The organism is Xanthobacter autotrophicus (assembly GCF_005871085.1).
Classification (GTDB): domain Bacteria; phylum Pseudomonadota; class Alphaproteobacteria; order Rhizobiales; family Xanthobacteraceae; genus Xanthobacter; species Xanthobacter autotrophicus.
In genome coordinates this window covers 1-110,252 of sequence record NZ_VAUP01000035.1, presented here as the reverse complement: position 1 = coordinate 110,252, position 110,252 = coordinate 1, and the positions used below count along the sequence as shown (strand labels likewise).

Here is a 110,252-nt window from a genome sequence, read left to right as displayed (position 1 = left end):
ACGAGGCGGATCGCGGAGGTGCCGAGATCCTGGGCCGGCCCATGGTGCTCGCTTCGGCGCTGGCCAAGATTTCCGGCGCGGCCCACGAAGTGCCTAATTATGAGGCGGAATCTAACCCCGCCACGGCCCATATGTTCATCATCAATCCCCTGTCGGGCGCGCGGATGGACAATCTCTTCTCCACCCATCCGGCAGTGGAGAACCGCATCGCCGCCCTGCGCGCCCTGTCCCAGCAGATGGGCGGCGGTGGTGGTTTCGCACCCGGCCCGACCGCGGCGGCCCGGCCGCCGGGCGGCAATCCTTGGGGTGGCGATCCCCGGGGCGGGCAGCGCCGCGGCCCTTGGGGGTGAGGCGCAAGCGGAGGTCCCTTGGCGTGGTCGCCGAAGCCTGACCCGTCCGGCTTCGGGGGCAGGAGGGGGCCGCCATGCAAAACGGCGCCATCCCCGCATTTCCTGTCGATGCCGGGCGCTCGTGCGCTGACAGGGCGCCGACCGCCCGATACCGTGCGGCCATGAGCGCAGACCCTAGCCCCGACCATGCCCCGACCGCCGACCGCCCGCAGGATCCGCCTGCGGTAGGGGATGCTCCCGCGTCAGCCCCCTCCGTGCGGGCGGAGGACACGCGCGTCACTCCCATGATGGCGCAGTACCTCGAGATCAAGGCGGCCAATCCGGACAGCCTGCTGTTCTACCGCATGGGCGATTTCTACGAGCTGTTCTTCGCCGACTCGGAAGCCGCCTCGCAGGCGCTGGGCATCGTGCTCACCAAGCGCGGCAAGCATCTGGGCGAGGACATCCCCATGTGCGGCGTGCCCATCGACCGCGCCGAGGAGTATCTGCACAAGCTCATCGCGCTGGGTTTCCGTGTCGCGGTGTGCGAGCAGATCGAAGACCCCGCAGAGGCGAAGAAGCGGGGGCCGAAATCGGTGGTGCGACGGGCCGTGACGCGCCTCGTCACCCCCGGCACCCTCACCGAGGACGCGCTGCTGGACGCCCGGCGCGAGAACGTGCTGGCCGCGCTCGCCCGCGTGCGGGCCGGCTCGGGGCCGCAGGATTTCGCCTACGCGATTGCCTACACCGACATGTCCACCGGCAGTTTCCGGGTCGCCGGAACCACCCGCGACGATCTTTCCGGCGACCTTGCCCGCCTGGACCCGGCGGAGATCCTGGTCTCCGACGCGGTGCTGGACGATGGCGAACTGCGCGCGTTGCTGCGGGACTTCCCGGCGGTGACGCCGCTGCCGCGCCAGTCCTTCGACGGGGCGGGAGCGGAAAAGCGCCTGGCCGATTTCTTCGGCGTCGCGGCGCTGGACGCCTTCGGCACCTTCGCCCGTGCCGAGCTGATCGCGGCGGCGGCCATCGTCTCTTACGTGGACCGCACCCAGCTGGGCGCCAAGCCGCTGCTCTCCCGTCCGGTGAAGGAGGCGGAAGGCGGCATCATGGCCATCGATGCCGGCACGCGGGCCAATCTGGAACTGGTGCGCACCACCTCCGGCGAGCGGCGCGGCTCCCTGCTCGCCGCCGTGGACCGCACGGTGACGGCGGCCGGCGCGCGCCTCATCGCCCGGCGCATCGCCGAGCCGCTCACCGACCTTGCCGCCATCCGCGCCCGGCACGACGGGGTGGCGCATCTGGTGGAGGAGGGCGAATTGCGGCGCGAGCTGCGCGCCCGGCTCTCCCGCGCCCCCGACATGGCCCGCGCCGTCACCCGCCTCGCCCTCCAGCGCGGCGGCCCGCGCGACCTTGCCGCCGTGCGCGATGCGCTGGACGGTGCCCTCGCCATCGCCGGCCTGTTCGGCGCCGCGCCGCCGGCGGACCTTGCCCACTCGGTGGCGGCGCTGGCGCGGGTGCCTCACGCTCTGGTGCTGGACCTAGCCTCCGCGCTGGCCGACGCCCTCCCGCCCCACCGCCGCGACGGCGGCTTCATCCGCGAGGGCTGCGACAGCGAGCTGGACGCCACCCGGGCGCTGCGCGACGAAAGCCGGCGCGTGGTGGCGGCGCTGGAGCGGCGCTACGTGGACGAGACCGGCGTGCGCGCACTGAAGATCCGGCACAATGCGGTGCTCGGCTATTTCGTTGAAGTCTCCGCCCAGAACGCCGACCGCCTGCGCGAGGCGCCGCACGACTCGATCTTCGTCCACCGCCAGACCATGGCGGGGGCGGTGCGTTTTTCATCCGTTGAACTGGGCGATCTGGAAAGTCGCATCGCCAGCGCCGGCGAGCGGGCGCTGGGGCTGGAGCAGGCCATTTTTGACCGGCTCGCCGCCGCCGTGGTGGCGCAGACGCAGACCATCCGCGCCGCCGCCGAGGCGCTGGCGGAACTCGACGTGACGGCCGGCTTCGCGGAGCTCGCGGCAGTGGAAAACCACGTGCGCCCGCACATGGAGCCCGGCGTCGCCTTCGCCATCGCCGGCGGGCGCCATCCTGTGGTGGAGCAGGCCCTCGCCAGGGAGGGCGGACCCTTCGTGCCCAACGATTGCGACCTTTCCCCGCCGGAAGGGTTCGAGGACGGGCGCATCGTGCTCGTCACCGGGCCGAACATGGCCGGCAAGTCCACCTTCCTGCGGCAGAACGCGCTCATCTGCGTACTGGCGCAGGCCGGCGCCTTCGTGCCCGCCCGGTCCGCGCGCATCGGCGTGGTGGATCGCCTGTTCTCCCGCGTGGGCGCGGCGGATGACCTCGCGCGTGGACGCTCCACCTTCATGGTGGAGATGGTGGAGACCGCCGCCATCCTGAACCAGGCCACCGCCCGGTCCCTTGTCATCCTCGACGAGATCGGGCGCGGCACCGCCACCTTCGACGGCATGTCCATCGCCTGGGCAAGCCTTGAGCACCTGCACGAGGTGAACCGCTGCCGGGCGCTGTTCGCCACCCATTTCCACGAATTGACCGCCCTGTCCCAGCGTTGCAAGCGGCTCTCCAACGCCACGGTGAAGGTCACCGAATGGCATGGCGACGTGATCTTCCTGCACGAGGTGGTGCCGGGGGCGGCGGATCGCTCCTATGGCATACAGGTGGCAAAGCTCGCCGGCCTGCCGGAAGCGGTGATCATCCGCGCCAAGGCGGTGCTCGCCGAGCTGGAGGCGGCCGAGCGCGCCTCTCCCGCCCAGAAGCTCATCGACGATCTGCCCCTGTTCGCGTTGCGCCCGAAGCCTGTGGCCGCCGCCGCGTCCGCGGACCCGAAGGCCGAGGCGGCCCTTGTCGCCCTTGATGGCATCGACCCTGACAGCTTGAGCCCCCGCGAGGCGCTGGATGCGCTCTACAAGCTGAAGGGCCTCAGGCGGGAGGGTTGAGGGCGCCTCGCGCGCCCCGCCGTTTCAAACTGCCCCACGGGCGCGACGCTGACCTTTATGGCGCCAGCCCGGATCATCCGATAAGGTCCCGGCCCGAAACAACAGCGCGCGGCCAGAACCCATGACGGACCTGAGTGCGGACCAGAATACGGACCGAAATTCCCAGCCCGGCGCCGGCGCGCCCGGGCCCGAGACCCATTTCGGCTACCGCACGGTTCCGCTCACCGAGAAGCAGTCGTTGGTGGACGACGTGTTCCACAAGGTGGCACGCCGCTACGACATCATGAACGACTTCATGTCCGGCGGCCTGCACCGGGTGTGGAAGGATGCGCTGGTCTCCAAGGTGCGCCCGCCCCAAAGCGCGCGGCCGTTCGAGCTGCTGGATCTGGCCGGCGGCACCGGCGACGTGTCGTTCCGGGTGGTGAAGGCGGGTGGCGCGGGCACCCGCGCCACCGTGGCCGACATCAATACCGAGATGCTGGCGGTGGGCCGCGAGCGGGCGGAAAAGCGCGGCCTGGGCGACAAGGTCACCTTCACCGAAGCCAATGCCGAGGCGCTGCCCTTCCCCGACCACTCGTTCGACGCAGTTACCATCGCCTTCGGCATCCGCAACGTGCCGCGCATCCCGCTGGCCCTCACCGAGATGCGGCGGGTGCTGAAGCCCGGCGGACGCGCCTTCGTGCTGGAATTCTCCAAGGTCGACGTGCCGCTGCTGGACAAGATCTACGAGACCTATTCCTTCAAGGTCATCCCGGAGCTTGGAAAGCGGGTCGCCGGCGATGCCGAGCCCTACCAGTATCTGGTGGAATCCATCCGTCGCTTCCCCAACGCGGAAGTGTTCGCCAACATGATGCGCGAGGCCGGCTTCTCCCGCGTGGACTTCACGCGCATGACCGGCGGCGTGGTGGCCCTGCACTGGGGCTGGCGCATCTGATGGCGCGCGGCCTTTGACCATGATCTTCTTTCTCGCCGCCGACGCGGCGCGTCTCGCCCGTGCCGGCTACGTGCTCGCCCGCGAGGGCGTGCTCTCCCTCATGTCGCCGGTGGCGGCCCCGCCTTTGGCGCGCCCGCTGCTGCGCATCGCCCGGCTGATCGCCCGCAAGGATGCCGGCAGCCGGCCGGCGCGCTTCTCGGCGGCCCTGTCCCGGCTCGGCCCATCCTATGTGAAGCTCGGCCAGTTCCTCGCCACAAGGCCGGACGTGGTGGGCGCCTCGGTGGCCCGCGACCTTGAGGTGCTGCAGGACCGCATGCCCATCATCGGGCAGGAGGTGGCGGAGGCCACTGTCGCCGAGGCCTTTGAGCGGCCGGTGCGCGAGATCTATGCGCAGTTCGGCCCGGCGGTGGCCGCCGCCTCCATCGCCGAGGTCCACAAGGCCGAGGTGTTGGACAAGGACGGCACCCGCCACACGGTGGCGGTGAAGATCCTGCGGCCGGGCGTGGAGCGGCGCTTCTCCTCCGACATGGGCTCGTTCCGCCGCATCGCCCATTTCGCCGAGACGAATTTCGCCGAGGCCCGGCGGCTGCGGCTGGAAACCGTGGTGGATACGCTGGCCCGCTCGGTATCCATGGAAATGGACCTGCGCCTTGAGGCCGCCGCCTATGCGGAGCTGGCCGAGAACATCGGAGCGGACAAGGAAATCCATGTCCCCCGCGTGGACTGGGACCGCTCCGGCCGCGAGGTGCTGACCACCGAATGGATCGACGGCATCAAGCTCTCCGACAAGGAGGCGCTGATCGCGGCCGGGCACGACCTGAAGGAGATCGCCCGCGTCGTCATGCAGTCGTTCCTGAAGCAGGCCATGCGCGACGGCTTCTTCCATGCCGACATGCACCCCGGCAATTTGTTCGTGGACGCCCAGGGCCGCCTCGTGATCGTGGATTGCGGCATCATGGGTCGGCTCGGCCTGAAGGAACGGCGCTTCCTCGCCGAGATCCTGTACGGCTTCATCACCCGCAACTGGCGGCGCACGGCGGAAGTGCATTTCGAGGCCGGCTACGTGCCGCTTCATCACTCGGTGGATGATTTCGCCCTGGCCATCCGTGCCATCGGCGAGCCCATCCACTCGCGCACCGCCGACCAGATCTCCATGGCGCGCCTTCTGGCGCTGCTGCTGGAGGTGACCGCCTTGTTCGACATGCAGACGCGGCCCGAGCTGCTGCTGTTGCAGAAGACCATGGTGGTGGTGGAAGGCGTCGCCCGTTCCCTCGACCCGCAGCTCGATATGTGGAAGACGGCCCGCCCCGTGGTGGAGGATTGGATCGCCGGCAATCTTGGACCCGTCGGCCAGCTCAAGCGTGCCGGCGGCGGGGTGTCCGAAATGGCGCATTTCGCCGCCACCCTGCCGGGGCTCCTCACGCGCACCGCGCGGGTGATGGAGCAGCTCGACGTGGCGACGCGGGACGGGCTGAGCCTGTCGCCGGCCTCGCTGGAGGGCATCGGCCGCGCCGAGGCCAAGCGCGCCTTCTGGGGCAACCTCGCCCTATGGGTCATCGCGGCCGCCTTGCTGGGCATCTGGCTGGGGTAGGGGTGGCAAGGCTCCGGGAAGTCGCTTGAATCGGGCGCTCCGCGGAACCCTCTCCCGCGTCCGGGGGAGCGCGTGGCCGTGCTCTTAGTCCTTCAAGGCTCTCACAGCTGCCGTGTCAGGTTCGCCGCGAACGACAGGATATGCGCCCGCGTCGCCTCCTCGGCGCCGTCGCCGTCGCGGGCGGTGAGGGCGGCGGCGATGGCGGCGTGCTCGTCCACCACGCGGGCGTGATGGCCGGCATCGCGCAGGGAGACGAACCACACCCGCTGCGCCCGCTCGTGCAGATTCTTCAGGATGTCGCCCAGCACCGGGTTGCCCGCCGCCGCCGAGATGGTGGCGTGGAAGGCGCGGTCGAGCGCCATGGCCGCCGCCACGTCGCGCTCCGCCGCGGCCTCGGCCCCGCGCCGCACATTCTCCGCCAGCGCGGCGAGCGTGGCGCCGTCGGCGCGCTCGGCGGCGAGGCGGGCGCAGAAGCCTTCGTTCAGCAGCCGCACCTCCACCATGTGGCGGACCTCGTCGGCGCTGATGGGACGCACGATGATGCCCTTGCGCGGCAGCACCTCCACCAGGCCGTCGCGCATGAGCCGGTCGAACGCCTGGCGCACCGGGGTGCGGCCGAGGCCGAGGCTGGAGGCCACCTGCGCCTCGCTCAGCGCTTCGCCGGGGCGGAACACGCACATGATGATGCGCTGCTTGAGCACCTCATAGGCGGTGTCCCGGAGCGAGCGGACCGGAGCGGTGCCGGCTTCCGCCGCCTCTTCCCCCAGCTCTGTCTCGATCTGCATGGGCGCCCTCCGGACGTGTCTTCTCTGCGACTCTAGCCGGCGATCGGCAGGATGCGCACGTCATAGGCGTGGCGGATGGTGCGCTTCAGCACCGGGTCTTCCAGCTCGAACGCGAAGCGCTCGGCGGGGCGGATGCCGCCCTTGGCCGCGAGGGTGCCGCAGAACATGGCGGTGCCCTCGGAAAGCCCCGGCCCGTAGCCGGCGATGATCTCGCCGGGCGGCAGCATGGCCGACACCGGGCCCTCCTGGTACAGCACCCGTTCCCCGCCGATGGTGGCGAACGAGCGGATGATCAGGCTGTCCCAATGGGGCAGCACGTCGTCGAGAGCCCACAGCTCGGGGGCGACAGGCTTGTCGCACATCTGCTTGGAGACGGTGATGCCATAAGTCTCCACGGTGCGGTCGGTGTGGTCCGAACCGACGCCGAGAAAGCGCCGCCCGCCGCTCTGAACCACCATGAACTCCACCTCGCCGGAGGAGTCGGGGCCGGTGCACTCGATGGCGTCCGCGGTGGTGAAGCGGGCGGCCGCCACCCGATAATAGATGGGGGTGGAGGCGGGGCGCGGCACGCCCAGCTCTTCCAGCTCCACGATGTGCCTTTCCAGCGCCGCCTTGTCGCGACCGGTCCAGCCGGCGATCACCGCGTGATGGATTTCCACCGCAAGGCGCGTGGCGCCGCCGTCGGCGTGCAGGGTGAAGTCAAGCGTCGTGCCCGGCATGGAGTTCTCTTTCGACGGGATGGGAGGAAGAGCCGGCGCCTTCCGGTCAGGGGCAGGAGGAAGGCGCCGGCTGTACGCGGATTGTGCCGAGGTCAGTTCGGCATCCGCGTATCCAGAAGGGTCCACTTCCCGCCCTTCACCTCGAGGATGTAGACGGGCTTCACAGCGTCGCCATCAGCGAAGGAGATGGCACCTTCCAGCGCCGGCACGTCCTTCAGCTTGGCCACCTGGTCGCGGACGGCGGCGCGCTCGGCGGCGAGCTTGGCCTTGTCGCCGGTGGTGCCGGCCCGCTTCATGGCCTCGGCATAGAGGTAGACGATGTCGTAGACCGAGGCGTCCATCTGGTTGGGGTCGGTGCGGTTGAGGCCGGCGGCCTTGGTGCGCTTGGCGAATTCAGTGGCGAAGGCGCGGGTCTTGTCGTTCACCTCGGGGAAGAAGGTGGTGCCGATGGTGAGCATCTCGCCGGCGCCATCCATGCGCTTGGGCAGTTCGGGATCGGCAATGGTGGTGCCGCCGATGAGGCGGGTTGAGACGCCCTGGCGCTTCAGCTCCTTGGCGAGGGTGATGGCGCCTTCCGGCGGCGAGCCGAGGCCGACCACGTCGGGTGCCATCTGCTTCAGCTGCGCCACCTGGGGCGACAGGTCGAAGGCGGCGAGCTGGAAGTCAACTGAGCCCTTGGAGGGGATCGAATACTTCTCGAACATCTTCGGCACCACGCCGGTGCCGATGGATTTCGACACCACGTCGTCGGTCGCATAGGCCGCCGCGCCCGAGGCCATGGGCAGCTTCTTGTCCTTGATGGACGCCAGCACCTGGTCGATCACCTTGCCTTCGTCGGTGGTGTTGCGGAAGCCGTAGGTGAAGCCCTTGGTGAGGCCCGGCGCCGAGGAGGCCATGGACATCTGCGAGATGCCCTCGCGCTCGCCCACCGGGAAGGTGGTGCGCACCTCGGAGGAGGAGAACGGCCCGATGATGGCCAGCGCCCCGGCATCCTGCGCGAACGAGCGCACGGCGGTGGTGGCCTGCTTGGGATCGCCGGCGGTGTCGAACTTCACCACGCGGATCTTCTTGCCGTTGATGCCGCCCTTGGCGTTGATTTCCTCAACCGCCAGGTCCACCGCCACCTCGTTGGTGTTGGCGAGGCTCACATAGGGGCCGCTCTTGGCCATCATGTAGCCGAGGACGAGATCCTCCTCGGCCCGCGCGGTGCCGGCGGCGACCAGCGCGGCCAGAAGGCCGGCGCCAAGAAGCAGACTTTTCTTCATGTCCAACTCTCCTCTGGATTTGGTCTGGTTTTTCTGTGTGTCGCGCGTGTTTTCATCACGCGAACCGGTATTCGCTTCGCTTGGAAAGATCAGTGGCCACCCGCCCCGCCGAGATAGGCATCCTGGAGCCGGGGGTCGGCGGCGAGCGCTTTGGGGTCGCCGTCCATGGTCACGCGGCCCAGTTCCAGCACGGTGGCGGCATGGGCGACCTTCAGCGCCTTGCCGGTGTTCTGCTCCACCAGCAGCACCGAGAGGCCGTCGCGGTTCAGTTCGCAGATGAGGTCGAACAGCTTCTCCACGAACAGCGGCGAGAGGCCGAGGGAGGGCTCGTCCAGCATCATCAGGCGGGGCTTGGCCATCATGGCGCGGCCGATGGCCAGCATCTGCTGCTCGCCGCCGGAGAGGCAGGAGGCCAGCATGTGCCGGCGCTCGGCGAGGTTGGAGAAACGGCCATAGATGGCGTCCATCTCGCGGCGGATGGCGGTGGTGTCGCGGCGCATGTGGGCGCCCAGCAGCAGGTTCTCTTCCACCGTCAGGGAGATGAGGATGCGCCGGCCTTCCGGCACCAGAACCAGCCCCGCGCCCATGCGCCTGTGGGGGGCGGCGCGGGTGAGGTCGGTGTCTGCGAAGGTGATGCCGCCGCCCTTCACCGGCACCGCGCCGAGGATTGCCTTCAGCAGGGTGGATTTACCGGCCCCGTTGGCGCCGAGCACGGTGACGATCTCGCCTTCCTGCACCCGCAGCGACACGTCGATGAGCGCCGCTACGCGGCCGTAGGATACGGAGAGGGCGGAAACTTCGAGCAGCGCCATGTCAGGCCTCCCCGTCCGAGCCGATATAGGCCTCGCGCACCTTGGGATCCTGCCGCACGCGGGACAGCGGGCCCTCGGCGATCTTCTCGCCGAAATTCAGCACCACCACGTTCTGGCAGATGGAGTCCACGAAGTGCATGTCGTGCTCCACCACCAGCAGGGTGGTGCCCTTGGCCATCAAATCCTTGAGGTGATCCCTCAGCGCGTTGGTCTCGGAGGGGTTGAGGCCGGCGGCGGGCTCGTCCAGCATCAGGAGGCTGGCGCCGGCGAGCGTCGCGCGCACCAGGTCGATGCGCTTCCTCACCCCATAGGGCAGGGCGGAGACCGTCTCGTCCGCCCAGCGGCCGAGGCCGCTTTCCTCCAGCGCGGCGCGTGCCTCGCGCTTCCAGCGGTGGTTGGGGATGAGGCGGTAGGGCGTGAACAGCGCGGCCAGCGAGGAGGCGCGCACATGCTGGCCCACCAGCAGGTTTTCCAGCACCGACAGGTGCGGCATCAGCCGGACGTTCTGGAACGAGCGGGCCACCCCGGTGCCGATGCGCTTGCGCGAGGGCATGCGGGTCACGTCCACGCCGTTCACCGTGATGCGGCCGGCATCCACGCCGTAGACGCCGCTGACCATGTTGAACACCGTGGTCTTGCCCGCCCCATTGGGGCCGATGAGCGCCGTGGAGACGCCCTTCGGCACGGTGAAGGACAGGTCGCGGATGGCCTGTACGCCCGCGAACGACTTCGACAAAGCGGAGATTTCCAGCGCCGTGCTCATGAGGAGGCCTCCGGCGCGCGGCGGCGGAACTGGCGGAACAGGGCGGCGGTCACCAGCCCCTGCGGGCGGATCGCCATGAAGACGATGATGAAGACGGCGAACACCGCGTAGCGCCACTGGTCGGAGGCGCGAAGCAACTCCGGCACCAAAGTGAAGAAGGCGGCGCCCACCAGCGGGCCCCACACGGTCTGGGTGCCGCCGAACAGCACGTAGAGCACGGTGAAGACCGAGAGCAGCACGTTGAAGTGCTGGGCCTCCACGAAATTATAATGGTGCGCGTAGAGGGCGCCGCCGAAGCCGGCCACCATGGCGCCCAGGGCGAAGGCGGCCACCTTCATGCCGCGCACCGGGACGCCCAGCAGGTCCGCCACCGTAGGGTCGCTCTTCACCGCCGTCAGTTCGAGGGCGAAGCGGGTGCGGGAGATGTAGAGCATCAGCAGCACCACGCCCGCCGCCGCCGCGAACACCACGTTGGGGCCGGCATAATCGGTGACCGGATAGCCCGCCGCGCCGCCCACGACTTCCAGGTTCAGGAACACGGCGGAGATCACCTGCCCAAGGGCGAAAGTGGCCATGGCGAAATAGATGCCGTGGGTGCGCAGCACCGGCAGGCCGATGAGGAGGCCGGTGAGCCCCGCTGCCAGCGCGCCCACGGGGACGGCGGCCCACATGGGCCACATATATTCGTTGGTCAGGAAGGCCGAGCCATAGGCGCCGATGGCCATGAAGCCGGCGATGCCGAGATTGAGCTGCCCGGCGGCGAGCGGCAGGTACACCGCATAGGCCGCCATGACATTGAAGGCGAGGACGACGAGGACGCCCGTCAGATAGCCGCTCATCACAGCTTCTCCCGGCTGGGGGCGCGGCCCATGAGGCCCTGCGGCCGCACGATGAGGATGAGGAGCAGCAGGCCGTAGACGGTGATGTTCACCACGTCCGCGCCGATGAAGGAGATGGAGACCACCTCGGCAAGGCCGATGAGCAGGCCGCCCAGCACCGCGCCCCAGATGGAGCCCATGCCGCCCACGATCATGGCGGCGACGCCCTTGAAGCCGACGCCCTCGCCCATGAAGGGCGACACCTGCTGGTAGTTCACCGCGAACAGGATGCCGGCGAGCGCCGCCAGCGCCGCCGAGGCGACGAAGAGCTGCGGCACCAGGCGGGCGATGTCGATGCCCATGAGCAGCGCGGTTTCCCGGCTCTCCGCCACGGTGCGGATGCGCCGCCCGGCGGCGGTCTTCGCCAGCACGAAGGACAGCGCGGCCACGATGCCCAGCGACAGCACCAGCGAGGCGAGCTGGGCATAGCCGATGACGAGACCGCCGATGCGCAAATTGAGATCTGGCAGCAGCGCGGGGAACGCCTGCTGGTCCGAGCCGAACTGAACCAGCATGAGGTTTTCCAGAAGCACCAGGAAGCCGAGGGAGGACACCAGCGGCACCTCCGGATCGCCGCCCTGCATGGGCCGGTAGGCGAAGCGCTCCACCAGCAGGGAGATGAAGGCGGCGGCGGCCAGCGCCCCGGCGGCGGCGAGCAGGAAGGGCCAGCCGGCCTTCATCAGCCCGAAGGCGAGCATGCCGCCCGCCATGAACAGGCCGGGGAGGGAGAAGTTGAGGAAGTTCAACACCCCGATGGCGAGGGTGAAGGCCACCGCCACGAGCATGTAGATGGCCCCGAGCATGAGGCCGTTGACGATCTGCTGCGCGACCATGGCGACGGGGCAACCTCGCTGGAACGCCGGGATGGAGCACCCGCCGGCCGCAGTCGCGACAGGCGAATTAGCTAATATACAAAGCTATCTTACTTTCCCATGCAAGCTGAAATTTCAGGCGGATTTCAGATTTCTGGCTGTCGTTCAACGCGATAGAGCCGCACCAGATTCGTATCGATTTTGCAATAGGTTGCCATGATGAGGGAGGGGCACGCGCCCCCGGTCGCTGACGCCGTGGTAAGCTGCGGGGTGCCCAAGGGCGCGGCAGGGTGGCTGCACCGGCCTGGCATCCGCAATGGCGGTGGACCGCCGGCGGGAAGCGCCCGGCCTCGATCTTGCTATGGCCATTTCAACCCATCGTCCGATGCCAGGGGTTGTCACAGCCCGACTATTTTTGTCGGAACCCGGACATTGGTCGTCACCGTGAGGTGGTCATGAAGCTCATCGTCGAACGTCTGGTCGTCGAATCCCTGGTCGAGGCCTTTCCCGATCAGGCGCACCTTCTGGCCCAGCCGCGCCTGTCCACCCGCATGGAGCTGGGGCTCGATACGCTGAAGCCGGACGAACTGGCCCACCTGCATGATCTCGTGCTGAAGAATGGCGGCACGGCCGTGCGTGGGCAGGAAGAGCAACTCGCCAACCTCGTCGGCGTGTTCAAGGACGAAGGCCGGCGCTTTGCCCCTGAGGAACTGGAAGACTTGGCCGGCGCCCTCGCGCTCTACTTCGTAAATTCATCCATCCGCGGCTGGCTGTTTCGCATGAATTCGGGTGGCAAGCCCGAGCCCTACCTCATCACCCGTCTCGACTACACGCCCCCCGGCGAGGAGGAGGCGGGCCGCGTCATCATCGAGCTGAAGGCCAACAATCGCGGCAAGGTCCATATGGAGAACCTGCTGATCCGCTCCAAGGATCTGCGCGGCCTCACCATTCCCGGAACGCTGGCGGCCAAGGGCTGGCTGATGGAGGACGCGGGCCTGCTCGCCTCCTTCGACGACCAACTGGTGCGCTATTTCGAGTGGCGCGCGCGCTACGGCCACCAGTTCTCCGGCAAGGGCACCGGCATCTTCGCCGAGGACCCCACCGCCAATCGCCGCGACACCGACTGGTCGCGCAAGTCGGTCATCGTCCTGTCCTCCTCGGGTTCCGAGGCGCGCCTGGTGAACGACGAGGAACTGCTCGGCGAGCGTACCCTGGGCAACGAGACCTCTGGCTTCTTCCTCGACAAGATCGTGAAGAAGGCGGACAAGCAGAACCTCTTCCACATGGCGGTGGACGAGGCGCTGAAGGCGGCGCAGGCGAACGTGCGCAAGGGCTCGTTCACCGAAATGCCGGTGCACCCGCTCATCCTCATGTTCCATCTGGAGCTGCACCATCACGTGTGGGTGCATGTGGATGACATCGCGCCCTACCAGTACCATCCCGAGCTGAAGCAGAAGCTGGTGCTGCCCCCCGAGCAGACCGACCTCATCGACATCCTCACCGCCGAGATGAACACGCTCATGGACGACGTGGTGGCGGGCAAGTCCGGCGGCACCACCGTGCTGTGCGCCGGCCCGCCCGGCGTCGGCAAGACCCTCACCGCCGAGGTCTATTCGGAGATCATCCAGCGCCCGCTCTACCGGGTGCATTCCGGCCAGCTCGGCCTCGATGTAGCCCACATGGAACAGGCACTGAAGGATGCGCTCACCCGGGCCCAGCGCTGGGGCGCGGTGATGCTCATCGACGAGGCGGACGTCTACATCAAGCGCCGGCAGGACAACCTCACCATGAATGCGGTGGTGGGCGTGTTCCTGCGCGTGCTCGAATACTTCAACGGCCTGCTGTTCCTCACCACCAACCGGGTGGACGATATCGACGAGGCCATCATCTCGCGCTGCATCGCGCTCATCAAATACCATTCGCCGGGGCCGGAAGACCGCCGCAAGATCTGGCGGGTGATGGCGGACCAGTTCGGCCTGCCGCTGTCGGACGAGCTGATCGGCAAGCTGGTGGTGATGTTTCCGGAAACCTCCGGTCGCGACATCAAGGGCCTCGCCAAGCTGGTGGCGAAATATTGCTCCCAGAAGAACGAGCCGCCCACCATCGACGCCTTCCGCCGCTGCGCCATCTTCCGCGCCCTCGACGTGCCCCCGGTGGAGGCGGCCTGACCTCAACACCTGTTCCCCCGCGCGACCTTGCGCCCGTCCGGTCTCCGGGCGGGCGTTTTCTTGTCCGGCGAGGTTCAGTGCCGGTTCAGCAGCAGTTGAAATGGACCGTGCCGAAGCCCGACACGTCGTAGCCGCCGAGATCGGCGGCGCGGGTCTCGAAGAGGGGCGCGCGGCAGAAGGCCACCAGCTTCTGGAACGGCGGATCGAAATAGGATTTTCGCCAGACCAGGAGATCGAAGCGCTCTTCCAGCAGAGGCAGGAAGTCCAGATTGTGCAGCCGCGCCGCAGCGGCGATGCCGAGGCCCACATCGGCGCGTCCGGTGGCGATGGCCAGCGCCAGGTCGGTTTCCGAGCGCTCGATGGTGTCCACCACCCGGAGGTCGGCGCGCGTCATCTTCTCGGCGGACAACAGCCGGTCCAGCACCAGCTCGCTGCCGGCTTCCGGCTGCCGCGCCTGGAAGCGCAGGCCCCGGACATCCTTCAGATTTTTCGGCGGGCGGGCGTTATCGGGCCGGTAGATAAGGCCGCGAACCCGCCGGGCCCATTCGATCAGCACCCATGGCTCGCGGCAGAAACGGCCTTCCACCGTACCTACGTTCCAGCCCTGGGCATCGGGGATGTGCAGGCCTACGGCGATGCATTCGCCCCGCTCGGCGCGGGCGAGCCCGTCGAGCGCGCCGTCGAGGAAGGCCGCGATGCCGGAGCGCGATTCGCGCAGCGCCCATTCCAGCAGGGGGTCGTGTCCGCCGGCGAGAATGAGCGGCAATTGGGCATGCTCGCCCGGTGCCGGGGCCTCGTCCCCCTCGCGCGCCTCGGGTGTTGCGCCGAGCCAGGTTTCGATTTCCTTGCGTGGGAAGAGGAGCTTGCCCGTCACCCGCCGGACCGGAAGGGTGCCCGTCGCCACCAGATCATAGACCTTCCGCTCCTTCACGCGCAGCAGCGCCGCCAACTCGCGGGTGGTGAGGAAATCCGACATGCTCCGATGCACCGTCACGGGACAGATCCGTAGAAAAAGACACGCTTCACCTATATTCACATGAATACGGTTTCGCGCGAAGTTCAATCTCATGCCAGGGGCCGACACGCCGGATACATCCGCCGGGGTGCCAATCACCGGCGCACCGGGATGCGATCCCCCCTCATGGGGCAAGGGACGGCTACCGTTGATATCCATCGCGGTGACACGCACCGAAGCTGCCCCCCAAACTTGGACACGCCATGTGATCCGGGGCTTGCATTTGAGCCCAGGTCACGCCAGCACAGGCGGGCCGCCCCGGAGCCGGATCGTTCGATCCGGCTCTCCCCGTCGAGGCCGGGGATGCGCGGCCAGCGCCTGCCCTCGCACGAACCGGATCTGTCCCATGTCGCAAGCCCGCATCGGCATCGTCACCATCTCGGACCGCGCCAGCTGCGGCGGCTATGCGGACCTCTCGGGGCCGGCCATCGAGGCGTGGCTCCGGCATGCCATCGCCAGCCCCTGGAGCGCCGACTATCGCGTCATCCCGGACGGCTTTGAGAGCGTGCGCGATACCCTAATCGACATGTGCGACCACGCCGGCCTCGACCTCATCTGCACCACCGGCGGCACCGGCCCGGCCCCCCGCGACCTGACTCCCGAGGCCATGGCGGCGGTGATCGAGAAGCCGCTGCCGGGCTTCGGCGAGCAGATGCGGCGCATCAGCCTGAATGAGGTGCCCACCGCCATCCTGTCGCGGCAGGAGGCGGGGGTGCGCGGCAAGACCCTCATCGTGAACCTGCCGGGCAAGCCGGCATCCATCGCGGTGTGCCTGGCGGCGGTGTTCCCGGCCATCCCCTATTGTCTCGACCTCATCGGCGCCAAGCGCATCGAGACCGACCCGCGGGTTTGCGCCGCCTTCCGCCCCAAGGGCGCGTAGAAGCAAGGGGCGTGAAGCCGGGCCCCGCCGTTGCGGGCTTTCGGTTACAGCACCACCACGCCGCGGTGCTTGGCCTCGTCTTCCGGCTCCACATGGATGGTGATGACCGCGTCGTCCATGTCCTGCTCGAAGGCATGCTCGATGCGGTCGCAGATCTCGTGGGCCGCAGCCACCGTCATGTTTCCCGGCACCACCAGGTGGAACTCCACGAAGGTGATGCGCCCGGCATGGCGGGTGCGCAGGTCGTGGGCCTCGATGGCTCCGGCGGCGTGGGTCGAGACCAGCTCCTTGATGCGCGCCACCACATCCGGCGGCGGCGCGGCGTCCATGAGGCCGCCGACGGATTCCTTCATCATCCCCCAGCCGGTCCACAGCACGTTGAGGGCGACGAGGCCGGCCAGCAGCGGGTCCAACTGCGGCCAGCCGGTGACCGGCACCAGCACAAAGCCGGCGAGCACGGCGGCGGAGGTGACCACATCCGACATCAGGTGCTTGGCGTCGGCGATCAGGGCCGGCGAGCGATAGGCCCGGCCGACGCGCATCAGGATGACGTACCACACCACGTTGACAACGGTGGCCGCGCCGTTGAGCAGCATGCCCTTCACCGGCTGGTCGGGCAGGGTGGGATTCTGGAAGCCGTTATAGGCCTCGCGCATGATGGTGAGGGCGGCGATCACCACCAGCACCCCTTCGATCACCGCCGAGATGTATTCCGCCTTGTGGTGGCCGAACTGGTGGTTGTCGTCGGCCGGCCGCGAGGACACCTGCAGCGCGATGAGCGCCGCGCCGGAGGCGGCCACGTTGATGATGCTCTCCAGCGCGTCCGACAACAGAGCCACCGAGCCCGTCACCCACCACGCCAGCGTCTTGAGGCCCAGCACGATGATGCCGACGAGCACGCTCGCCGCCGCCACCCACAGCGTCTTGCGGCTCATGTCCGACTCCTGTCCGTAAAAGGCCGGCGCCGCCGATATGCGTCGCGCATCGCCGTCCGCATCGCCCGCAGTCCGCGAGGACCTTCACCGCGGGTGCGGAAAGCGTGCCTGTGGAGCACCTTCCGACCGGGACGGATTGCCCGCCAGTTTGAAGCTGCGCAAATTCAATGAGTTGGGCGTATGCCCGGCCCGGAGCGATCCAGCAGCAAAACCGCTGCGCGCTTTTGCTGGAATTGCTCTAGCCTTTGGGGGGGTGCAGTGCAACGCCCATGTGGTCGCTGGACCGCTCATCCCCGCTCGCCAGCCCGGCCGGCGCCGAGGCCGCTGCGGGCCCCTTACTTCACCATGTGCTGCAAGGCCTTCTGCATGGCATCTGGAGGTATTATTATAATTCCTTCGAAAGGGGTGCTCATCTCCAGGATGAGGAAGATGGCGCCGCCCAGGGAGAGGGCGCACAGCAGGAACACCGATACCGAAACCGCATTGATCGGTGAGAACAGCCCGAAGCTCATGAAGATGAAGGTGAGCCAGACAATCAGCACGACAGTGAAGATGGAGGGCACCTGGGTGGCGCTCTCCTCGATCAGCACCCAGCGCAGTGCCGACAGGGATTTGTAGCGCTCGACCGCCTCCGACCTGAGATCGTTCTGCTCCGGGGTTTTCGGGTCCAGGGCGCGGATCAGGCGCCCGACCTGGGACAGTCGCGCCTCGGAAACGTCGCTGGTGACGCGCACCTGGGTGGCTGGCCCGGTCCCGACCTGTCCGGGTTCGGCCGGCAGGGGTTCGATCTGCCCGGGCCAGGTTTCATCAAGGGCATGGCTTGTATAGGCGCGCAGGGCCGCGCGGGCGGCATCGGCGTCGGGCCCATAGTGCCGGAGCGCCACGTCGAGGGTAATGAGATAGGTGGCGTATTGCTGCACGTCGCGGCTGGTGGAATCGAAATTCCCCTTCACCGACGCGGTCATGAGGCCGAGGATCAGCGAGGCCATGGCCGCCACCATGCCGACCCCGAGCTTCACCGCCTCCTGGGTCTCCTTGGAGAGGTGCTGCTCTTTCAGCCGGCGCGACGCCCACATGCCGCCCATGGCACCGCCGAACAGACAGACAAAAACGAGCCCGGCGATGACCAGCGAATCCATACCCCTACCACCTCAGCACGTGGCGATGGCGTTCCTGGTGTCGGAACGGTCCGCGCCGATAGGTAGCGCTCCGGCGCGAGAGGTAAAGGGTCAATTGCGCCGGACGCAGCGTCAGCCGAGGCGGAACTCGGCGCCGGCCGGCGCTACTCCGCGGCCTTCACCGGCGCTTCGGCGGCAAGCTTGGCCTCGGCGTCTTCCTGCTGCTTCAGCACGTCGGGATGCGGCATGGACATGATGTTGTAGCCGGAATCCACGAAATGGATCTCGCCCGTCACGCCGCCCGACAGCTCGGACAGCAGGTAGAGGGCCGAGCCACCCACCTCTTCGATGGAGACGGTGCGGCGCAGGGGCGCGTGGCGCTTCTGGTAATTGAACATGAGGCGGGCATCGGCGATGCCGGCCCCGGCCAGCGTGCGGACCGGCCCCGCCGAAATGGCGTTGACCCGGATGCCGGCCGGCCCGTAGTCGGCGGCGAGATAGCGCACGGAAGCTTCCAGCGCCGCCTTGGCCACGCCCATCACGTTGTAATTGGGCATCACCCGGGTGGAGCCGCCATAGGTCAGGGTGACCAGCGACCCGCCGTTTGGCATCAGCGCGGCGGCACGCTTGGCGATCTCCGTGAAGGAGAAGCAGGAGATGACCATGGTGCGGGAGAAATTCTCCCGGCTGGTGTCGGCATAGCGGCCCTTCAGCTCCGACTTGTCGGAGAAGGCCACCGCATGCACCAGGAAGTCGATGGCGCCCCAACGCTCCTTGAGCGCCGTGAACACGGCGTCCACGCTGGCGAGGTCTTCCACGTCGCACGGCAGGAGGATGGAGGAGCCCAGGCTCTCGGCCAGCGGCTTCACCCGCTTGGCCACGGAGTCGCCCTGATAGGTGAAGGCGAGTTCCGCCCCCTGGCCGGCCAAGGCCCTGGCGATGCCCCAGGCGATGGAATGGTCGTTCGCGACCCCCATCACCAAGCCACGCTTGCCCTTCATCAGGTCCTGCATCACCAACCCTCTCGCGTCTGAGACGCCGATAGCAGACCGCGCGGGCCGGCACCACGGGACGACCCTTCACCTTTCATGACCGACCCTGACCAGGGCGGTCGTCCGGTCACGCATCCACGTGCTTGAAGACCAGCGACGCATTGGTGCCGCCGAAGCCGAACGAATTGGACAGCACCGCGCCGAGCTTCACATTGTCCTGCCGTGCGCGGACGATGGGCATGTCGGCGAACACCGGGTCCAGTTCCTCGATGTTGGCGCTCTCGCAGATGAAGCCGTTCTGCATCATGAGGAGGCAGTAGATGGCTTCCTGCACGCCGGTGGCGCCCAGCGAGTGGCCGGTCAGCGACTTGGTCGCCGAGATGGGCGGACACTTCTCGCCGACGCCGAACACCTTGCGGATGGCCTCGATTTCCGGCGGATCGCCGGCCGGGGTCGAGGTGGCGTGAGGGTTGATGTAGTCGATGGGCAGGTTCACGGTGGACAGGGCGAGGCGCATGCAGCGCTCGGCGCCCTCGCCCGAGGGAGCGACCATGTCGTAGCCGTCGGAGGTGGCGCCATAGCCGGCGACCTCGCCATAGATCTTGGCGCCGCGGGCCTTGGCGTGCTCCAGCTCTTCCAGCACCAGCACGCCGGCGCCGCCGGCGATGACGAAGCCGTCGCGGTTCACGTCATAGGCGCGGGACGCCTTGTGGGGCGTGGCGTTGAACTTGGAGGACATGGCGCCCATGGCGTCGAACAGGCTGGAGAGGGTCCAGTCCAGCTCCTCGCAGCCGCCGGCGAAGACCACGTCCTGCTTGCCATACTGAATCTGCTCGTAGGCGTTGCCGATGCAGTGGTTCGACGTGGCGCAGGCCGACGAGATGGAATAGTTGACGCCCTTGATCTTGAACCAGGTGGCCAGCGTCGCCGATGCGGTCGAGCTCATGGCCTTGGGCACGGCGAACGGGCCGATGCGCTTGGGCCCCTTGGTGCGGGCGATGTCCGCCGCTTCCACGATGGTGCGGGTGGACGGGCCGCCGGAGCCCATGACGATGCCGGTGCGCGGGTTGGATACCTCGGACGGCTCCAGCCCCGAATCGCGGATGGCCTGGTCCATGGCCACGTGGTTCCAGGCGGTGCCGCCGCCGTGGAAGCGCATGGCGCGGCGGTCCACCACCTCTTCGGCGTTCAGCGTCGGCGCGCCCTGCACCTGGCAGCGGAAGCCGAGCTTGGCCTGATCCTCGGCGAAGGATATGCCGCTCTTGGCCTCGCGCAGGCTGGCGAGCACCTCTTGCGTGGAGTTGCCGATGGACGAGACGATGCCCATCCCGGTGACGACGACGCGCCGCATGTCAAATCCCCATTGGAAAGCAGCAATATGGCTGCGGATCGTGGCGGCGCCTTGTCAGGCGCCCACGGGTCCCGCTGCCGGTGCCGCATCGGCCTGGAACAGGCCCACCTTCAGATCCTTGGCGCGATAGATGATGGTGTCGTCCGCCGAAAGCCAGCCGTCGGCGATGCCGAGCACCAGCTTGGAGCGCATCACCCGCTTCAGCTCCACGCCGTAGACCACCTTCTTCACGTCGGGCAGCACCTGGCCGGAGAATTTCAGCTCCCCGAGCCCCAGCGCCCGCCCGCGCCCGGGCGAGCCGAGCCAGCCGAGGAAGAAGCCCACCATCTGCCACATGGCGTCCAGGCCCAGGCAGCCGGGCATCACCGGGTCGCCCTTGAAGTGGCAGCCGAAGAACCACAGGTCCGGGTTCACGTCGAGCTCGGCGCGCACGAAGCCCTTGCCATGTTCGCCGCCGGTCTCGGAAATTTCCGCGATGCGATCGAACATCAGCATGGGCGGCAGCGGCAATTGCGCGTTCCCGGCGCCGAACAGCTCGCCACGTCCGCAGGCGAGGAGATCTTCATATGCGAAGCTGGTTTGCCGGTCCGCCATTCTCAAGCGTGTCGCCATTCTGCCCGGAGGGGTTGACCCGTGAGGGGCCCCTTGGGGTGTTGCCGAAGAGCCCGAAGACCCGCCCCCGTCATCGGCGGCGGGCACTCCCTAACATAGGGACGGGCGCACTCAAAGTCATGAAAGCGTCACGCCATACGCAACGGCGCCGCAACCGCGCGATCCGTTTGGCTGGAAGTGGTTGCACTCGGGGCTGAAGGGGGAATTGCGCTCCGGGCGTGAACCCGGCCCGGTCCGCCGCGTTGCCTGCCTGCGGTACCCTTGGCGCCGCGCCATGGCGTGGCGTAAGGAATTCGCCCAAGGGTGCGATCTGAAACGGCTCGGGAGACGGACATGCCGGTGTTGAAGGAATTCAGGGAATTCGCGGTCAAGGGCAATGTGATGGACCTCGCCATCGGCGTGATCATCGGCGCGGCCTTCGGCAACATCGTGTCGTCCCTGGTCGGCGACATCTTCATGCCGGTCATCGGCGCGGTGACGGGCGGCCTGGATTTCTCGAACCACTTCATCCCCCTGTCATCGGCGGTCACAGCCGACAATCTGGTGGACGCCAAGAAGCAGGGCGCGGTACTGGCGTATGGTTCCTTCATCACCATCGCCATCAACTTCCTGATCGTGGCGGGGGTGCTGTTCCTGGTGGTGCGGACCATCAACACCCTGCGCCGGGCGGAGGAGAACAAGGCAGCACCGGCGCCGAGCCGCTCCGAGGTCCTGCTCACCGAGATCCGCGACCTGCTTGCCAAACGCCCGGGCTGACACGCGCGGGCTGAGCCCTCAGCGCACGTCCACGCCCACCGCGTCGGCGATGGATGAAAAGCCGTCCGCCTTCAGGCGGGCGGCCAGGTCCGTCTTGATCCGGGCCACGAGGCCGGGGCCGTGGAACACCAAGGCGGAATAGATCTGCACCAGGCTCGCCCCGGCCCGGACCTTGGCATAGGCGTCCGCCCCGGAAGCGATGCCGCCCACGCCGATGATGGGCAGCCGGCCGCCCACAAGGCGATAGAGCGCCCCGAGCCGTTCGGTGGAGAGGGTCAGCAGCGGCTTGCCGGAGAGGCCGCCGGTCTCGTCCTTGAACTTGCTTTGCAGGCTCGGCGGGCGCGACAGGGTGGTGTTGCCCATGATGATGCCGTCCACGCCGGTGGAAAGCGAGGCTTCCGCCACGTCGGCCAAAGCCGCATCGTCGAGGTCGGGCGCGACCTTCACCAAAAGGGGGGTGCGCGCGGCGGGATCGGGCATGGAGGCGTTGCGCACGCCGATGACGTGGGCAAGCAGGGTTTCCATCTCCGTCCGGGCCTGGAGCGCCCGCAGGCCCGGCGTGTTGGGCGAGGAGATGTTGCACACCAGGTAGTCGGCGAGGCGGCAGGTGGCGGAGACGCCGGCGCCGTAGTCCTCCAGCGCGTCCTCGCTCTCCTTGTTCTTCCCGACGTTAGCGCCGACGATGCCGCCCTTGCCCCCCGCCCGGCGTTGGCCCAGCCGGAAGATAAAGGGGGCAAGGCCCTCGCTGTTGAAGCCGAAGCGGTTGATGACCGCCTCGTCCTCGTCCAGCCGGAACAGGCGGGGCAGGGGATTGCCCGGCTGGGGGCGGGGGGTCACCGTGCCCGCCTCCACGAAGCCGAAGCCGAACTTGAACAGGGCGTCCGCCACCTCGCAATGTTTGTCGAACCCGGCGGCCAGGCCCACCGGATTGGGGAAATCCAGCCCCCACACCCGCGTCGCCAGCACCGGATCGTCAGGGCCTCCCGACAGGTCCGGCACGAGGCCGCTCTTCAGCACGCGGATGGACAGGTGGTGCGCCTGCTCCGGCGTGATGAACCGGAACAGGGGCTTGAGGACGCCGTAGAGGTCCATCAATGCGTCACTCGCCAGTGACGGCGGTGCCGCCGTGGGCCTTCGACCAGGAGTGGGGATCGTGGAGGAAGGATTCGATCTCGGCGATCTGGGCGGATTCGAAGCGGTTCATGGTCTTCACCGCCGCCAGCACGTCCCACCAGGTGGCGAGGCGGTGCAGACTGAGCCCGGCCTGGTCGAAGATGCCCGAGGCCTCGGCGAAGATGTCGTAATAGAAGAACACGAAGCAGTGCGAGCACTCGGCACCGGCCTCGCGCAGGGCGTTGACGAAGGTCACCTTGCTCTTGCCGTCGGTGGTGAGATCCTCGACCAGCAGCACCCGCTGGCCGGGGGCCAGGTGTCCCTCGATCTGGGCGTTGCGGCCGAAGCCCTTGGGCTTCTTGCGCACATACTGCATGGGCAGCATCAGCCGGTCCGCCACCCACGCCGCGAACGGGATGCCCGCCGTCTCGCCGCCGGCGACCGTGTCGAACTGCTCGTAGCCGATCTCGCGGAAGATGGTGGAGATGCCGAAGTCCACCAGCGTCTGGCGTACGCGGGGGAAGGAGATGAGGCGCCGGCAGTCGATATAGACCGGGCTCGCCCAGCCGGAGGTGAAGATGAACGGCTCGCCGGAGGAAAAGCGCACGGCCTCCACCTCCAGCAGCATCCGCGCGGTCTGCTCGGCGATGGTGGCCTTGTCCGGAAAAGCAGTGACGTTCGCCATGGCGGCCCTCGGTGGCTCGATTATGTGACGCGCATATATCAGAGCCGCGGCCCAATGCGACAGCGAAGGCGCCGCAGGTGGGCAAATCAGCCGCAGGCTTTGGGGAATGTGTCGCGGGTGGGGCAGGGGTGCCGCGGGCTCGGAGCGTGTGCCGCGGGCGGGTCGGTGTTTCCGGGTGGGCCGCGCCGGTTGTGCCCGGGTCGCGCGCCGGGCGGCGCGCGCGTCCTGTGGGTCAGGCCGTCGCCGCCTCAGCCCTCGCCACGCCGTCCGGGCTTGCCGATGCCGCTCACGTCGAATTCCAGCCCGTCGGCGGTATAGCGCGGGTCCGGGCCGGTGCCCGCCCCTTTTGCGGCTCCTTTGGTGCCACGACCCAGCAGGCCGAGGGCAAGACCCATGCGCCGCTTGCGGGCGGCGATTTCTTTCCGCAGCGGGAAGACGGGAACGTTAATCGTGATCGTCATAGCCACGCTCCAAAAGTATATCGCGCGTTCAAGTCAGCATGGATCAGTTACAAACTTTAATAAAATAGTAACATTTCCATGCCCCGAGGGCGTGCTTCTATGGCACGGCCACATAACGCTGGCTGAAGGCGGCGTTTATTGGGCGTTCATGCGGATGAACGAGGGCTTAACCCGGACGGTCCGCACCTGTTGCAAAACGGCCGCGTGCGGAGTGCCCGTAAGGGCTTATTCGGCGGCCGAGCGGGCGAGCCGCCAATGGGCGAGCAGGGCGCGTAGCGCCGCCGGTTTCAACGGCTTGTTGAGGATTTCCATGTCGGCCGCGCGGGCCGCGTCGCGCACCTTCTTGGTGCGGTCGGCGGTGATGAGCACGGCCGGCAGTTTCCCCAGTTTCCACCTCAGGGACATGACGGCGTCGATGCCGTGTCCGCCATCGAGATGGTAGTCCACCAGCGCCACGTCCGGCTTCTTGCGCTTGAGCCGCACCGCTTCCAGGGCGCCGGCGGCGCTCGGCGCGGTGATGACCTCGCACCCCCAGCCGGTGAGCAGCATTTCCATGCCTTCGAGGATGGCCGGCTCGTTGTCGATGGCGAGGATGGTGAGGCCGTCCAGCTGCGCGCCGCGGCGCGCGGGGGCGGGGGTCGCCTGCGGCTCCTCCGGCATGGAGACGGCCACCGGCAGGTCGACGCTGAAGGTGGAGCCCTGCCCCGGCTGGGAGGTGACGGTCACCTTGTGCTCCAGCACCCGGGCGATGCGCTCCACGATGGACAGGCCGAGGCCCAGCCCGCGCGCCACCTTGGCGCCCTGGTCGAGGCGCTGGAACTCCTGGAACACCACCTTGTGCTTGGAGCGCGGAATGCCCACCCCGGTGTCATGCACCTCCACCCGCAACCGGCCGGCGTGGCGGCGGCAGCCCACCAGAACGCGTCCGCGCGGGGTGTATTTCACAGCGTTGGAAATGAAGTTCTGCAACAGGCGCCGCAGCAGCCGCCGGTCCGAGCGCACGGCCAGCGAGCACGGCACGAAGGTGAGTTCCAGGTTCTTTTCCCGCGCCAGCGGCGCGAATTCCATCTCCAGCGGCTTCAGGATGTCGGCGAGGCGGAACGGCGCGATCTCCGGCCGCATCACGCCCGAGTCGAGGCGGGAGATGTCGAGCAAGGCGGAGAGGATCTCCTCCACCGATTCCAGCGAGGCATCCACGTTGCCGGCGAGCCGCTCCTCCTCCGGTCCCTTGGCGCGCTCCACCATGGCGGTCACGTAGAGGCGGGCGGCGTTGAGCGGCTGGAGGATGTCGTGGCTCGCGGCGGCCAGGAAGCGCGTCTTGGAGATGTTGGCTTCCTCGGCCTCGCCCTTGGCCTTCTCCAGCGCCTGGTTGAGGCGCTCCAGTTCCTCGGTGCGCTCACGGACGCGGCGCTCCAGGTTTTCGTTGGCGCGCTCCAGCGCCAGCGCGTCCTCCACGCTGGCCGTGATGTCGGTGAAGGTGACGGCGAGGCCGCCGTCGGGCATGGCGTCGGATCGGGCCTCGATCACTGCGCCGCGCTGGTGCAGGCGCTCGGAGAAATCGGGGCTGGGGTGGGCATAGCGGGCGATGCGCGCGCCCACCCCCTTCACCTCGTCGTCGCCTGGGGCGGAGGCGAGGATGTCGGTGAGCGGCACGCCCACGGCGTAGCATTCGGCGGGCAGGTCGAGCATCTGGCCGAATTGGCGGTTCCAGCATACCAGGCGCAGGTCGCGGTCGAACACGGCAATGCCCTGGCGCACATGGTCGATGGCGCTCTGCAACAGCTCCCGATTGTATTGGATGGCGGCGGAGGCATCGTCGAGCAGCTTGAGGGCCGCCTTGGTGGAGACGGTGCGCTTGCGCAAAAGCAGTGACAGCACGATGCGCGAGGAGGCCGCGCCCACCGCCGAGGCGAGCAGATGCTCAGCGTAGCGCACCATGCCGGCGTCCGCCTCCCGGTGGGGATCGAGGATGAAGCCGTGCTGGCGGGCATAGTTCTCGAAGGCGGCGCGGGCCCGCTCGGTGCCCAGATAGCGCTCCACCGTGGCCATCACCTCGCCCAGCGTTACCGAGGAGCGCCAGCGCAGGAAGGCCGGGCGCATCTGCCCGCGATCGCCGCCGCCGGCGAACAGGCGAGCCTGCACCCGCTCGATCTGGCTCGGCTGGGTGAGGAAGGATACCACCACCAGCACCAGCGTGTTGATGCCGAGGCTCCAGGCCACCCCATGGGCCAGCGGCGTGGCGGAGAGGCCGAGCAGCGCCGTGGGCTTCAGCAGCCACAGCCCGAACGGGCCGTTCTGCACCACGGTGGAGGAGATGAGGCCGGCCTCGGCGAGGCTGGGCACCAGCAGCGTATAGGCCCACAGGGCGCTGCCGCTGAGGATGGCGGCGATGGCGCCAGTGGCGGTCGCCCGCTGCCACAGGATGCCGGCGGCGAAGGCCGGACCCACCTGGGCGATGGCGGCGAAGGATAAAAGGCCGATCTGGGCCAGTTGCGCGTCGCCGGTGATGCGGTGGTAGAGATAGGCGGCCAGCACGATGACGAAGATGGCCACCCGCCGCACCATGAGCAGCAGGCTGGTCATGTCGTCGGGCGGGCCGCTGTCCGCCTTCGCGGCGCGGTGGCGCAGCAGCAGGGGCATCACCAGGTCGTTGGAGACCATGATGGCGATGGCCACCGATTCCACGATCACCATGGCGGTGGCCGCCGAGAGCCCGCCCACGAAGGCGAGCAGGGCGATGGTGTCGAAGCCGGCGGCCAGCGGCACCGCCAGCACATAGACGTCGCTGTCCACCATCTGCAGCGGAAACAGCGTCATGCCGGCGAGGGCGAGCGGCACTACGAACAGGTTGATGAGCACCAGGTAGAGCGGGAACAGCCAGCGCGCCCGGCGGATCTCCTCCTCGCCCTTGTTCTCCACGACCGCCACGTGGAACTGGCGCGGCAGCAGCATGAAGGCGCCGCCGGAGAGCACCATCATGGTCAGCCAGTTGCCGAGCGGGAAGCCGTGTTCGAACGGCGCGGTGACGCCGGCTTCCCGCGCCGCGTACCACAGCTCCGCCGGGCCGTCGAAGATCAGGAAGGTGACGACGATGCCCACGGCGAGGAAGGCCGCGAGCTTCACCAGGGACTCGGTGGCGATGGCGAGCATCAGGCCGTCCTGGTGCTCGGTGGCGTCGGTATGGCGGGTGCCGAACAGGATGGCGAAGGCGGCCATGGCGCAGGCGACGAACAGGGCGAGGTCGCCCACCACGGTGCCGCGCCCGTGCTCCCCTGCGTAATGGCCGAGCATGGCCACGAGGGAGGCCGACACCGCCTTGAGCTGCAGCGAGATGTAGGGAATGGCGCCGACGATGGCGACGAGCGCCACCAGCGCTGCGATGCCCTGGTTCTTGCCGTAGCGCGCCGCGATGAAGTCGGCGATGGAGGTGATGTTGTTGGCTTTGGCGAGCCGCACCACCCGCATGAAGACGGGGGCGCCCACGGTCATCAGGATGATGGGGCCGAGATAGATGGTGAGGAAGTCAAAGCCCTGGGTGGTGGCGAGCCCCACCGAGCCGAAGAAGGTCCAGGAGGTGCAATAGACCGCCAGCGACAGGGAATAGATCATGGGCCGTGGCGCGCGCCGCACCGCCTTCGGCCGCAGCCGGTCGCCATAGCTCGCGATGGCGAACAGGAAGCCGATGTAGGCCAGCGCTGCGAAGATGACGACCGAGGCCCGAAGCATGTCTCCCGTCCGGCGGCCCGATCAGAAGCCTGCCCGTCTGCTTGTTTTCATTGAAGCCAACTCATCACTCGCCGCCGGCCTTGTCCAGCGCGGGATTTCCCGGTGAAGCGACCGCCGGACAGATCGAAGGCGGCGGCGCTCTAGCCAAAGGTTGTAACAGGCGCCTAAAGGTCTTGAGCAGTTTGCAAAATATCGCTCAAGCCGAGATTTTTCAGGCGTTCATTCATAAAAATTGCAATCCTGGATTTAATTCCGAGATGTCATATGATATTTTGGGAAATGCCGTTCGGCATAACTGGTATTGGGCCTGTCAGGGGGAATCCAATGCATGATCGTGTTTCGTTGTCTAAGTTTATCGTCGCCCGCGTGCGGGAAGAGTTCGATCGTGCTCAGCGGCAATACGAATCCAGTATGCCAATCCGAAATTTCGTTGTGGACGATGTTCTCCCGGTGGATGTGGCCCTTGCGATCCACGGGAAATTTCCGTCCGGGGAGAATATGCGGCTCAATAAATCTCTCCGGGAGCTGAAGTTTATTTCTGCGCAGATGAATGAGCATGACAGGCTTCTTGAGGAGTCGATCTATGCCTTCCAGGAGCCGGAGGTCGTTCAAATCATCAGCGATATCGTCGGCAAGCACGATATGGTGCCGGATGACAATCTTTATGCCGGTGGCATCTCGCTGATGGCTCCGGGACATTTCCTCAATCCGCATCTCGATAATTCACACGACAAAGATCGCAAGCTTTGGCGCAATCTCAACCTGCTTTTCTATGTGTCGCCCGACTGGCCCGAGGACAAAGGCGGAAATCTCGAGCTTTGGCCGGATGGTCCGAAGCAGAAGCAGATTAAGATCCACTCCAAATTCAATCGTCTGGCGGTGATGGAAACCCATCATCGGGCGTGGCATTCGGTCAGCCCGATCACCAACACGGCGAGCCGCTGCTGCGTGTCGAACTATTATTTCGGCCCCACGCCCATGCATCCGGAGCAGGAATTCCACGTCACCTCGTTCCGCGGTCGTCCGGAGCAGCCGGTGCGGGACATTGTGTTGCAGGCCGATATTGCTGCGCGGTCCGCCGTGCGGGCGCTGTTTCCGCAAGGCGCGGTCGAAAACAAGCACAAGTATATCAAGTAGCGGCTCGGGCCGTACCCGCCTGAGATCTGGTGTGGCGCTCCGGTCTCGTGGCGCAGAACTCCACCGGCGGGAGCGCGCGCGCTCCCGCACTCTTTGGCCGGTCTACGGTGACAGGAAGAAATCCACCGCCAGCCCCACCACTGGGGGCTGCCAGGCGTGGGGGCCGTTGTATTCCATGGTGGTCACGTCGTAGCCGGCGTCCTTCAGCAAGGCCGTGTGCATCCGCGCGCTCCGCTCGATGGGGATCTGCTCGTCGTGGACCCCGTGGGAAATGAAAATGCGCGGCGCGCCCTGTTGGCGGTGCACCGACATGAAGCCGGCGGACGAGGCGATGACGTGGGTCACGAAATGCCCGTTGGTGAGGCCGAGGGACAGGGCATAGCTGCCGCCGTCGGAATGGCCGGCGAAGGCGATGCGTCCGGGATCGACGGCGAAGCGCGCGGCCACGGCCGCGAGGGCCATCTCGACGCGCTCACGATCCGGTCCATTGCCGGCGATCACGATGTCCCAGGTGGGAAAGGCCGATTGCGGCACCAGCAGCAGGAAGCGACGGCGCTGCGCGTGGGCCTCCATCATGGGCAGGATCTTGTCGGCGCTGCCCCCGCCGCCGTGGAACAGCACCATCAGCGGCACCGGCGCGCCGGTTGCCGTGGTCTCGCTCAGCCCCTCCGGTACCACCAGCACTGCGTCGCGCTCGGTGGCGATGCCCAGATCGTGCCGGCCGGGTGGCAGCGGTGGCAAGTCCGGCGGCGTGGGATCGAAGGCGATGTGTCCGACGAGATTGGAATCGAGCATGACCAGGCCCTGAATGAGCTTCTTATATTTGGTCTACCGTATGCCAGCCGTCAGATGAAGCCCCATCTCATGGGGCGCAGCGTGATCCATCGGCATTTTGCCGCCGAAGGAGTCCAGGTCGCTCGCTCTCCCGTCGCGCCGGATTCGCGGATGGGCACCATGTCGCGGCTGCGCGCAATTGGTTTCAGCCCTTGCCGGCGGCGGCCTTCTCCAGCGCAACGCGCAGGGCGGTGACGTCCTTCTGAAGTCGCTCCGCGTCAGCCAGATCCAGGCCGGTGGCTTTGAGGATGCATTCGGGGATGGTGCGCGCCTGTTCCCGCAGCGCTTCGCCCTGGGCGGAAAGGCGTACCCGCACCACCCGCTCGTCCGCCGGATCGCGGCTGCGGGTGACGAACCCAAGGGCCTCCAGCCGCTTCAGCAGCGGCGTCAGGGTGCTGGATTCCAGCCCCAGTTTCTCGCCGATGCCGCCCACCGTCTGGTCTTCCTTCTCCCAGAGCGCGACCATGACCAGATATTGCGGATAGGTCAGGCCGATGGCGTCCAGAAGCGGCTTGTACACGCGGGTGAAGGCGTGACTCGCCGCATAGAAGGAAAAGCACAGGAGATGGTCCACGGGGATCAGGGCTGGCGTCGGTGCGTCCGTCAGGGGCGGGCTCGATATTGGCTTGGCATTGTCTTGGGGCATGGCGGTGACCTTAGGTCTCAGACGGCAAATATAATTTGTGCGCGATATAATCGCAACCGCTTGACGCGTCGGATAGGTCCGGATATAAAGATCGTACACGAATTAATCGTGTCGACTATTTATAGCCGCGACATCTCAGCAGGAGCCGTCCCATGCCCGTGAATGTTCTCTACAGCACCTCCGCCCGCGCCACCGGTGGCCGCGACGGCCATTCCGCGACCCTCGACGGGGCGGTGGACGTGAAACTCTCCACCCCCAAGGAACTGGGCGGCGCCGGCGGCGATGGAGTAAATCCCGAGCAGCTGTTCGCCACCGGCTATGCGGCCTGTTTTCTCGGTGCCATGAAGTTCGTGGCCTCCCAGGGCGGCAGCGCTAAGGTGCCCGCGGATGCCACCGTCACCTCCACCGTGGGCATCGGCCCGCGCTCGGAAGGCGGCTTCGGCCTGGAGATCGCGCTTGAGGTGTCGCTGCCGGGCGTGGACCGGGCGGCCGGCGAGGAGCTGATCGCCAAAGCGCATCAGGTGTGCCCCTATTCGAACGCCACCCGTAACAATATCGACGTGAAGCTCAGCCTGGCTTGAGCCGCGCGGCCGGGAGGACGTTCCCCTCCCCGGCGGGAGAGGCTGACCGGGGTTGTTCCCCGGTTTCAAGGGGTCTGTGGACCTCTTGGCGGGCTTCAGCTGGCGTCCCTCAGCTGGCCTCGCTGCGCAGGGCGATTTTCTCGCGGCGGCGCTGGACCGAGGAGGGGATGTTCATGCCCTCCCGATACTTCGCCACCGTGCGCCGGGCGATGTCGATGCCGGCTTCCTTCAGCTTCTGCACCAGGGTGTCGTCGGAGAGCACGTCGTCCGCGCTCTCGGCCTCGATGAGCAGCTTGATGCGGTGGCGCACCGCCTCCGCCGAATGGGCCTCGCCGCCGCCGGAGGCGGAAATGGCCGAGGAGAAGAAGAATTTCATCTCCACCACGCCGCGCGGGGTGGAGATGTATTTGTTGGAGGTCACCCGCGACACGGTGGATTCGTGCATGCCGATGGCGTCCGCCACCGTGCGCAGGTTCAGCGGCCGCAGATAGCGCACGCCGTGCAGCAGGAAGGCGTCCTGCTGGCGCACGATCTCGCTCGCCACCTTCAGGATGGTGCGCGCCCGTTGGTCCAGCGAGCGCGTCAGCCAGCTGGCGCTTTGCAGGCATTCGGCAAGGAAGCTCTTGTCCTCGGCCGAGCGCGCCACCTTGGCCACTGTGGCATGATAGGTCTGGTTCACCAGCACCCGCGGCAGGGTCTCGGAATTCAGCTCCACCAGCCAGGTGCCGTCCTTGCCTGCGCGCACATAGACATCCGGCACCAGCGGATGCACCACGCCGGTGCCGAAGGCGAGGCCCGGCTTGGGATCGAGCCGTCGGATCTCGCCGATCATGTCGGCCAGGTCCTCGTTGTCCACGGCGCAGACCCGCTTGAGCGCATTGCGGTCGTGCCGGGCCAGAAGCTCCAGGTTCGCCACCAGCGCCTGCATGGCGGGGTCGAAGCGGTCCCGCTCCCGGAGCTGGATGGCGAGGCATTCGGCAAGGTTGCGCGCTCCCACGCCAGACGGCTCGAAGGTCTGGATGAGCTTCAGCATGGCCTCCACATCGGCGCGCGCCACGCCGAGCTGCTCGGCCAGCTGGTCGAGGTCGCCGGTGAAATAGCCGGTCTCGTCGATGAGGCCGATGACGTTGACGCCGATGAGCCGCCGGGCCGGATCGCTCACCGCCACCGCAAGCTGGGCCTCCAGATGATCGGCCAGCGTCATTTCGGCGGTGAGGAAGGCTTCCGGATTGTAGTCCTCGCCGCGCTCGCCGCCGCCCCACTCGCCGGTGGAGGGGCTCTGGCCGGTGGAGCCGCCGCCGGAGGCGCCGCGGTCGGCGGGGGCGTCGTCGGGGAAAACATTGCCGAGATCGGTGTCGAGGCGGGTTTCCATGGCCGCCCGGCTGGGCTCCATGTCGCCGGGCATCCAGTCGCCGGAAACAGCGGCTTCGGGCTCGGGGGCGGGGGCGTCGTCGCGCTGGGCGGTCTCGGAGGGGGTCTCGCCGCTGGCGGCGTCGGCCGGGCCGTCGCCCTCGGTGATGCGCTCCAGCAGCGGATTGCGCTCCAGCTCCGCCTCGACGTACGCGACCAGCTCCATGTTGGAGAGCTGCAGCAGCTTGATGGCCTGCATCAGCTGCGGGGTCATCACCAAAGACTGGCTCTGGCGGAATTCCAGCTTGGGGCTCAGCACCATGGCGGAAGCCTCTGCCGACAGGGACCGGGCCGGGCGAGCGCGGGCCGGGGCGAAGCCGTAGTCATAGCCGGAACTCCTCGCCGAGATACAGCCGCCGCACGTCCGGGCTGGAGACGATGGATTCGGGATCGCCCTCCATCAGAACCGAGCCGGAATGGATGATGTAGGCGCGGTCGATGAGGCCCAGGGTCTCGCGCACATTGTGGTCGGTGATGAGCACGCCGATGCCGCGTGAGGTCAGGTGGCGCACCAGCGCCTGGATGTCGCCCACTGCGATGGGGTCGATGCCGGCGAAGGGCTCGTCCAGCAGCATGAAGGAGGGCTGGCTTGCCAGTGCGCGGGCGATCTCGAGGCGCCGTCGCTCGCCGCCCGAGAGCGCGATGGAGGGCGACTTGCGCACATGGGTGATCTTGAATTCCTCAAGGAGGGCTTCGGTCTCCTCGCGGCGGCGGGCGCGGTTTGGCTCGGTCACCTCGAGCACGCCCATGATGTTGTCCTCCACCGAGAGGCCCCGGAAAATGGAGGCCTCCTGCGGCAGGTAGCCGACGCCGAGACGGGCGCGGCGATACATGGGCATGGGGGTGATGTCGTGGCCGTCCAGCTCGATGCGGCCGCGATCGGCCTTCACCAACCCGGTCACCATGTAGAAGCAGGTGGTCTTGCCGGCACCGTTGGGGCCGAGCAGGCCCACCGCCTCGCCGCGGCGGACGTTGAGGCTCACGTCGCGCACCACCTGCCGGCCGCCGTAAGACTTGGCGATGCCGAAGGCCGCCAGCGCGCTGGTGGAATCGAAGGGCTGGGTGTCGCGGCCGTCACCATCAAGGCCGGCGTAGCGGGACTCGTCCCAGCCGTCGTCCTCGTCCCACCGACGCGTGTCGCGCGGCGCGCCGCTGTCATTCCGGTGGGTCGTACCGCCGGACCTCGTCTTAGACTTGCCGAACATGGACAGGACGTTCAACGCGACCTCCGCACCCCGGCCCCCAGATTGGAAGGTTTAGAACGTCCTCGCCAGGGATGCAACGTTTCCATGCAAAATACGGGCCGCAGGGCGCTCCGCTCCGATGCGTGGCGGGCCGCGGGTCGGCGCAAATCGCGTAGGCGATTGATAAAACAGCAGAAACTGAGGGATTGCGTGGCGTCTTTGCCAGCTTCTGGTTACCGGCTTGCGAAATTCAACCGGAGCGCGCGTTCGATTTCGTCAGCGACGGGGCGCCTGTCCCTGGTCGGGCTTGGGCGGGGTATCCTGCTTCAGGCTGCCGGGAACGATGAGGCTCTCCACCCGCCCGCCCTCGAACTTGGACACGCCGGAAACGAGATCCACCACCAGCTTCTGGCCGCGGATCACGTTGGGGCCCTGGGTGAGGACCACGGGCTTGCCCACCAGGGTCACCGTGTTGGTCTTCATCTCGAACACGCCGCTGTCGCCGGTGGCGGTCTGCTCCTTGGTCTTCACCACCACGCCGCCCACGGCTTCCAGCTTGCGGATCTGGCCCTTCTGGGACGGATCGACGCCGGTTGCCTGCTCGCCGGCGGGCTGGCCGCCGGCCTGCTGGGCCACGGAGCCCTCGTAATAGACCATGAGGTCCTTGGAGCGCAGCGTGGTGTCGCCCTGGGTCACCAGCACATTGCCGGAAAACACCGCGACCTTGTCCTTGTCGCGCACCTCAAGGGAATCCGCGTTGATGCGTACCGGCTGGTCGCGGTTCTTGGCAAAGCCCTGCAGCGCGTTGGGCACGTTGGAGGTCTGCGCCACAGCGATGCTTGACGTTGCAACAACCAGAAGGGCGGCGCCGGGCGCCGCGACGAGCATGGCCGCCGCCGCGGCCTGGGCGAGGCGCCCGGCGCGGAAGGCGAGGCCGGTTCGGTCCTGGGACTGGCGGATCATGGGTTGGACACCGGGCGTCGCGGGGGAAGGGGAGTGGGCTGGGCGGCGGGCGTGGCGGGAACCGATCCCACCGCGTCGCCATGGGGTTTGGCGGGTGTCCCGGCCGGCGAGCCTGCCGGCGGGGCCGCCTCGCCCGACTTCTGGCCCGGCAGGTTGGACATGCGGAAATCCAACTGCACGTTGCCTTCGAACAGGGCCCGCGTGCCACGATCGCCCACGTGCAGGCGGTCGGCCACCAGCTTGCCGTCGAGATAGGTAAAGACCACCGGCTTCTCGGTGGCGATGGTACCGGCCTTCACGTCCACCTCGGCGTCGTGGAGTTGGCCGCCATAACCGCCGTTCATGGCGAGGTCCACCCCGTCGCCCAAGGTGATGAACTGCTTCTTGGTATCGAAGGTGCCCACCTTGGCGGAAACCTTGGCCCAGCCCTTGTCGGTCATCTCCAGCCGCGCCTCGATGTCGGTGAGGTCGATGAGGTCCGGATGGGTCAGGTCCTGTGTGGCGGTGCGCGCGGTCACGCGGTAGCCGCGATTGTCGTCGGTGAAGCCGGAGAGCTTGGGCAGCTCCATGGTGAGGCGCGAGCCCGAGAGGGTGAGGTGTCCGATCTCGAACGGCAGCTCGATGGACAGCTTCAGCTGCGACAGGATGGAAACGGCGCCGATGCCGACCACCGCCACGACGATGGAAAGCGGCAGCAGGCGCTTGATCCAGCGCACGCGCTTGCTGTGGCGGCGGGCGCTGGAAAAATCCGGGCTCGGGCGCTGCTCAAGACCGCTGTCCTGGTCCGTGTAGTCCCGGAAGGTCGGGGTCGCTTCCAGACGCGCATCCTGATGCGCAGCCGCTGGCACGGTCCCTTGCCGGTCGAAATCGTTTGGCGACACGTGTCGGTTCATGGCCCTGTTCCGGCGGCGGGCCAATCCCGCATGCGCCTTTCATGTTGAGCTGAGATACCGTTTCGCCGATCAGGTCGTTCTGGCTGACCGGGACGGGCTCTCACAGGCCTCAAGCCACAGGGCCGGCCGGCGCGTCGCCCCACGCACGCGGTCAAAGTGTCCGAAATGGCGCGCTGGTGCAAGGCCCGGAGCTAAGGCGTTGTCAGCGCACGTTTTTGATAAAGATTGCCGGCTCAGGAGTGCGCGAAGATATCGTCTTCCGCCCAGCCCGAGAGGTCCAGGGCCGCCCGCGCCGGCAGGAAGGCGAAGCAGGCGGCGGCGAGCCCGGTGCGGTTCTCCCGCGCCAGCATCTCCTCCAGCTTCGCCTTCACCGCATGCAGGTGCAGCACGTCGGAGGCGGCGTAGGTGAGCTGGGCGTCGGAGAGGTCCTTGGCGCCCCAGTCCGAGCTTTGCTGCTGCTTGGAGATGTCCACGTTGATGGTCTCGCGCAGCAGGTCCTTCAGCCCGTGACGGTCGGTGTAGGTGCGCACCAGCCGCGAGGCGATCTTGGTGCACCACACCGGCTGCGGCATCACATGGAAGGTGTGCTGGAGCACCGCGATGTCGAACCGGCCGAAATGGAACAGCTTGGTGATGGCGGGATCGGCCAGAAGGCGCGTCAGGTTCGGCGCGGTGGTCGCGTCAGCGCCCTGCGGGATCTGCACCAGGTCGGCGCTGCCGTCGCCGTTGGACAGCTGGACCAGGCACAACCGGTCGCGGAAGGGGTTGAGCCCCATGGTCTCGGTGTCGATTGCCACCACGGGTGCGGCGACGAAGTCCGCGGGCAGGTCGCCGCGATGCAGGCGAATGGTCATCGGTGCGTCTTTATCTTTCTGGATCGCCACGGCTTTTATCGAAGCGGGGGGGCGCTGTCGATGGCCGTGCTGCGCGCGTGCCGTACCGGACACGACGGCTGTGCGTCCGCTGATTCGCCGTGGTAGAAGGGCGCGCCTTTCCACAGGGGGGAAAACATGAAGCGAAATGTCGTCGTCGCGGGCCTGTTCGGTCTGCTGCTGGCGCTGGGCTGGATGGTCTCAGCCGGCGAAGCCATGGCCCAGCCGGTGCCGGGGGGCAGTTATCTCAACAGCTGCAACAATGTGCAGGTGCGTCGCGGGCGCGATCTTACCGCCTTCTGCGCCACCCGTCGCGGCAATTGGGTGCAGACCCGGCTCAACGACTTCCCGAGCTGCCGGGGTGACATTTCCAACCAAGACGGCCAGTTGTGGTGTGTCCGTGGCCGGCCCATGCCGCCGCCCCCGCCCCCCGGCCCCATGCCGGCGCCTCCCGGTTCCTATCAGCGCACCTGCCGCAATGCCTTCGTGGGTCCGGACAATGTCCTGCGGGCGCAGTGCCGCGTGGGCGGCAACCTGTTCGTGAACTCCTCGGTGAACATGCGCTATTGCTGGGGCGCGCGGGACATCGCCAACTTCAACGGGCAGCTGACCTGCACACGTTGATTGGCACGCGACCGAACCACCTGCACCAAGCAAAAAGGGGCGCCGAGGCGCCCCTTTCCTTTGGCGGGTCTCGTCGTGATCAGCGCCGCAGGCGGCTCACGTCGCGCACCGCGCCGCGGGCGGCGGAGGTGGTGAGCGCCGCATAGGCCTGCAGCGCCTGGGAAACCACGCGCTTGCGGTTTTCCGGCTGCCACGCCTTGTCGCCCTTGGATTCCATCACGGCGCGGCGCTCGGCCAGCACCTCATCGGACACCGCCACGCGGATGATGCGGTTCGGGATGTCGATCTCGATGGTGTCGCCTTCCTCCACCAGACCGATGGCCCCGCCTTCCGCCGCTTCCGGCGAGACATGGCCGATGGACAGGCCCGAGGAGCCGCCCGAGAAGCGCCCGTCGGTGACCAGCGCACACGCCTTTCCGAGGCCCTTCGACTTCAGGTAGGACGTGGGATAGAGCATCTCCTGCATGCCCGGCCCGCCGCGCGGTCCCTCGTAGCGGATCAGCACCACGTCGCCGGCCTGGATGCGCCCGGTGGACAGGATGGCTTCCACCGCCGCGTCCTGGCTCTCGAAGATGCGGGCCTTGCCGGTGAACTTCAGGATCGAGGCGTCCACGCCGGCCGTCTTCACGATGCAGCCGTCCAGCGCGATGTTGCCGTAGAGCACGGCGAGGCCACCGTCCTTGGAATAGGCATGGGCCACGTCGCGGATGACGCCGGTCTCACGGTCGAGGTCGAGGTCGTCCCAGCGGCGGGACTGGCTGAAGGCCACCTGGGTAGGCACCCCGCCCGGCGCGGCGCGGAAGAAGGTGGCGACGCTCTCGCTCTTGGTGCGCTTTACGTCCCAGCGGTCCAGCGCGTCGGCCATGGTGGCGGCGTGCACGGTGGGCAGCTCGGTGTGGATGAGGCCGCCGCGGTCCAGCTCGCCGAGGATGGCCATGATGCCGCCGGCGCGGTGCACGTCCTCCATGTGGATGTTGGCCACCGCCGGCGCCACCTTGCACAGCACCGGCACCTTGCGCGACAGCCGGTCGATGTCGGCCATGGTGAAGGGCACCTCGCCCTCGTTGGCGGCGGCGAGCAGATGCAGCACCGTGTTGGTGGAGCCGCCCATGGAGATGTCCAGCGTCATGGCGTTCTCGAACGCCTTGAAGGAGGCCACCGAGCGCGGCAGCACGCTGGCATCGTCCTGCTCGTAATAGCGGCGGGCGAGGTCGACGATGAGGTGGCCGGCCTCCACGAACAGCCGCTCGCGGTCGGCGTGGGTGGCGAGCGTGGAGCCGTTGCCCGGCAGCGCCAGGCCCAGCGCCTCGGTGAGGCAGTTCATGGAATTGGCGGTGAACATGCCGGAGCACGAGCCGCAGGTGGGGCAGGCGGAGCGCTCCATCACCTGCACGTCGGCGTCGGTGACCTTGTCGTCGGCCGCCGCGATCATGGCGTCGATGAGGTCCACCTTCTTCTCGCCGGTGGAGAGCAGCACCTTGCCGGCCTCCATGGGCCCGCCGGAGACGAACACCGCCGGGATGTTGAGGCGCATGGCGGCCATCAGCATGCCGGGGGTGATCTTGTCGCAATTGGAGATGCACACCATGGCGTCGGCGCAGTGCGCGTTCACCATATATTCCACGCTGTCGGCGATGATCTCGCGGGACGGCAGGGAATAGAGCATGCCGTCATGGCCCATGGCGATGCCGTCATCCACCGCGATGGTGTTGAATTCCTTGGCGACGCCGCCAGCCTTCTCGATCTCGCGAGCCACCAGCTGGCCAAGATCCTTCAGGTGCACATGGCCTGGCACGAACTGGGTGAAGGAGTTCACCACGGCGATGATGGGCTTGCCGAAATCCCCGTCCTTCATGCCTGTGGCGCGCCACAGGCCGCGGGCGCCGGCCATGTTGCGACCGTGGGTGGAGGTGCGGGAGCGGTACTGGGGCATGTCCTCTCTTGCCTCTTATATGTTGTGGTGCGCGATGGCCCTCGGCCTGGCGCGTTCAGCTGCCGGCCGTCTTAGAACCATGTGGGCCGGCGTGAAAGGCCTTTGATGCGACACTCTATCACGGCTTCCGCCGCGCCCGTGATCACGAGGGCGGGCACCGGCCTGCGGCGTGGCGCGGGTTTTCCAGCCCGGCTGAAGTCGGCTATGTCCCGGCCCAAGGTCGAAAGATAGGACAATATCATGAAGGGGGAGGCGTTCCGCCATTGGGCGCTGGTGGCGGCGAACTGGGCGGCGGACTATCGCGCGGGCCTGAAGAACCGCCCGGTGCGCGCCGGCACCAAGCCGGGGGAGATCGCGGCCCAGTTGCCGACTTCCGCGCCGGAAGAGGCAGAGCCCATGGCCGACATCTTCGCGGATTTCGAGCGCATCCTGGTGCCGGGCATGACCCATTGGCAGCACCCGCGCTTCTTCGCTTACTTTCCGGCCAATGCCAGTCCGGCGAGCGTGATCGGCGAATTTCTCTCCTCCGCCATGGGCGCCCAATGCCTGCTGTGGCAGACCTCCCCTGCCGCCACGGAGCTGGAGATCGTGGCCCTCGACTGGCTGCGCCAGGCGGTGGGCCTGCCGGAGGGCTTTTCCGGCGTGATCCAGGATTCGGCCTCCTCGGCTACCCTGTGCGCCTTCCTCACCATGCGCGAGCGGGCGCTGGGCTTCACCGGCAATCGCACCGGGCTTTCGGGCCGCCCGCAACTGCGGGTCTACACCTCCAGCGAGGTGCACAGCTCCATCGACCGGGCGGCATGGTTCTGCGGCATCGGCGACGACAATCTGGTGCGCATCCCCACGCAAGGCCCGCTCAGGAGCATGGTGCCCGAGGCGCTGGAGGCGGCCATTCAGGCCGACAAGGCGGCAGGCTTCGTGCCGGCCGGCGTCGTCGCCTGCGTGGGTGGCACCAGCACCGGCGCCATGGATGACGTTGCGGCAGTGGTGGAGGTGGCGCACCGCTATGGCCTGTTCGTCCATGTGGATGCGGCCTGGGCGGGTTCGGCCATGGTGTGTCCCGAATTCCGTCCCCTGTGGGCGGGGGTGGAACAGGCCGATTCCATCGTGCTGAACCCCCACAAATGGCTCGGCGTGCAGTTCGACTGCTCCGCCCATTTCCTCCGGAGCCCTGACGACCATCTGGCGACGCTGGCCATCCAGCCGGAATATCTGAAGACCCATGCCCATGATGGCATCGTCAATTTCAGCGAATGGACCATCCAGCTGGGCCGCCGCTTCCGGGCGCTGAAGCTGTGGTTCGTGCTGCGGGCCCACGGGCTTGAGGGACTGCGGCAGATGATCCGCAACCATGTGGGCTGGTCGCAGGCGCTGGCCGCGCGCATCGCGGCGGAGCCAGGCTTCGCGCTGGCCTCGACGCCGGTGCTGTCCCTGTTCGCCTTCCGCCACGATCCCGGCGACGGACGCGACGGTGATGCCCACATGCTGGCCCTGCTCCAGGCCATCAATGATGGCGGGCAGCTCTATCTCACCCCGACCCGGGTGGACGGCCGCCTCGCCATCCGCTTTCAGGCGGGGTCCATGGAGGCTACTGAAGCGGACGTGGACGCCGCCTTCGACATCATCCGCGAGACCGCCCGCGCCTTGTCCTGAGTGGGGCTCATACTTGCGGCCCGTGAGCTTTGCTCATGGGCCATAGGTCAAGCCCATGCGGCGTTTGAGCGGACCCATTTGGCATCGGTCGTAGGCCGAGGCCGAAGGTATCACGCCGGCGGCTCCGGCGGGGCGTGCCAGCTGCGCACCGGGGCGCGGGCGCGGCCCTGCGTCACTCCGCTGAGGCCGTAGTGAACGGCGAGCCGGTCGAGGGCGAGGCCCAGCACCACCTTGGCGGTGCGTGCCGGCCAAAGCCGCTCGCGCTCCACCGCCTCCAGCCCCTTCAGGAAGCAGCACACATCCAGCAGCACGCCGGACAGTTCAGGCCCCACCGCCGTCATGGCACGGCTGACCCGCAGCTTCGCTGCCAGCACCATGTCGGTGAAGGCCTCCGGCGTGCCCGCACCCGAAACCTCGCTCCAGCGGCTGGTGACGCGCGGGGTGAGCTGGGCGCGGGTGAAATCCGCCCGCAGCCGCTCGCCGGCGGCCAGCTGGGTCGGGTCCACCAGGGCGCGACCGTCCTTTCCGGTGCGCCGGGCGAGCCAGGCAAGGGGGCTTTCGGCCAGGTTCATCTGTGGCCCGGAGGCGGCGGTCGGGGCGGTTCGACGGGGATGGGTCTTGGCGGAGGAAGGTTTGACGGTAGGGGTCTTGTGGGATGGCGTCTTGCGGGGGGCCATGCTCAGCGCTCCGTGGCCCAGCGCAGGCAGGCCTCCATCTGGGCCACGCGATGGTCGAAGGCGGGATCGTCCCGCAGATCCTCGATGCGCCGGCAAGCATAAGCGACGGTGGAGCGGTCGCGCCGGAACGCCTGCGCCACATCCGCCTGCGGCAGGCCGAGACCCACATGGGCGAGGTACATGGCGATCTGCCGCGCTGTCGCCACCGGCGCGATGGACCGGCGCAGGTCCACCAGTGCATCCACATCGAGCCCCGTCATGGCTGCGACGATGGCCATTGCCAGCCGACAGGGAGAAGGCTGGGGCGATCCGGTCGCGGCGACCGGCAGGCGGGCTGAAGGCTGAACGGAGGCGGACGGGGGCTCAACCGACGGGTCAGACATTGCACTCTCTCGTTGTAGGTAAAAATTCCTACAACGATCTTCTTCTATTGCAAGTCGAGGGGGAGAGATCCTGCAATCGCGGCCTCAGGCAATTCCAAATTTAACTTATATATATCAATATATTATGTGCGTATTCCTATTTTCGCATTTTGCGCGAATTGTAGGAATTTATGCCCCTTTGGCCACGCCGGGTGACCATTCTGCCCCAAAGGGGAGAGTGCATCATGCAGGCGGTGGTGGGAGTGCGGTCGTATCGGGTTTACGCCTTCACGTGTGAGGATCCCGAGGCGCGGGTCCGGCGCCACATGGCGGGGCTCGCCATCGCCTATGGCGGTCCGGCGGCTCTGGCGCGGGCGTTGCGCCTGGCGCGCAAGGCAGCGTTCCGGGGCGGGATTGGCTACGATCCGGCCCGCCATGCGGCCCTGGTCCGGCTCGCGCGGTCCCGGCCGGCGCGTCCGCGCGACAGCGCGCAGACAGATCGGGCCTTCAGAGATCAGGCGCCATAAAGCTGCGCCCCGGCGGAGAGGCCGGGGCGCAGGGGTCTGAAGACGCAAAGGCATCGCTATCGGGCCGGCGCGGAGACGCGTTCGTTCTCCGCTTCGGGTCCGGCGCCTTTCCAGCGCAAGGGCCGTCCCTACAGGCCTTCGAACAGGGCCGTGGAAAGGTAGCGCTCGGCGAAAGACGGCACGATCACCACGATGGACTTGCCGGCCATGTCGTCGCGCACCGCGATCTCAAGCGCCGCCGCCACGGCCGCGCCGGAAGAGATGCCGCCGGGTATGCCCTCATAGCGGGCCATGGCCCGGGCGGTGTCGAACGCGGTCTGGTTGCCCACCGTCACCACCTCGTCGATGATGGCGCGGTCGAGCACGTCCGGCACAAAGCCGGCACCGATGCCCTGGATCTTGTGGGGGCCGGGAGAGCCGCCGGACAGCACCGGGGAATCCTCCGGCTCCACGGCGATCATGCGGAGCGAGGCCTTGCGTGGCTTCAGCACCTGGCCGATGCCGGTGATGGTGCCGCCGGTGCCGACGCCGGCCACGATCGCATCCACCTTGCCGTCGGTGTCGTTCCAGATCTCTTCCGCCGTGGTGCGGCGGTGGATGTCCGGGTTCGCCTTGTTCTTGAACTGCTGCGGCATCACCGCTTTGGGCAGTTCGGTGATGAGCTGCTCGGCGCGGGCGACGGCGCCCTTCATGCCGAGGTTCGCCGGGGTCAGTACCAGCTCGGCGCCGAGGATGGCGAGCATCTTGCGGCGCTCCACCGACATGCTCTCGGGCATCACCAGTATCAGGCGGTAGCCGCGCGCCGCCGCCACGAAGGCCAGCGCGATGCCTGTATTGCCGGACGTGGGCTCCACCAGCACCGTGTCCTGGTCCAGCACGCCGGCCGCCTCCATCGCCTCGATCATGGCGACGCCGATGCGGTCCTTCACGCTGGCGATGGGATTGAAGAATTCGAGCTTGGCCAGAATCTCGGCCTTGGCCCCGCGCAGTTCGGCGAGGCGCTTCAGCCGCACCAGCGGCGTGTTGCCGATGGTCTCGGTGATGGAATCATAAACCCGGCCGCGCCCAGGACGGGGCGATGCGGCGGGCACGATCTTGGCGGCAGGTCCTGCCATGGGCGATCTCCTTGGGAAATTGGTCGCCGGCACGCGGGGAGCGTGCCTGTCAAATGGCGAAATCGATCTTCTCGTGCTCCGACCCGTGGCCCTTGCCGTCGGCACTGCGGCAGAGGTCCTCGAGCGTCACCGCGTCGAGCGCAGTGTCGAACGTATCCTCGGCTGCGGCAACAGCCGGCTGGACCACCTCGGTCACCAGCGGGGGCAGGATGATTTCCTTCTCCTCCTCGGCCCCCTCGACGACCCGGACGATCTCGGCGACGGAGACGCGCCGGCGCTCCCGCGCCAGCTCGTAGCCGCCGCGCGGCCCACGCACGCCCTTCAGCACGCCGGCATGGACCAGGGCCTGGAGCACGGGCTCAAGCCGGCGGGGCGGGAGGCCGTGTCGGGCGGCGAGCGCCTTGGCTGCCACCGGAGCGCCGCGCGCGTGCACGGCCACATCCACGACGGCAGCAATGGCGAGGAGGCTTTTGTCGGATAAACGCGGCATCAGTCTGTAGCTACTTCTTCAAAAACGTAGCTCCGAAGCCGGTTGAACCAAAACCACCGGAGCCACGTGCAGTTTCACTCAGATCTCCGGATTCTTCCAGCATTATTTGGGTGACCGGGGCAACCACCATCTGGGCGATGCGCATGCCCCGCGTCACCGTGAACGGCTCAGGGCCGTGATTGATGAGGAGCACCAGCAGCTCGCCGCGATAATCCCAGTCGATGGTGCCAGGCGTGTTGAGCACGCTCACCCCGTGCTTGCGGGCGAGGCCCGAGCGGGGACGCACCTGGGCCTCGAAGCCCTCGGGCAAGGCGATGGCGAAGCCGGTGGGAACGGCGGCGAACGCTCCCGGCAGGAGGATGAGGGGGGCCTCCTCCGGCAGCGCGCTGGAGAGGTCGAGGCCGGCCGCGCCCTCGGTGGCATAGGCGGGCAGGGGCAGGCCTTCGCCATGGGGCAGGCGCTGGATGCGCACCGAAGGACGGGGGGGCTGCGCGTGGCTCATCGGGCCTCTCCCGCAAGTTCCGCGGCCATGCGCGCCACCAGATGACGGGCGACTTCGGCCTTGGAGGCGGACGGCCAGTCCTCCACTCCGCTGGCGGTGACGAGGTGCACGGTGTTCACATCCCCTCCCATGATGCCGGTTTCCGGCGAAACGTCGTTGGCGACGATCCAGTCGCAGCCCTTGCGCAGGCGCTTGTCGCTGGCGTGGGCCACCACCTCCTGGGTCTCGGCGGCGAACCCCACCACCAGGCGCGGTCGCAGCGCGCCGTGGCGGGCGATGGCGGCGAGGATGTCGGGATTCTCCACCAGGGTCAGGGCCGGGGCGCCGGCGCCGGTCTTCTTGATCTTCTGGTCGGAAGCATCGGCCACGCGCCAGTCGGCTACCGCGGCGGCGAACACGGCGGCATCCACCGGCAGGCTCTCCTCCACGGCGGCCATCATCTGTTGCGCCGTCTCCACATGGATCACCCTGACTCCCTTGGGATCGGCAACCTCGGCGGGGCCGGACACCAGGATCACCTCGGCGCCCGCCGCCCGGGCCGCCGCGGCGATGGCGTGGCCCTGCTTGCCCGAGGAGCGGTTGGCGATGTAGCGCACCGGATCGATGGGCTCGTGGGTGGGACCCGAGGTGACGAGGATGCGCCGCCCCTTGAGCAGGGGCGCCTCCGCGATGCCGAAATGGGCCTCGATGGCGGCGAGGATCTCCATGGGCTCGGCCATACGGCCTTCCCCGAATTCGTCGCGTTCGGCCATGGCGCCCGCATTGGGCCCCACCATGGCGATACCGTCGGCGCGCAACTGCGCCACGTTGCGCCGGGTGGCGGGGTGAGCCCACATGCGCGGGTTCATGGCGGGGGCCACCAGCACCGGCTTGTCGGTGGCGAGCAGAGCGGTGGTGGCGAGATCATCGGCGACGCCGTGGGCCATCTTCGCCAGCAGGTCCGCCGTCGCCGGCGCGACCACCACCAGATCCGCCTCCCGCGACAGGCGGATGTGGCCGATGTCGTGCTCGGCGGTGAGGTCGAACAGGTCGGTGAAGACACGCTCGCCGGTAATGGCGCCCACAGACAAGGGCGTGACGAACTGGCCCGCCGACCGGGTCATGACCGCCCGCACCTTGGCGCCGCGTTCTTTCAGGCGGCGGACCAGCTCCAGGCATTTGTAGGCGGCGATCCCGCCGCCGATGAGGAGGAGGATGCGTTTGTCATTGAGCATCGGCGGCTCCCTCGGCCTGCGGGCACGGCAGCGGCGCCGGGCGTCGCTGCGGACCTTGGATCATCCTGAACGCATATAGCCCGCTCCGCCGGGAGAGGCGAGGCGGCACAAGATGGCGTGGCTGGGTATTTGCGCAACCTTGCCGTGCGGCTCGGGGGCTCATCGCGAGACCACGTTGGCAGGATTGTGGCGAAAGCGTTTTCGGCACTCTAGGATCAACTCCATGAGGGGCACATCTCGCCAGAACGGACGGTCAGAGCCGACTGCGAGCGCGGACGATCCGGGGCTGACCGCCATGGGCGGTGAGTTCGTCGATCCCGCGCAGGAGGCGGCATTCCGCGTGAGCCGCCTCGCCGAATCGCGACGGCAGGCCCGTATCCTGTTTGCGGCCTCCGTCATCCTCAATGCCCTGTTTCTGCTGAGCGACTGGCGCTTTGCCGGAACGGCGCACTTCGCGGTGGCGGTGTCGGCGCGATTCGTGGTGATCGGACTGTCCCTGCTGTGCCTCGGCGCCATCCATCTGGCGAATACGCCCCGCCGGGCCGACCTGATCTACGCGCTGTGGCAGTGGGGCACGGCGGCCGCGGTGGCGGTGCTGGTAACCGCGCAGAGTCATCTGGCTCTTTTGGCGGTGCTGCTGCTGCCCACCGTCTTCTATCTGGCGGTGCCCATATCCTTCAGCTGGTTGCTGGCCGGGGGCGTCGGCAGCAGCGTCCTGCTGTTCTGCGGCTATGCCGACATGTCTGTCGGCTGGCAGGTGGGGCTGGGCCTGGCGCTTGCCGTGGCTTCGCTGAACATCGCGCTGATGATCGTGGTCGCGCGGGCCAACCGCGTGGAACGGCAGTTCTGGGCCTCGGCGGCGGCCGCGCAGCGGCAGAACGAGCGGTTGCGCGTCAGCGAGGACACGCTGGAGAAGACATTCCAGGCGGTGCCGCTGCCCCTCGTGGTCGCGCGCCTCGACGACGGCCGGCACCTCAAATCCAACGCAGCAGCCCGACGCCTCTATGGCGGGTCGCTGGACGCGGTCACCGGCAGCCTGTGCGACGGCTGCCTCGCGCCGGACGCCGCCGCCGAGTTCATGGAACGCCTGCGCACCGAGGGGGCGGTGAGGGGGTTCGAGACCTCGGTCTCGGTGGAGGGGGGCGAGCAGCGGCGCGTGGTGCTGGCGGCGTCCGTCATCCCCATGGATCCCGGGCCGCATCTGGTGGCCGCTTTGGTTGACGTGACCGAGCGGCGCGCCGCCGAGGAACAGGCGCGCTATGCCGCCACCCACGACGCCCTGACCGGCCTGCCCAATCGCGCGGCCTTCCAGGCCCGTCTCGGCGCCGCCCTGGAGGCGCGCCGGCCGGGGCGCGGGATCTGCCTGCTGCTGATCGATCTCGACGGGCTGAAGGACGTCAACGACACCCTCGGCCATGACGCCGGAGACGCCGCGCTGATGGAGACCGCCCATCGGCTGGATGCCCTGCTGGAACAGGACGGCCTGCTCGCCCGGCTGGGGGGCGACGAGTTTGTCGCGGTGGTGGAGGGCGCGGCGCCCGTGGCCGCCGGCCAGCGGCTTGCCCACAATATCCTGGCCGAACTGCGCCGGCCGGTGCTGCACGCCGGGCGCCATTTCGCGACCCGCGCCAGCATCGGGCTGGCCGCCTGCCCGGACCATGACTGCAGCTATGGCGAGCTGATGAAGGACGCCGACCTCGCCCTTTATGCGGCCAAGCAGCAGGGTCGCAACCGCGCGGTGGTCTACGCCCCGGCCATGCGGCAGGCGGTGCTGGAACGGGTGGCGCTCAATCGCGCCATGCGGGCCGCGCTCGCGGAGGACGAGATCGTTCCCTATTACCAGCCCAAGGTCTCGCTCGTGACCGGGCGCATCGAAGGGCTGGAAGCGCTGGTGCGCTGGCGCCGCTCGCCGCACAGCGTGCTGTCGCCGGCGGCGTTCGAGGCTGCCCTCACCGATCCGGAGCTGGCCGTCCTTATCGGCGAGCGCATGGTGCGAAAGGTGTCCACCGACGTGCGCGGCTGGATCGAGGCGGGCCATCCGTGCGGACGCATCGCCATCAACCTGTCGCCGGCCCAGTTCGCCGACGGGGATCTGGCGGCCACGCTGCTGCGCCAGTTCCACGCGGCGGGGGTGGAGCCCATCCACTTCGACGTGGAGATCACCGAAACCGTCTTCCTCGGCCGCAGCTCCGACCATGTGGCGCCCATCCTCGATGAGCTTTACCGTGCCGGCGTGCGCATCGCCCTCGACGATTTCGGCACCGGCTATGCGGGCCTTATCCATCTGAAGCAGCTGCCCATCGACACCATCAAGATCGACCAGAGCTTCGTGAAGGACATCGAGCGCGACGCCTTCGACACCGCCATCGTCTGCGCGGTGATCGATCTTGGCCGCAACCTCGGCATGCGGGTGGTGGCCGAGGGGCTGGAGACCGCCGGGCAGGCACGCTTTCTCAAGGAGAAACGTTGCGAGCTGGCCCAGGGCTTCTTCTTCTTCCGTCCGCTCGACGGGGTGGAGATGACCGAGCTGCTCCGCAACGAAGGCGAGGAGGCCGCCGCTGCCCGCCTCGCCGCGTTCGAGGCCGGTTGAGGCCGACCCGGCGGCATGAGGACCCACGGCCTCGGGAGGCCTTCGCGGGACGGCCGATCAATGGTGCGCTGCAGCGTCGCAGGGTGCGGAAAGTTGCGGCAAAAGCGACGCGACGCCTTTCGCAGTGCGAAATCTTTTTGCCGACATATGCGCTCAAACGTCCATATTCTAACAATTGTCGGCTCGCATCGGGCCAGATGACGGCGGCATTTGGCGCGAAAACGGACATTGATCAAAACATGCTCAAAATGGCGGCAACTTTTGCCCTTACCTTGGGCACGACATGAGAATGAAACTAAATCAAAGTGTCGCTAATCATACAAAAACGTTGGGACGGGAGCCTGAGGTGACGGAGAAAGCACGATGGTTCATCAGGAAGCGTTGCAAGTCGAGCGCGAGCAGCCCCGGGCTCATGTCCCCCTCGTATCCCTGAGCGATGTGGCGCTGACGGGAATCTACGAGATCTCGAAGATTCTGACGGCGCCGAACCGGCTCGAAACCACGTTGTCGAGCGTGGTCAGCCTGCTTTCGTCCTTCATGCAGATGCGCCACGGCGTCATTTCGCTGCTTGAGGACGACGGAATTCCGAACATCACCGTTGGCGCCGGCTGGAACGAGGGTACGGATGCGCGTTACCGCGCGCGCCTGCCCGAAAAGGCGATCGGCCAGGTGATCGCCACCGCCGTGCCGCTGATCGCGGAAAACGTGGCCTCCCATCCCGCCTTCAGCGCGGCCGACGTTGCGGCGCTCGGCGCCAGCGAGGAGACGCGTGTTTCCTGGATCGGCGTTCCGCTGCGCGTCGCCGCGCGGGTCATCGGCACCCTGACCATCGACCGGGTGTGGGACGGGCGCTCCGTCTTCCGCCTCGATTCGGACGTGCGCTTCCTGACCATGGTGGCCAACCTGATCGGCCAGACCGTGCAGTTGCATCGCGTCGTCTCCCGCGATCGCGAACGCCTGATGGCCGAGAGCGGGCGCCTGCAGAAGGCGCTATCGGAGCTGAAGCCCCAGAGCGGCGGCGGTCGCGAGCGCAAGCGCGTCTATGTGGACGGCATCATCGGCGAGAGCCGTGAGATCCGCTCGCTGCTCGACAAGATCATGATCGTCGCCAAGTCCCATTCGCCCGTGCTGCTGCGCGGCGAGAGCGGCACCGGCAAGGAGCTGATCGCCAAGGCGATCCACGAGCTGTCCCCCCGTGCCAAGGGGCCCTTCATCAAGCTCAACTGCGCGGCTCTCCCGGAATCCGTGCTGGAATCCGAACTGTTCGGCCACGAGAAGGGGGCCTTCACCGGCGCCGTCGGCGCCCGCAAGGGTCGTTTCGAGCTGGCGGACAAGGGTACGCTCTTCCTCGACGAAATCGGTGAGATTTCGCCCTCGTTCCAGGCCAAGCTGCTGCGCGTGCTGCAGGAGCAGGAATTCGAGCGGGTCGGTGGCTCTCACACGCTGAAGGTCAACGTGCGTGTCGTCGCCGCCACCAACCGCAACCTTGAGGAAGCGGTGGCGAAGAATGAGTTCCGCGCCGACCTGTATTACCGCATCAGCGTCATTCCAGTGATCGTGCCATCCCTGCGCGACCGCCGCGTGGACATCCCGCTGCTTGCCAATGAGTTCCTCGATCGCTTCAACCGTGAAAACGGTCGCGACCTCGCGTTCAATCCCGACGCGATGGAAGTCCTCATGGGCTGCGGCTTCCCCGGCAATGTGCGCGAGCTTGAAAATTGCGTGCAACGCACCGCCACATTGGCCCAGGGCGGCGCCATCGTCAGCGATGACTTCGCCTGCAAGCACAATGAGTGTCTGTCGGCGCTGCTGTGGCGCAGCCCGGCAGAGGCGGCCACGCGCCGGCCCATGGACATCCCGCTGCCGGTGATGCCCTCGGTCGTCACCCCCATCGGGGCCGAGCCGGCCAATTCCAACACCGTCACCAAGCTGCCTTTAGCGCCGCCACAGCCCCTGTCGCCGCCCCCGGCGCCGGCGGTTCTGGTTCACCCGACCACGCTGGACGAGGACCTGTCCGAGCGTGAGCGGCTGGTGGACGCCATGGAGCGGGCCGGCTGGGTGCAGGCAAAGGCCGCGCGACTGCTCGGTCTCACCCCGCGCCAGATCGGCTATGCGCTGAAGAAGCACGACATCGAGATCAAACGCTTCTGACGCCGCCGCCCAAACATCGCCGGATCCGGCCGCGCCGTGTCGCGTGGCCTTGAGCCCGAAGTCGGCCGATACCGACTTCGGGCTCCGGCGTCGGGTGGCCAATGATCTTCGCGCCGTCCTGCACTCGTAGATCAATTCGTCGGCGCCGCCTCTTCGATCGGTGGCCGGACGCGGCTGCGCTGCTCTCCGGCTGCGGATGTCGGGCGGGCATGCCGGCCCACGCGATAGCGATGTCGCGGTCGCCGCGATGCCGGCCTCCAATGGCCTCTGATACCGACATGGGGCCTGTCGCACTTGCGACACGTTGTCGGGGGCACGACAGCGCACTATTCTGGCGCGCAAAAGAATATTTATAATAATTCAATGGGTTATGAGATGGCACGGTGCTTGAAAGAGAGCCTTGCCTGCCAATCTGCACAGCGCGGAGCTAGCCCATGGCCTACAAGATTATTACGTCTCAGTGCACCGTCTGCGGCGCTTGCGAGTTCGAGTGCCCGAACGCCGCGATCAGCCTGAAGAACGACACCTACATCATCAATCCCAAGAAGTGCACCGAGTGCGAGGGCAGCTTCGAGACCCCGCAGTGCGCGGTGGTTTGCCCGGTGGAAAACACCTGCGTCCCGGCCTGATGGCCTGAGCGGCGGGTGGCCCGCATGGTGCCCGAGGGTGCATGTGCGGGCCGGTCACCGAACCGCAAGTAAGCCAGGGTGCGGGCGACGCGTCCCGGTGCGAGTGATGGCGGGCGGCGGATCATGAATCCCCACCCGCGCGGTTCCGGGGGCCGTGCATCCCGAGGGGGTGCGGGGCCGGCCGGGATCCGACGGAAGCGTTTCAGGCGAAGTATTTTCAGGGCCCGTTGCGGGCTTCATATGCGGTGTGCTGCGCCCGGTAACGTGAGCGCGCCGCCGCTGGCAAGTTGAATGGAGGGACATATGGCGGCCGTACAGGACACAGTCGAACAGGTTCGCTCCATCGACGTCGACCAGTACAAATACGGATTCGAGACGCTGATCGAATCCGAGAAGGCGCCGAAAGGCCTTTCGGAGGAGGTGATCCGCTACATCTCCGCCAAGAAGGAAGAGCCGGAATGGATGCTGCAGTGGCGGCTTGATGCCTATGCACGCTGGCTGACCATGCAGGAGCCCGAGTGGGCGCGGGTCGACTACCCGACCATCGATTACCAGGACCTCTATTATTATTCCCAGCCCAAGCAGTTCAAGGCGCCCAAGTCTCTCGACGAGGTCGATCCGGAGATCCTGAAGACCTACGCGAAGCTGGGCATCCCGCTGCGCGAGCAGGAGATCCTGGCTGGCGTGGAGATCCCCGAGGGAGAGCGGCCGCGCATCGCGGTGGACGCGGTGTTCGACAGCGTCTCCGTGGCCACCACCTTCAAGGAAGAGCTGAAGGCGGCCGGCGTCATCTTCATGCCCATCTCCGAGGCGCTGCGCGAGCATCCCGATCTCGTGAAGCAGTATCTTGGCTCCGTGGTGCCGCCCACTGACAATTATTTCGCGACGCTGAACCAGGCGGTCTTCTCCGACGGCTCGTTCGTATACATTCCCCCGGGCGTGCGCTGCCCCATGGAGCTGTCCACCTACTTCCGCATCAACGAGAAGAATACCGGCCAGTTCGAGCGCACCCTGATCATCGCCGACAAGGGCTCCTACGTGTCGTATCTGGAGGGCTGCACCGCCCCCATGCGCGACGAGAACCAGCTCCATGCCGCGGTGGTGGAACTGGTGGTGCTCGACGATGCCGAGATCAAGTATTCGACGGTACAGAACTGGTACCCCGGCGATGCCGAGGGGAAGGGCGGCATCTACAATTTCGTGACCAAGCGCGGCGACTGCCGTGGCAAGAATTCCAAGATTTCCTGGACCCAGGTGGAGACCGGCTCTGCCATCACCTGGAAGTATCCGAGCTGCGTGCTGCGCGGGGAGGGCTCCTCCGGCGAGTTCTACTCCATCGCCATCTCCAATGGCCGCCAGCAGGTGGATTCGGGCACCAAGATGATCCATCTGGGCAAGAACACCACCAGCCGGATCATCTCCAAGGGCATCTCGGCTGGCCGCTCCAACAACACCTATCGCGGCCTCGTCTCCGCCCACCGCAAGGCGGCCGGCGCGCGCAACTTTACCAACTGCGACTCGCTGCTCATCGGTGATAATTGTGGCGCGCATACCGTGCCCTACATCGAGGCGAAGAACCCCACCGCCCAGTTCGAGCACGAGGCCACCACCTCGAAGATCTCCGAGGACATGCTGTTCTACTGCATGCAGCGCGGCCTGACCCAGGAAGACGCCGTGGCCCTCGTGGTCAACGGCTTCGTCCGCGACGTGCTTCAGCAGCTGCCCATGGAGTTCGCCGTGGAAGCACAGAAGCTCATTTCCATCAGCCTCGAAGGTAGCGTCGGCTGACGCTTTCCTCGAAACGTCAAAAATCGCCCGGCCCCACATATCAAAGGATCTTCACCATGGCTCCCCTTCTGGAAATCAAGGACCTCCATGCCGAGATCTCGGGGGGACGCAAGATCATCGACGGCATGAACCTGACGATCAATCCGGGCGAGGTTCACGCCATCATGGGGCCGAACGGCGCCGGCAAGTCCACTCTGTCTTACGTGCTCTCGGGTAAGCCGGGTTATGAGATCACCGGAGGCGAGGTGATCTTCCGCGGTGTGAACCTGCTGGAGCTGTCCCCCGACGAGCGCGCGGCGCAGGGCCTGTTCCTGTGCTTCCAGTATCCGCTGGAAATCCCCGGCGTCTCCAACATGGCGTTCCTGCACACGGCGGTGAACAGCCAGCGCCGCAAGCGCGGCGAGACCGAGCTGACCTCGCCGGAACTGGTGCGCAAGGTGCGCGAGCTGGGCCAGACCCTGGGCATCAATGCCGAGATGCTGAAGCGCCCGGTGAACGTGGGTTTCTCCGGCGGCGAGAAGAAGCGTAACGAGACGCTCCAGATGATGCTGCTCGAGCCCTATCTGTGCGTGCTCGATGAGGCGGATTCCGGCCTCGACATCGACGCGCTGAAGGTGGTCTCCAACGGCGTGAACGCCCTGCGCTCCCCCGAGCGCTCCATGCTGGTGATCACCCACTACCAGCGCCTGCTCGACTACATCGTGCCGGACGTGGTCCACGTCTTCGCCGCTGGTCGCATCGTCCACACGGGCGGCAAGGAACTGGCGCTGGAGCTGGAAGCCACCGGCTACGCCCAGTACCAGAACGAGGCAGCGTGATCCCATGGCCGCCCCGACCTCTGCCCAGATCCGACCCATGAAGACCAGCGCCGAATTGGCGCTGGCCGAAACCTTCGCCGCTGCCCGCGCCGCCCTTCCGGGCGGCCCGGACGTGGCGGCCCAGCGCGCCGCTGCCTTTGGCACCTTTGCCGATGCGGGCCTGCCGCACCGTCGCGTGGAGGCCTGGCGCTATACCGACCTGCGCGCTTTGATGCGCGAGGCGCGTCCGCTGGCAGCCCCGCCGGATGCCGAAGCCAAGTCGCGCGCTGCCACGGCCGGTGCCATGCTGGCGGGCCTCGGCTTCCGTCGTCTGGTCCTGGTCAACGGCGCCCTGGTGCCCGAATTGTCGGACCTCGCGGGTCTTGAGGCGGGCCTCTCCATCCGCTCCATGGCGGACGCGCTGACCACCGGTGATACGCTCACGGCCCAACTCGGCCAGACGGTGGCGTCTTCGGATGCGGTTCTCGCTCTCAACACGGCGCTCATGGGCGACGGCGTGGTGTTGCACGTGGCGGCCGGCGCGGTCATCGAGCGCCCCGTCGAACTGGTGTTCGTGACCACGGAAACGACCCCGGTTTCCATGTTCACCCGTTCCATCGTGGTGGTGGAGGAGGGGGCTTCGCTCACCCTCATCGAAAGTCACGAGGGGCCGTCCGGCGTTGCCTATCAGGTGAACACTGCCCTTGATCTGGTGGTGGGCGCCGGCGCCACTGTGGAACGGGTGAAGATCACGGCGGAAGGATCGGATGCGGTGCATCTTGCCACCGTTCTCGCCCGCGTCGATGCCACCGCCACCTTCGCCAACACTTTCTTCACCACGGGCGGCCTGGTGGTGCGCAACCAGCTTCTGGCCCATCTCGCCGGCGAAGCCATCCACGCCCGCATGAACGGGGTGAGCCTGCTGTCCGGAAAGCAGCATGCCGACACCCTTTTGTCCGTGGACCATGCGGCGCCTGCGGGCGAGAGCCGGGAATCCTTCCGTGCCGTGCTGGATGGTTCGGCGCAGGATATCTTCCAGGGCAAGATCGCCGTCCGCCAGCCGGCCCAGAAGACCGACGCCCGCATGCTCAGCCGCGCGCTGCTTTTGACCGAGACGGCGGAGGCCTGCGCCAAGCCGGAGCTGGAGATCTTCGCTGACGACGTGCAGTGCGGCCACGGCTGCACCACCGGCACGCTGGACCAGCAGCTGAAATTCTACCTCATGTCCCGTGGCATTCCCGCCAAGGAATCCGAGGCGCTGCTCATCCAGGCTTTCGTGGGCGAGGTGCTCGACGCCATCGGCAACGAGGGCGTGCGTTCGGCGCTGACGGATGCGACCCAGGCCTGGCTCCTGGGTCGGGAGTGAATGATGCTTCCCCTCCCGGCTCCGCACCCCGCCGTTTCCAACGGCAGCTACGATGTCATGCGCGTGCGCGCGGACTTCCCCATCCTCGACCTGAAGGTCAACGGCAAGCCGCTGGTCTATCTGGACAATGGCGCCTCGGCCCAGAAGCCTCGCCAGGTGCTGGATCGCATCCAGCAGGTCTACACCTCCGAATATGCCAACGTGCACCGCGGCCTGCATTATCTCGCCAATGCCGCGACCGAGGCTTATGAGGGCGGGCGCGCCCGGGTGCAGCGCTTTCTCAATGCCGCGCGGCCGGAGGAGATCATCTTCACCCGCAGCGCGACGGAGGCGATCAATCTCGTCGCCGCCACCTTCGGCAAGGCCCGCATCCAGCCGGGGGACGAGATCGTCCTCTCGATCATGGAGCATCACGCCAATATCGTGCCCTGGCACTTCCTGCGGGAAAGCCATGGCGCGGTGATCAAGTGGGCGCCGGTGGACGAGGAAGGCAACTTCCTCATGGACGAGTTCGAGGCCCTGCTCACCGAGCGGACCAAGATGGTGGCCATCACCCAGATGTCCAACGTGCTGGGCACCACCGTTCCGGTGAAGGAGGTGGTGAAGATCGCCCACGCCCGCGGCATTCCGGTGCTGGTGGACGGGTCCCAGGGCGCGGTGCATCTCGACGTGGACGTGCAGGATCTCGACTGCGACTTCTACATCATCACCGGCCACAAGCTGTATGGGCCCACCGGCATCGGCGCGCTCTACGGCAAGTATGAGCACCTGGAAGCCATGCCGCCCTTCAACGGCGGCGGCGAGATGATCCGCGAAGTGCGGCAGGACAGCGTCACCTATGGTGATCCGCCCCACCGCTTCGAGGCGGGCACGCCGGCCATCGTGCAGGCGGCGGGGCTCGGCGCTGCGCTGGATTATATCGAGTCCATCGGCAAGGCCCGCATCCGCGCCCACGAGGCGGAGCTGTGCCGCTATGCGCAGGAGCGGCTCGGCGAGCTGAATTCCGTGCGCATCATCGGCACGGCCAAGGACAAGGGCGCCATCATCTCGTTCGAGATCAAGGGCGCGCATGCCCACGATTTCGCGACGCTGATCGACAATGACGGCATCGCCGTGCGCGCCGGCACCCATTGCGCCATGCCGCTGATGGAGCGCTTCGGCGTCACCGCCACCTGCCGGGCCTCCTTCGGCCTCTACAACACCCGCGAGGAAGTGGATCGCTTCGTCGCGGCGCTGTCGAAGGCTCAGGAACTGATCGGCTGAGGGCCGCGCGCACTGCGCGATCCTTAAGACCGGGCGGCTTGTCCCGCCCGGTCATTCCGATCTCCCCAGCTTCTGCTTTCTTCCATTTCTCCCGGGTCTGGCCGTACCCTGCCGTCTTCGGCTTGCGGTATTTGCTGGCTGGCCCGACCTGGGGCGGGCGCCATGCGGGCCCATCGGCCCCCGAACCGATCCCCTTCCATTCGCCATTTCCTGCACGCGTTTTCGGACGCGCAGACGCACGTACGCCAGCGGGCCCGACATCGCGTCCCGGGACGCGTCGGGCTGCGCGTCGAACTTGCGACATCAAAACCTTCGCACCGCCTGTGTCGGCTTCCGGCCAGATCCGAACGGGGTTCCGGCAGTGTCCTGTTTCAAACAGCCCTAAACTGGCGTGTCGGCCGAAATGACCCTGTGTCGGGTTCTGAACATGGGCGCAAGTGCCGGCAATCATTTAGTAAATAGCTGTTTTCAAACGCGTTTTTGCAGTGCGGTCCGCTGGCACGCTGGTTGCTAGCTTCTAGTGCGGGCGACAGGTTGCTGGCTTTGTGGGCCCCTACAAAGGCCACGTCCGCATCCGCGCCGGAGTGCAACGTCCCGGGGTGTGATCGCCAGCCGGCGCACACCGAAGAGACCGGGCAGGACCGAATGTCGGCTTAAGGTTCGAAGGAGAGACAGATGTCTTCGCTGCGACAGATCGCGTTTTACGGGAAGGGTGGCATCGGCAAGTCCACCACCTCTCAGAATACCCTGGCTGCGCTTGCGCAGATGGGTCACAAGATCCTCATCGTGGGTTGCGACCCCAAGGCCGACTCGACCCGCCTGATCCTGCACGCCAAGGCCCAGGACACCATCCTGTCGCTTGCGGCGAACGCCGGCTCGGTGGAAGACCTCGAGCTCGAGGACGTGATGAAGATCGGCTACCAGGACATCCGCTGCGTGGAGTCCGGTGGTCCTGAGCCGGGCGTCGGCTGCGCCGGCCGCGGCGTGATCACCTCGATCAACTTCCTGGAAGAGAACGGCGCCTACGAGGACATCGACTACGTGTCCTACGACGTGCTCGGCGACGTGGTGTGCGGCGGCTTCGCCATGCCCATCCGCGAGAACAAGGCGCAGGAAATCTACATCGTGATGTCGGGCGAGATGATGGCCATGTATGCGGCCAACAACATCTCGAAGGGCATTCTGAAGTATGCGAACTCCGGCGGCGTGCGCCTGGGCGGGCTGGTGTGCAACGAGCGCCAGACCGACAAGGAGCTTGAGCTGGCTGAGAACCTGGCGAAGAAGCTCGGCACCGAGCTGATCTACTTCGTGCCGCGCGACAACATCGTGCAGCACGCCGAGCTGCGCCGCATGACCGTGATCGAGTATGCGCCCGATTCGGTTCAGGCCCAGCACTACCGGAACCTTGCGGAAAAGGTTCACGCCAACAAGGGCAACGGCATCATCCCGACCCCCATCACGATGGACGAGCTCGAGGACATGCTGATGGAGCACGGCATCATGAAGGCCGTCGACGAGAGCCAGGTCGGCAAGACCGCCGCCGAGCTCACCGCCTGAGGCTGACGCAGCGAGGCCGGCCCCAATTGCGGGGTCGGCCTTCATCCGGCACCCAAAACGAGAGCGAGATTGCGAAATGAGCTTGGCCCAACCGCAAAGCGTTGCTGAAATCAAGGCGCGTAACAAAGAACTCATCGCGGAAGTTCTCAAGGTTTATCCCGAGAAGACCGCGAAGCGCCGCGCGAAGCACCTCAACGTCCACGAGTCCGGCAAGTCCGATTGCGGCGTGAAGTCGAACATCAAGTCCATCCCGGGCGTGATGACGATCCGCGGCTGCGCGTATGCCGGTTCCAAGGGCGTGGTGTGGGGTCCCATCAAGGACATGATCCACATCTCCCACGGCCCGGTGGGCTGCGGCCAGTACAGCTGGGCCGCCCGCCGCAACTACTACATCGGCACGACGGGTATCGACACCTTCGTGACGATGCAGTTCACCTCGGACTTCCAGGAAAAGGACATCGTCTTCGGCGGCGACAAGAAGCTCGCCAAGATCATGGACGAAATCCAGGACCTGTTCCCGCTGAACAACGGCATCACCGTCCAGTCCGAGTGCCCGATCGGCCTCATCGGCGACGACATCGAGGCCGTGTCCAAGGCGAAGTCCAAGGAATACGACAACAAGACCATCGTGCCGGTCCGCTGCGAAGGTTTCCGCGGCGTGTCCCAGTCGCTCGGCCATCACATCGCCAACGATGCGATCCGGGACTGGGTGTTCGACAAGATGGACCCGAATGCGGCCCCCCGCTTCGATCCCTCGCCGTATGACGTCGCCATCATCGGCGACTACAACATCGGCGGCGACGCCTGGTCTTCGCGCATCCTGCTCGAGGAAATGGGCCTGCGCGTGATCGCCCAGTGGTCCGGTGACGGCTCGCTCGCCGAGCTCGAGGCGACTCCGAAGGCGAAGCTGAACGTCCTGCACTGCTACCGTTCGATGAACTACATCTCCCGTCACATGGAAGAGAAGTTCGGTATCCCGTGGTGCGAGTACAACTTCTTCGGCCCGTCCAAGATCGCTGAGTCGCTCCGCAAGATCGCGGGCTACTTCGACGACAAGATCAAGGAAGGCGCCGAGCGCGTCATCGCCAAGTACCAGCCCCTCATGGACGCGGTCATTGCCAAGTACCGTCCGCGGCTCGAGGGCAAGACCGTCATGCTGTACGTGGGCGGCCTGCGTCCCCGTCACGTGATCGGTGCCTACGAAGACCTCGGCATGGAAGTGGTCGGCACGGGTTACGAGTTCGGCCACAACGACGACTATCAGCGCACCGCCCAGCACTACGTCAAGGATGGCACGATCATCTATGACGACGTGACCGGCTATGAGTTCGAGAAGTTCGTCGAGAAGGTCCAGCCTGATCTCGTCGGCTCGGGCATCAAGGAAAAGTACGTGTTCCAGAAGATGGGTGTGCCGTTCCGGCAGATGCACTCCTGGGACTATTCCGGCCCGTATCACGGCTATGACGGCTTCGCCATCTTCGCCCGCGACATGGACATGGCCATCAACTCCCCCGTCTGGAAGATGACCAAGGCTCCGTGGAAGCAGGCTCCCGCGCAGCCGGGCCTGCTCGCGGCCGAGTGACCGCCTGAGCCCGAAGCCCCTCCCCTTTTCGGGGAGGGGCACCTGGCGGGCTTGATCCGTTTGACCCACCCATAGGGGTTCGAGATGCCACAGAATGCAGATAACGTGCTCGATCACTTCGAGCTGTTCCGCGGTCCCGAGTACCAGCAGATGCTGGCCAACAAGAAGAAGCTGTTCGAGAACCCCCGCGATCCCGCCGAAGTCGAGCGCGTCCGCGAGTGGGCCAAGACGCCTGAGTACAAGGAAAAGAACTTCGCCCGCGAAGCTCTGACTGTGAACCCGGCCAAGGCCTGTCAGCCGCTCGGCGCCGTGTTCGCCGCCGTCGGCTTCGAGCAGACCATCCCCTTCGTGCACGGCTCGCAGGGCTGCGTCGCCTACTATCGCTCGCACTTCTCCCGTCACTTCAAGGAGCCCAGCTCCTGCGTGTCCTCGTCCATGACGGAAGACGCGGCGGTGTTCGGCGGCCTGAACAATATGATTGACGGCCTCGCCAACACCTACAGCATGTACAAGCCGAAGATGATCTCGGTCTCCACCACCTGCATGGCGGAAGTCATCGGTGACGACCTGAACGCCTTCATCAAGACTGCCAAGGAAAAGGGCTCGGTTCCGCAGGAATACGACGTCCCCTTCGCTCACACCCCCGCGTTCGTCGGCAGCCACATCACCGGCTACGACAACGTCATGAAGGGCATCTTCGAGCACTTCTGGGACGGCAAGGCCGGCACCGCGCCGAAGCTGGAGCGCGTCCCGAACGAGAAGATCAACTTCATCGGCGGCTTCGACGGCTACACCGTCGGCAACCTGCGTGAAGTCAAGCGCCTGTTCGGCCTGATGGACGTGGAATACACCATCCTCGCCGACAATTCCGAAGTGTGGGACACCCCCACCGACGGCGAATTCCGCATGTATGACGGCGGCACGACCCTGGAAGAGGCAGCCGACGCGCTGCACGCCAAGGCCACCATCTCCATGCAGGAATACTGCACCGAGAAGACCCTGCCGCTCATCGCCAGCCATGGCCAGGAAGTGGTTGCCTTCAACCACCCTGTGGGCGTGAAGGGCACCGACGAGTTCCTGATGGCGATCTCCCGGATCTCCGGCAAGCCGATCCCGGAAGCTCTCGCCAAGGAGCGTGGCCGCCTGGTGGACGCCATTGCGGACTCCAACGCCCACATCCACGGCAAGAAGTTCGCCATCTACGGCGATCCGGACCTGTGCCTGGGCCTCGCGGCCTTCCTGCTCGAGCTCGGTGCCGAGCCGACCCACGTGCTTGCCACCAACGGCAACAAGAAGTGGGCCGACAAGGTGCAGGCCCTGTTCGACTCGTCGCCGTTCGGCCAGAACTGCAACGTCTATCCCGGGCGTGACCTCTGGCACATGCGGTCGCTGCTCTTCACGGAGCCGGTCGACTTCCTCATCGGCAACACCTACGGCAAGTATCTCGAGCGCGACACGGGCACCCCGCTGATCCGCATCGGCTTCCCGGTGTTCGACCGTCACCACCACCACCGCTACCCGGTGTGGGGCTATCAGGGCGGCATGAACGTTCTGGTGTGGATCCTGGACAAGATCTTCGACACCATCGACCAGAACACCATCGTCCCCGCCAAGACCGACTACTCGTTCGACATCATCCGTTGATCGCAGAAGTCTGACGAAAATCGATCCGGCCCGGGGCCCCGCCCGGGCCGGCCCGAACGGGAGCCTGCCCTTTTCGGAAGTTCTGATCTTTACACAGCCCGCTTCTCGAAGGAGAGATCCATGAGCTCGGTTTCCGCCACGATCCAGGAAGTCTTCAACGAGCCAAGCTGCGCGAAGAACCAGAACAAATCGGAAGCGGAAAAGAAAAAGGGGTGCACCAAGCAGCTCCAGCCTGGCGGTGCCGCCGGCGGCTGCGCCTTCGACGGCGCCAAGATCGCCCTCCAGCCCCTGACCGACGTCGCCCATCTCGTGCATGGCCCCATCGCCTGCGAGGGCAACAGCTGGGACAATCGCGGCGCGAAATCGTCCGGCTCGCAGATCTGGCGCACCGGCTTCACTACGGACATCAACGAGACCGACGTGGTGTTCGGCGGCGAGAAGCGCCTGTTCAAGTCGATCAAGGAAATCATCGAAAAGTACAATCCCCCCGCCGTCTTCGTCTATCAGACCTGCGTGCCCGCCATGATCGGCGACGACATCGACGCGGTCTGCAAGGCGGCGAAGGAGAAGTTCGGCACGCCGGTGATCCCGGTGAACTCGCCCGGCTTCGTGGGTCCGAAGAATCTCGGCAACAAGCTCGCCGGCGAGGCCATCCTCCAGCACGTCATCGGCACCGAGGAGCCGGAGTACACCACGCCCTATGACCTCAACATCATCGGCGAATACAATCTGTCCGGTGAATTGTGGCAGGTGAAGCCGCTGCTCGACGAGCTCGGCATCCGCATCATGGCCTGCATCTCCGGCGACGGGCGCTACAAGGATGTGGCCTCGTCGCACCGCGCCAAGGCGGCGATGATGGTGTGCTCCAAGGCCATGATCAACGTGGCCCGCAAGATGGAGGAGCGCTACGATATCCCCTTCTTCGAGGGCTCGTTCTACGGCATCCAGGATTCGTCCGACTCGCTCCGCGAGATCGCCCGCATGCTCATCGAGCGCGGCGCCGATCCCGAGCTGATGGACCGTACCGAAGCCCTCATCGAGCGCGAGGAGGCGAACGCCTGGGCGGCCATCGCCAAGTACAAGCCCCGCTTCAAGGACAAGAAGGTGCTGCTCATCACCGGCGGCGTGAAGTCCTGGTCGGTGGTGGCGGCGCTGCAGGAAGCCGGCCTCGAGCTGGTGGGCACCTCGGTGAAGAAGTCGACCCGCGAGGACAAGGAGCGCATCAAGGAACTCATGGGGCAGGACGCCCACATGATCGACGACATGACGCCCCGCGAAATGTACAAGATGCTGAAGGACGCGAAGGCCGACATCATGCTCTCGGGCGGCCGGTCGCAGTTCATCGCGCTCAAGGCGGCCATGCCGTGGCTCGACATCAACCAGGAGCGCCACCACGCCTACATGGGCTATGTGGGCATGGTGAAGCTGGTCGAGGAGATCGACAAGGCGCTCTACAACCCCATCTGGGAGCAGGTGCGCAAGCCCGCCCCGTGGGACAACCCGGCCAACAACTGGCAGAACCGCGCCATCGCCGAGATGGAGGCGGAAGCCGCAGCCCTCGCCGCCGATCCGGTGGCCGCCGAAAAGGCGCGCCGGGCCAAGAAGATCTGCAACTGCAAGAGCGTCGACCTCGGCACCATCGAGGACGCCATCGCGGCCCACGGCCTCACCACCGTGGAAGGCGTGAAGACCCACACCAATGCCTCCGGCGGCTGCGGCGCCTGTGCCGGTCGCATCGAGGAGATCTTCGAGGCCCGTGGCTTGGTGCCGGCGGAAGAGCCGGAGCTTGATCCGGTCGCGGCCGAAGCCAAGCGGCGCGCCAAGAAGGTGTGCAACTGCATGAGCGTGGATGTGGGCACCATCGAGGATGCCATCCAGGCCGGCGCCGGCAACCTCGCCGAAGTGAAGGCGCAGACCAAGGCCACCGGCGGCTGCGGCGGCTGCGCCGAGCGCATCGAGGACATGCTGGACGCGGCCGCGGCGAACACGCCGGCCACCCTCGTGGCAGCGGAATAGGAGGCCGGCATGGCGAAATTCGTCACGGGCAAGAAGGCCTGCGCGGTCAATCCCCTGAAGATGAGCCAGCCCATCGGCGGCGCGCTCGCCTTCATGGGGCTTCGCGGTGCCATGCCGCTGCTGCACGGTTCGCAGGGCTGCACCTCATTCGGCCTGGTGCTGTTCGTGCGCCACTTCAAGGAGGCGATCCCGCTCCAGACCACCGCCATGAGCGAGGTGGCCACCGTGCTCGGCGGCCTCGACAACGTGGAGCAGGCGGTTCTCAACATCTACAACCGGACCAAGCCGGAAATCATCGGCATCTGCTCCACCGGCGTCACCGAGACCAAGGGCGATGACGTGGACGGCTACATCAAGCTGATCCGCGCCAAGTATCCGCAGCTCGCCGACTTCCCCATGGTCTATGTCTCCACGCCCGACTTCAAGGACGCCTTCCAGGACGGCTGGGAGAAGACGGTCGCCAAGATGGTCGAGGTTCTGGTGAAGACGCCGGAGCCGGACGCCAAGCGCGATCCCAGGCGCGTCAACGTGCTGCCGGGCTCCCACCTGCAGCCCGGCGATCTCGACGAACTGCGCTCCATCTTCGAGGATTTCGGTCTGGAGCCCTCCTTCCTGCCGGACCTGGCGGGTTCGCTGGACGGGCACATCCCGGACGACTTCACGCCCACCACCATCGGCGGCATCGGGGTGGAGGAGATCGCCACCATGGGCGAGGCCTCCTGGACCATCGCCATCGGCGCGCAGATGCGTCGCGCGGCCGAGGCCATGGAGAAGAAGACCGGGGTTCCCTACCGGCTGTTCGAGCGGCTGTGCGGGCTTGGGCCCAACGATGAATTCTTCATGTTCCTGAGCGAAATCTCGGGGCGCGAGGTGCCGAAGAAGTATCGCCGGCAGCGCGGCCAGCTGGTGGATGCCATGCTGGATGCCCACTTCCACCTGGGCGGGCGCAAGCTCGCCATCGGGGCGGAGCCGGACCTGTTGTTCGATGTGGCGTCCATGCTCCACGAGATGGGCACGCACATCACTACGGCGGTCACCACCACCCAGTCGCCGGTGTTCGAGAAGCTCCAGGCGGAAGAGGTGCTGCTCGGCGACCTCGAGGATCTGGAGACGCTGGCGAAAGAACGCGGCTGCGACCTGCTGCTGACCCATTCCCACGGCCGGCAGGCGGCGGAGCGGCTGAACATTCCGTTCCACCGCATCGGCATTCCCATGTTCGACCGCATCGGCGCCGGGCACCGGATGATTGTCGGCTATCGCGGCACGCGCGAACTGATCTTCACGTTGGCGAACCTCTGCATCGCCGATCACGAGGCGAACCATGAGGTGACGCCCGACACCTGGAAAAATCCGTGGGACGGGGATGGTCACGGCCATTCGCACGCCCCTGCGACGACGCCCACCCACGGCACCGTCGTGAGCACCTCCCACCACTAAGAACGAGCAGAGGCGCACCCTCCCATGAAAGTCGCATTTGCAACCCAGGACCTCAAAAGGGTCGATGCCCATTTCGGGTGGGCCAAGAACATCGCCATCTACGAGGTGGGTCCGGAAAGCCATCATTTCGTGGAAGCCATCGAGTTCGACGGCGACCTGAAGGAAGACGGCAATGAGGACAAGCTCGCCCCGAAGATCGAGGCGATCAAGGATTGCGCGATCCTCTACGTGGCTGCCATCGGCGGCTCCGGCGCGGCGCGGGTGGTGGCCAACAACATCCACCCCATGAAGGTGAACCAGCCCGAGGAGATCGAAGACCTCATCGAGAAGCTGGCCACGGTGCTGCGCGGCACGCCTCCGCCCTGGCTGCGCAAGGTTATGTCGAAGGGCCAGGAACGTACTTTCGATTTTGATGAATGAGGATTGACATGTCCGAAGCAGCGCAAGTGATCGAGCCGGTATCGGCCGAAGACAATCCGTTCATCAAGCAACTCATCAAGGTCTGGCGCGCCCAGGACACCCATGGAGCGTGGGAAGGCAAGGCGGATCTTGATCTCATCGCCGAATACATCGTGGACAAGGAAGCCCGTCGGGCTCTCCCCATCATCGGCGATCCCGATCCCGAGACCATCTGGCGCATGGAGCTGTTCTTCAACGCCGTGTGTCTCCTGATCGAGCGTGAGACCAAGGTGATGATCACCCCCATGCTGAAGATGAGCCACGAGGGCTTCGGCCGCATGGTGCTCATCGGCGGCCGGCTGATCGTGGTCAACAAGCAGCTGCGGGACGTTCACCGCTATGGTTTCGACAATCTCGGCAAGCTCGCCGAGGAGGGGACGAAGTTCGTCGCCTCGGGCGTCGAGATGATCCGGAAGTTCCCGGAAGTGGCCAACTACTGAAGATCAGGTGCACCCATGAGCGACGTGGAAGAACTCAAGGCCGAAATCAAGAAGCTGTCCGCCAAGGCGACGCAGGCAAAAATGGACCTCCACGATCTGTCCGAGGAACTCCCCATCAGCTGGGAGACGATCATGGATGTCGCCAAGAGGGCGCACAGCGCCTTCGCCGAGCTGGAAAAGAAGCGCGCGGACCTGAAAGCACTTGAGGCCGCCTAACCTGAAGGCTTTTTCGAAATGTCCAACGAAACCCGAGATGGTCGAGCCTGGCAGCCAGACTATTTGCTCGATATCGATGCCGGCAAGTGCATCGGTTGCGGGCGCTGCTTCAAGGTCTGCGGCCGGGACGTGATGACGCTGAAAGGCATCAACGAGGACGGCGAAGTCGTCTCCCTCGATGATGACGAGGACGATGAGGTCGAGAAGAAGGTGATGGTCATGAACGACACGGGCGCCTGCATCGGTTGCGGTGCGTGCGCGCGCGTCTGCCCGGCCAATTGCCAGGTTCATGGTCATGAGCAGGCTGCGGCCTGATTGCCACCGCCGATAGCGGATTTGTTTTGAAGCGGAAGGGCGATGGGCTTTGCTCATCGGCCTTCCGCGGCCCGCACGGCGCTTGAGCCAAATCCATTCGGCACCGGTCTCAGGCCGGTGTCGTTGGTTGAAGGAGTGGGTCCATGGCCGCCGAAGAGGTCTATGACTGGTTGATTGCTTCATCGACCGCTTCGGCCGGCGACCCCTTCGACGCGCATGTGGCGGCCTCCATCGTCGCCGTCGCCTTTGCGGAGGCGGAAGAGGACGGGCGCCATTGCCTCGAGGCTCTCGGCCTTGAGAAGTCTGCCTTCCTCGACCTCGCCCGCATCCTGTTTCCCAATGCAGTGGATACGCTCGATCGACGCATGGACGGGCGTTCGCCCACCGTCGAGGCGGAAGAGCAGTCGATCCGCGACATTCTCGGCATCTATTCGTCCGATGCCGGACGGCTTCAGACCCATTTCATCGCCATGATCGCGCGGCGCTGTCAGTCGCCTCACCACCTGTGGCAGGACCTGGGGCTCAGGGACCGCGCGGAACTACGGGCGCTCATGACGCGCCGTTTCGCGCCGCTGGCGCTGAAAAACCGGCAGGACATGAAGTGGAAGAAGTTCCTCTACCGCATGGTGTGCGGCTCGGAGGGCTTCACCCTGTGCGCGGCGCCGGTGTGCTCCGATTGCGACGAATTCCACGTCTGCTTCGGTGCGGAGGACGGGGAATCGCGCCTCGCCCGCAACCGCAACGCCGCCGCCAACGGCAACGCGCCGCTCGGTCAGATCCACGGCGCGGCGCTTCCCGAGGCCGCCGAATAGGGCCCGGACCCGCGTCGGCCCTGAGGCGGCCAAGTCGCATCGGGGGGCCAAGTCGCATCGCCCCCAATCGGGTTCCCGATCTCGTCGCCTTCCCATCGCAGCCCATCAGTCCGGCCGGCGCGCGGGCAAACGCGCTGGTGCGGCCCCTGCTGGGCCTCAGGAACAAGTCGCTCCTGCCCCGACGAAAAAGCCCGGCACCGAAGATCGGGCCGGGCTGCTCATGCAGTGGTGGCAAACGCGGCGGCGGATGCCGTCACTCGATGCCTTCGCTGCGGGCGCGCCACATCATGGCGATGCGGAACCGCTCGTTGATGGCCGCGGGGCTGGCGAGGATTTCCGCCTCGGCCTCCTTGAAGGCCTTTTCCACCAGCTCGGCCTCTTCCTTGGTCAGGGTCACGCGGCCGGCGAGATGGGTTGCCTCCGGGTGGACCGACCAGATCTTGCGGCAGTTGGGATGAAGCTTGATCTCGGTGAGGTCGAAGGATTCAAGCTGGCCGTCGAGGAGAATGGCGAGGCCCGAAACTTCGAGCTTGCGCCCGTCCGAAGTGGTCTTGATGAGCGTGGTAGCCATTTGCGTCACCCGTCCTGAGCTGCGAGCCAACTGTAACCGCCCTGGTCCCAGAGCTGCGCCAGTAATTGATCCGAACTCCAGTCCGGAAATTGAGACTTCACGGTTTCATAATCACCGCGAAAGCGCTCCGCGTCCTCTCCGGAAAGATCCGCAGTGAGGCCGTCCGGCTTGAACCGAAGTACGAAATGCGTGTTGTCGTCCGAGGCGAGGAGCGTGAACTCCTCGCCATCGCTGATGAGGGGCAGAAGGTCGGCCATGGGTGTCTCCCGGTCAGGCCGCGGCCGCCGTCGGTGTGTCTTCGGCCAGGCCCCACTCGGCCCAAGAGCCGTCGTAGAGCGCCGCTGTCTTGTTGCCGAGGATGAACAGCGCCAGCAGCACCACGGCCGAGATGGTGCCCGAGGCGCAGGTGGCGATCACCGGCTTGGTGATGTCGATGCCGGCGGCGGTGAACCGGGCCGCGAGCGCGTCGGGCGCGATCAGCGTTCCGGTCTCCTCGACGATGAGGTCGCCCCAGGGCAGGTTCACCGAGCCGGGAATGTGGCCCTTCTTCTTCACCGGGAACACGTCGTCCTGGCTGCCGGCGAACTTGGCCGGGCCCCGCGCGTCGATGACCTGCTCGGCCGCGCTGGCCACATTGGCCAGCATGTCGCCGAGATTGCGGACAAGGGCGGGATTGAAGGAGGCGGTGAAGGTCTTGGGCTCCGGCCGTACCGGGGACATGTCGGACGGCTTCTTTTCCTTCACCCACTTGCCGTAGCCGCCGTCCAGCAGGGCCACGTCGTCATAGCCGAAGATGCGGAACATCCACCACACGCGGGCTGCGGCCGCGCCGCCACACAGGCGGTCATACACCACGATCTTGTCACCGTTCGAGATGCCAAGCAGGCCGACCTTCTTGGCGAATTCGGCGGCCGGGGGGAGCATGTGGGGGAGGGGATTGGACTTGTCGGCCACGTGATCGATATCGAAATGCACGGAGCCCGGCAGGTGGCGTCCGCGATACTGGGTGCGCCCGTCCATGTTGCTGCTTTCATGCAGCCAGGTGCAGTCCAGGATCTTCACATCCGGCGCTTCGAGATGCTCGGCCAGCCATTCGGTGCTCACCAACGGTCCGGGAAGAACGGTGGACATGACGCAAGTCTCTCCCTGTCGAGGTTCGGACATCGGGTACTGTCAATGTCTGCCGGGCAGGGCGCCCGGCAGACGATCCTGGAACGGTCGGCGCGCTGTGGCCGCCCGAAACGCAGCGCTCAGCGCACCTTGGGCAGGCTGTAGCCGGGGCGCGGGTGGGCGTCGTAGTAGTCGACGCGCTCGGGCCAGCCGCCTTCGGGGTTGAACTTGAACTTCACCACCTTCACAGGCGCGTTGGCGGAGAAGGAGACTTCCGAGAACTTGATCTCACGGTCGCCGGGGCCGGCGGAAAAGTCGGCCACCACCTTGCCGTCGGCGGTCACCGCGCGGGCGAAGCCCGGGGTGCCCACGTCGGAGGCGTTCACCACGTCGGCGACGAAGCTCGCCACCTCGGAGCCGTCCTCGGACGGGGTGCCGAAGGCCGGCGTGGCGAAGGTGAAGGCGACGAGCTTGCCGCTGCGGTCAACCGCATGGTCGGCGGTCACGGGACGGGCCACGGAATAGACGGTGAGGGTGCCCCCCGCCAGCAGCTCCTTGATCTCCTCGAGGGAGCGGCTTGCGAATTCCGACGCGACGATCATGGCAATCTCCACTAGACAATCAGGTGTGACGAACGGTCCCCTTGGTTGATCAATTTTCGTGCCAGTCGCTGTCGTGTCCCCTGCTCTCCCTCCTCGCGTACCGGCCGGGTGCCGCAAAGCCTTGTCCGCAAGCGCTTCCCGGCCGGCCTGTCGGTGCTGGCCGGTCGTGTCGGAGGTTTCCACGGGCTTGTCGGAAATGCGTCGCACATCGCGGGAAATGCGACGTGGACCCCGCTACGGACGCCACAAACCGGTCCATTCCGGCTGTGCGCGAATCTTGCAAGGGCTCCAAAAAGGCGACACGCAGGGGATCTGAATCCATGCTGGACACGGCGATCATCGGCGGCGGGCTGTGCGGCCTCGCCCTGGCGCGGAGCCTCAAGAAGGCCGACCGCAGCCTGACCCTGTTCGAGGCGCGCGCCCGTCTCGGCGGTCGCATCCTTTCCGCCGTCCCGGCCACCACCGGGGAGGCGCTGGATCTTGGCCCCACCTGGTTCTGGCCCGACACCCAGCCGCTCATCACCGCCTTCGTCTCGGAGCTGGGCCTGTCCACCTTCGCCCAGCACGACGAGGGCGCGGTGCTGCACCTGACCGAGGCGGACAAGGCACCCCAGGGCTTCGCGCAGCAGGTCCATGGCGGGGCACGGCGTATCGCCGGCGGCATGGCGCGGATGGTCGCGACGCTCGCCGACGGGCTTGGCGAGGATGAAATCCGGCTCGGCCATGTGCTCCAGAAGGTGGAGGACAAGGGCGACCACGTGGTGCTGACCTTCCGGGTCGACGACGCCTTCCTGACGGTTGAGGCGCGCCATGTGGTGATCGCCCTGCCGCCGCGCCTCGTTGCGGAAACCGTGCGCTTCTCTCCGGATCTGGATTCGGCCACCCGTGATGCCATGGGCGCCGCTCCCACCTGGATGGCGGCGCAGGCCAAGGTGGTGATGGCCTTCACCGCGCCGTTCTGGCGGGAGGCTGGCCAGTCGGGCAACGCCTTCGTCACCCATGAGCAGGCGGTGGTGGGTGAGATCTTCGACGCCTGCGATGCCTCCGGCACCAAGGCGGCGCTGGGCGGCTTCCTGAGCTTCCCGCCGGACCTGCGGGAGGCCTTCGTGGCCGGCCTGCCCATGCTCATGGACAGCCAGATGGCTCAGGTGTTCGGCAGTGCCGCCGAGGGCGCGGAGCAGCTGTATCAGGACTGGGCGCTGGAGCCCTTCACCTGTTCCGCCCGCGACCGCGCCGAGCCGCAGGGCGAGCATGTGGCCTTTTCCAATCCCCTGCTGCGCCGGCCCTTGTGGGACGGCCGGCTCTATCTGGGCGGCTCGGAGACCGCGACCCAGGGCGCCGGCTATCTGGAGGGTGCGCTGGAGGCGGCACGGCGCATCGACCGGGCGCTGGCCCGCGCGCGGAGCGAAGAGGACGACATGGTCCTGCCCGAGGGGCTCTCGATCAACGCGGCGAGCCTCGCGCGCTTCTCGGCCTGGGTGGCGACGCTGAACGATGCGGCCTTCGAGGCCTATCGGGTGCGGCTCAACCGCGCGCTGGCGACCCAGCAGCGCGAGCAACTGACCCAGCGGGCCATGCTCGGCGCCATCGAGGACATCTACGAGCGCGCCGTGGACATGCTGGACACGCTGCCCTTCGATCTGCGCGACGTGCCGGTCGAAAAGGGCCGCTCGGCGCTGATGAGCGACGTGCAACTGCCGTTCCGCGATTTCATCCAGACCCTGCTCGACGACATCGTCGCCTTCAACCGCACGTCCTGCGCCCTGTCCAACTTCCCGGGCGAGCACCATCTGGCGAAGGACTATGTGCAGACCATCCTGCGCGACGTGGCGGCGGCCTGGCGCGACTTCTGCCTCGCCGCCAACCGCCGCCTTCTCGCCAAGGCGGAGGCCGGCCTGGCCGCGGTTGACGGTCTTCCCCCTGGCGCGGGTCCCCGCAAGGGCCCGATCCTGACCAGTGCATCGTGAACGAGGACAAGATGGAACCGAGCATCGCGGAAGAAAACGTGCCCGAGGTCGGCACCGCCTACGTCGTCTGCTCCATGAGCGACATTCCGAGCCAGCGCGCGCGCGGCTTCGAGCTGATGAAGGTCGAGGACGGCGTGGAGAAGCCGTTCAACCTGATCGTCGTCCGCTGGGGCCGGCAGGTGTTCGGCTATGTCAACCTCTGTCCCCATGACGGGGTGAAGCTGGATTGGGAACGCAACCAGTTCCTCGACCCCAACGGCATCCGCCTGATGTGCGGCAAGCACGGCGCCCTGTTCGAGCTGGGCACCGGCGTGTGCATCGACGGGCCGTGCAAGGGCCGCAGCCTGACGCCGGTGGCCTTGAGCGTCATCGATAACGACATCTGCGTGACCGGCGTGACCCTGGCCGAGGAGGAGGAGGACGACGACGACGAAATCACCTCGTGCTCCGACGAGGGCGGCGGCGTCTGAGCCGACTGCGGCTTCCGGCGGCCTGTCATCAGGTGGCACGTCACCTGCGGACGGGCCACTTGGGACAGGCCACTTGGGACAGGCTATCTGGGACACGTCATCTGGAGTGTGTCTCAGGCATGTCGATGTTAGGAGCGGCCCCGGTCTTTGGCTGGTCCCGAGCGGGAGTCGCTCAAGCGACGCGGCTCGGCAGATAAGGGACCAGCATCCCGGTCGCGCGTCATTCCGGTCGCGCGTCTTGCGCGTCTTGGAGGAATAGGGGGCGGGCGTTTGGTCGCGAGACCGACCCCTCACGACATGTCCCAAAAAAGGGATCACCCTGCCGGGTCGCGCCGGCATTCGGTACCGAACACCAGCTACGGAACACCCGGCACCGAACAGTTTATCCCGAACTCTCCCGATGTCGGCTTCCGGCACCGACATCCGGGACGGCCCGACATTCAAGAGCCCGGACCCTCGCCGTGAGGCCGGCGAGGGTCCGATTCAGGGTCGAGGGGTGGATCAGACCGGACGATTCGCGTTCCGGTTCTTCACCGGCTCCATGATGGAGACGCCCTTTTCATAGGTGATGGTCTCGTAGTCCTCGTGCCAGCCGAGGGCGGCGTCGAGCACCTTGTCGGTCTTGCCGCCGGTGTCCAGCTTCTTGATGTCGTTCTTGTCGATGCTCAGGAGGTCAGTCATCTCCTTCCACACCGTGGATTCATCGCAAGGCAGGACGTAGAAGATCTTTTCGCCGTAGGTGACGCGATACTTCGCCAGCAGGTCGATATTGTTGCAGAAGATGAAGTACTTGCCGTCGGGGGCAAGGGCATCGCCCAACACGTCCGCCACGTCGGAGAGGTAGGCGAAATTCTGCAGGTAGCCGGCCAGCACGGGAATGGTGGACTTGCCATCCTCGGCGAAGGTGATGACCTGTTCCATGGTGTATTCCGGCGGACGCTTCTCGTCGGCCACCTGCTGCTGGAACTTCAGGGCGATGTCGCCGCGGAAGTCGAAGCGGCCAGGCTTGGTCGGCTGCTTGAGCACGGCATTCAGGAGGCGCCCCTCTTTATCCAGCCGGCCCAGGGGGGTGTTCTCGATCGCAGTCATCAAAAAAGTCTCCGGTTCAGCACACAACTCTCAGACGGTCTAAGACGGGCGCGAGCAGGGGCGCACCTTCGTGGGCTCGAAGGCGCCGCTCTCCGCCGAACCCCGTTCGGCGTGCCGCCCGCGCAAGGGGGCAGGCGCGTCCCCCATGCAAGCCCTTTGCCGCGCCGCGTCATTGCAGCCGGCGCACCGGCGAAGCGCGACAATCGGCCATCCCCCGGGCTGCCGAGACCGGCCCCGTCCCCGCGCCCGATGACGCAAATTCAAGGTCCGGCCCGGAATGTCGGCGCGGGGCACGGCGGCGCAGGAGCGGAGGGAAAGTCGCGCCGGCACCCGCTGCGGGCGTTGTCCGGAATCAGACACGCGTCGCAAAGGCAACAGCTCGAATCCTGAAAATTCAGGCAAATCAGTCCGTTGCCGTCTGGCACGGCGCTTGCTGGACAGAGGGCCGAAGCAACCTCTCAAGCGAAGGTCGAGCGATGATCAATTTGACCGACAGCGCCTTGCATGCGGTCCGGGATGCGATCCTGGGCGCCGATCAGCCGGTCAGCGGGCTGCGCATCATGGTCGAGACGGGTGGCTGCGCCGGCTACCAGTACAAGATGGGTCTCGTCAGCGACGCCGAGCCCGACGACACGGTGGTCGAGCGCGAGGGCGTCAAGGTGTTCGTGGATAATCAGAGCCACGAGCTGCTCGCCGGCACCGTCATTGACTTCGTCGTGGCCCTGGAGGGCTCCGGCTTCACCTTCGAAAACCCGAATGCCACCTCGAGCTGCTCCTGCGGCAAGTCCTTCGGCTGAGCGGCTTTTGCCGAAAGCCGGACCTGAACGCACGGATTGAACTCACTTACACAGAGGACAGAGCGATGTTGGCCGAGACCGAAGAGCGCGCGCCGCTCACCCAGCAAGCCAAGCGTGAGGCGATCATCCGCGAGGTGATCGAGGAGATCCGTCCCAACCTCAAGCGCGACGGCGGCGACTGCGAGCTTGTCGAGATCGATGGCAACAAGGTCATGGTGAAGATGACCGGCGCCTGCGTGTTCTGCAAGCTGGCGAGCGAGACCATCGAGGGCATCCAGACCAAGATCGTCGAGCGCCTGGGCGAGCTCATCCGCCTCATCCCGGTGGCCGGCGCGCAGAATAAGCCGCTGGTGAGCCTGAAGAGCATCGCGCCCGCCGCGCCGGTGGCTCCTGCACCTGCCGTCCCCTCGCCGACGCGCTGAGGGGCGCGCCAAGGCTTAGACGATCGAAGGGGTGATGCCGTGCGGCCTGTCTATCTCGACAATAACGCGACGACACGGACCGACCCCGCTGTGGTCGAGGCCATGCTGCCGTTCTTCAGCGAGCACTTCGGCAATGCCTCATCCACCCACGCCTTCGGCGAGCATGTGGGCGAGGCACTGAAGAAGGCGCGCAAGCAGCTCCAGGCGCTGCTCGGCGCCGCGTTCGACCACGAGATCATCTACACCTCCGGCGGAACGGAAGCCGACAATGCGGCCATCCTCTCCGCGCTGGAGACGCAGGACGGGCGGGACGAGATCGTCACCACCTCGGTGGAGCATCCCGCCATCCTGACCCTTGTCGCGCATCTCGAAAAGACGCGCGGCATCAAGGTCCACCTCATCGGCGTGGACCGTCACGGCCGGCTCGATCTTGATGCCTATGCCAAGGCGCTGTCACCGAAGACCGCCATCGCCTCGGTGATGTGGGCCAATAACGAGACCGGCACGCTGTTCCCCGTGGCGGCGCTCGCCGAACAGGCGAAGGCGGTCGGTGCGCTGTTCCACACCGATGCGGTGCAGGCGGCGGGCAAGGTGGCCATCGATCTGAAATCCACCGCCATCGACATGCTGTCCCTGTCCGGCCACAAGCTGCACGGACCCAAGGGCATCGGCGCGCTCTATGTGAGGAAGGGTGTGAAGTTTCGCCCCCTTATTCGTGGCGGCCATCAGGAACGCGGACGCCGGGGCGGCACCGAAAATGTGCCGGGTATCATCGGTCTTGGCGCTGCGGCAGATCTCGCGCTCCAGCACATGGAGGACGAGCGCACTCGCGTGAAGGCGCTGCGCGACCGGCTCGAACAGGGCATCCTCCAGCAGGTGAGCAACACCCTGCTGAATGGCGATGGCGAGAACCGCCTGCCCAACACCGCCAACATCGCGTTCGAATATCTCGACGGTGAAGCGGTGCTGCACAATCTCAACAAGGCCGGCGTCGCCGCCTCCACAGGCTCGGCCTGCACCTCCGGCTCCACCGAGCCGTCCCATGTGCTGCGGGCCATGAACCTGCCGGCCAACGCCTTGCACGGCGCCCTGCGCTTGTCGCTCTCCCGCGAGAACACGGGCGAAGACGTGGATCGGGTGCTGGAGGCGCTGCCGGAGATCGTCACCCGCCTGCGCGCCATGTCGCCGGCCTGGCTCGCGCGGGAGGGTGCCGACAGCGCACCCGTGGCCAGCCATGTCTAGCCTTCATCCGGGGCGCGAGATTGGCGCATGCGCCCCGCCGCGCGTCGCCTTCACCACAGGAAATGCATGCTTGATGCCGACCATAGCAGCGGTCGGCGGGCGCATCACGGACGTCCACGAACGACATCGCACAGATGTCGGCGCGGGTAACAGCGGCGAGTCCAGGCCGATCGAGGAGCCAGTTGTATGAAGATTATGATTCGCCGTTCTCCGGAGATGGGCCTCTCCATCTACGTTCCCAAAAAGGACCTTGAGGAGCCGATCGTCGAGACCGAGCACGAGACCCTGTGGGGCGGCTGGATCAAGATCGCCAACGGCTGGGTGCTTGACCTGCCGGAGATGGCCGAGGGTACGACCCTCCCCATCACCGTGAACGCGAAGAAGCGCGGCGAGGAGGAGTGATCTGACATGAATATTTCCGTCGCCAATATTGAGACGCTGAAGCTCGCCGACGCCGAAGCCGTCCTGAAGGACGTGGCGGCGGAGCTTGTCGCTGGGAAGGCCGCGCCCTATCTGGGGCCCGGCCTCCTGGAGCTGTCCTCGCCTGCCATCCCGGTGACACCGGAGGGCCTTGCGGCCTTCTTCGGCACCAAGGTGGCGCTGCCCAAGCGCGCCAAGGGCAACGCCTGGGCCGCCGCCCAGCACATCGAGAGCATGAAGCACCGGTCCACCGTGTCGGCTCTCATGGCCGATGCGTTCGCCCCGCCGGTGCCGCCGCTGCCGTTCCACACCTTTCTCGCCGGCCTGAACCTGCCGCTGATCGTGGACACCTGGTACGATGGCGCCATGCGCTCAGCGCTGGAGGGCCGCGAGGGCTGGGGCGAGGCGCAGGGCATCACCCGCGCCGGCATCGGTGAGGACCGCTGGTATCGCTTCTATGATGCTGCCGGTAACGAGACTGACCGTGCCGCGGCCGAAACCTGGACGACGGTGCTCTACAAGCCCCACGGCAGCGTGGCGCCGGCCAAGAACTGGCTGATCTCCGACGCCGACTATGTGGAGGTCCTGACCGAGATCGACATCCAGACGCCGATCCCGGACGTGGTGAAGAACCGCCGCACCGAGCGCAGCTTCCTGTTCCTTGGCTGTCGCTTCCACGACCAGATGCTGCGCACCTATGCGCGGCAGGTGACAAAGCGTTCGCGCCTGCCGCACTTCGCCATCGTGGACGAAGCGTCGCTCACCAAGAACGAGCTGCGCTTCCTTCTGACCCACGCCATCACGCCCATTGCCATGCCGTTGCCCAAGGCGCTGGACATCATCATGTCGGTCGCCGCCTGATCGTCCTTGTCGTTGAGATCTTTGGAGAGCATGTCCCACCGGGACATGCTCTCTTTGTTTTTTCAGCGTCATTTCCGGGACTTTGAAGGCGCATTGATCCAGATCAACAGAGCGGACGAAACCGAACGTACGACGATGTAACTTTCCCAACATGTCGTTCCCCGCGCGGTGCGTGTTGTTAAGCCGACAGCTGGGCGCCAATTTATAAGCATTTGAAATTCATTACGTATTTATCCGTAGCGCCGCTGGCACGGCAGTTGCTCATCCCTGTCCAAGGATTTTTTTGGATCCTGCTGGAAGCGAGGAGCAGTTTCATGCACGCGTCGACACAGCACGAGACGACTGAAGCGGCAGTGGCCGATAAGCTGGCCGAGGCCCTGCAGGCCAAGGCGGAGCACCAGGGTTGCGGTACGTCCGGTGGTTCCGGAAAGGCCAGCTGCGGTTCGTCCGCCGGCCAGGGTGACCTGCCCACCGAGATCTGGGAGAAGGTGAAGAACCATCCCTGTTATTCCGAAGAAGCCCACCACCACTATGCTCGTATGCACGTTGCGGTCGCCCCGGCCTGCAACATTCAGTGCAACTACTGCAATCGCAAGTATGATTGCGCCAATGAATCCCGCCCTGGCGTGGTGTCCGAGAAGCTGACGCCCCAGCAGGCGGCGAAGAAGGTGCTTGCGGTCGCCTCCACGATTCCGCAGATGACCGTGCTGGGCATCGCCGGCCCCGGCGACCCGCTTGCCAATCCCGAGAAGACCTTCCAGACCTTCGAGCTGATCAACCGGACTGCCCCCGACATCAAGCTCTGCCTGTCCACCAACGGCCTGGCCCTGCCCGACCATGTGGACACCATCGCCGGCTTCAACGTGGACCACGTGACCATCACCATCAACATGGTGGATCCGGAAGTAGGCGCGAAGATCTATCCGTGGGTGTTCTGGAAGCACAAGCGCTACACCGGCTATGAGGCCGCCAAGCTCCTCACTGACCGGCAGATGCTGGGCCTCGAGATGCTCACCGAGCGTGGCATTCTCTGCAAGGTCAACTCGGTGATGATCCCCGGCATCAACGACAAGCACCTTGTCGAAGTGAACCGGGCGGTGAAGTCCCGCGGCGCGTTCCTGCACAACATCATGCCGCTCATCTCGGCACCCGAGCACGGCACCGTGTTCGGCCTCAACGGCCAGCGCGGCCCGACGGCCCAGGAGCTGAAGGCGCTCCAGGATTCGTGCGAAGGCGAGATGAACATGATGCGGCATTGCCGCCAGTGCCGCGCCGACGCCGTGGGTCTCCTCGGCGAGGATCGCTCGGCCGAGTTCACCACCGACAAGATCATGGCCATGGAGGTCAATTACGACCTCGACAGCCGCAAGGCCTACCAGGCCCTGGTTGAGGAAGAGCGCGTGGCGAAGGTCGCCGCGAAGCAGGAAGAGATGGAAGCCCTCGCCGGCGAGCAGAGCGACATCAAGCTGCTCGTGGCCGTGGCCACCAAGGGCTCGGGCCTCATCAACGAGCACTTCGGCCACGCCAAGGAGTTCCAGGTGTGGGAACTCTCCACCGGCGGCGCCAAGTTCGTCGGCCATCGCCGCGTCGACCTGTATTGCCAGGGCGGCTACGGCGAGGAGGACAGCCTCGAGACCATCATCCGTGCCATCAACGACTGCCATGCGGTCTTCGTGGCCAAGATCGGCGGCTGCCCGAAGGCTGACCTCGTCAAGGCCGGCATCGAGCCGGTGGACGGCTTCGCCCACGAGTTCATCGAGAAGTCGGCCATCACCTGGTTCAAGGAATACCTCAACAAGGTGAAGACCGGCGAGATCGTCCATGCGGAGCGCGGCGACGCCGAGATCCGTCAGGGCGCGCTCACCAACGCGGCCTGAACCGCCCCCTCAAAGCCGGATCCGCTCAGGTTGAAGCAGCCTGGGCGGATCTGCCTCCACGTTCAAGCAAACGACCGTCCTGCCGATCAGATCGCGCGCTCGGCATCAAAGGAGCATCCCATGACGTTGAAAATCGTGGCGTCGCAGTGCACGAGCTGCTCGGCCTGTGAACCGGAGTGTCCCAACGTGGCCATCTTCGAGAAGAACGGGACGTTCGTGATCGACCCCAAGAAGTGCACCGAGTGCATTGGTCACTTCGACGTGCCCCAGTGCGCTGCGGTCTGCCCGGTGGATGATACCTGCGTCATCGACAACGCGTATCCGCGCTATCAGCCCACCGCGTAAGGAGAGACGCGATGAATTTCACGATGACCCGTTCGGCCCAGCGCTTCATCCGCATGATGATCATGGCCGACGGCGGTCCCAGCGCCGGCTTCCGGATGCATGTGACCCCCGGTGGATGCTCCGGGCTCAATGCCGAGATCGCGGTTCTGCCGGAGCCCGCGCCGGGCGACGCGGTGGTCGAGAAGGACGGCCTGAAGCTGTTCCTGCCGGCCGAAAGCCGTCTGCTGCTCGATGGCGTCACCATCGACTTCACCGACACGGCTGCCAAGACGGGCCTGGTGTTCCAGGATCCCAAGGCGACCACCTGCAGTTCGCACGCCCACTGAGCTGTGACCATCCGGGGCGGCGCGTCCGCTCCGGAGCTGCCGCGGCTCGGGTCCGGGTCGGCTGCGGATGGAACCGGAAACGAGGGACGGGAATGGAAGGCTCGCAGGTTTCGGGCGAACCGGATTTTCTCACCCCCGAGGGGCTCCTTGCGAGCGCCGTCATGGGGGGAGGGCTGCCGGAGGACGCACAGTATCATCTGTGGGAAGCCGGCCTCTCCTACCAGCAGGATGAAGTGGCGGAAGCCCATTTGCGACAGGCCGAGGCGCTGGCGCCCGGTCACGCCGCGGTGCTGATCGGCCTCTACCGCTTCTATTTCTACAAGGGCCGTCTTCGGGAATGCCTGGAGGTGGCCCGGGTGTGTCTGGCCAAGGCGCAGCGGGAAACCAATCTGCCGGCCGACTGGCGGGACGTGTGTGCGCAGGATGCTGAATTCTCGCGCTACGACCGGCTGATGCCGCGGTTCTTCCTGTTTACGCTGAAGGGCTACGCCTACCTCAACATGCGCCTCGGCGATCTCGAGGAGGGGCGGGCCGCAGTGATGAAGTTGCTCGAGCTGGACCCCACCGACAAGATCGGTGCGAAGCTTTTGCTCGATGTGCTGAACAGGGCGGGTCAGGACGATGATGACTGAAGACGACATCGACGAGGCCAAGAACTGGCTCGGGGAAGACGTCGAGTGCTCCTCGTGCGCCCACCAGGACCTCCTGGCGGAGGGAAAATGCCGTCTGCGACGGGCCTGCGTGAATGATCGCTATGCCCGGCGCATCGACCGCTTCTTCAATTGGAACCCGTCGCTCGCCAATTCCTATGTGCGACATGAGCATTTCGAGGTGCGGGCCATCGCGGCCAAGCACGCGGACGTGTTCGTCCTGCCGGCGCTGCTGAACGATCCGGAAGAAACGGTGCGGTGGAACGCGGCGCGCCGCCTGCCGAAGAACAAGATTCTCCCCTTGCGCAAGGACCCCCACCGGGAGGTCCGCATCCGCATCGTCTCGCTGCTGGAGGACGCCGACCTTTCGCCCATGATGGCGGACGAGGACTATTATGTGCGCCTCGTCGTGGCGCGGCGCATCGCACCGCCCTTGCTGTCACGCATGGTGGAGGACCCCGAGGCCGAGGTCCGGCGCGTGGTCGCCCAGCGGCTGCCGGCGGAATGGCTCATGTGCATGGTCAACGACAGGAGTCCGCAGGTCCGCCTGGAGGTGGCTCAACGTCTCGCGCCCGATCTGCTCTCCGCGCTCGTCGCCGATCCGGACTGGCGGGTGCGCTACGAGGTGGCAAGCCGCATTGCGCCGACCCAGGTGTCCCAGCTGATCGACGATGACGACGACTTCGTGCGCGAGGTCGCCCGGTCCCGCGCCAAATCGGGCGGGGAGCTTTTGAGGGAGATGCCGCTATGAGCAACATTGTCCGTGACAGTGATGTGGTCGAAGTCTCAGAGCCGCCCTACTTCAATTTCGGCGAAAAGGTGAAGGCCAAGCGCGTCATTCGCAATGACGGAACTTATGCCGGTAAGGAAATCGGTGAGATCCTCGCGAAGAAGGGCGAGATCGGCTATGTGGTTTCAATCGGCACATTCCTGCAGCAATTCTATATCTACGGCGTCGAGTTTACCGAAAGCGGTAATCGCGTGGGCATGAAGCGCAAGGAACTCGAGAGCGCGATCCCGCGCGACGAAGAAGACATTCCCCTGCCCCCCGTGCCCGGAGCACCCAGAGCATGATCCTCGAGCCGCGCAACCCCAAGTACCAGTGGGGCCAGAAGGTCAAGACGCTGATCGACCTGTATAATGATGGCTCCTATCCGGATTTTCCGGAAGAGGCGCTGCTGGTGGGCCTTGGCACCACCGGCGAGATTGTGCAGGTGGGAACCCACACTGACACCGACACGCCCATCTATTTGATCGAGTTCACGGAGCGTCTGGTGGTGGGGTGCCTCGAGGAAGAAATATCCCCGCTCGAGTGATCCTGAACCAAAGCCGCAACGGCCTCGGCCGGGAAAGAGACGAGACGATGAGGCTGCCCGCTCATCCGAACGATCTCGACAAGAAGCGCATCGAGCGTGCCATCAAGGCGCGCAAGCGCTATCGCTATGTCACGCCCCGGGTGCTGGCCACCCAGGGCGGTTATCGCATCGAAAGCGCGTGTTGCTCGCGCAATATCGATCCGGAGGGCGGCGTTGTGGACATCGCCCTCCTGCTGTTCGACGCGGACGAGGGCGCCTGGCAGCTCTTCCGGAAGAACCACGGCACGCGGCTGTGGGAGCTGGACAGCACGCACGACCGGCTGAAGGAGGTCCTCGATCTCCTCAACGACGATAGCGAACGCAAATTTTGGCAATGATCTAATTTGGCAATGATCCTGCATGGGGGACTTTGGCCCGCGACAGAAGACGCGGGCGTGTCTCATCTTCGGCAAGGGAGAGTTAGTTATGGCCCTCAGCGACAGCGATCTCACCGAGATTGAGCAGGTCCTCACGGCCGAGGACGCCTCCGCGCCCGTCTTTGCCGAGCTGCGCCGCCGGTTTCCGGCCCTGTCCTGGACCCAATGTGACGCCTCCGATGTCACGGAAGCGCCATTCCGCACCTATTCGACATACGACATCCACCTGCTCGACACCGCCGATCACTGCGCGCACATCACGCTAGATCCGGCGAGCGCCACGGGTGTCATCCTTGCCCGGCGGAGCGCGTGATGAGCGACATGGATCTCTTCGACGACGCTGACCTGTCGGCCGACGACGGCGGCGAGGGCGCATCGATCCTGTTGTCGGATCCCGATATCACCGTCATTGAGCTTCAGGCCGTGGCCGAGGCGCTGCAGGCACCGCGCCTGTCCAGCGGACCGACCGCAGAGGCTTTCGAGGCGGCGTTCGCCGGCTATCTCGGCCGCAAATATGCGGTGGCCGTGCCCAGCGGCACCTTGGGCCTGCTTTACACCCTCAAGGCCTATGGGATCGGTCCCGGGGACGAGGTGATCTGCTCGCCCCACTCCTTCCGCGAGACGGTCCACGCCGTGAGTCTCTCGGGCGCGCGGCCGGTCTTCGCCGACATCGATTATTGGGCGGGGACGCTGGTTCCGGAAAAGGCCGCGGCCAAGATCACCGAGAAGACCAAGGCCATCGTTGCTGGCAATTCCAACGGCCATCCGGCGCCGTGGACCGCCTTCCAGGAGTTGGCGCGGACGCATAAGCTCGCCCTCATTGAGGATTCCACCGAGGCCATCGGCTCGCGCTACAAGGGCGCGCTGGTTGGGTCGTTCGGCGACACATCCGTGTTCGATTTCTCACAGCCCTTCCCGCTGGTGTGCGGCGAGGGTGGAATGGTGGTGACCGACGACATCGATGTGGCGGTGGGGTTGCGGCGCTTCCGTGCCCACCGGCTGGATGAGCGATCTTCGGTGGTGGTCTCCATGAGCGCGCCTTACCAGGGCGCCATGAGCGACGTGACCGCCGCCCTTGGCCTCGCCCAACTGGGACGGCTCGAGGAGATTCTCGAGCAGCGGCATACGGTTGAGCATCTCTATCAAAAGTATGTCCAGTCCTTCGAGGGGATCAAGGATCCCTTCATCGGGCCGGATGTGACAGAGGTGAACTGGTTCCTCTACGTGGTGCATCTGGGCACCCGCTTCTCCAAGTCGAGCCGCGACGCCATCGTCGACGACCTGAAGGTGGAGAAGGTGGAATCGGCGGCCTACAGCGCGCCGCTGCATCTGCAGCGCCATTACTTCGACCTCGGGTATCGCAAGGGCGACTTCCTGGTGACCGAGAAGGTGGCCGACCGGGCAATCGCCCTGCCGTTCCACACGCACCTGTCCGAGGACGAAATCGAGTTCATCGTCGCAACGATGAAGGATGCCTCGATCAACGTAGGGGCGGGAGCCGCCATCTACTGAAGGCACATAATATCGCATCCAACCACAAAAGTTGAAACGACAGGAGCTTATGATGTCCACGGTTACGTTGAAGGTTATGCCCGCCGGAAAGACCATTGAGGTTGCGGAGGGGACGAACCTGCTCGAAGCGCTCATCACCGTCGAGCCGGGCCTCGCCGCGCGGCAGGCGTCGGACAAGGACGGCAGCGCGTCCCACGTCTTCGTCCAAGAGGGTCGCAAGGGCCTCTCGAAGACCTCGCGTGAGGAGAACGAGCTGCTCGACGCGATCGTGGGCGTGGGCTCGAAGTCGCGTCTCGCGAAGTACATCACTGTTCTCGGCACCGAGAACGTGACGGTGGAACTCCTCGGCGAGTTCTCCGGCCTCTGAGTACAAAAGGGGCGCCCCGCAGGGTCGCGGGGCGCCCCTTTTCCAGTTGTCCTGCGCGCAGGACAAAAGAAAATCCGCCCTGCCGCTGGCACGGCAAGACGGATCGGGAGATGCCGGATTGGCAACGGCTAGCCGTGCCGCCGGTAAGCGTTTCTGTTTTTAAGGTCGTCGCGAAGAGGGGATGGGGATCTGCCGGTTCGCGGCGAGGTCAAAGTGGAGAAGCACGATGGACGCGGAAACGGTTATCATTCACTCGCGGTTCGCTCCCAACGGCACGATCGTGGAGATCAGCGAACGTCCGACGGGCCTCGACCCGCAGGATTGGTTCAACTTTCTCTCCTACCAGGCAGCGGACAGCTACCAAGCGCTGGCCGGCGGCCGTGGCGTCTTCCGCCTCACGCGCACCGCGGTCGATGCGCTGAAGATCGAAGCCACCACCAAGGCTGCTTGATCAATTGATCCGTATTTAAGGGGCCCGTAGCGGGTCGCGCAATCCGGGCGATTACGTAGTCATCCGCCTCGCTCGCATTATTCCGGGCGAGGCGGATGAGGTTTTGATCTGTCGCTGTGCGTTTTGTGTCTTGTCCTCTGGTGAGCCTCGGTTCGCCGGAGTTTTTTTCATATGGAGGAGCGAGAAATTCAGCGTTCGATTAGCTGCGGCCGAGCCCGAAGGATGCCGGATCGAAAAACGGCCCGCCGACAGGTTTGCCGGGCGGGCCGTGGAACGATTTTTGTGCGGCGCCGGGCGAAGGCCGGGCCGCCGGCATGAAACGCGGGTGGCCCGAGGGCACCGCGGCCAAGCGTGTTCAGGCCACGGGGGCGGCGACGCCTTTCTCGGCCAGCAGGGCGGTCAATTCGCCCGCCTGAAACATTTCGCGCACGATGTCGCAGCCGCCGACGAATTCGCCCTTGATGTAGAGTTGGGGAATGGTCGGCCAGTTGGAAAATGCCTTGATTCCCTCGCGCACGAAGGGGTCCTGCAGCACGTCGACCGCGCGATAGGGCACGCCCACCTGGGCCAGCACCTGAACCACGGCAGAGGAAAAGCCGCACTGCGGCGCCGCCGGCACGCCCTTCATGAACAGGACCACGTCGGCGGAAGAAATGATGTCCTGAATACGTTCAGCTGAACTGGCCATGGGAAGAACTCCGGTTTGAAGAATAACTGAAGCAAATAACAGGGCCGCCGCAGGGCGGCCGAACCGGGACGCCCTACTTCGGGGAGAGAGTTTCCAGCTTCAGGGCATGGAGCGTGCCGCCCATGTGGCCCTGAAGCGCGGCATAGACCATCTGGTGCTGCTGCACCCGGCTCTTGCCCCGGAATGCTTCCGAGGTGATCCGGGCGGCGTAGTGGTCGCCGTCGCCGGCAAGATCGACGATCACCACCTGCGAATCGGGAAGTGCCTCCTTCACGAGGCGCTCGATTTCCTCTGCGGCCATAGCCATTGATTGTCTCCTTGTTTCGCGCGGTGCCATGCAAGGTCGAAACCAAGTCCACCACGCCGCCGCTCGGCCCTTCAAAGGTAACATCCTGTCGCAAAGCCGACAGGGTTGACACGGCCTGGTTCAGAACCGGCCGAGGCATGGCGTGCAGGATCTGCCCGGTGGCGTCCGGGGTGCCATTTCAGGCTGGAGCCTGAAGATGTTCCAAGCGGCCCGGCTCTTGCTTACGAAGTGTCGCCCCACGGAAACGAGACCGGTCATGAGCGAATTGCAACAGCAGGGCCGAACGCGCGGGCGCCGCGCGTTCGCAACGATTCTGGGGACCAACGAGATTGCCTCGGCCGTCGCGGTCGAACTGCATCGAGGCGGCTACAACATCGTCCTCTCCCACGATCCCATGCCGCCGGTCATTCGCCGCAAGATGGCGTTCCACGACGCCCTGTACGAGGACGACGTGAGTGTGGACGGAGTGAAGGCGGAGCGCGCTGACACGGGCGTCCACATTCGCGCCGGTCTTGCGCGCAACACGGTCCTTGTCACCAGTCTCGGCCTGCTGGACCTGATCGTGCTCGGCACAATCGACCTGTTGGTGGATGCCCGCATGAACAAATATCAGGTGACCCCGGACCTGCGGCGCCTCGCCAAGCTCACCATTGGCCTTGGGCCGGGCTTCAGCGGCGGCACCAATTGCGACCTGGCCATTGAGACGCGCCCGGGCAAGGAAGGCCAGATCATCCAGCACGGCCCCACCGACGCGCCCGACGGCATCGCCCGCCCCCTCGGAAGCGCCACCTCCGACCGCTTCGTTCATGCGAAGGTGCCGGGCCGCTGGCACACCGCCATCGAGATTGGCGCCCGCGCCTTCAAGGATTTCCACATCGGCTATCTCGGCGGCGAATCCATTTGCGCGCCGTTCGATGGCATCGTTCGCGGCGTCGTTCGCGACGGCACCGAGGTGCCGGCCGGTGTCAAGCTCCTGGAGATCGATCCTCGCGGCCGGGGCGCCGACTGGACCGGGCTCGACGCCCGGGCCCTGGTTATTGCCCAGGCGGTGAGCCGCGCGCTGACGTTTCGCAATGCCCGGACGGCCGATGCGCCGTCCCATCCCTATCTGGTGAAATGACCCACTGAAGGCTTTCGCCAGCCCCATCGAAGGGCCGAAGTCATGATCGACCTGCTGCCCAATACGGATGTCATCAATTTCGGCGAGGTGTCGGATGCGGTGAACGCGCTGCTCCAGCAGGGCGTCATCGCCTATCGCCGGGATCGCCAGCGCGCGGACGAACTGTTCCGTCAGGCGCTCGCCACGGCGCCGGCCGAGTTGCCGGTCTATTTCTGCCTCTACAAGATCCACACCTACCAGGGCAACCTGGACGAGGCGGAAGCGGCGGCCGAGGGCGGGCTAAAAGAGGCGGCGAGCCAGGCGGGGTGGGACCTCGACTGGCACAAGTGGGAGCCTCACGACATCCTGCCCGAAGGACCGGGGCGATTTGCCCTTTACACGCTGAAGGCACTGGCTTTCATCCATCTGCGCCAGAGCCGGCCGGACGAGGCCGCGGAAAAGCTTGATGCGCTCAAGGTGCTCGACCCCACCGGTGCTGTGGGGTGGCCCGTGGTGGCCGCTCTTGCGGAAGGTCTCGATTGACCGGCCGAGGCGGACCTGATCGCACAGTGGCATGGTCTTGCCGTTGGCATCGCCCTTGCTACGGAATTGTATGACGAGGGGGCAGGAGGCAATCGGCAAATGACTCAGCCAAGTGATCACGGCATTGCCGCTCCGACCACGATGATCCTCCATGGTGAGGTGCGGAGCATTGAAGAGTTTGCGGAAGATGAAGCGGCCTTGATGGAAGCCATCATCGCCGGCTTGCGCACGGTGACGGACCCTGAAATTCCCGTTAATATTTACGATCTCGGCTTGATCTATCGTATCGAGGTGAAGGACGAAGGCGTTGTTGAGATTGACATGACGCTTACCGCTCCGGGTTGCCCGGTCGCTGGGCAGATGCTTGGCTGGGTGCAGCAAGCAGTGGGCGTGGTTCCAGGCGTTTCGGACGTGAAGATGAGGCTTGTGTTTGATCCGCCATGGGACAAGTCGCGCATGAGCGACGAGGTCCAGCTGGAACTCGGCCTCATCTGATCATATTGAGGTGTACGATCTTTAGGAATGGCCGGCCCTGTGCCGGCCATTCCCGTTTCGGCGCCTGGCAGCCTCCGCCAGACACCCTCACCCCGGCGCGCCTCAGCCGAGGAACTGCGCGGCGAAGCGGGCCCGCTTCTCGTCCGTGTCGAGGCCTTTCGCGAGCGACCATTTGTTCTCCGAAAACAAGGCCTTGACCCCCCGCGTCACTTCCGTTCCGCGGACATACCAGCGCTCCACTCCGTCGGGGGAAATGACGGCGGGGCCATCGGTCCGATGGACGCACGCGTCCTCCAGCCAGAGCCTGGTTTCCGAATAGAGAAAGATGCCCGCCTTGCGGGACATGTCATCCCGGTTTTCCTCGGTCACCACGAACATGTCAGCCATGGGCACTCTCCTTCTGGGCTGTGAGTGGCAAGTTGTGTCAGTTGGGAAGGCTTTGCGTCACACCGAGCAGGGCGAGATTGTAGCCTTCCTCACGCAGCACGCGCTGCACCACCGGCCGGGCCAGCATGCGCCGGTAGTGGGCGGCGAGGTTGGGCGGCAGATCCATGCCGGTCTTTTCCGCCCAGAATTCCACGTAGAACAGGATGGGGTCGGCGGCGGAAAAGCTGCCCGCAACATAGTCGCGACCGGCGAGCGCAGTATCGAGAATGGAGAAGCCCTGGCTCACGATGTCCCGGCCTAGGGTTTCCACCTTCGGGCGGTCGGCGGGACTGGCGGCGAAGGTCGGAGTGGAGAAGATGCGGGCGAAGCCCTGGCCGTGCACGGTGCCCACCACATAGACCATGGCTTCGAGGGCTCGGGCTTCCGCATCTGCGTCGGCGGGCCACAGCCGGCCCCGTCCCCGGCTGCGCGCCAGCCAATAGGCGATGGAAACCACCTCGGTAAGCGCGCTGCCGTCCGGCCGCACCAGCGCCGGGATCGTGGACTTCGGGTTCACCGCCACGTATTCGGGCTTGAAATGGTCGCCGGCCGGCAGATTCACGATGTGCGCCTCGAAGACCTCCTCCAGCTCCTCCAGGATGATGTGGATGCCTGTCGAACAGGAGCCGGGCGTCATGTAGAACTTCATCGCGGCCATCGTGTGCCATCCATCCTGTGCCATCCGTCGCGCGCATCATCGTGCGTCGCCCCCGGGGGGAGGGCGGCAGTCGGCATGCTTCATGCAAATATCGGGGCAGTTCGGTCTCCCGCCGCCGCAGCGGCCGGAAGTCCCGACAGTCTGTTTCATATGCGACAGGGGTCGGCATTTTTCGCCGGCGCGGTTCTGGCAGGACGGGAGCGGGACGGGGATGTCTGCCGACGAGATCGATATTTATGCCATCTGCGAGATTGAACAGATTTCCCCCGGCGCGGCCAAGGCCTTCGACCTCTCCCGTGTCATGGATGACGGCGAGGCGCGCCCCTTCCGCATCGTGGTGATCCGTACCGGGGTCCGGGAGTTCGCGGGTTATGTGAATGCGTGCCCGCACCAGGGGACGTGGCTGAACATCGGCGGCGGCGAATTCTTCAATGCGGATCGCACGCGACTGCGTTGCGGCCGCCACGGATCGCTGTTCGACATCGAGAGCGGGGCTTGTGTGGAAGGCGCCTGCGAGGGCAAGCACCTGGAGCCCATCGCCCTGGCAGTGGTGGGCCGTGATGTGTGCCTGTGCGGCGTCCGGTTGGTGGAAGAGGAGCCGCGGCCCTTCCCGTATGACGATTTCGACGACACCATGGAGATCATGATCTCGCCGGACTGATGACGGCGGCATCGAGTAGCAGGACATGTCCAGGGTGGAGACGGCATGACGGGCGATTTGGAGACGGCGGGCGTGGAAGCGGGAGAATGCCGCTTCTACACCACCTATACGGGCGTGAAGCTGCCCTTCCGGCTGGTGGAAGCCATTCCGGAGGCGCAGCTGACCCATCGCAACACCTTCATCCGCGCCTTTTTCGATGCGGACGGGCTGTTGGCGGGCTTCGACAAGATGGTCTATGGCGAGGTCGAGCTGGCGCACCGCTACGCGTATCACGGCAATGGCGCCCTGCGCCGGGCCGAGGTGACCATGGACGAAGAAACGGTCGTGCTCGCCTTCGACGAGGCGGGCGCGCCGCTTGGTCCCGCCTGAGCATCGCCATGGCGGGATCTGCATCGACGCTCTCCGGCAAGAGGAACGAGGGACGGTCATGACGGTGGCGCAACTCCTCGAGGCGCTCGGCAAGCTTCCGCCGGACGCTGTGGTGCTGATGGAAAGCGGCGGCGGGCTCTCCCTCGTCTCGGCGCTTGACTTCGTCGAGGCCCAGGGCGCCGGCGCCCCGGCCGAGGTGATCCTTCTGCCCAACATGGACGAATAGGCGGTTTCTACGTCCTATCGGCCGACGTCTTTGTTCCAACCCTTTGCGTGAGGTTGACCCATGTCCGACACGGTCGAGGTGGTACCCATGTTCGAGCGCCTGGGCGGCGCTGTGGTCATCGACCGGCTGGTCGAGGCTTTCTACCGCCGCATGGATACGCTGGCCGAGGCCGAGGGCATCCGCAACATGCACGCGGACGACCTGTCTCAGACCAAGCACGTGCTCAAGCGCTACCTGACCGAATGGACCGGCGGTCCCAAGCTCTATTCGGTGGAGAAGGGCCATCCGCGCCTGCGCCAGCGCCACATGGGTTTTGCCATCGGCAACAGCGAGCGGGACGCATGGCTCCTGTGCATGCGTGGGGCGCTGGAGGAGACCGTGGCGGACGCGGCGGCGCGGGATGAGGTCTACGGCGCCATGGCCAAGCTCGCCGATTGGATGCGCAACACGGCTGGCAATCCCCACGATACGGCGGGTCACGCGGCGCGGCCTTGATTTCGCGGTGCGGTCCGTCACGGCCCGGACAGGCCGCGCCGAGTTCCGCCGTGCCGGCTTTGCCGGCATTGGTCTACGGCGTTTTACCAGCGCTTTGTCCGCGAGGGACCTAAAGCGGAACGCCGAAGAACTCCTCGTCCGAGCCGCCCCAGGCCTGGTGCAAGGCCAAGGCGCTGCGCCACTTCGCTAACTCCTCCTCCGATGCGTTGCGGTGGGTGATCTTGCCCTCCGGCTGCTCCGCCAGAAGGTATGATTTCGCGTTGCGCAGGAAGCGGTTGAGGTCCTTCGTGTCGTTCGGGCGAACGACGCACCGAGGGGCCTCATCGATGAGAATCGTCGTCGGGACCATCGCCGAGTCTCCTTTTCGCGTCTGTTGCGTGTCGCATGCTGCGTGGATTGCGTTTGGTCGTCCAGATCTGATGCGGCGGTCGGCGGCAAGGGGGGGCGGCAAGGGGCGGGCGCGGTGCCCGCCCGCCTGCTCAGAAGCCGTCCTTCTTCGAGCCCCACGGGTGGGAGCCCGGCACGAAGGATGCCTTGATGCCGGCCTTCGCGATGGCTTCGATGGTCTTGTAATAGGTGCCTTCATGCACCAGCGCGCCGGTCTTGGTGTTCACCGCCACGTATTTGGCAACCATGTCGATGTCGCACACATATCCGCCGCCGGGATCGGAGACGCTGCGGGCGTTGCCGTCCCAATCGATGAAAAACCCTTCACTCTCTGACATGCCTTGCTCCAGCAGATAAGGCGGAGCGCGCCTTCAAGGCCCCGCTCGTTGAGGGTGAGCAAGGTTCTTGCCAGACGCGGAAACACGGATTTCCGTGTCGGAGAGGCGACAGTGTCGCGCATCCAACATCATAAAAAAGAACCGCGTGTGCTTCGCGACATCCCGATTTTCGCACCCAATGTCATCACGAATATTGAAAATTCTGACGGATCATCTAGAATGCGCAAGTTCTTTTTTGATTTCGCTGGAGAGATGTTATGGCCGAATTGACCCGACGCATGGCGTCACTGAGCGACGTGCAGGGCATCTGGGGGCTGCTGCGCCAAGTGTCGTCCGACATCCCCTTCAAGGTCGAGGACGAACTGGAGCAGGAAAGCCTTCTGTCCGAGCTGGTGGCCTGCTGCACTTCCGGCCTGTCGCCGGTGCTGGTGGACAATGAAAAGGGCATCGTCGGCGCCCTTCTTGCCCGCCGCGATGATTTCGAGTGGGGTTTCCGCAACAGCGAGGCCATCCACGTGGCCTATGCCGCCGTGGCGCCGGCGGTGCGTGAGGACAAGGTCCTGCCCGCTCTCCTCGGGGAGCTCCAGGACAAGAAGGTTCCGCTGCTCGCGAGCGTGAAGAGCGGAGAGCAACTGGGCTTTGCCGTCGCCCTCGGAGAACTCGGCTTCACTCACGAATTCAAGGCCGGCAGTGGCTGGGGCGACCTCTATCAGTGGACGCCGCCGGCTTCGGTCCACAACTGACCCCGTCGGCCTTTTGCCTTTGACCGTGGCCAAGCGGTAGCCTCCGGCGCGGGCTTGACCAATGGCCCATGAGCCAACTCGTGGGCCATTGGTGGGAACGGATCGAACCCTCCGCTCGGCTGCAATCGCTCGGCTCTCCATGGTTGTTTCCCCATGGAAGGGGCGCTCCGCCCGGTGTTTCTCTCCCACGAGCGCCAAAGCGCGCCAGCGCTGATCTGACACCCCGATGCGACTGTTGAATTGCGGGAGTGACGTTGCTCCGTTCTTTCGGAGCCCCAGTATTTCGGACGTCAAGAACATCACGCGTTCAAGAGAGGTCAGACTGTGTCGTCGCCCTCGGTCCGCGCCTGGATTTCCGCAAAGGCGGCGTCTACGACCGCGCGGCACGCCACAAGGCGTTGATATTCCGCATCGCTGATGGTGACGGTGGCGCCAGGTGGGTCCCCCTCGCTGGGCGGTCGGCCTGCAAGGGCCGCCTCGAACAGGGTTTTCTCCAGCTGAAAGATGCGCTCGCTGGCGCGCTCCAGATAGGGCAGCGGATTTGCCCGGATGTTTTGCTCATGCAGGGCGTCGAGGCTCAGCAGATCCCGGAAGCGCTTCTCCTTGCGCCGCTTGCCAGCGCCAAAATCGTGCTCGATCACGCTCATGGTGGCGTCCCTGATGGGCTTCCGCGTAGGTGTATCCGATGAAACGTCCTTAAGCTTGGCTCAAGTCGGCAAATAATTCCATCCCTTATCGCCGGAAAACACCAATGTGCCGTGCTCGCGAAGCCGGAGACTTGGGCGCGCCGGCCGGTTTCCTGAGGTCGTGCCCGCTTGGTGCCATGTCCCCGCCAGCCTCCCCGACAAGGTCTCGATCGGGTCGGCCTGGAAAGGGACCGCATTCACGCATCCCGCGTGAAGCGGGATGCGTGAATGCAAGGGGCGATGAAGCTGAGTCCTGCCGGCCAAAGTCAGTGTGGACCAGCAGAAAGGGAGTTTATATTCCGGAAAACAGATTTTCGCGGATAATGTTGACGTCAAAGGCGCTCAGTCGACGGGCGGGCCCATGTCGTCGTCAGCCTTCTTCTTGCCCTTCTTTTCCGTCTTGGCCTGGGCATAGGCGCCGGCATTCTTCAAGAGCACGGGCCCTTGGCCAACCACGTATTGAGAGATCCAGAACAAGGTGCGCTCCTGCGCCTTTTCCGCCGCTTCGGCTTGATAGGCGGGGCCGGCTGGATAGCCGAAGCCACGGGTCGCGTCCGGATAGGAGAAGGCGGACACATCCGGACGGCGGGCGCGGAACTGGATCCGGTCCTCCTCGGACACCAGCGGGTCTTGCTCGGCGAAATGAATGAGGGTCGGGATGCGGCGCTTTTCCATGACGCCCTCCAGCAGCCCGTCGGCGTGATAGCCGATGGCGCAGGCGAGGCCCGTCACCTTGTTGGCGGCGAGATAGGCGAGGTAGCCGCCCCAGGAATAGCCCACGAGGGCGACCTTGCCGGCGCCCTTCACCGTGTCCACGGTGGCCTGGATCGCCTCGATGGGCCATTCCGTGCCCAACTCGGCAGTCAGCGAGCGACCCTCGGCGTCGGCCGAAGCGTCGAGCTCGATATTGGACTTCACCTTGTCGAACAAGGATGGCGCGACCGCGACATAGCCGGCGGCGGCAAAGTCGTCCGCGATCTTCCGGATGTCGGCATTCACCCCGAACACGTCCTGCAGGACCACGACAGCGCCCTTGGGCGTGCCTTCGGGATCCGCCCGGTAGGCGGAGAATTTCACTTCATTCGCTGTGACTTCGATCATGGCATCCTCGGTTCTCGAGCGTCTTCTCGAACGGGGCAGTGGCGCTCGCTCTGCCATTCATCAACGCCATGGCCATGCAGTTAGGATGCCAGAATCAGTGTTGGGCCTGTTGTCCATTCCGGAATATTACGGATATTGCCGCCGACATGCTGAGGTTCGACGTATTCGGCCGCGAATGCGTGTCATTATGGGCAGGAAGAAAAGAAAAAGGCCGGCGTATGAGTCCGCCGGCCTTAGCGCTCGTTCGTGTGTGGAGCGTGTCGCGTCAGGGTGAAGCGAGGCGCTGGCGTGCGATTTCGGCCACAGGTGGCACGCTGTCCTCAGTGAGCTGGGGAAGGAAGCGCGGATCGATTCGCTCGGCAACGACAAAGCGGACCCGCATGTCGGGATCGGACACCAGGGGCGCGAGCCGGTCCGGATCGAGATGCTCGGCAACCACAACGCGGACCAGAGGATCCTCATCGCTGGCCATGCGGGTGAGCTGAGCCTGCGGCAACCGGCGCGCCACCACGCGACGCACGTCGGTTTCGGGGTCGTGCATCAGATAGACGAGCGCGTCCGGCGGGGCGCGTCGGGCCGCGGCGATGCGAACCTGATAATCGCCATCTGCCAGCAGGGCGACGAGGTCGCTGCCTTCCAGCCGTTCCGCGACCGCGATCCGCACTCGCGGCTCGGCGTCGAAGCGCATCTCCTTCACCCGAGCCGCTGGCAGGCGGGCAGCGGCCACCACGCGTACGTCCGGCTCCGGATCGTCCTTCAGCGGCGCCAGCAGGAAGACGCTGGCATGCTTTGCGGCGAGCGCCCGGACTTCGAAATAGGGGTGGTCCAGATAGCGGGCGGCCAGCGTCGCGTTCTGGGAAAAGAACCGGTCGATGCGCTTGCGCCGGCGGTCGGCCACGCAGACCTTGCCCAGGTCGCAGCGACCTTCGGCGTGGATGTCCTCATGCGGACAATCCTGGCAGCGCAATGGGCGCCCCTGCCAGTCGAGGGCTTCAATAGCGGTATCTGGCTCTTCGGCCACATGTGCGGACATGGATCGTCCTCCCGTCCCTAATCTAGGAGGGAAGGTGGAACTGTTCCAGAGGGCGTCGGACGACGAGCGCACGCCGTTAGATTGGCAAAGTAGTACCGCCTCCGGCGCGACCCGTGGGATCGTTCCGGAGGCGGCTCACCATGCTTGAACGAAATGCTGTTCGCTTGCGCGATCAAAATTCGATGAAAAATGGAGGGAGCATCTTCCTTGAAAACGACCGGGCGGAAGATGCCCCGGGGTGTCAGCCGAACTTGAACAGCACGCCGTAGCCACCGCGCGGATAGTTCCACTCGATGTCGCCGGAGGGCTCGCCGATGATGCGGCAGGTGCCGCATTCGACACAGCCGTCGGCGGTGATTTCCACCTGACCCTTGTCGTTCATCTCGTAGCACTTGGCAGGGCAGGTGGTGAGCAGGGCCTTGAGGGCCGGGGAGGGGGTGGTGTGCGGGCGCACCTTGATATGGGCGCGGCCGGCATCCACGAGGTAGCGGTTCTGGAAGAGCTTGTCTTCGACGCGAACGGCGGTTTCGGTAGTGGCCATGGGAAACTCCCGAAGGTTGGCGGTGGCGGATGACATCCGCCACCTGGGTTCGAGCAAATCTGAGTCCGAGCTTGAGACGGCTGACCGAAAAGGACGTCAGCGCCAGGCGCGCGCGAGACGGAAGGCGTCGCCGAACAGGCCCGCCCACGACCGTGCGGAGACGAAGGACTTCATCGTCAACTTCTGCTTCTCCTTCTTCGGCGTGCCATCGACACGCAGATAGTTCTCCATGGCCTTGTTGACCAGCTGGGGATAGGTGAGGAAGAAGTTCTGCGACTGGATATGCAGGAGCTTCGGCATATCTTTATACTTCTTAAGATCCTTCATAATGAAGCTGTCGTCCAGCATCTTCTTGTAGAGCGACAAATTCTGGGCGGTCATGGGGTCCTTGCGGGACTTGACCTGGAAGACCGCCTCGGCTGCGATGCGACCCGAGGTCATGGCGAGGTTCGAGCCTTCGCGATGGATGGCGTTGTTGAGCTGCGCCGCGTCGCCCACCACCACCCAGCCGTCGCCATACAACTGGGGGATCGCCTTGTAGCCGCCCTCGGGAATGAGATGCGCGGCATATTCCTTCACCTCGGAGCCTTCCAGCAGCGGTGCGACGGACGGGTGGCTCTTGAACTTCTCGAGCAACTGGTAGGGCGAGACGCCCGTGGACTGGAAGTCCGACACCAGACAGCCGAGGCCCACCGAAATGCACTCCCGGTTGGTGTAGATGAAGCCCATGCCGGTCATCCCCTTGGAGATGGTGCCGGCGGCCTCGATCACGACGCCTTCGTTGCCCTTGAGGTTGAAGCGCTGCTCAATCACTTCCTGCGGAAGGAAGTGCATTTCCTTGACGGCGAGCGCGACTTCGGTCGGCTTGGGGATCTTGCGCAGGCCAGCGCGGGTGCCGAGCAGGCCGGTGACGCCTTCCGCCAACACCACCACGTCCGCATGGATCTGGCCGCCGCCGCGATCGGTCTTTACGCCGATCACCTTGCCGTAGGCGTCCTGAACCAGCTCGGTCACCGTGGTTTCGCACACGACGAGGGCGCCGGCTTCGCGCACCTTGCTGGAGAACCACTTGTCGAACTGCGCCCGGATGATGGTGTAGCGGTTCGGGCTTTCCTCATTGAATTCGTCAGACCGGTACTGGAGGCCGGTGTGCGAATTGTCCGTCATCATCCAGAAGCGCTGCTCGATGAGATGGCGCTCCAGAGGAGCGTCTTCCCGGAAGTCGGGAATGATCTTTTCCATCATGTCGGCGTAGAGAATGGCGCCCTGAACGTTCTTGGAGCCGGAATACTCACCGCGCTCCAGCTGGAGCACCTTGAGGCCCCGCTTGGCCATGGTGTAGGCCGCCGCATTGCCGGCCATGCCGGCGCCAACGACGATGGCATCGAATTTTTCGTCGATCATCGGAGCAATCCTTCAGCTGGCGAGCTTGTCGCGGGAGTGAGCGGACAGGCGCTTGGAAAAGGCTTCCGTCAGCATGGGCAGGAAGCGCACGGCGTCGGTCACGATGCCCACATGGGCGAAGTCGAAGATGGGAGCGTTCTTGTCGGTGTTGATGGCGACGATGAGATCGGCACCCTCCACGCCCACGCGATGCTGGATCGCGCCCGAAATACCGGCGGCGATGTAGAGCCGGGGACGGATGGTCTTGCCGGTCTGGCCGATCTGCCGATCCGAGGCCACCCAGCCCTTCTGCACCAGCGGGCGCGAGCAGCCGAATTCGGCGCCCATGGAGGCGGCGAGGTTCTTCACCAGCTGGAAGTTCTCCGGCGAGCCGAGGCCCATGCCGCCGGCCACCACCACGTCCGCATAGGCGAGGTTCGCCTTGTTGGAATCGCGGTCGGGCAGGAAGCTCAGGATCTTGGTGATGATGTCGTCTTCCACCACGCCGAGCTTGTGCTCGACCACGCGGCCGACCGGCTTTTCCACCCGGATGGGCATGGACATCACGCGGGGGCGCACGGTGGCCATCTGCGGACGGTAGTTGAGCGTGTAGATGGTGCAGAGCAGGGAGCCGCCGAAGGTGGGGCGGGTCGCGGCCAGCGAGCCGTCGGCGTCCACGTCCAGCTCGGTGGAATCGGCGGTGAGGCCGGTGAGCAGGGTGGTGGCCACCGCGCCGGCGAGGTCACGGCCGAGGGTGGTGGCGCCGAGCAGCAGGATTTCCGGCTTGTAGGTGTTCACGAGGTCCGTCATCGCGGACGTGTAGGCCTCGTTGCGGTAGTCGGTGAGCACCGGGTCGGCGACCACGTAGGCGATATCGGCGCCGTAGCAGAAGGCTTCCGCCACCGCCCCGCGCACCGTCTCGCCCTCGGCGCCGAGCACCACGGCGCCGAGCTCGACGCCCAGCTTATCGGCAAGCTTGCGGCCTTCGCCCATCAATTCCCAGGAGACGGGATGGACCTGGCCACGCTCCTGCTCGATGTACACCCAGACGTGCTTGTACGCCTTGAAGTGCTCCGGCAGTTCCTTCTTGGTGGACGCGCGTCCACCGGCGGCGGGGGCTGGGGGGGTCTTGGGCTCGCTCATGATGGTCGGCTCTCTGTTCCTGGGTCGTCGGCCGTCAGAAGCCGCGCGCGAGCGCGGTCAAATCGGCTTCGAGATTGGGCTGGCGGGCAAACACTTCCGCGATCAGGGCGTCGGCGAGGTTTCCGCCCTCGGGGGCCTCGATGAACTTCGCCTTCTCGGCGCGCGCGCTCGGCGCGAACACCCGCTTCACGATGGTGGGTGAGCCCTTCAGGCCGCACTTGCTCATGTCCTGGACGCCGGCATCCTTGGCGCTCCACTTCACGACCTCGGCACGGGCGGCGCGCAGGGCGTTCTCCATGGAGCCGCGACGGATCTCGTTGGTTGCCTCCAGCATGGCGACGAGGCAGGGCAGCTTGCTCTTCAGCACCTGGGTGCCGCCCTCGGCGCGGCGCTCCAGCGTGATGGTGCGCGCGGCGGGGTCGAAGTCGGCGACCTTGGCCACATAGGTCACCTGGATCAGGCCAAGGCGCTTGGCGATACCAGGACCGACCTGCGCGGTGTCGCCGTCGATGGTCTGCTTGCCGGTGAAGACCAGGTCCGGCACGCCATAGGTTTCGCCGATCTTGGTGATGGCGGTGGCGAGGGCGAAGCTGGTGGCCAGGGTGTCGGAGCCGGCGAAGAAGCGGTCGGTCAGCAGCACCGCGCGGTCGGCGCCGTAGGTCAGCGCCTTGCGGAGGGAATCTTCCGCCGAGGGCGGACCCATGGTGAGCACGGTGACTTCGCCGCCGAACTTGTCGCGCAGCCGCATGGCCTCTTCCAGCGCGAACAGGTCGTAGGGGTTGATGATCGTCGGCACGCCCTGCCGCATGATCGTGTTCGTGACGGGGTGGACACGGATCTGAGCTGAGTCCGGGACCTGTTTGATGCAGACGACAATGTGCATGAATTCGCTCCGAGCCCTTCACCACGGCTTCGGATAGTGACTAGCAAACCGCGTACCAAGCGGCTGTCATCTGTGAATCATTCGCAATGGCAAGGACTTGAGCAGTATTGTCGCGAAACGGCGACGCGATTGTTGCGCCACTCTTCATGGCGACCTTGAAATCGTGTCAGGAAGGCGACAGCGGCCGGGAGCGTGCGTGCATGTGTTGGATCGAGGGCTGTCGTATTGCGAGCGCTTCGCGATGGCGCGTCGCAATTGCGACGTAAGGCCGGCCTGGGTTTCGGGCGGTCTGTCCGGAGGCAGACGAGGCGTGCGAACTGACGTGGCCGCGTGTGCGGGAGTTGTCGCGCTTATGCCAGACGCGAGGGATGGGCGCGCAAAGAAGAGATGGGGAGAGGGAATTCTCGCGGGCACGTCCGGCGATCGGCCGGCAACTGCCTCGTCCAGCCAAAGGCGCCCCGTTCAGCAAAAGGTCCCTCGCCCGAGGGCGAGGGACCGGGACGTCTGAGAAGTCTTGCGCCTAAGCTGCATGAATAACGCGTATCGAAAAGGTCACGCGGAGCCATCTGAAATATTCGTGGCAAAACCGGTGCGGCTTGTCACGTGGCTCGGCGTCCGGGGTGATGGGCCGGCGTGCGGCCGGCCCATCGAAGTCGTCAGCCTCAGGCGGTGAGCTCGGCGGCGGTCTTGCCGACCTGGCTCTCGTCGACGGCCTTCATGATGCCGTGCTCCATCAGCATGTCCTCGAGCTCGTCCATCGTGATGGGGGTCGGGATGATGCCGTTGCCCTTGTTGGCGTGAACCTTTTCCGCAAGGTTCCGGTAGTGCTGGGCCTGCACCGAATCGGGCGCATACTCGATCACGGTCATGCGGCGCAGCTCGGCGTGCTGCACGATGTTGTCGCGCGGCACGAAGTAGATCAGCTCGGTGCCGAGCTTCTTCGCCAGGTTCTCAGCCAGCTCCAGCTCCTTGTCGGTCTGGCGCTCGTTGCACACCAGCCCGCCCAGGCGCACGCCGCCGGAGTTCGCATACTTCAGAATGCCCTTCGAGATGTTGTTGGCCGCATACATGGCCATCATCTCGCCCGACATCACGATGTAGATTTCCTGCGCCTTGTTCTCGCGGATGGGCATGGCGAAGCCGCCGCACACCACGTCGCCGAGCACGTCGTAGGACACGTAGTCGATGTCCTCGTAGGCGCCGTTCTCTTCCAGGAAGTTGATCGAGGTGATCACGCCGCGGCCGGCGCAGCCAACGCCCGGCTCAGGACCACCGGACTCCACGCAGCGGATGTCCTGGTAGCCGATCTTCATCACGTCCTCGAGCTCGAGGTCTTCCACCGAGCCGGCGTTCGCCGCAAGCGACAGGATGGTGTCCTGGGCCTTGGCGTGCAGGATCAGGCGGGTCGAGTCGGCCTTGGGGTCGCAACCCACGATGAGGATCTTGTGACCCATCTGCGCAAGCGCAGCCAGGGTATTCTGAGAGGTGGTGGACTTGCCGATGCCACCCTTCCCGTAAAACGCGATCTGTCGCAGCGAAGACATCTGTCTCTCCTTCGAACCTATACGGAAGACCACCGCGCGCGTGGCGCGAGGCCGTTTCTCTCGTCAGCAATATCGGTCGGAAACGCCCCGCGGGTTACGGGAAGGAGCGCTACGCTGGCAGATGGCCTAGGCGTGCACTCAGCCCTCACTCGCTGTTGCGCCAAAGGAAGGAGCAACCAGCGTGCCACTCGCCATCGGCGCCCCCAAATCTTTGATTTGCATCAAAATCCCGGCGACAAGGCCGCCCGCGTCGTGCTGTGTCGAACATGACAGCCCCCTTTGGTTGTGTCGGGATTAAAACAACTGGGCTGCATGCCGACGTTGCGGTGTCTGAAAACATTCGCGCGCATCCGTCCGCACATGCGCGGGCGGATACGCAGGCCCGCGCATGCGCGTGCGCGGGCGTTGAAACACAGGGTGAACAGCCCCGCGCCCGGCGTCTGGCCGGCCGCGCTGAGGTCTCAGGAACGGAACTTGCTTGATGCGTTCATTGCGCGCCCGGCCCGCATGTTTGCATGCCGGCGAGCGAACGGGTGCACACCCCGGCGAGGGGAAGACGAGCGAGGGTTAAAATGCAGATCGGCGTTGAGACTTCCAAGGCGGTGGACCAGCGGCGCGTCTTCGTGGTGGACGAGGACGAGATCACGCGCGCGGCGCTCCAGTTCATGCTGCACGACGAGATCGAGACCCACGAACTTGCCACCCCCGAGGAAGCCTATGAGAAAGGGACGGGCTGGCTGGTGCCGCACGTGATCCTGCTCGGCGTCTCCCTGCTCCAGACGCGCGGCGACGGCCTGATCGCCGAGATGAAGGCGAAGTTCCCGGACGTGCGGATCCTCATCGTCACCGACAAAGCCAGCGAGGCTGTCGCGGTGGGAGGGCTCAAGGCCGGCGCTCATGGCGCGGTGGTGAAGCCGCTCACGCTGGAAGCTGTGCGCAAGAAGGTGGACACCGTGCTCGGCCGTGGCGGCGCCGCCCCGCTGGTCCAGCTCACCGTGATGAAATAGCCGCTCGTGGCCATCGTCACTTTCTACGAGAAGCCGGGCTGCGGAACCAATGCCCGGCAGAAGCTCGCCCTGTCCAATGCCGGTCACACGCTGGAGGTCCGCAGCCTCCTGACCGAGCCCTGGACCGCAGAGCGCCTGCGCGGCTTCTTCGGTGACACCCCGGTCGCCGCCTGGTTCAACCCGGCAGCGCCCAAGGTGAAGTCCGGCGCGGTGGACCCCTCCGCCGTCGACGCGGAGACCGCCATCGCGCTGATGTTGGCCGAGCCCCTGCTCATCCGCCGCCCGCTGGTGGAGACGGAGAGCGGGCGCTGCGCCGGCTTCGACCGCGAGCCCGTCCTGTCCCTGCTGGGGCCGTCCGATCCGGCGGCGCGGCCGCTGGAAGGCTGCTCCAGCCCGCATGTGCCGTGTCCTGACCCGGTGCAACGCAAGGCGTCCTGAACCATGAATGCTGCCCCGCCCATTGCCCGTCCGGCTGATACGGCGCTCGCCTATCACGCGCGCACCAAACACAGCCTCAAGGCCTATGCGGCGGGGCCGGAAACCCTGGACTGGGACGCCCAGCCCAACCCGTTCCGGGAGTTCGAGGGCTGCCCGCGCCTGGCCCTGCCGCTGGCGGCGGAGGGGCTGGCCATCACCTATGGCGAGATGGTCACGCCCGGCGCGGTGCCGGCGGCGCCGCTCGATCTGGCCGGTGTTGCGCTGCTGCTGGAACTGTCCTTCGGCCTGGCCGGCTGGAAGCAATATGGACCGGACCGCTGGGCGGTGCGCTGCAATCCCTCCAGCGGCAATCTGCACCCAACCGAGGCCTATGTGCTGGCGTCCAACGTCGCCGGCGTGCCCGACGGGGGTCATCACTATGTCAGCCGCGACCACGTGCTGGAGCAGCGCTTTGCCGCGCGGACTTCGACCTCGGTCGCCTTTGCCAGCGCGTCGGGTTTCGTGATGGAGCGTAGCTTCGCGCGGTCCGCAGCGGGGCCGGCGCGGCTTCATCTGGCACTCTCCTCCATCCACTGGCGGGAGGCTTGGAAATACGGCGAGCGGGCGTTCCGCTATTGCCAGCTCGATCTCGGCCACGCCCTTGCCGCCGTGCGCTATGCCGCCGCCTGCCTCGGCTGGAGCGCGCGTATGGTGGAGGGCGTGGGCAGCGCCCAGATCGCGCGCCTGGGCGGCTTCGATCGCGAGGCGGATTTTGACGGGGCCGAGCGGGAGGATCCCGATATCCTCATCCAGATCACGCCGGGACCCTCCCTCGTCGCGCCGCCGCCCGATCCGGACACGCGCGGGTGGACGGGCAAGGCCAATGTGCTGGACCGGCACAAGCTCTATCGCTGGCCGGTGATCGATGCGGTGAGCGCCGCCACCCACGGTGGCGCGGGCGCGCCCGATCCGGCTCCGGCCGCCGGCCCGGAGTTGCCGGCCCGCGCGGTGACGAACGAGGTTAAGGCCTCCTCCGTCATCCTCGGCCGCCGAAGCGCCCAGCGCTTCGAGGCGAAGAACAGCATCATGCCGCAGGAGGTCTTCTTCGGCATGCTGGATGCGCTTCTGCCCCGGAATGTCGCTCCCTTCGACGCCTGGGGGTTTACGCCGCGCATCCATCCGCTGCTGTTCGTGCACCGGGTGGAGGGCCTTGCCCCCGGCCTCTACGCGCTGCCGCGGCGCGCGGGGATCGCGGACGCGCTGAAGGCCGCGTTGCGTCCCGATTTCCAGTGGGTGACGCCGGAGGGCTGCCCCGACCACCTGCCGCTCTATCGGCTGGTGGAGACTGACTGCCGGGGCATCGCCCGCACCATCAGCTGCCATCAGGCCATCGCCAGCGACAGCAGCTTCGCCCTGGCCATGCTCAGCGAGTTCGAGGCCACCGTGGCGGCGGACCCGTGGCGCTATCGCCAGCTGCATTGGGAGGCAGGTCTCATCGGCCAGGTGCTCTATCTGGAAGCGGAGGCGGCGGGGTTCCGGGGCACCGGCATCGGCTGCTTCTTCGACGACGACCTGCACCGGCTGGTGGGGCTGGAAAGCCTGGAGTTCCAGTCCCTCTATCATTTCACGGTGGGGCGCCCCGCCATCGACACCCGCATCACCACCGAGCCGGCCTATCCGGGCCGCTCGGCCTGAGGGATGTTCAGGAGCACGCCATGAGAGAGCGCATTCCCTTCCGCTGCATCGGCGTCGAGGAGGCCGCATCCATCGTCGGCGAAGGCCGGGCCCTGCTGCTCGACGTGCGCGACGCCAATTCCTACGCCGCCAGCCATGTGGAGAGTGCGCGCAACCTCGCCTATTCGGCCCTTTCGGAGGTGATCGGTACGACGCCGAAGGCGCAGCCAGTGGTGATCTATTGCTACCACGGCAACGCCAGCCGCGAATATGCCCAGACCCTGTCGGATTTTGGCTTCGCCCAAGTGTTCAGCGTGGATGGCGGATATGAGGCGTGGCGGGCTTTCGAAAGCGCGCGCGGCGCGACGGCGACGCTCGATGCCGCCCTTTCCGGCTGGCTCGTCGGCCTCGGCTTTCCCGCCGATGGGGTGAATGCGACGGCGGAAAATGGCATGACCCCGCTCATGAAGGCGTCCCAGGAGGGGCTCGCCGAGGTGGTGGCGGGCCTCATTGCCGCCGGTGCGGCGCTGGACACCCGCAATGGCGATGGCAACACCGCCCTGTGGCTCGCCTGCGTCGGCAATCACCCCCACATCATCGACCTGCTGGTGGATGCTGGTATCACCATCGACAGCCTCAACGACACCGGCGCCAGCTCGCTGATGTATGCGGCTTCCGCCGGCAAGGTGGAGGCGGTGGAAAAGCTGCTCTCCCGTGGCGCCGACCCCCGCCTGGAGACGCAGGACGGCTTCTGCGCGCTGGATCTGGCAGCCAATATCGAATGCCTCAAGCTGCTGCGCGCCGCCACAAGGCGCGAGGCGGCGCCGGCATGAGGGCTTTGGTGAGCAGGCGCTGCCGAGGAAGCGCGTCTTTGTCCCGTAGACCGTCCCGCCCGAGCGTTATAAGCCTGCCAGCTGTATCGGATCCGGCATAGGCGGGGGCGGCGCATGACCTACAAATGGTGGACGCAGGCGAGCGTGGATGCCCTTCTCGCCGAGGACGCGCCCTATGGCGACCTCACCACCGAATCGCTGGCCCTCACAGGACGCAAGGCCCGCCTGACCATGGCCATGCGGGCGGATGCCACCCTGTGCGGCGTCGAACTGGCGCGGGACCTGTTCCTGACCGCCGGGGCCGAGGCCGACGTGCTCGCCGTCACCAGCACGCGGGCACCGGCGGGTGAGACCATCCTGATGGCGCAGGGGACGGCTGGCCCCATCTTTCGCGCGTGGAAGGTGGCGCAGACGCTGGTCGAGTACCTCTCCGGCATCGCCACGCTGACCGCCGACATCGTGGCCGCTGCCCGCGCCGTGGCGCCGGATATCGCGGTGGTGACCACGCGCAAGACATTGCCTGGCGCCAAGGCGCAGATGATCGCCGCCATCCGCGCCGGCGGCGCCTTTCCCCACCGGCTCGGCTTGTCGGAAACGCTCCTGCTGTTTCCCGAGCACCAGGCCTTCCTCACCGACCCCGCCGCCGGCGTCGCCGCCCTGCGCCGCGCCGCGCCGGAGAAGAAGGTGGTGGTGGAGGTGAAGACGCTGGACGAGGTGGACGCGGTGCTGCCGGCCCACCCCGGCGTGCTCCAGTGCGAGAAGATGACCCCCGCTGACATCGCCGAGGTGACCCGCCGGGTGGCCGCCCGCGCGCCGGAAACGAAGGTGGCGGCGGCTGGCGGCGTGAACCTCGCCAATGCCGCAGCCTACGCCGCCGCCGGCGCCCATGTGCTCGTCACTTCCGCCCCCTATTGGGCGAAGCCGGCCGATGTGAAGGTGGTGATCTCGCCGGCCTGACGTGCTCGCGGGCCGGTGCGTTTCACAGGCCAGAAACTGATTTTCCGGCTCGGCCGTGGTGCCATTGTCCGCGTGAATGCGGTTGTTCGGGTTGGCGGGCAAGAAAAAGTCCGCAGCGACCCGACAATGACTACGTAGTTATACGGAGGCTCGCGCACCTATAGCGTGGGGCTTCTCTGTCACGAACCTGTCGAACATCACACAAGCCGTGACGCTGTCGCATTCGTGACAACCACTCGAGTCTGTCTTTTCCATCTGATTTCAATGACTTGATCAGGTGGCACGGGCCTTGCCAGTAGCTTCGGCAGGGGGCGCTCAGGCGCAGGTGGACGGACTGATGATCACGCTCACGACCAATGCTCTGTCGGCAATCAAGGCGGCCCTGTCGTGCTCAGCGCAGGCGGATGGCCTGCGTGTGGTCGCCAAGGCCGGGTCCGGCGATGGCGTGAACTACCTGATGCATCTCGACAGCCGGGCGCGCGACGGTGACCTGATTCTCGAGCAGGGCGGCCTCAAGGTTTTCATCGATGGGGCATCCCGTTCGGTCGCGCGCGGCATCGTCATCGATTTCGTGGAATCGGAGACGGCGCGTGGCTTCGTGTTCGAGGACGATCCGGCGGCACTGATGATGGCAGGCGGGGGCTTGCGGAACTGACGAGGGTCCGGGCCCAGCCCGGTGGAGTTCATTCATCCCCGGCCGATGCGGCGGGGGTAGATCGGAAGGGACCCATGCTCGCGAAGTCACCATCGGCCATATTGGCGCGCTCCAGCCGGGCATCCGTGGATGCGAGCGGCGCCGCCGCGGGGACGGTGCCGGCCCGTACGGTTTTCCTGAACGACACCACGCTCCGGGACGGCGAGCAGGCGCCGGGCGTCGCATTCACCCGCCGGGAGAAGATCGAGATCGCCGAAGCACTGGCTGCGGCCGGCGTGCCCGAGATCGAGGCCGGCACCCCGGCCATGGGCGACGAGGAAATCGAGACGCTGCGCTCCATCGTTTCCCTCAAGCTGCCCCTTCGCGTCGCCGCCTGGTGCCGCATGAGCGAGGAAGACCTCTTCGCCGCGGTCTCCGCCGGGGTGAACTACGTCAATCTCTCCATCCCCACCTCCGACCGCCAGTTGAAGGGCAAGCTCAACCGCGATCGGGATTGGGCGCTGGGGGCCGTGCGTCATGTGGTGACGCTGGCGACCAAGCTCGGCTTTACGGCCGCAGTCGGCTGCGAGGATGCCTCCCGCGCCGATCCGGACTTCCTGTGCAAGGTGGCCGAGGTGGCGAAGGAGGCGGGCGCTTTCCGCCTGCGCCTCGCCGACACGCTGGGCGTGCTCGATCCTTTTTCTGCCTATGCGCTGGTGCGGCGCGTCGCCAATGCGACGGACCTCGAGATCGAGTTCCACGCCCATGACGACCTTGGCCTCGCCACCGCCAACACGCTCGCCGCCGTCACCGGCGGGGCGCGCCATGCCAGCGTGACGGTGGCCGGCCTCGGCGAGCGAGCGGGCAACGCGGCGCTGGAGGAAGTGGCCATCGCCCTGCGCCAGACCGCGCGCTCGGAGACCGGTATCGACCCGCAAGCGCTGCGGCCGCTGGCGCAGAAGGTGATGGAGGCGGCCGGTCGCCCCATGCCCCGCACCAAGGCCATCGTGGGTGAGGACATCTTCACCCATGAATCCGGCATCCATGTTTCGGGCCTGCTGAAGGACCGTGGCACCTACGAGGCGCTGAGCCCGGAAATGCTGGGCCGCTCGCACCGGGTGGTGCTGGGCAAGCATTCGGGACTTGCCGCCATTCTCAAGGCCCTGTCGGACCAGGGGCTGGCAGTGGACGAGGCGCGCGGCCGCGCCATCCTTGCCCGGGTGCGCGACTTCGCCATCCGGTCGAAGAACTCGGTCTCTCCGGACGTGCTCAGGCGCTTCTACGAGGACAGCTTCACCGAAGAGGCGCTCAAGCGCCGCCACGCCGCAGTGATGGGAGCCTGACCCATGATCATGGGAAGCCCGAAATGGCAGGGAACCGACGTTCCGCTCGCCGGCGCGGCGGAGGCTGAGACGGCGTCCGCCCTGTCGGTGTGGCGCCTCATCCGCGAGGACGTGGACTGCGTGAAGTCGCGCGATCCGGCGGCCCGCAACACGGTCGAGATCGTGCTGACCTATCCCGGCGTCCATGCGGTGATCTGGCACCGGCTGGCGAGCCGGCTCTGGCGCCGGGGCATCAAGTTCCCCGCCCGCTTTCTGTCCTGGCTCGGCCGCTTCCTGACCAACGTCGACATTCATCCCGGCGCCACCATCGGCCGGCGCTTCTTCATCGATCACGGCGCGTGCGTGGTGATCGGCGAGACTGCCGAGGTGGGCAACGACGTGACGCTCTATCACGGGGTCACCCTGGGCGGCACTTCGTGGACCTCCGGCAAGCGTCACCCCACCCTGCGTGACGGTGTTCTGGTGGGTGCGGGCGCCAAGATCCTGGGCCCCATCACGGTGGGGGCGGGCTGCCGCATCGGCGCCAATTCTGTGGTGATCGAGGATGTGCCTCCGGCCATGACTGTCGTGGGGATTCCCGGCCGGGTGGTGAAGCCCATGGCCGACCGCCGCCGCGTCGGCGACGGCCGCATCGACCTGGAGCATCACCTGATGCCGGACCCGGTGGGCGAGGCCATCGTCTCGCTGCTCGACCGGATCGAATTCCTGGAGGCGCGCCTTGCGCACTTGCAGAGCGAACGTCCGCGCGGCCGCGGCGCCACGGCCGATGAGGCCGCGTGACGCCGGTGGTATTCGGGAAGAGTGACAACAAGGAGGTCGCGATGTCGGTTGTCGACAAGCTGAAGTCCCTGCACAGCGCGGAAGAGTTTTTTGAGCTGCTTCAGGTGGAATATCAGCCTGAAGTGCTCCAGGTCCTGCGCCTCCACATTCTGCGGCGCATGGGTCAATACCTCGTCTCCGCCGAGTTCGATGGCATGAGCGAGGATGAGATCTTTTCGGCAGCCCAGTCCATGTTGGGTCAGGCCTATGAAGACTTCATCAAGTCTAATCCGATGGCCGAGCGCGTGTTCAAGGTGCTGAAAGAGCACGATCCGAGCCGCCCGCCCGAGCCCGGCCCGAAGCCCGCTTTCGTGCCCCTGACTTCCCTGAAGACGGGAAGCTGAGGCTTTTGTCCTCACGTCGCGGCGCGCCCTGAGGTTCACCTTTTTGGTGGCCTGCGCTGCGGCCTGACCACTCCCGCCGGAGGCTTCTGCCCCCGGACGGCTGCCCTCTCTCCGCCCATTGTTTGTTGAATTTCAGAAGTTTGTTTATGTTTTTCATCCGGCTGGTCGCTCGGCCGCATGCGGGGAGAGGGCAGATTTTTTCAAGATGGCGTCGGCCGTCCGGCCACGCCCTCGGCAGGTGAGAGCCGGTTTCAACCGCCTCCTGCCGGAGCGGCCTCGATTGTTGGCCGCTCCTGGTCATTCCTTCAACACACCCCGACATCGACACGCTGGCGGCATCCGGTCTCGCCCGTTCACCGACCCGACACTGCGCGCCGCCGCGCGGCATCCAGCTCCGGTCATGTGGCCAACGGCCTGATGGCCTACCCGACGCCGGCAACCTCCTCCCCTCCGCGTGCCTCAGCGAAAGATCCAGCGCGTCCCGGATCGGTCAGCCGATGCGCTGGCCGCAGCCGGGCCGGAACTCGGCGCACATCGCAGGATTCAGCCGCTCGTCAAGGTAGATAGTGTTGAATATCTGCGTCTTTAGATTGTGCGACTTCCTCAATCTTGATCCATACGCTCTTGTGCGGGGGAGCGCCCCCCAGTGCCGCGCGGCTGCCGGTGGCGGTAGGCCAATGGGTCCACCATGCGGGATGGTTTTCCGCATGGTGCAAATGATGCGGAATTGGGGAAGAAAAGGCCTGTTTCAGCAGCAGAAATCGGCCTTCTCACACTATTTGTGCAGTGCGGCCGGCTTGAACCCCAGGGCGGATGGGAGTAGTCAAGCGCCGCTCGTTTCCTGCGGCGGCTCGTCTCATGCGCCCGCCAGCAGATCGGTTTCCGGGGACAAGGGATGGCCCGCAACAAGATCGCCCTCATCGGGGCCGGCCAGATCGGCGGCACGCTCGCCCTTCTCGCCGGGATGAAGGCATTGGGCGACATCGTCCTGTTCGACGTTGCCGAAGGCGTCCCCGAGGGCAAGGCCCTCGACCTGGCAGAACTCACTCCCGTGGAAGGCTTCGACGCTGCCTATGCCGGCGCGTCGAGCTATGACGCCATCGCCGGCGCCGACGTGGTGATCGTCACCGCCGGCGTGGCGCGCAAGCCGGGCATGAGCCGCGACGACCTCCTCGCCATCAACCTCAAGGTGATGGAGCAGGTGGGCGCCGGTATCCGCAAATATGCTCCTGACGCTTTCGTCATCTGCATCACCAATCCGCTGGATGCCATGGTTTGGGCGCTCCAGCGCTCCAGCGGCCTGCCGCCGGAGAAGGTGGTGGGCATGGCGGGCGTGCTCGATTCCGCACGCCTGCGCTATTTCCTTGCGGAGGAATTCGACGTCTCCGTGGAGGACGTGACCGCCTTCGTCATGGGCGGGCATGGCGACACCATGGTGCCGCTGGTGCGCTATTCCACCGTGGGCGGCATCCCGGTGCCGGACCTCATCCGCATGGGTTGGACCAGCGAGGAGCGCATCGCCGCCATCGTCCAGCGCACCCGCGACGGCGGGGCGGAGATCGTCAACCTGCTTAAGACCGGCTCGGCCTTCTATGCGCCGGCGGCATCCGCCATCGCCATGGCGGAGAGCTACCTGCGGGACAAGAAGCGCGTCCTCCCCGTCGCCACGCTGCTGAACGGGGAATACGGGCTCAAGGATATCTATGTGGGCGTGCCGGCGGTTATCGGCGCGCGTGGCGTGGAGCGTATCGTGGAGGTCGAACTCGACCGCTCCGAGCGCGCCATGTTCGACAGATCGGTCGCTGCCGTCGAAGGACTGGTGGAGGCCTGCCTGAAGATCGCACCCGGTCTCGGGAAGTGATCTCGACAGTGACGGCGCGCCGCAAGGTGCGCCGTTTTCGTGCCGGCGGAACGACCGGCGAGGTGAAGGAGACGAATGCTCCCCTTCCGGGTACCCGCGCGGCGGCCTGAGGGCTGTCGCGGTTCAGGGTGCCATCTGCGGTGGAAGCGGCGCGGACCATCTGGCCCCGCATTTTGCGAGGCGCGGTCCGTCCGGGGCGGGGGGAGGGGCGTTTCGCAACCCTGAGGGACGCAGAGATGAATATTCACGAGTACCAGGCCAAGGCGCTGCTGAAGAAGTACGGCGCGCCGGTCTCGCGCGGCGTGCCCGTGCTGAAGGTGGAAGACGCCGAGGCGGCGGCCAAGGAACTCGGCGGTCCGCTCTGGGTGGTGAAGTCCCAGATCCACGCCGGCGGGCGCGGCAAGGGCAAGTTCGTCGAGCCGGAAGCAGGCGACAAGGGCGGCGTGCGCCTCGCCAAGTCCATCGACGAGGTCAAGACCTTCGTCTCGCAGATGCTGGGCAACACCCTCGTCACCATCCAGACCGGCCCCGCCGGCAAGCAGGTGAACCGCCTGTATCTGGAAGACGGCTCCGACATCGAGAAGGAGTTCTACATCTCCCTGCTGGTGGATCGCGCCACCTCGCACGTGGCCTTCGTGGTCTCCACCGAAGGCGGCATGGACATCGAGGAAGTGGCCCATTCCCATCCTGAGAAGATCATCACCTTCTCGGTGGATCCGGTCACCGGAGTGCAGGGCTTCCACGGCCGCAAGATCGCCAAGGCCCTCGGCCTGACGGGCGATCTGGCCAAGCAGGCGGGCAAGCTCGCCGAGGTGCTCTACACCGCCTTCGTCGACACCGACATGGCGATGCTCGAGATCAACCCGCTGATCATCACCAAGGATGCCCAGCTGCGCGTGCTCGACGCCAAGGTCACCTTCGATTCCAACGCCATGTTCCGCCACCCGGAGCTCGCCGAGCTGCGCGACCTGACGGAAGAGGACGCGAAGGAAATCGAGGCTTCCAAGTACGACCTCGCCTACATCGCGCTCGATGGCACCATCGGCTGCATGGTGAATGGCGCGGGCCTCGCCATGGCGACCCTCGACATCATCCAGCTCTACGGCGAAAGCCCGGCGAACTTCCTGGACGTGGGCGGCGGCGCCAATGAGGAGAAGGTGACGGCCGCCTTCAAGATCATCACTGCCGATCCGAACGTGAAGGGCATCCTCGTCAACATCTTCGGCGGCATCATGCAGTGCGACGTGATCGCGCGCGGCGTGCTGGCGGCGGTGAAGGCGGTGGGTCTCCAGGTGCCCCTGGTGGTGCGCCTCGAAGGCACCAATGTGGAAGAAGGCAAGACGATCATCCGTGAGTCGGGTCTGAACGTGATCCCGGCGGATGACCTCGATGACGCGGCGCAGAAGATCGTCGCGGCCGTGAAGAAGGAAGCTGCGTGATGTCCGTGCTTATCGACGCCAA

The 110,252-nt window shown here is 66.1% G+C and carries 116 protein-coding genes and 1 pseudogene (1 of these 117 running past the window's edge); 67 read left to right on the top strand and 50 right to left on the bottom strand.

The genetic code is table 11. From position 1 onward, the window contains the following. The 4 genes from htpX to ubiB all read left to right on the top strand — a co-directional run. Window positions 1-350, top strand: partial view of a zinc metalloprotease HtpX gene (gene htpX, locus FBQ73_RS16505; protein WP_138400588.1) — the final stretch only. The gene continues 607 nt to the left of window position 1, outside the view; the window shows 350 of its 957 coding nt (coding positions 608-957); the start codon falls outside the window, past its left edge; its stop codon occupies window positions 348-350. Window positions 351-511: 161 nt separating this feature from the next. Next, on the top strand, window positions 512-3,292 hold the full coding sequence (gene mutS / locus FBQ73_RS16500; RefSeq protein ID WP_210236799.1) for a DNA mismatch repair protein MutS: 2,781 nt from the start codon (window positions 512-514) through the stop codon (window positions 3,290-3,292). A 121-nt stretch (window positions 3,293-3,413) separates the two neighbouring features. Next, window positions 3,414-4,226: a bifunctional demethylmenaquinone methyltransferase/2-methoxy-6-polyprenyl-1,4-benzoquinol methylase UbiE gene (ubiE, locus tag FBQ73_RS16495; RefSeq protein WP_138400587.1), complete on the top strand. Its 813-nt coding sequence runs from the start codon at window positions 3,414-3,416 to the stop codon at window positions 4,224-4,226. A gap of 19 nt (window positions 4,227-4,245) precedes the next feature. Beyond that, window positions 4,246-5,817 carry a 2-polyprenylphenol 6-hydroxylase gene (gene ubiB, locus FBQ73_RS16490; protein ID WP_138400586.1) on the top strand — a complete coding sequence of 524 codons (1,572 nt, stop codon included), beginning with the start codon at window positions 4,246-4,248 and terminating at the stop codon, window positions 5,815-5,817. Between the two features lie 101 nt (window positions 5,818-5,918). Here ubiB and FBQ73_RS16485 read toward each other — a convergent pair whose 3' ends face one another. The 7 genes from FBQ73_RS16485 to FBQ73_RS16455 all read right to left on the bottom strand — a co-directional run bounded on the left by FBQ73_RS16485 (window position 5,919) and on the right by FBQ73_RS16455 (window position 11,872). Next, window positions 5,919-6,602 (bottom strand): GntR family transcriptional regulator, encoded by a 684-nt coding sequence (locus FBQ73_RS16485; RefSeq protein ID WP_138400585.1) that lies wholly within the window; start codon window positions 6,600-6,602, stop codon window positions 5,919-5,921. Window positions 6,603-6,634: 32 nt separating this feature from the next. Further along, the gene (locus FBQ73_RS16480; protein ID WP_138400584.1) at window positions 6,635-7,321 is read right to left on the bottom strand and encodes a DUF2848 domain-containing protein; all 687 of its coding nucleotides are present in this window, start codon (window positions 7,319-7,321) and stop codon (window positions 6,635-6,637) included. Window positions 7,322-7,413: 92 nt separating this feature from the next. Continuing rightward, the gene (locus tag FBQ73_RS16475; protein WP_138400583.1) at window positions 7,414-8,586 is read right to left on the bottom strand and encodes an ABC transporter substrate-binding protein; all 1,173 of its coding nucleotides are present in this window, start codon (window positions 8,584-8,586) and stop codon (window positions 7,414-7,416) included. 89 nt (window positions 8,587-8,675) lie between these two features. Then, window positions 8,676-9,392, bottom strand: coding sequence for an ABC transporter ATP-binding protein (locus tag FBQ73_RS16470; protein ID WP_170218948.1), 717 nt, complete (start codon window positions 9,390-9,392; stop codon window positions 8,676-8,678). Window positions 9,393-9,399: 7 nt separating this feature from the next. Next, window positions 9,400-10,161 carry an ABC transporter ATP-binding protein gene (locus FBQ73_RS16465; RefSeq protein WP_138400581.1) on the bottom strand — a complete coding sequence of 254 codons (762 nt, stop codon included), beginning with the start codon at window positions 10,159-10,161 and terminating at the stop codon, window positions 9,400-9,402. Next, entirely contained in the window at window positions 10,158-11,000 is an 843-nt protein-coding gene (locus FBQ73_RS16460; RefSeq protein ID WP_138400580.1) for a branched-chain amino acid ABC transporter permease, read from the bottom strand. The genes FBQ73_RS16465 and FBQ73_RS16460 overlap by 4 nt, the downstream gene beginning before the upstream one ends. Then, on the bottom strand, window positions 11,000-11,872 hold the full coding sequence (locus FBQ73_RS16455; protein ID WP_138400579.1) for a branched-chain amino acid ABC transporter permease: 873 nt from the start codon (window positions 11,870-11,872) through the stop codon (window positions 11,000-11,002). The genes FBQ73_RS16460 and FBQ73_RS16455 overlap by 1 nt, the downstream gene beginning before the upstream one ends. 434 nt (window positions 11,873-12,306) lie before the next feature. On the opposite strand from FBQ73_RS16455, the gene FBQ73_RS16450 reads away from it, so the two are divergent. After that, on the top strand, window positions 12,307-14,019 hold the full coding sequence (locus FBQ73_RS16450) for an AAA family ATPase (protein WP_138400578.1): 1,713 nt from the start codon (window positions 12,307-12,309) through the stop codon (window positions 14,017-14,019). Between the two features lie 85 nt (window positions 14,020-14,104). On the opposite strand, the gene FBQ73_RS16445 is transcribed toward FBQ73_RS16450, so the two are convergent. Continuing rightward, window positions 14,105-14,995 (bottom strand): helix-turn-helix transcriptional regulator, encoded by an 891-nt coding sequence (locus FBQ73_RS16445; protein WP_138400810.1) that lies wholly within the window; start codon window positions 14,993-14,995, stop codon window positions 14,105-14,107. Between the two features lie 385 nt (window positions 14,996-15,380). Between FBQ73_RS16445 and mog the strand changes: the two genes are divergently transcribed. Beyond that, window positions 15,381-15,914, top strand: coding sequence for a molybdopterin adenylyltransferase (mog, locus tag FBQ73_RS16440; RefSeq protein WP_138400577.1), 534 nt, complete (start codon window positions 15,381-15,383; stop codon window positions 15,912-15,914). A gap of 44 nt (window positions 15,915-15,958) precedes the next feature. Here mog and FBQ73_RS16435 read toward each other — a convergent pair whose 3' ends face one another. The 5 genes from FBQ73_RS16435 to fabA all read right to left on the bottom strand — a co-directional run bounded on the left by FBQ73_RS16435 (window position 15,959) and on the right by fabA (window position 20,904). Then, the gene (locus tag FBQ73_RS16435; protein WP_138400576.1) at window positions 15,959-16,849 is read right to left on the bottom strand and encodes a cation diffusion facilitator family transporter; all 891 of its coding nucleotides are present in this window, start codon (window positions 16,847-16,849) and stop codon (window positions 15,959-15,961) included. A gap of 335 nt (window positions 16,850-17,184) precedes the next feature. Next, a complete protein-coding gene (locus tag FBQ73_RS16430; RefSeq protein WP_138400575.1) occupies window positions 17,185-17,988 on the bottom strand; it encodes a bestrophin-like domain in 804 nt (267 codons plus the stop codon). A gap of 143 nt (window positions 17,989-18,131) precedes the next feature. Further along, a complete protein-coding gene (gene fabI, locus FBQ73_RS16425) occupies window positions 18,132-18,980 on the bottom strand; it encodes an enoyl-ACP reductase FabI (RefSeq protein ID WP_138400574.1) in 849 nt (282 codons plus the stop codon). A gap of 106 nt (window positions 18,981-19,086) precedes the next feature. Next, entirely contained in the window at window positions 19,087-20,310 is a 1,224-nt protein-coding gene (gene fabB, locus FBQ73_RS16420) for a beta-ketoacyl-ACP synthase I (protein WP_138400573.1), read from the bottom strand. Window positions 20,311-20,364: 54 nt separating this feature from the next. After that, window positions 20,365-20,904 (bottom strand): 3-hydroxyacyl-[acyl-carrier-protein] dehydratase FabA, encoded by a 540-nt coding sequence (gene fabA / locus FBQ73_RS16415; RefSeq protein ID WP_138400572.1) that lies wholly within the window; start codon window positions 20,902-20,904, stop codon window positions 20,365-20,367. 357 nt (window positions 20,905-21,261) lie between these two features. Between fabA and mscL the strand changes: the two genes are divergently transcribed. After that, window positions 21,262-21,678 carry a large conductance mechanosensitive channel protein MscL gene (gene mscL / locus FBQ73_RS16410; protein ID WP_170218947.1) on the top strand — a complete coding sequence of 139 codons (417 nt, stop codon included), beginning with the start codon at window positions 21,262-21,264 and terminating at the stop codon, window positions 21,676-21,678. Between the two features lie 18 nt (window positions 21,679-21,696). Here the strand turns inward: mscL and FBQ73_RS16405 are convergent, their stop codons facing one another. From FBQ73_RS16405 to FBQ73_RS16390, 4 genes are all read right to left on the bottom strand, one after another. After that, window positions 21,697-22,770, bottom strand: a complete 1,074-nt coding sequence (locus tag FBQ73_RS16405) for a quinone-dependent dihydroorotate dehydrogenase (protein WP_138400570.1) — start codon at window positions 22,768-22,770, stop codon at window positions 21,697-21,699. Between the two features lie 7 nt (window positions 22,771-22,777). After that, window positions 22,778-23,476, bottom strand: coding sequence for an orotate phosphoribosyltransferase (locus tag FBQ73_RS16400; protein ID WP_011995736.1), 699 nt, complete (start codon window positions 23,474-23,476; stop codon window positions 22,778-22,780). 248 nt (window positions 23,477-23,724) lie between these two features. Beyond that, window positions 23,725-23,937: a hypothetical protein gene (locus FBQ73_RS16395; protein ID WP_138400569.1), complete on the bottom strand. Its 213-nt coding sequence runs from the start codon at window positions 23,935-23,937 to the stop codon at window positions 23,725-23,727. 225 nt (window positions 23,938-24,162) lie between these two features. Beyond that, window positions 24,163-27,663: a PAS domain-containing hybrid sensor histidine kinase/response regulator gene (locus tag FBQ73_RS16390; RefSeq protein ID WP_138400568.1), complete on the bottom strand. Its 3,501-nt coding sequence runs from the start codon at window positions 27,661-27,663 to the stop codon at window positions 24,163-24,165. 324 nt (window positions 27,664-27,987) lie between these two features. Between FBQ73_RS16390 and FBQ73_RS16385 the strand changes: the two genes are divergently transcribed. Then, the gene (locus FBQ73_RS16385) at window positions 27,988-28,800 is read left to right on the top strand and encodes a 2OG-Fe(II) oxygenase (protein WP_138400567.1); all 813 of its coding nucleotides are present in this window, start codon (window positions 27,988-27,990) and stop codon (window positions 28,798-28,800) included. A 102-nt stretch (window positions 28,801-28,902) separates the two neighbouring features. On the opposite strand, the gene FBQ73_RS16380 is transcribed toward FBQ73_RS16385, so the two are convergent. Both FBQ73_RS16380 and FBQ73_RS16375 read right to left on the bottom strand, forming a co-directional pair. Then, the gene (locus FBQ73_RS16380) at window positions 28,903-29,595 is read right to left on the bottom strand and encodes an alpha/beta hydrolase (RefSeq protein WP_138400566.1); all 693 of its coding nucleotides are present in this window, start codon (window positions 29,593-29,595) and stop codon (window positions 28,903-28,905) included. A 184-nt stretch (window positions 29,596-29,779) separates the two neighbouring features. Then, window positions 29,780-30,280: a MarR family winged helix-turn-helix transcriptional regulator gene (locus FBQ73_RS16375; RefSeq protein ID WP_138400565.1), complete on the bottom strand. Its 501-nt coding sequence runs from the start codon at window positions 30,278-30,280 to the stop codon at window positions 29,780-29,782. 152 nt (window positions 30,281-30,432) lie between these two features. On the opposite strand from FBQ73_RS16375, the gene FBQ73_RS16370 reads away from it, so the two are divergent. Beyond that, complete coding sequence (locus tag FBQ73_RS16370) at window positions 30,433-30,861, top strand: organic hydroperoxide resistance protein (protein WP_138400564.1); 429 nt, start codon at window positions 30,433-30,435, stop codon at window positions 30,859-30,861. A gap of 109 nt (window positions 30,862-30,970) precedes the next feature. Here the strand turns inward: FBQ73_RS16370 and rpoN are convergent, their stop codons facing one another. From rpoN to FBQ73_RS16345, 5 genes are all read right to left on the bottom strand, one after another. Further along, window positions 30,971-32,533 (bottom strand): RNA polymerase factor sigma-54, encoded by a 1,563-nt coding sequence (gene rpoN, locus FBQ73_RS16365; protein WP_138400563.1) that lies wholly within the window; start codon window positions 32,531-32,533, stop codon window positions 30,971-30,973. Window positions 32,534-32,594: 61 nt separating this feature from the next. Further along, a complete protein-coding gene (lptB, locus tag FBQ73_RS16360) occupies window positions 32,595-33,491 on the bottom strand; it encodes an LPS export ABC transporter ATP-binding protein (RefSeq protein ID WP_210236798.1) in 897 nt (298 codons plus the stop codon). Window positions 33,492-33,731: 240 nt separating this feature from the next. After that, window positions 33,732-34,418, bottom strand: a complete 687-nt coding sequence (locus FBQ73_RS16355; RefSeq protein WP_138400562.1) for an LptA/OstA family protein — start codon at window positions 34,416-34,418, stop codon at window positions 33,732-33,734. Then, the gene (locus FBQ73_RS16350; RefSeq protein WP_138400561.1) at window positions 34,415-35,311 is read right to left on the bottom strand and encodes a hypothetical protein; all 897 of its coding nucleotides are present in this window, start codon (window positions 35,309-35,311) and stop codon (window positions 34,415-34,417) included. Before FBQ73_RS16350 ends, FBQ73_RS16355 begins: the two co-directional genes overlap by 4 nt. Window positions 35,312-35,544: 233 nt before the next feature. Next, complete coding sequence (locus FBQ73_RS16345) at window positions 35,545-36,165, bottom strand: ribonuclease D (RefSeq protein WP_138400560.1); 621 nt, start codon at window positions 36,163-36,165, stop codon at window positions 35,545-35,547. 156 nt (window positions 36,166-36,321) lie between these two features. Here FBQ73_RS16345 and FBQ73_RS16340 point away from each other — a divergent pair, with 156 nt between their 5' ends. Continuing rightward, window positions 36,322-36,807: a CVNH domain-containing protein gene (locus FBQ73_RS16340; RefSeq protein WP_138400559.1), complete on the top strand. Its 486-nt coding sequence runs from the start codon at window positions 36,322-36,324 to the stop codon at window positions 36,805-36,807. 79 nt (window positions 36,808-36,886) lie between these two features. On the opposite strand, the gene ilvD is transcribed toward FBQ73_RS16340, so the two are convergent. Beyond that, window positions 36,887-38,740: a dihydroxy-acid dehydratase gene (gene ilvD, locus FBQ73_RS16335; RefSeq protein WP_138400558.1), complete on the bottom strand. Its 1,854-nt coding sequence runs from the start codon at window positions 38,738-38,740 to the stop codon at window positions 36,887-36,889. A 240-nt stretch (window positions 38,741-38,980) separates the two neighbouring features. Between ilvD and FBQ73_RS16330 the strand changes: the two genes are divergently transcribed. Next, window positions 38,981-40,393 (top strand): pyridoxal phosphate-dependent decarboxylase family protein, encoded by a 1,413-nt coding sequence (locus FBQ73_RS16330; protein ID WP_138400557.1) that lies wholly within the window; start codon window positions 38,981-38,983, stop codon window positions 40,391-40,393. 110 nt (window positions 40,394-40,503) lie between these two features. On the opposite strand, the gene FBQ73_RS16325 is transcribed toward FBQ73_RS16330, so the two are convergent. After that, on the bottom strand, window positions 40,504-41,070 hold the full coding sequence (locus FBQ73_RS16325; protein WP_210236797.1) for a DUF6456 domain-containing protein: 567 nt from the start codon (window positions 41,068-41,070) through the stop codon (window positions 40,504-40,506). Between the two features lie 2 nt (window positions 41,071-41,072). Next, window positions 41,073-41,348, bottom strand: coding sequence for a helix-turn-helix domain-containing protein (locus tag FBQ73_RS16320; RefSeq protein WP_138400556.1), 276 nt, complete (start codon window positions 41,346-41,348; stop codon window positions 41,073-41,075). 329 nt (window positions 41,349-41,677) lie between these two features. On the opposite strand from FBQ73_RS16320, the gene FBQ73_RS16315 reads away from it, so the two are divergent. Next, a complete protein-coding gene (locus tag FBQ73_RS16315) occupies window positions 41,678-41,959 on the top strand; it encodes a hypothetical protein (RefSeq protein ID WP_138400555.1) in 282 nt (93 codons plus the stop codon). A 128-nt stretch (window positions 41,960-42,087) separates the two neighbouring features. Here the strand turns inward: FBQ73_RS16315 and cysK are convergent, their stop codons facing one another. The 4 genes from cysK to coaBC are packed head-to-tail and all read right to left on the bottom strand — an operon-like array spanning window position 42,088 to window position 45,280. After that, on the bottom strand, window positions 42,088-43,074 hold the full coding sequence (gene cysK / locus FBQ73_RS16310; RefSeq protein ID WP_138400554.1) for a cysteine synthase A: 987 nt from the start codon (window positions 43,072-43,074) through the stop codon (window positions 42,088-42,090). A 49-nt stretch (window positions 43,075-43,123) separates the two neighbouring features. Next, the gene (locus tag FBQ73_RS16305; RefSeq protein WP_138400553.1) at window positions 43,124-43,564 is read right to left on the bottom strand and encodes an RrF2 family transcriptional regulator; all 441 of its coding nucleotides are present in this window, start codon (window positions 43,562-43,564) and stop codon (window positions 43,124-43,126) included. Between the two features lie 10 nt (window positions 43,565-43,574). Next, complete coding sequence (dut, locus tag FBQ73_RS16300) at window positions 43,575-44,066, bottom strand: dUTP diphosphatase (protein WP_138400552.1); 492 nt, start codon at window positions 44,064-44,066, stop codon at window positions 43,575-43,577. After that, window positions 44,063-45,280, bottom strand: coding sequence for a bifunctional phosphopantothenoylcysteine decarboxylase/phosphopantothenate--cysteine ligase CoaBC (gene coaBC, locus FBQ73_RS16295; RefSeq protein WP_138400551.1), 1,218 nt, complete (start codon window positions 45,278-45,280; stop codon window positions 44,063-44,065). The genes dut and coaBC overlap by 4 nt, the downstream gene beginning before the upstream one ends. A 223-nt stretch (window positions 45,281-45,503) precedes the next feature. On the opposite strand from coaBC, the gene FBQ73_RS16290 reads away from it, so the two are divergent. The 17 genes from FBQ73_RS16290 (at window position 45,504) to FBQ73_RS16210 (ending at window position 66,342) form a co-directional block, all read left to right on the top strand. Beyond that, window positions 45,504-47,870, top strand: a complete 2,367-nt coding sequence (locus FBQ73_RS16290) for a putative bifunctional diguanylate cyclase/phosphodiesterase (protein WP_138400550.1) — start codon at window positions 45,504-45,506, stop codon at window positions 47,868-47,870. 363 nt (window positions 47,871-48,233) lie between these two features. Then, window positions 48,234-50,021 carry a nif-specific transcriptional activator NifA gene (nifA, locus tag FBQ73_RS16285; RefSeq protein ID WP_138400549.1) on the top strand — a complete coding sequence of 596 codons (1,788 nt, stop codon included), beginning with the start codon at window positions 48,234-48,236 and terminating at the stop codon, window positions 50,019-50,021. Window positions 50,022-50,455: 434 nt separating this feature from the next. Continuing rightward, complete coding sequence (locus tag FBQ73_RS16280; RefSeq protein WP_138400548.1) at window positions 50,456-50,650, top strand: 4Fe-4S binding protein; 195 nt, start codon at window positions 50,456-50,458, stop codon at window positions 50,648-50,650. Between the two features lie 303 nt (window positions 50,651-50,953). Continuing rightward, the gene (gene sufB, locus FBQ73_RS16275) at window positions 50,954-52,438 is read left to right on the top strand and encodes a Fe-S cluster assembly protein SufB (RefSeq protein WP_138400547.1); all 1,485 of its coding nucleotides are present in this window, start codon (window positions 50,954-50,956) and stop codon (window positions 52,436-52,438) included. 56 nt (window positions 52,439-52,494) lie between these two features. Further along, entirely contained in the window at window positions 52,495-53,256 is a 762-nt protein-coding gene (gene sufC, locus FBQ73_RS16270; protein ID WP_138400546.1) for a Fe-S cluster assembly ATPase SufC, read from the top strand. 37 nt (window positions 53,257-53,293) lie between these two features. Continuing rightward, on the top strand, window positions 53,294-54,601 hold the full coding sequence (sufD, locus tag FBQ73_RS16265; RefSeq protein ID WP_246089740.1) for a Fe-S cluster assembly protein SufD: 1,308 nt from the start codon (window positions 53,294-53,296) through the stop codon (window positions 54,599-54,601). Continuing rightward, on the top strand, window positions 54,602-55,864 hold the full coding sequence (locus tag FBQ73_RS16260) for a cysteine desulfurase (protein ID WP_138400544.1): 1,263 nt from the start codon (window positions 54,602-54,604) through the stop codon (window positions 55,862-55,864). A gap of 675 nt (window positions 55,865-56,539) precedes the next feature. Then, a complete protein-coding gene (gene nifH / locus FBQ73_RS16255; protein WP_138400501.1) occupies window positions 56,540-57,421 on the top strand; it encodes a nitrogenase iron protein in 882 nt (293 codons plus the stop codon). A 76-nt stretch (window positions 57,422-57,497) separates the two neighbouring features. Next, a complete protein-coding gene (nifD, locus tag FBQ73_RS16250; protein ID WP_138400543.1) occupies window positions 57,498-59,003 on the top strand; it encodes a nitrogenase molybdenum-iron protein alpha chain in 1,506 nt (501 codons plus the stop codon). Window positions 59,004-59,087: 84 nt separating this feature from the next. Beyond that, window positions 59,088-60,647, top strand: coding sequence for a nitrogenase molybdenum-iron protein subunit beta (gene nifK, locus FBQ73_RS16245; protein WP_138400542.1), 1,560 nt, complete (start codon window positions 59,088-59,090; stop codon window positions 60,645-60,647). Window positions 60,648-60,767: 120 nt separating this feature from the next. After that, window positions 60,768-62,663, top strand: a complete 1,896-nt coding sequence (nifE, locus tag FBQ73_RS16240; protein ID WP_138400541.1) for a nitrogenase iron-molybdenum cofactor biosynthesis protein NifE — start codon at window positions 60,768-60,770, stop codon at window positions 62,661-62,663. A gap of 9 nt (window positions 62,664-62,672) precedes the next feature. Further along, complete coding sequence (nifN, locus tag FBQ73_RS16235) at window positions 62,673-64,100, top strand: nitrogenase iron-molybdenum cofactor biosynthesis protein NifN (RefSeq protein ID WP_138400540.1); 1,428 nt, start codon at window positions 62,673-62,675, stop codon at window positions 64,098-64,100. A gap of 24 nt (window positions 64,101-64,124) precedes the next feature. Continuing rightward, complete coding sequence (gene nifX, locus FBQ73_RS16230) at window positions 64,125-64,520, top strand: nitrogen fixation protein NifX (RefSeq protein WP_011995771.1); 396 nt, start codon at window positions 64,125-64,127, stop codon at window positions 64,518-64,520. A gap of 8 nt (window positions 64,521-64,528) precedes the next feature. Further along, a complete protein-coding gene (locus FBQ73_RS16225; protein WP_138400539.1) occupies window positions 64,529-64,999 on the top strand; it encodes a NifX-associated nitrogen fixation protein in 471 nt (156 codons plus the stop codon). A gap of 15 nt (window positions 65,000-65,014) precedes the next feature. Then, window positions 65,015-65,215, top strand: a complete 201-nt coding sequence (locus tag FBQ73_RS16220) for a CCE_0567 family metalloprotein (RefSeq protein WP_011995773.1) — start codon at window positions 65,015-65,017, stop codon at window positions 65,213-65,215. A gap of 18 nt (window positions 65,216-65,233) precedes the next feature. Further along, the gene (gene fdxB / locus FBQ73_RS16215; protein WP_138400538.1) at window positions 65,234-65,530 is read left to right on the top strand and encodes a ferredoxin III, nif-specific; all 297 of its coding nucleotides are present in this window, start codon (window positions 65,234-65,236) and stop codon (window positions 65,528-65,530) included. Window positions 65,531-65,673: 143 nt separating this feature from the next. Further along, a complete protein-coding gene (locus FBQ73_RS16210) occupies window positions 65,674-66,342 on the top strand; it encodes a nitrogen fixation protein NifQ (RefSeq protein WP_138400537.1) in 669 nt (222 codons plus the stop codon). Window positions 66,343-66,595: 253 nt separating this feature from the next. Here the strand turns inward: FBQ73_RS16210 and FBQ73_RS16205 are convergent, their stop codons facing one another. The 4 genes from FBQ73_RS16205 to FBQ73_RS16190 form a co-directional block, all read right to left on the bottom strand. Further along, on the bottom strand, window positions 66,596-66,913 hold the full coding sequence (locus FBQ73_RS16205; RefSeq protein WP_138400536.1) for a hypothetical protein: 318 nt from the start codon (window positions 66,911-66,913) through the stop codon (window positions 66,596-66,598). Between the two features lie 5 nt (window positions 66,914-66,918). Further along, the gene (locus FBQ73_RS16200; protein WP_011995777.1) at window positions 66,919-67,170 is read right to left on the bottom strand and encodes a hypothetical protein; all 252 of its coding nucleotides are present in this window, start codon (window positions 67,168-67,170) and stop codon (window positions 66,919-66,921) included. Window positions 67,171-67,183: 13 nt separating this feature from the next. Continuing rightward, window positions 67,184-68,044: a sulfurtransferase gene (locus tag FBQ73_RS16195; protein WP_138400535.1), complete on the bottom strand. Its 861-nt coding sequence runs from the start codon at window positions 68,042-68,044 to the stop codon at window positions 67,184-67,186. A gap of 119 nt (window positions 68,045-68,163) precedes the next feature. Beyond that, window positions 68,164-68,625: a hypothetical protein gene (locus FBQ73_RS16190; protein ID WP_138400534.1), complete on the bottom strand. Its 462-nt coding sequence runs from the start codon at window positions 68,623-68,625 to the stop codon at window positions 68,164-68,166. A gap of 320 nt (window positions 68,626-68,945) precedes the next feature. Between FBQ73_RS16190 and FBQ73_RS16185 the strand changes: the two genes are divergently transcribed. After that, entirely contained in the window at window positions 68,946-70,592 is a 1,647-nt protein-coding gene (locus FBQ73_RS16185; protein ID WP_138400533.1) for a flavin monoamine oxidase family protein, read from the top strand. 11 nt (window positions 70,593-70,603) lie between these two features. Beyond that, a complete protein-coding gene (locus tag FBQ73_RS16180; protein WP_138400532.1) occupies window positions 70,604-71,062 on the top strand; it encodes a Rieske (2Fe-2S) protein in 459 nt (152 codons plus the stop codon). A 501-nt stretch (window positions 71,063-71,563) separates the two neighbouring features. Here FBQ73_RS16180 and FBQ73_RS16175 read toward each other — a convergent pair. Continuing rightward, the gene (locus FBQ73_RS16175) at window positions 71,564-72,151 is read right to left on the bottom strand and encodes a hypothetical protein (RefSeq protein ID WP_138400531.1); all 588 of its coding nucleotides are present in this window, start codon (window positions 72,149-72,151) and stop codon (window positions 71,564-71,566) included. 476 nt (window positions 72,152-72,627) lie between these two features. Here FBQ73_RS16175 and FBQ73_RS16170 point away from each other — a divergent pair, with 476 nt between their 5' ends. From FBQ73_RS16170 to FBQ73_RS16090, 17 genes and pseudogenes are all read left to right on the top strand, one after another. Further along, the gene (locus FBQ73_RS16170; protein ID WP_011995784.1) at window positions 72,628-72,948 is read left to right on the top strand and encodes a HesB/IscA family protein; all 321 of its coding nucleotides are present in this window, start codon (window positions 72,628-72,630) and stop codon (window positions 72,946-72,948) included. 65 nt (window positions 72,949-73,013) lie between these two features. Further along, window positions 73,014-73,280, top strand: a pseudogene (locus tag FBQ73_RS16165) (NifU family protein); the annotation flags it as partial. 129 nt (window positions 73,281-73,409) lie between these two features. Beyond that, entirely contained in the window at window positions 73,410-74,612 is a 1,203-nt protein-coding gene (nifS, locus tag FBQ73_RS16160) for a cysteine desulfurase NifS (protein WP_138400529.1), read from the top strand. Window positions 74,613-74,798: 186 nt separating this feature from the next. Then, a complete protein-coding gene (gene nifT / locus FBQ73_RS16155) occupies window positions 74,799-75,014 on the top strand; it encodes a putative nitrogen fixation protein NifT (RefSeq protein ID WP_011995787.1) in 216 nt (71 codons plus the stop codon). A gap of 6 nt (window positions 75,015-75,020) precedes the next feature. Next, window positions 75,021-75,893 (top strand): SIR2 family NAD-dependent protein deacylase, encoded by an 873-nt coding sequence (locus tag FBQ73_RS16150; RefSeq protein ID WP_138400528.1) that lies wholly within the window; start codon window positions 75,021-75,023, stop codon window positions 75,891-75,893. A gap of 314 nt (window positions 75,894-76,207) precedes the next feature. Beyond that, a complete protein-coding gene (gene nifB / locus FBQ73_RS16145; RefSeq protein ID WP_138400527.1) occupies window positions 76,208-77,770 on the top strand; it encodes a nitrogenase cofactor biosynthesis protein NifB in 1,563 nt (520 codons plus the stop codon). Between the two features lie 120 nt (window positions 77,771-77,890). Beyond that, a complete protein-coding gene (locus FBQ73_RS16140) occupies window positions 77,891-78,115 on the top strand; it encodes a 4Fe-4S binding protein (protein ID WP_149576275.1) in 225 nt (74 codons plus the stop codon). 11 nt (window positions 78,116-78,126) lie between these two features. Beyond that, the gene (locus FBQ73_RS16135) at window positions 78,127-78,441 is read left to right on the top strand and encodes a HesB/IscA family protein (protein ID WP_138400526.1); all 315 of its coding nucleotides are present in this window, start codon (window positions 78,127-78,129) and stop codon (window positions 78,439-78,441) included. A 92-nt stretch (window positions 78,442-78,533) separates the two neighbouring features. Continuing rightward, entirely contained in the window at window positions 78,534-79,073 is a 540-nt protein-coding gene (locus FBQ73_RS16130; protein WP_138400525.1) for a tetratricopeptide repeat protein, read from the top strand. Beyond that, window positions 79,063-79,842, top strand: coding sequence for a 4Fe4S-binding leucine-rich repeat protein (locus FBQ73_RS16125; protein ID WP_138400524.1), 780 nt, complete (start codon window positions 79,063-79,065; stop codon window positions 79,840-79,842). The genes FBQ73_RS16130 and FBQ73_RS16125 overlap by 11 nt, the downstream gene beginning before the upstream one ends. Then, window positions 79,839-80,165: a nitrogen fixation protein NifZ gene (locus FBQ73_RS16120; protein WP_138400523.1), complete on the top strand. Its 327-nt coding sequence runs from the start codon at window positions 79,839-79,841 to the stop codon at window positions 80,163-80,165. Before FBQ73_RS16125 ends, FBQ73_RS16120 begins: the two co-directional genes overlap by 4 nt. Continuing rightward, complete coding sequence (locus FBQ73_RS16115) at window positions 80,165-80,407, top strand: nitrogen fixation protein NifZ (protein WP_138400807.1); 243 nt, start codon at window positions 80,165-80,167, stop codon at window positions 80,405-80,407. Before FBQ73_RS16120 ends, FBQ73_RS16115 begins: the two co-directional genes overlap by 1 nt. Window positions 80,408-80,454: 47 nt before the next feature. After that, window positions 80,455-80,784, top strand: a complete 330-nt coding sequence (locus FBQ73_RS16110) for a DUF3024 domain-containing protein (protein ID WP_138400806.1) — start codon at window positions 80,455-80,457, stop codon at window positions 80,782-80,784. An 88-nt stretch (window positions 80,785-80,872) separates the two neighbouring features. Next, window positions 80,873-81,136 (top strand): DUF6129 family protein, encoded by a 264-nt coding sequence (locus FBQ73_RS16105; protein WP_138400522.1) that lies wholly within the window; start codon window positions 80,873-80,875, stop codon window positions 81,134-81,136. Window positions 81,137-81,144: 8 nt separating this feature from the next. Continuing rightward, window positions 81,145-82,335 carry a DegT/DnrJ/EryC1/StrS family aminotransferase gene (locus FBQ73_RS16100; RefSeq protein ID WP_246089759.1) on the top strand — a complete coding sequence of 397 codons (1,191 nt, stop codon included), beginning with the start codon at window positions 81,145-81,147 and terminating at the stop codon, window positions 82,333-82,335. Window positions 82,336-82,387: 52 nt separating this feature from the next. Continuing rightward, complete coding sequence (locus FBQ73_RS16095) at window positions 82,388-82,702, top strand: ferredoxin (protein ID WP_138400520.1); 315 nt, start codon at window positions 82,388-82,390, stop codon at window positions 82,700-82,702. Window positions 82,703-82,928: 226 nt separating this feature from the next. After that, window positions 82,929-83,153 (top strand): hypothetical protein, encoded by a 225-nt coding sequence (locus tag FBQ73_RS16090; RefSeq protein WP_138400519.1) that lies wholly within the window; start codon window positions 82,929-82,931, stop codon window positions 83,151-83,153. A gap of 355 nt (window positions 83,154-83,508) precedes the next feature. Here FBQ73_RS16090 and grxD read toward each other — a convergent pair whose 3' ends face one another. Both grxD and FBQ73_RS16080 read right to left on the bottom strand, forming a co-directional pair. Continuing rightward, window positions 83,509-83,841 carry a Grx4 family monothiol glutaredoxin gene (gene grxD, locus FBQ73_RS16085; protein ID WP_011995801.1) on the bottom strand — a complete coding sequence of 111 codons (333 nt, stop codon included), beginning with the start codon at window positions 83,839-83,841 and terminating at the stop codon, window positions 83,509-83,511. Between the two features lie 73 nt (window positions 83,842-83,914). Continuing rightward, a complete protein-coding gene (locus FBQ73_RS16080) occupies window positions 83,915-84,148 on the bottom strand; it encodes a BolA family protein (RefSeq protein ID WP_138400518.1) in 234 nt (77 codons plus the stop codon). 256 nt (window positions 84,149-84,404) lie between these two features. Here FBQ73_RS16080 and FBQ73_RS16075 point away from each other — a divergent pair, with 256 nt between their 5' ends. From FBQ73_RS16075 to FBQ73_RS16065, 3 genes are all read left to right on the top strand, one after another. After that, window positions 84,405-85,268 carry a xanthine dehydrogenase gene (locus FBQ73_RS16075; protein ID WP_170218945.1) on the top strand — a complete coding sequence of 288 codons (864 nt, stop codon included), beginning with the start codon at window positions 84,405-84,407 and terminating at the stop codon, window positions 85,266-85,268. A gap of 42 nt (window positions 85,269-85,310) precedes the next feature. Further along, window positions 85,311-85,790: a hypothetical protein gene (locus FBQ73_RS16070; RefSeq protein WP_138400517.1), complete on the top strand. Its 480-nt coding sequence runs from the start codon at window positions 85,311-85,313 to the stop codon at window positions 85,788-85,790. Between the two features lie 99 nt (window positions 85,791-85,889). Further along, window positions 85,890-86,285 (top strand): DUF59 domain-containing protein, encoded by a 396-nt coding sequence (locus FBQ73_RS16065; RefSeq protein WP_138400516.1) that lies wholly within the window; start codon window positions 85,890-85,892, stop codon window positions 86,283-86,285. A gap of 102 nt (window positions 86,286-86,387) precedes the next feature. Here FBQ73_RS16065 and FBQ73_RS16060 read toward each other — a convergent pair whose 3' ends face one another. Together FBQ73_RS16060 and FBQ73_RS16055 are read right to left on the bottom strand one after the other, a co-directional pair. After that, window positions 86,388-86,672, bottom strand: coding sequence for an aldehyde dehydrogenase (locus FBQ73_RS16060; RefSeq protein WP_138400515.1), 285 nt, complete (start codon window positions 86,670-86,672; stop codon window positions 86,388-86,390). 37 nt (window positions 86,673-86,709) lie between these two features. Continuing rightward, window positions 86,710-87,360 carry a glutathione S-transferase family protein gene (locus tag FBQ73_RS16055; RefSeq protein ID WP_170218944.1) on the bottom strand — a complete coding sequence of 217 codons (651 nt, stop codon included), beginning with the start codon at window positions 87,358-87,360 and terminating at the stop codon, window positions 86,710-86,712. A 220-nt stretch (window positions 87,361-87,580) separates the two neighbouring features. Here FBQ73_RS16055 and FBQ73_RS16050 point away from each other — a divergent pair, with 220 nt between their 5' ends. The 4 genes from FBQ73_RS16050 to FBQ73_RS16040 are packed head-to-tail and all read left to right on the top strand — an operon-like array spanning window position 87,581 to window position 89,120. After that, window positions 87,581-88,030 (top strand): Rieske (2Fe-2S) protein, encoded by a 450-nt coding sequence (locus tag FBQ73_RS16050; protein WP_138400513.1) that lies wholly within the window; start codon window positions 87,581-87,583, stop codon window positions 88,028-88,030. A gap of 45 nt (window positions 88,031-88,075) precedes the next feature. Further along, on the top strand, window positions 88,076-88,399 hold the full coding sequence (locus FBQ73_RS16045; protein ID WP_138400512.1) for a DUF6156 family protein: 324 nt from the start codon (window positions 88,076-88,078) through the stop codon (window positions 88,397-88,399). Between the two features lie 58 nt (window positions 88,400-88,457). Beyond that, window positions 88,458-88,625 (top strand): hypothetical protein, encoded by a 168-nt coding sequence (locus FBQ73_RS22830; protein ID WP_170218932.1) that lies wholly within the window; start codon window positions 88,458-88,460, stop codon window positions 88,623-88,625. A 60-nt stretch (window positions 88,626-88,685) separates the two neighbouring features. Beyond that, window positions 88,686-89,120: a group II truncated hemoglobin gene (locus FBQ73_RS16040; RefSeq protein WP_138400511.1), complete on the top strand. Its 435-nt coding sequence runs from the start codon at window positions 88,686-88,688 to the stop codon at window positions 89,118-89,120. Window positions 89,121-89,229: 109 nt separating this feature from the next. Here FBQ73_RS16040 and FBQ73_RS16035 read toward each other — a convergent pair whose 3' ends face one another. Together FBQ73_RS16035 and FBQ73_RS16030 are read right to left on the bottom strand one after the other, a co-directional pair. Further along, complete coding sequence (locus tag FBQ73_RS16035; RefSeq protein ID WP_138400510.1) at window positions 89,230-89,469, bottom strand: hypothetical protein; 240 nt, start codon at window positions 89,467-89,469, stop codon at window positions 89,230-89,232. A 130-nt stretch (window positions 89,470-89,599) separates the two neighbouring features. Beyond that, the gene (locus FBQ73_RS16030) at window positions 89,600-89,845 is read right to left on the bottom strand and encodes a hypothetical protein (RefSeq protein ID WP_138400509.1); all 246 of its coding nucleotides are present in this window, start codon (window positions 89,843-89,845) and stop codon (window positions 89,600-89,602) included. Window positions 89,846-90,102: 257 nt separating this feature from the next. On the opposite strand from FBQ73_RS16030, the gene FBQ73_RS16025 reads away from it, so the two are divergent. Then, window positions 90,103-90,588, top strand: a complete 486-nt coding sequence (locus FBQ73_RS16025) for a hypothetical protein (RefSeq protein WP_138400508.1) — start codon at window positions 90,103-90,105, stop codon at window positions 90,586-90,588. A gap of 317 nt (window positions 90,589-90,905) precedes the next feature. Here the strand turns inward: FBQ73_RS16025 and FBQ73_RS16020 are convergent, their stop codons facing one another. The 8 genes from FBQ73_RS16020 to nifH (FBQ73_RS15985) all read right to left on the bottom strand — a co-directional run bounded on the left by FBQ73_RS16020 (window position 90,906) and on the right by nifH (FBQ73_RS15985) (window position 98,902). Continuing rightward, complete coding sequence (locus FBQ73_RS16020; RefSeq protein WP_138400507.1) at window positions 90,906-91,235, bottom strand: hypothetical protein; 330 nt, start codon at window positions 91,233-91,235, stop codon at window positions 90,906-90,908. Between the two features lie 381 nt (window positions 91,236-91,616). Beyond that, a complete protein-coding gene (locus FBQ73_RS16015; protein ID WP_138400506.1) occupies window positions 91,617-92,375 on the bottom strand; it encodes a dienelactone hydrolase family protein in 759 nt (252 codons plus the stop codon). Between the two features lie 265 nt (window positions 92,376-92,640). Then, a complete protein-coding gene (locus tag FBQ73_RS16010) occupies window positions 92,641-93,408 on the bottom strand; it encodes a 4Fe4S-binding leucine-rich repeat protein (protein WP_138400505.1) in 768 nt (255 codons plus the stop codon). A 241-nt stretch (window positions 93,409-93,649) separates the two neighbouring features. Next, a complete protein-coding gene (locus FBQ73_RS16005; protein ID WP_011995817.1) occupies window positions 93,650-93,949 on the bottom strand; it encodes a ferredoxin family protein in 300 nt (99 codons plus the stop codon). Window positions 93,950-94,045: 96 nt separating this feature from the next. Continuing rightward, on the bottom strand, window positions 94,046-95,353 hold the full coding sequence (locus FBQ73_RS16000; protein ID WP_138400504.1) for an FAD-dependent oxidoreductase: 1,308 nt from the start codon (window positions 95,351-95,353) through the stop codon (window positions 94,046-94,048). Window positions 95,354-95,365: 12 nt separating this feature from the next. After that, window positions 95,366-96,475: an electron transfer flavoprotein subunit alpha/FixB family protein gene (locus FBQ73_RS15995; protein ID WP_138400503.1), complete on the bottom strand. Its 1,110-nt coding sequence runs from the start codon at window positions 96,473-96,475 to the stop codon at window positions 95,366-95,368. 34 nt (window positions 96,476-96,509) lie between these two features. After that, window positions 96,510-97,358, bottom strand: a complete 849-nt coding sequence (locus FBQ73_RS15990) for an electron transfer flavoprotein subunit beta/FixA family protein (RefSeq protein WP_138400502.1) — start codon at window positions 97,356-97,358, stop codon at window positions 96,510-96,512. 662 nt (window positions 97,359-98,020) lie between these two features. Further along, a complete protein-coding gene (nifH, locus tag FBQ73_RS15985) occupies window positions 98,021-98,902 on the bottom strand; it encodes a nitrogenase iron protein (protein ID WP_138400501.1) in 882 nt (293 codons plus the stop codon). A 572-nt stretch (window positions 98,903-99,474) separates the two neighbouring features. Between nifH (FBQ73_RS15985) and FBQ73_RS15980 the strand changes: the two genes are divergently transcribed. From FBQ73_RS15980 to sucC, 11 genes are all read left to right on the top strand, one after another. Continuing rightward, the gene (locus FBQ73_RS15980; protein WP_138400500.1) at window positions 99,475-99,909 is read left to right on the top strand and encodes a response regulator; all 435 of its coding nucleotides are present in this window, start codon (window positions 99,475-99,477) and stop codon (window positions 99,907-99,909) included. Window positions 99,910-99,915: 6 nt separating this feature from the next. Beyond that, window positions 99,916-100,347: an ArsC/Spx/MgsR family protein gene (locus tag FBQ73_RS15975; RefSeq protein WP_138400499.1), complete on the top strand. Its 432-nt coding sequence runs from the start codon at window positions 99,916-99,918 to the stop codon at window positions 100,345-100,347. Between the two features lie 3 nt (window positions 100,348-100,350). Beyond that, the gene (locus FBQ73_RS15970) at window positions 100,351-102,021 is read left to right on the top strand and encodes a nitroreductase family protein (RefSeq protein WP_138400498.1); all 1,671 of its coding nucleotides are present in this window, start codon (window positions 100,351-100,353) and stop codon (window positions 102,019-102,021) included. Between the two features lie 20 nt (window positions 102,022-102,041). Then, window positions 102,042-102,833 carry an ankyrin repeat domain-containing protein gene (locus tag FBQ73_RS15965; RefSeq protein WP_138400497.1) on the top strand — a complete coding sequence of 264 codons (792 nt, stop codon included), beginning with the start codon at window positions 102,042-102,044 and terminating at the stop codon, window positions 102,831-102,833. Between the two features lie 114 nt (window positions 102,834-102,947). Next, window positions 102,948-103,790, top strand: a complete 843-nt coding sequence (gene modD / locus FBQ73_RS15960) for a ModD protein (protein ID WP_138400496.1) — start codon at window positions 102,948-102,950, stop codon at window positions 103,788-103,790. A 337-nt stretch (window positions 103,791-104,127) separates the two neighbouring features. Further along, the gene (locus FBQ73_RS15955; RefSeq protein ID WP_138400495.1) at window positions 104,128-104,445 is read left to right on the top strand and encodes a HesB/IscA family protein; all 318 of its coding nucleotides are present in this window, start codon (window positions 104,128-104,130) and stop codon (window positions 104,443-104,445) included. A 74-nt stretch (window positions 104,446-104,519) separates the two neighbouring features. Further along, window positions 104,520-105,767 (top strand): homocitrate synthase, encoded by a 1,248-nt coding sequence (gene nifV / locus FBQ73_RS15950; RefSeq protein WP_138400494.1) that lies wholly within the window; start codon window positions 104,520-104,522, stop codon window positions 105,765-105,767. 3 nt (window positions 105,768-105,770) lie between these two features. Next, window positions 105,771-106,547, top strand: a complete 777-nt coding sequence (gene cysE, locus FBQ73_RS15945; protein WP_392567238.1) for a serine O-acetyltransferase — start codon at window positions 105,771-105,773, stop codon at window positions 106,545-106,547. A gap of 41 nt (window positions 106,548-106,588) precedes the next feature. Further along, complete coding sequence (gene nifW, locus FBQ73_RS15940) at window positions 106,589-106,930, top strand: nitrogenase stabilizing/protective protein NifW (RefSeq protein ID WP_138400493.1); 342 nt, start codon at window positions 106,589-106,591, stop codon at window positions 106,928-106,930. A gap of 895 nt (window positions 106,931-107,825) precedes the next feature. Continuing rightward, window positions 107,826-108,791, top strand: a complete 966-nt coding sequence (gene mdh, locus FBQ73_RS15935; RefSeq protein ID WP_138400492.1) for a malate dehydrogenase — start codon at window positions 107,826-107,828, stop codon at window positions 108,789-108,791. A 236-nt stretch (window positions 108,792-109,027) separates the two neighbouring features. Then, on the top strand, window positions 109,028-110,230 hold the full coding sequence (gene sucC, locus FBQ73_RS15925) for an ADP-forming succinate--CoA ligase subunit beta (RefSeq protein WP_138400490.1): 1,203 nt from the start codon (window positions 109,028-109,030) through the stop codon (window positions 110,228-110,230). The last annotated feature ends 22 nt before the right edge of the window (window positions 110,231-110,252 follow it).

Coding starts and splice junctions, on each gene's coding strand:
- ubiE (WP_138400587.1), top strand. CDS start 3,414: ATGACGGACCTGAGTGCGGACCAGAATACGGACCGAAATTCCCAGCCC.
- FBQ73_RS16075 (WP_170218945.1), top strand. CDS start 84,405: ATGAGCGAATTGCAACAGCAGGGCCGAACGCGCGGGCGCCGCGCGTTC.
- grxD (WP_011995801.1), bottom strand. CDS start 83,841: ATGGCCAGTTCAGCTGAACGTATTCAGGACATCATTTCTTCCGCCGAC.
- cysK (WP_138400554.1), bottom strand. CDS start 43,074: ATGGCAGGACCTGCCGCCAAGATCGTGCCCGCCGCATCGCCCCGTCCT.
- FBQ73_RS16350 (WP_138400561.1), bottom strand. CDS start 35,311: ATGAACCGACACGTGTCGCCAAACGATTTCGACCGGCAAGGGACCGTG.
- FBQ73_RS16405 (WP_138400570.1), bottom strand. CDS start 22,770: ATGGACCTCTACGGCGTCCTCAAGCCCCTGTTCCGGTTCATCACGCCG.
- FBQ73_RS16120 (WP_138400523.1), top strand. CDS start 79,839: ATGAGCAACATTGTCCGTGACAGTGATGTGGTCGAAGTCTCAGAGCCG.
- FBQ73_RS16375 (WP_138400565.1), bottom strand. CDS start 30,280: ATGCCCCAAGACAATGCCAAGCCAATATCGAGCCCGCCCCTGACGGAC.
- FBQ73_RS16005 (WP_011995817.1), bottom strand. CDS start 93,949: ATGGCCACTACCGAAACCGCCGTTCGCGTCGAAGACAAGCTCTTCCAG.
- FBQ73_RS16185 (WP_138400533.1), top strand. CDS start 68,946: ATGCTGGACACGGCGATCATCGGCGGCGGGCTGTGCGGCCTCGCCCTG.
- FBQ73_RS16370 (WP_138400564.1), top strand. CDS start 30,433: ATGCCCGTGAATGTTCTCTACAGCACCTCCGCCCGCGCCACCGGTGGC.
- FBQ73_RS16100 (WP_246089759.1), top strand. CDS start 81,145: ATGGATCTCTTCGACGACGCTGACCTGTCGGCCGACGACGGCGGCGAG.
- FBQ73_RS16435 (WP_138400576.1), bottom strand. CDS start 16,849: ATGAGCCGCAAGACGCTGTGGGTGGCGGCGGCGAGCGTGCTCGTCGGC.
- ubiB (WP_138400586.1), top strand. CDS start 4,246: ATGATCTTCTTTCTCGCCGCCGACGCGGCGCGTCTCGCCCGTGCCGGC.
- nifX (WP_011995771.1), top strand. CDS start 64,125: ATGAAAGTCGCATTTGCAACCCAGGACCTCAAAAGGGTCGATGCCCAT.
- FBQ73_RS16050 (WP_138400513.1), top strand. CDS start 87,581: ATGTCTGCCGACGAGATCGATATTTATGCCATCTGCGAGATTGAACAG.
- FBQ73_RS16320 (WP_138400556.1), bottom strand. CDS start 41,348: ATGGCCATCGTCGCAGCCATGACGGGGCTCGATGTGGATGCACTGGTG.
- FBQ73_RS16080 (WP_138400518.1), bottom strand. CDS start 84,148: ATGGCTATGGCCGCAGAGGAAATCGAGCGCCTCGTGAAGGAGGCACTT.
- FBQ73_RS15970 (WP_138400498.1), top strand. CDS start 100,351: ATGAATGCTGCCCCGCCCATTGCCCGTCCGGCTGATACGGCGCTCGCC.
- cysE (WP_392567238.1), top strand. CDS start 105,771: ATGATCATGGGAAGCCCGAAATGGCAGGGAACCGACGTTCCGCTCGCC.
- FBQ73_RS16315 (WP_138400555.1), top strand. CDS start 41,678: ATGCAGGCGGTGGTGGGAGTGCGGTCGTATCGGGTTTACGCCTTCACG.
- FBQ73_RS16225 (WP_138400539.1), top strand. CDS start 64,529: ATGTCCGAAGCAGCGCAAGTGATCGAGCCGGTATCGGCCGAAGACAAT.
- FBQ73_RS15995 (WP_138400503.1), bottom strand. CDS start 96,475: ATGAGCGAGCCCAAGACCCCCCCAGCCCCCGCCGCCGGTGGACGCGCG.
- sufD (WP_246089740.1), top strand. CDS start 53,294: ATGAAGACCAGCGCCGAATTGGCGCTGGCCGAAACCTTCGCCGCTGCC.
- FBQ73_RS16465 (WP_138400581.1), bottom strand. CDS start 10,161: ATGAGCACGGCGCTGGAAATCTCCGCTTTGTCGAAGTCGTTCGCGGGC.
- FBQ73_RS16260 (WP_138400544.1), top strand. CDS start 54,602: ATGATGCTTCCCCTCCCGGCTCCGCACCCCGCCGTTTCCAACGGCAGC.
- FBQ73_RS16130 (WP_138400525.1), top strand. CDS start 78,534: ATGGAAGGCTCGCAGGTTTCGGGCGAACCGGATTTTCTCACCCCCGAG.
- FBQ73_RS16030 (WP_138400509.1), bottom strand. CDS start 89,845: ATGTCAGAGAGTGAAGGGTTTTTCATCGATTGGGACGGCAACGCCCGC.
- sucC (WP_138400490.1), top strand. CDS start 109,028: ATGAATATTCACGAGTACCAGGCCAAGGCGCTGCTGAAGAAGTACGGC.
- FBQ73_RS16430 (WP_138400575.1), bottom strand. CDS start 17,988: ATGGATTCGCTGGTCATCGCCGGGCTCGTTTTTGTCTGTCTGTTCGGC.
- nifN (WP_138400540.1), top strand. CDS start 62,673: ATGGCGAAATTCGTCACGGGCAAGAAGGCCTGCGCGGTCAATCCCCTG.
- FBQ73_RS16330 (WP_138400557.1), top strand. CDS start 38,981: ATGAAGGGGGAGGCGTTCCGCCATTGGGCGCTGGTGGCGGCGAACTGG.
- FBQ73_RS16040 (WP_138400511.1), top strand. CDS start 88,686: ATGTCCGACACGGTCGAGGTGGTACCCATGTTCGAGCGCCTGGGCGGC.
- FBQ73_RS16035 (WP_138400510.1), bottom strand. CDS start 89,469: ATGGTCCCGACGACGATTCTCATCGATGAGGCCCCTCGGTGCGTCGTT.
- FBQ73_RS16210 (WP_138400537.1), top strand. CDS start 65,674: ATGGCCGCCGAAGAGGTCTATGACTGGTTGATTGCTTCATCGACCGCT.
- FBQ73_RS16205 (WP_138400536.1), bottom strand. CDS start 66,913: ATGGCTACCACGCTCATCAAGACCACTTCGGACGGGCGCAAGCTCGAA.
- FBQ73_RS15965 (WP_138400497.1), top strand. CDS start 102,042: ATGAGAGAGCGCATTCCCTTCCGCTGCATCGGCGTCGAGGAGGCCGCA.
- nifK (WP_138400542.1), top strand. CDS start 59,088: ATGCCACAGAATGCAGATAACGTGCTCGATCACTTCGAGCTGTTCCGC.
- FBQ73_RS16380 (WP_138400566.1), bottom strand. CDS start 29,595: ATGCTCGATTCCAATCTCGTCGGACACATCGCCTTCGATCCCACGCCG.
- FBQ73_RS22830 (WP_170218932.1), top strand. CDS start 88,458: ATGACGGTGGCGCAACTCCTCGAGGCGCTCGGCAAGCTTCCGCCGGAC.
- nifH (WP_138400501.1), top strand. CDS start 56,540: ATGTCTTCGCTGCGACAGATCGCGTTTTACGGGAAGGGTGGCATCGGC.
- nifW (WP_138400493.1), top strand. CDS start 106,589: ATGTCGGTTGTCGACAAGCTGAAGTCCCTGCACAGCGCGGAAGAGTTT.
- FBQ73_RS16140 (WP_149576275.1), top strand. CDS start 77,891: ATGACGTTGAAAATCGTGGCGTCGCAGTGCACGAGCTGCTCGGCCTGT.
- FBQ73_RS16340 (WP_138400559.1), top strand. CDS start 36,322: ATGAAGCGAAATGTCGTCGTCGCGGGCCTGTTCGGTCTGCTGCTGGCG.
- FBQ73_RS16445 (WP_138400810.1), bottom strand. CDS start 14,995: ATGTCGGATTTCCTCACCACCCGCGAGTTGGCGGCGCTGCTGCGCGTG.
- mutS (WP_210236799.1), top strand. CDS start 512: ATGAGCGCAGACCCTAGCCCCGACCATGCCCCGACCGCCGACCGCCCG.
- FBQ73_RS16220 (WP_011995773.1), top strand. CDS start 65,015: ATGAGCGACGTGGAAGAACTCAAGGCCGAAATCAAGAAGCTGTCCGCC.
- FBQ73_RS16090 (WP_138400519.1), top strand. CDS start 82,929: ATGGACGCGGAAACGGTTATCATTCACTCGCGGTTCGCTCCCAACGGC.
- FBQ73_RS16280 (WP_138400548.1), top strand. CDS start 50,456: ATGGCCTACAAGATTATTACGTCTCAGTGCACCGTCTGCGGCGCTTGC.
- FBQ73_RS16395 (WP_138400569.1), bottom strand. CDS start 23,937: ATGACGATCACGATTAACGTTCCCGTCTTCCCGCTGCGGAAAGAAATC.
- FBQ73_RS16480 (WP_138400584.1), bottom strand. CDS start 7,321: ATGCCGGGCACGACGCTTGACTTCACCCTGCACGCCGACGGCGGCGCC.
- FBQ73_RS16045 (WP_138400512.1), top strand. CDS start 88,076: ATGACGGGCGATTTGGAGACGGCGGGCGTGGAAGCGGGAGAATGCCGC.
- FBQ73_RS16200 (WP_011995777.1), bottom strand. CDS start 67,170: ATGGCCGACCTTCTGCCCCTCATCAGCGATGGCGAGGAGTTCACGCTC.
- FBQ73_RS16065 (WP_138400516.1), top strand. CDS start 85,890: ATGACTCAGCCAAGTGATCACGGCATTGCCGCTCCGACCACGATGATC.
- FBQ73_RS16290 (WP_138400550.1), top strand. CDS start 45,504: ATGAGGGGCACATCTCGCCAGAACGGACGGTCAGAGCCGACTGCGAGC.
- fabB (WP_138400573.1), bottom strand. CDS start 20,310: ATGCGGCGCGTCGTCGTCACCGGGATGGGCATCGTCTCGTCCATCGGC.
- FBQ73_RS16195 (WP_138400535.1), bottom strand. CDS start 68,044: ATGTCCACCGTTCTTCCCGGACCGTTGGTGAGCACCGAATGGCTGGCC.
- FBQ73_RS16325 (WP_210236797.1), bottom strand. CDS start 41,070: ATGGCCCCCCGCAAGACGCCATCCCACAAGACCCCTACCGTCAAACCT.
- dut (WP_138400552.1), bottom strand. CDS start 44,066: ATGAGCCACGCGCAGCCCCCCCGTCCTTCGGTGCGCATCCAGCGCCTG.
- FBQ73_RS16460 (WP_138400580.1), bottom strand. CDS start 11,000: ATGAGCGGCTATCTGACGGGCGTCCTCGTCGTCCTCGCCTTCAATGTC.
- modD (WP_138400496.1), top strand. CDS start 102,948: ATGACCTACAAATGGTGGACGCAGGCGAGCGTGGATGCCCTTCTCGCC.
- FBQ73_RS16485 (WP_138400585.1), bottom strand. CDS start 6,602: ATGCAGATCGAGACAGAGCTGGGGGAAGAGGCGGCGGAAGCCGGCACC.
- FBQ73_RS16135 (WP_138400526.1), top strand. CDS start 78,127: ATGAATTTCACGATGACCCGTTCGGCCCAGCGCTTCATCCGCATGATG.
- nifD (WP_138400543.1), top strand. CDS start 57,498: ATGAGCTTGGCCCAACCGCAAAGCGTTGCTGAAATCAAGGCGCGTAAC.
- mdh (WP_138400492.1), top strand. CDS start 107,826: ATGGCCCGCAACAAGATCGCCCTCATCGGGGCCGGCCAGATCGGCGGC.
- fdxB (WP_138400538.1), top strand. CDS start 65,234: ATGTCCAACGAAACCCGAGATGGTCGAGCCTGGCAGCCAGACTATTTG.
- FBQ73_RS16400 (WP_011995736.1), bottom strand. CDS start 23,476: ATGGCGAACGTCACTGCTTTTCCGGACAAGGCCACCATCGCCGAGCAG.
- sufB (WP_138400547.1), top strand. CDS start 50,954: ATGGCGGCCGTACAGGACACAGTCGAACAGGTTCGCTCCATCGACGTC.
- FBQ73_RS16345 (WP_138400560.1), bottom strand. CDS start 36,165: ATGACCATTCGCCTGCATCGCGGCGACCTGCCCGCGGACTTCGTCGCC.
- FBQ73_RS16010 (WP_138400505.1), bottom strand. CDS start 93,408: ATGTCCGCACATGTGGCCGAAGAGCCAGATACCGCTATTGAAGCCCTC.
- fabI (WP_138400574.1), bottom strand. CDS start 18,980: ATGCAGGACCTGATGAAGGGCAAGCGTGGCTTGGTGATGGGGGTCGCG.
- FBQ73_RS16190 (WP_138400534.1), bottom strand. CDS start 68,625: ATGATCGTCGCGTCGGAATTCGCAAGCCGCTCCCTCGAGGAGATCAAG.
- FBQ73_RS16070 (WP_138400517.1), top strand. CDS start 85,311: ATGATCGACCTGCTGCCCAATACGGATGTCATCAATTTCGGCGAGGTG.
- FBQ73_RS16000 (WP_138400504.1), bottom strand. CDS start 95,353: ATGATCGACGAAAAATTCGATGCCATCGTCGTTGGCGCCGGCATGGCC.
- FBQ73_RS16390 (WP_138400568.1), bottom strand. CDS start 27,663: ATGCTTCGGGCCTCGGTCGTCATCTTCGCAGCGCTGGCCTACATCGGC.
- FBQ73_RS16060 (WP_138400515.1), bottom strand. CDS start 86,672: ATGGCTGACATGTTCGTGGTGACCGAGGAAAACCGGGATGACATGTCC.
- ilvD (WP_138400558.1), bottom strand. CDS start 38,740: ATGCCCCAGTACCGCTCCCGCACCTCCACCCACGGTCGCAACATGGCC.
- FBQ73_RS16055 (WP_170218944.1), bottom strand. CDS start 87,360: ATGAAGTTCTACATGACGCCCGGCTCCTGTTCGACAGGCATCCACATC.
- FBQ73_RS16015 (WP_138400506.1), bottom strand. CDS start 92,375: ATGATCGAAGTCACAGCGAATGAAGTGAAATTCTCCGCCTACCGGGCG.
- FBQ73_RS16175 (WP_138400531.1), bottom strand. CDS start 72,151: ATGACTGCGATCGAGAACACCCCCCTGGGCCGGCTGGATAAAGAGGGG.
- FBQ73_RS15980 (WP_138400500.1), top strand. CDS start 99,475: ATGCAGATCGGCGTTGAGACTTCCAAGGCGGTGGACCAGCGGCGCGTC.
- mog (WP_138400577.1), top strand. CDS start 15,381: ATGTCGCAAGCCCGCATCGGCATCGTCACCATCTCGGACCGCGCCAGC.
- nifT (WP_011995787.1), top strand. CDS start 74,799: ATGAAGATTATGATTCGCCGTTCTCCGGAGATGGGCCTCTCCATCTAC.
- FBQ73_RS15955 (WP_138400495.1), top strand. CDS start 104,128: ATGATCACGCTCACGACCAATGCTCTGTCGGCAATCAAGGCGGCCCTG.
- FBQ73_RS16110 (WP_138400806.1), top strand. CDS start 80,455: ATGAGGCTGCCCGCTCATCCGAACGATCTCGACAAGAAGCGCATCGAG.
- FBQ73_RS16095 (WP_138400520.1), top strand. CDS start 82,388: ATGTCCACGGTTACGTTGAAGGTTATGCCCGCCGGAAAGACCATTGAG.
- FBQ73_RS15990 (WP_138400502.1), bottom strand. CDS start 97,358: ATGCACATTGTCGTCTGCATCAAACAGGTCCCGGACTCAGCTCAGATC.
- nifV (WP_138400494.1), top strand. CDS start 104,520: ATGCTCGCGAAGTCACCATCGGCCATATTGGCGCGCTCCAGCCGGGCA.
- FBQ73_RS16450 (WP_138400578.1), top strand. CDS start 12,307: ATGAAGCTCATCGTCGAACGTCTGGTCGTCGAATCCCTGGTCGAGGCC.
- nifE (WP_138400541.1), top strand. CDS start 60,768: ATGAGCTCGGTTTCCGCCACGATCCAGGAAGTCTTCAACGAGCCAAGC.
- FBQ73_RS16305 (WP_138400553.1), bottom strand. CDS start 43,564: ATGCCGCGTTTATCCGACAAAAGCCTCCTCGCCATTGCTGCCGTCGTG.
- FBQ73_RS16475 (WP_138400583.1), bottom strand. CDS start 8,586: ATGAAGAAAAGTCTGCTTCTTGGCGCCGGCCTTCTGGCCGCGCTGGTC.
- nifA (WP_138400549.1), top strand. CDS start 48,234: ATGGTTCATCAGGAAGCGTTGCAAGTCGAGCGCGAGCAGCCCCGGGCT.
- FBQ73_RS16170 (WP_011995784.1), top strand. CDS start 72,628: ATGATCAATTTGACCGACAGCGCCTTGCATGCGGTCCGGGATGCGATC.
- FBQ73_RS16105 (WP_138400522.1), top strand. CDS start 80,873: ATGGCCCTCAGCGACAGCGATCTCACCGAGATTGAGCAGGTCCTCACG.
- fabA (WP_138400572.1), bottom strand. CDS start 20,904: ATGGCGGACCGGCAAACCAGCTTCGCATATGAAGATCTCCTCGCCTGC.
- rpoN (WP_138400563.1), bottom strand. CDS start 32,533: ATGGTGCTGAGCCCCAAGCTGGAATTCCGCCAGAGCCAGTCTTTGGTG.
- FBQ73_RS16180 (WP_138400532.1), top strand. CDS start 70,604: ATGGAACCGAGCATCGCGGAAGAAAACGTGCCCGAGGTCGGCACCGCC.
- FBQ73_RS16125 (WP_138400524.1), top strand. CDS start 79,063: ATGATGACTGAAGACGACATCGACGAGGCCAAGAACTGGCTCGGGGAA.
- FBQ73_RS16020 (WP_138400507.1), bottom strand. CDS start 91,235: ATGAGCGTGATCGAGCACGATTTTGGCGCTGGCAAGCGGCGCAAGGAG.
- FBQ73_RS16455 (WP_138400579.1), bottom strand. CDS start 11,872: ATGGTCGCGCAGCAGATCGTCAACGGCCTCATGCTCGGGGCCATCTAC.
- FBQ73_RS16385 (WP_138400567.1), top strand. CDS start 27,988: ATGCATGATCGTGTTTCGTTGTCTAAGTTTATCGTCGCCCGCGTGCGG.
- FBQ73_RS16150 (WP_138400528.1), top strand. CDS start 75,021: ATGAATATTTCCGTCGCCAATATTGAGACGCTGAAGCTCGCCGACGCC.
- sufC (WP_138400546.1), top strand. CDS start 52,495: ATGGCTCCCCTTCTGGAAATCAAGGACCTCCATGCCGAGATCTCGGGG.
- FBQ73_RS16355 (WP_138400562.1), bottom strand. CDS start 34,418: ATGATCCGCCAGTCCCAGGACCGAACCGGCCTCGCCTTCCGCGCCGGG.
- nifH (WP_138400501.1), bottom strand. CDS start 98,902: ATGTCTTCGCTGCGACAGATCGCGTTTTACGGGAAGGGTGGCATCGGC.
- FBQ73_RS16025 (WP_138400508.1), top strand. CDS start 90,103: ATGGCCGAATTGACCCGACGCATGGCGTCACTGAGCGACGTGCAGGGC.
- coaBC (WP_138400551.1), bottom strand. CDS start 45,280: ATGCTCAATGACAAACGCATCCTCCTCCTCATCGGCGGCGGGATCGCC.
- nifB (WP_138400527.1), top strand. CDS start 76,208: ATGCACGCGTCGACACAGCACGAGACGACTGAAGCGGCAGTGGCCGAT.